Raw genomic sequence first — 115,343 nt, 5'->3', positions numbered from 1 at the left:
GCCCTTCCATAGCTACACGATGAAGCAGGCCATCGAAGAACGCTTCATTCTTGACGTGCTCAAGAACTTCACTCCAGTGGACAGCTATTACAAGCTGGTGAAGAAGACAGAGGACGACCCAGAATTCGATGCCAAGAAGGCGCAGAAGAAGCTGCGCCGGTACGTGGAGAGCCACGACCACGCGATTCGGCTCAAGGCCGAGATCATGGTTGATCACTTCCACGATCAGGTTATTGCCCCCGGCAAGATAGCAGGGCAGGCGCGGGCCATGGTCGTGTGCAGCGGGATCGAGCGTGCGATCCAGTATTTCCATGCTATCAAGGCCTATCTCGTAGAGCGCAAGAGCCCCTATCAGGCCATTGTCGCGTTCTCCGGTGAACATGAATATCAGGGCGCGAAAGTAACGGAGGCGTCGCTCAACTGTTTTCCGAGCGGCGACATTGCCGATAAAATCCAGAATGACCCCTACCGGTTTCTGGTCTGCGCCGACAAGTTTCAGACTGGTTACGACGAGCCGTTGTTGCACACGATGTATGTTGACAAGCCGCTTTCGGGCATCAAGGCAGTCCAGACGCTCTCTCGGCTTAACCGGGCACACCCACAGAAGCACGATTGTTTCGTGCTTGATTTCCAGAACAACAGCCAGGCGATTACGTTCGCCTTTCAGGACTATTACCGCACAACCCTTCTTGCTGAAGAAACGGATCCCAACAAGATCCACGATCTCAAGGCGCAACTCGACAACACGCAGGTTTATTCTCCGGATCAGATCGAGAATCTCGTTTCCCTGTTTTTAAGCGGAGCCGACCGGGACAAGCTCGACCCGATCCTTGATTCTTGCGTGGGCGTGTACGCGAACACGCTCGACGAAGACGGACAAGTGGACTTCAAGGGTAAGGCCAAGGCGTTTGTACGCACCTATGGCTTCCTGTCCTCCATCCTTCCGTACAGCAACGTCGGATGGGAAAAACTCTCGATCTTCCTGACGCTGCTGATTCCCAAGTTGCCTGCACCTCAAGAAGAGGATTTGGCGAAGGGCATTCTCGATGCCATCGACATGGACAGCTACCGTGTCGAAAAGAAAGCCAGCCTGAAAATCGCGCTTGCGGATACCGAAGCCGAGATTGAGCCGGTGCCAACGACAGGAGGCGGCCACAGACCCGAACCGGAACTCGACCGCCTTAGCAATATTTTGAAGAACTTCAATGATGCCTTCGGCACCCTATTTACCGACGCCGACCGCGTTGTGAATCGCATCCGGCAGGATATTGCCCCGAAAGTTGCAGCCGATACCGCATATCAGAACGCGAAAGCAAACACGCCGCACACCGCGCGCATGGCGCATGACCAGGCCCTAAGCAGGGTGATGCAGGCGCTCCTTAAGGAAGATGCGCAGGTCTATAAGCAGTTTGTAGAGAACGAATCTTTCAAACGCTTCGTGAGCGATATGGTTTTCAACATGACGAGCGGCGGGCCGTAAATGGTGGCTCGGCGGAGTTGGCCTAAAGCTAATCATTAGGTGCCCGGTCGTTCATACCTCAAGATCATTATTGGGCTCAAAGAACTAGACCTTAGTTGTGTGTGCGCGACCTAGTTCCAGCTTGAAGTCGAAATACAGCTTCTATGATGAGGTGTCGCCATCAATTAATAGGCGATCTAGGGAGAACTGCTTTGAGGAGAATTACTGTTATTGCGCTAGCGCTGCTGTGCTCAGCGACATTGGCTGACGGATCGGAAAAAGCTCGCCTGCTACAACTTTACTCGATATCAATATTCTCCTTGAGCGGGGCAAACTCGTCAGGGGTGAAGGGGGAGAGCAGCGCCAGTTACGCGCTGGCCGCCGTGAGCTGATTTCGGACGCGGGGGCGCGAAACGGAATGAGTGACGAGAGTGAAACGCCGTCCATATCCGATATTGTGCAGATGCGTGCATGGAAGCATGCGCTGCTTACGACATACACGCTGAGTCTTAGCTATTTTGAGTCGGAAATCCTGCGGCCTCTACTACGAGGCGGCTGCTCTGACATCTGGCTTATTGCCGATGCGGAGGGGTACCGTTCGTCGCTGCTGGAGCGGCACTCGATGCGTGTGGGTCAGGAATACCGGCTGATCCCTGTGGCCTTGCCCGACGGGGTCTTTCACGCAAAGTGTATCTACCTCGCCGGCGACGCAGGCGATTTGTTGCTCGTCGGCAGCGGCAACGTAACCTTTGGTGGTCATGGAAAGAACACGGAAGTGTTCGAGGCGTTATCCCCGAACAGGGCGGCAACGGCATTCCGAGATTTTGCTGATTTTCTTGAAGCTATAGGCTCGCGTCCCGACATCAGGCTTGCGCGCTCTGAATGGGTTGACGACTTCGCCGCCCGCGCGCGTCTGGCAGCGGATGGAGGGACAGATCAAGAAGTATTGCCGTCTTTGCGGCTTATCCATTCCCTCGATGAACCTGTGGTTGACCAGCTGCCGGGACTTCTGGCCCCGTACGAAAGCTGCGCTGATGCGATCATCATGTCGCCGTATCACGACAAGGACGCCTTCGCGTTGCAGACTCTGGGCGAACGGCTCGGCGCGTCCAGTATCAGCGTAGCGGTTACGAAGGCGGGGGTGAGCCCCTTTCCGTTTGAACTGACGGCGACATGGCCACGTCCTGTCTCGCCGGTGAAGCTTGCCCGAAGAGATAAACGTTTTGTCCATGCGAAGTGGTACGAGTTTCAGACGAGGACACACAGGCTGCTCCTGACGGGTAGCATCAATGCGACTCGCAAGGCGCTTACCACCACTGACAATGTAGAGCTCGGTGTATTGCGGCCGCTTCCTTCCGGCACCATCCCGGCCACCTGGGAAGCCGTCGAACGGCCTGCGTTCGAGCCGCAAGAGCGAATGCCTTCGGGGCTCAGATCAAATGAGATTGTTTATGCCTCCTTCGACCGTCACGAGCCCGCTGCGCTGAGTGGCCGAATCATTTCACTGCAATCCACGCAGGGAAATTGGGCTGGACGGCTGATTCAGGCCGATGGCGACGCTGTCTCGTTCGCGACGCCGATTGACGCAGACGGAAGCTTTGCCGTTCGTTCATCGACGTTCGAACCTTTCTCGGAAATGCCCGCGGTGCAGATTGTCATGACCTTCGGCGACCGGGAGGCGCGCGGGTGGGTGCACAACGAGTTGTTTCTATCGATCTCCGGCAGGCGGCGCCTGACCGCAGGATCGCTGAGCAGGTTGATGCGGCGGGAGGGGACGGACGACGACATCGAAGCTTTGCTCGATTACTTGAGCATGCAGGCGGAGCATCACCTGCGGATGTTCGACCGTCCTGTGCAGAAGAATTCTGAAGAGCGCGAGGACGACGGCGGAGTGAAGCTCGTTACTGTCGATTTGGCCGACCTCGCTCCCGGAGCGGCAGGCACCAACAGTGAAGCGCCTCGGTCCGGGACGTCATCTACTCTGGATCAGTTCGATGCGGCAATGACCCGCTTGCGACGCATGTTGCTGGGACATGGCCGAGCGAAGACTTTGGCCTCGCAGCGTTCAGGCGAGCCTGTTCTGGCCGATGATCCCCACGCCGGCAATCCGGATGTGCCTACACCTGAAGAGCAGGCGCGCAAGCTTGGCCTCGCTGACTTCGAGCGCGAGATGACGCGTCTGATCGCAGAAATGAAGGGCAGCCAGAAATTGCTCAGAGGTCTGCTCACGATGGAGCTTGAGGTGGTGATGTGGATGCGCATCCACCGCCTTAACGATTTCGATGGCGCCCACGAGTTCCTTTATTCCTGGTTCTCGAAGGCGTGCAGGCTCGCAAAACCTGAATTCGGCGAACTAAGTTCGCTGCAACAGCATATCGTGACAGCGGCTGCAATTCTATACCGGCTGGCTTCCGGATCCGACACAGCAAGCAAGGTCGCTGCCGAGCTTCATGACAACTTGGAGCTTTATTTCGGTGGGATGGTCGATCAGGATGAAGCGGTGCGTTCGCTCTTTCCTGATCCCGAGACGGGGTTTGCTGCTCTCCTGTCAGGAGCGACGGATTGGAATACGCTTGCCGACGCCTTGATGGCGATCCTGTCGCAAAGAACGAGCAGGCAACAGCTCGCGGATGCTATTTCTTTCGCCGAAAAGGGACAGCCTATACCGGCGAGTTGGCAGATATTCAGCTCCGAGCCAGGTGCGGAACTATACGAAGCGCTGTCAGAACCAGGTTGGTCAAAAAGAGTAAGAGCCGCCGGCGGTCCTGAGTGGCGATCATGCGCGTTCGACTATTTTTCTTTTTCAGTCCATGAGGCGGCTGCATTCCGGCGTCATCGCATCGGCCGCTGTATCCATTGCAAGCGATTTACGGTGAATTTACATCCATGAATGCTTCCCTTCCAAATTCAGCGTTCTTCTTGCCGCCGCCGTCATCGGAGAACAGCGGGGTGGACTTTCTCGGCTTGCGCCAAGCCAACCTCGACATGATGGCGGAACTTATTCCGGGAACGAACAACGTGACGTCCTATATTCGTCCTTTCTCGCTCCTTAGCTGGATATTCTGGAAGTTTCACGGCCTATGCGAACGCGCTGGAAAAGCGCGGCCAAACAGCGAGGAAATGCGAGAGTTCAGGGAGCGCATCGAGGTTCTTTTCACCTGGGGCGCGAGGATTGAGGACACTCCCGGTATACCGGGGAAGCAAGCGGAGCCTCCACCTGGCGGTGGTGCGGTGCCCCTCACGTTTAAGGCCTGGGGACGAGTCCAAAACAGTACCAGCCTTATCGCCGCTCTCTGGTACGGGCCCGCATCCAAAACAGCGACCGGGCTCGGTTTCCTCGAACCGTGCAATGGCGGCTTCTTCCGGGCGACCGATCGCGGCGGCCAGTTGGCCGGAGCGCTTGATGGCATTCTCCGGTCTGATACTGATCGCTATGCGCGCTTGCTTGATACGCTCACGCCGGTCCTCGCTACGGAAGACGATGCGCGCGCGCTATGGACGCTATGGGGCGTGCATTCACCTACTTTCGTGGAGCGGAAGGCATTTGGCGATGCGGTCTTCGATAGAAGCAGCGTCGGCAACTATACGACCCTTATTGGCCAACGCAGCAGTACGATCGCTTTAGCCAAGCTCCACCTGTCACAGACTGCAGGTGCAGTTCCAGCTGATGATGTCCGCCGTGGCATGTTCTTTTCGGGGCTTGCTGACGGCACCTCATACCCGCTGCCTGCGGAGCTACGACCCGCTCTGCGCAAGTGGATTGTGCTTCAGGTCCGTCAGCTGCAACGGCTGGCGCTGGAAAGCCTGCTGTCTTGGTGCGAAAAGCGCGTGATCAGCGGGATGCACGATATGGAGGCGCTTACGAAGGAAGCAGAGCTTCTTTTTCGCGCGGAAAACTTCGGACTGAAGGCGGATGATACTCTTGCCGCAATGATCGGCGGACTTGACGCGCAAATTTCATCTGTTGAGAGCTTTGTAGCTCTGGGGCGCTCCAATACACTCTTTTCCCCATTTGCTCTCATTGACAAGATTCAAGCGGCGTTCAATGCCCGCAACGAGCGGTTCGCTGCCGTAAGCCTCTATAGTCTGCTGTTGTGCGCGTCATTCGTGGGATGTTTCGCCGACAATGAGAGGGCGGCTGTCTCGTCCGGTGGCTCTTCACGCCTGTCGCTTCTTCATCTCCGCAAGCGATTATCTGCACTCGGTGATGTTCCCTTGAAACAAGCTATCCAGTTCGTTCTGGAATCAATGGTGCTCAGCCAGCATTTTGCTACGGCGGTCAATCGCTTTGACGGTGAGAACCAGAGGCTCAGACTGTCGATCGAGGAAGATGGTTTGATCTCCCTCGCGGGCAAGCCGTGGGAACCTACAGTCACGGAGGACCGCTTGCCGACTATTCTGGAGCTGGCAAGTGATTGCGGGCTGCTCAGCAAAGCCGAGAACTCATTCCATTTCTAAAAGGAAAAGCACTTCGTGCGTAATGCTCGATTGGCTATACTCTGCGAGGAATCGGGGGCCGTATTGTGAAAATAACAAATGGCGGGCGCGGGATACACACGCGTGAGATCAGGGGAATTGACCGGCTAAAGAATGATCTTCCCGGAGGCTGGTACGGATTCACGAATCTCGATCTGGTTCTCGGTGCCGGAAAAGCGCGCGAGATTGATGTCATCATCGTTGCCGAGCGGCGGATTTATCTTGTCGATATCAAAGACTGGTACGGGCAGATAACTAGCGTCGACGGGCGATGGCATCTCGACGGGGTCGAGAAGGACGCGTCCCCGGTTGCGAAAATAACGGACATTGCTCGCGGCATGGCTCCGCTTCTTAGTCAAGAGCTGAAGAAGCGCCCTGAGACGCGCAACCTGCCCTTCCCACGTATCGAAGGGCTTGTAGTTTTAACTGGAAAGGCCGACCGGTCCGGCATTGCCGAAACCGAACGTGCGAAAGTCCTCACGATCGATGAGTTTGTGAGAACCGTCAAAGATAACAAACTAGAGCGCCAGACATTCGGAAATGTCGCCGAGGAGTTTCTTAACAGGCCGCTCACTGATCCGTTTTGGAAAGAGCGCCTCAACCGCTTCTTCAACGCGGGACCGAGTTCGCCGTTCAAGCCCGGCAAACGGCGCTTCGAAAGGTTTACCGCTAACGATGTGCCGAGCTTCGCGCATCCAAAGGAAATCTATTGTGAGTACGACGCTGCAGAGGAAGGCAACAAGAACAATCTCGGTACGCTACGCCTTTGGGATTTTAGCAAGTGCGACACCAAATTTCAGAGCGAGGAAGGGCGCCTCGAAATAGCTGGCCGCGAGCAGCAGGTTGACCACTGGCTGCGGGATCGTAGCGAGGAGGCAGAGCAGAACCTTCTAACCCCGAAGATAGATGATCCCGACCGCGGCGTAAATTACTGGGAAGTTTATGACAGGCGTCGCCGGCTGCAACGGCTTGCGGTCTTTGCAGAAACAGAGGCGGGGAAGCTTCTGCCTGCAGAGCGCGTTGAACTTGCGCGCCAACTCATTGCAGCTCTTGCTGGTCTGCATCGCCACGATGCTGCACATCTCGACTTAGGAGGTCACAGCATCTGGGTTGAGTCTCCGACCACGATTAAGTTCTCACACCTCTTGGCAGCGCGCTTTCCGGAGGTGAAGTCACTCGGAAAATCGCGTTACCAGTTTCTGGCCAGTGTGGACGTACCTGACGACGTCCTCGGCGTGGATAGGGGAGTGAAGTGCCGGGACGTGTTTCTCGCAGGCGTGGCCATCCATCAGCTGTTTTTCGGCGTCATCCCAAAGGGCGATCCTCCAGAATGGGACGCAGCGATCGACGCCAACTCAGACTTTGCAGTGCTGCATCACTGGCTAGCACAGGCGCTGGAAGTCGATCCGAATAATCGGTTTCCCGATGCTGTCGTTGCTCTCAGTGCATTCAACAAGGCAACGTCATCGCGCCCCACGCACGAAGAGCTGACGACTGGCCTTGATCGCTTTCGCACAAGTGTGCGCTCACAGCGGCAACTGGTCTCCGCTTATCCAATAGCCGGGGAGCCGATGCTCGAAAGTGATCGGCTTGAGACCTGGCGCAGCGGAAACGGAGAAACCGACGCAATCGTAAAGCTCTGGAAGCAGGCCGCGTGGGGCGATTTAAAGCGCGAAGGTGCGGCAGTGCTGGCCTTCCTTGAACGCGCCGCCGACATGATGGCAGATGGGCCGGCCGGATTGCCGAAAGTCAGAGAAGTCTTTTGGCTGGGCGATGCCTTCGCGATCGTCCAGGACTGGGTGAACGGTGCGACCCTCGCGCACTTAATTGAGAATCCCCCGGAAGAGCTACGTTCGGGACTCGCGGCGCTGTCGCTGATCAAACGGCTTATCTCTACGATCGACGGAATTCATGTCGGCGGGTTCGGTCACGGCGACCTCAAGCCGGCCAATATCGTCATCAGTCCGGAAGGTGAACCGGTTCTTATCGATGCGCTCGACTTTTCGCCGCGAAGCGATGGCGAACTGATCTCTTCCGCATATGCACCGGAAAGCGGAAGCACTTTCGAGCGCGACCGCTTTGCGCTCACAAAGATAGCCGAAGAGGTGCTTGCGAACGCCAAGCTGGACGCTGCGGCCGCAGCGCAGCTTGCCAAAGTGATCTTGGAGTGCCGGGAGAAGGAGCCGCGCCTTTCGACATTGCTTCCGTTGCTCGACGAGATCGAGCGGAGCATCCAACAACTAGAAGCGCCCGCTGTGGAAGCGGCGGATGCCCTGCCAGTGCAGATCAATATTTCCATAATGGGCGCCGCGCCCGGTCCGATCGCGCCTGACGAGGGATATTTGTTCTTGCGGATTCGCCGTAACGCGGAGCGTGGCACACTTTCGCTTATGATCCGCGGAGCTGTGGAGGAGATAGACTTACGTCTTGATAACGATGGCCAAGCGCTGTTTGCGCGAAGGCGCAGCCTTGAGCAGCGTCTAATCAAGCGCTTTTCTGCTCACGAGTTCCATCGAATTGATTCGGCTCTGGCCGTAACCCGCGGCTACACCAACGATCTGTCAGAGCTTGTGCCGCTCCTAAACGATCCCGTCGTCAAGCAGCGCATTGATGATGAGATCGCCGGTGCTTCGTCTCCCGCCTCCGTCGACCCGGAAGACCCAAGAGCAGCAAAACTCTCTGAGGAAGAGGCAGAGGAAATTCTCGTCGAGGAAATTGCGGCTGCCCCACCCGCGGACTTGCCCTACATTGATGTCCAACGGCTATGGCGCACCCTCATCGATGTTGAGAACGAATTGACGATTGAAGGAGTCGCGCAGCTTGACAGTTCGTTCGATCGAGTTGTCAACCGGTACAAGGTAGCGCTTGAACTTGAAAGCGGAGTATTCGAGTTCGCCCGTAACGATACTGTGGGGGTGCAAAGGCAAGACCGAAAAGGTGGCTGGCGACGCATTGGCGAGCTGGACGTGCAGCTGTCCAAGCCAGAGCTTGCAGTCATCAATGCGACCGATCTTGGTACCCCATATCAGGGAAGGCTGGTGGACGCGGGGCAGCGGCTACGATTTGTCAGCCACTTTGAAGTGCAAAGCCTCCGCCGGCGCACCGATGCGGTGGACCGCATTCTCGCCGGGAATGGGCGTTCGCGCGGTTTGCTGTCGGTCTTCGATGCGCGATCGCAGGCGACGCCGACTCGGCTTCACCACGAGATCGACGGGCAGTCGCTGGCTCTTTACGAGTTGAATCCGGATCAGAAGCAGGCATTCGAGCGCATCATCGCGTGCAGGCCTGTCGGTCTGCTGCAAGGTCCTCCCGGCACAGGAAAGACGCGATTTATCGCTGCATTGACGCACTACGCGATTACGAAGGGGCTTGCCCGAAACGTCCTCCTCGCCAGTCAATCCCACGAGGCGGTGAACACCGCCGCGGAGGCTGTGCTTTCGCTCTTCCGGAAGACCGGCGGGCAGCCGAGTCTCCTGCGGGTTGCTGCGGATGAAGAACTTGTGTCACCTCCGCTGCGGCCATTTCACACGACCAAAGTGGAGCAGTCGCTTAAGGACAGGTTCCGGGCCTCTTTCCGCGAGCGCCTTTGGACAATCGGCGAGTCTCTTGGTCTGCCCGAGAGCGTCGTCGACGATATTGTCGCTCTTGAAGCTAATATCCGCCCGATCGCTGCGCGCATCAACGAATTGATCGAGAGCGCCGAATACGACGAACAGCGTTACAACGGGCTGATCGAGACATTGAAGCGGCATCTGGAAGAACTAGAGCTTGTTGAGCTCTTGGCGGAAGAAGAACAGGACTGGTCCGTTTTTGTCGAGCGTGCTGCCGAGAGGCTTATGTCCCGTCACTCACGGACCAACGGTACCAACGCTGGCCGGATCGACAGCCTTTACAGAGCCGCTGTCGTTGGGCGGGATTTTACGGGGAGCGTGTCCAGGATACAGCGGAGCTTTGAGAGCTTTCTTGCTGGTACCAGGCAGATCGTGGTTGGAACATGCGTCGGGCTGGGGCGCACTTCTCTAGGCTTAACCAACACCGCATTCGATCTGGTGATCGTCGATGAAGCGGCTCGCTGCACCGCGAGCGAGCTCCTAGTGCCGTTGCAGGCGGGGCGTTGGGCTGTACTTGTCGGGGATCATGCGCAGCTTGAGCCGCATCACAAGGCCGAGGTGATAAACCAAGTCGCTGAACGTACGGGAATTCCCAAGCGCGAAATACAACGGAGCGACTTCGAGCGGGTCTTCTCGACTCCATACGGCAAGCAAGCCGGTGCGCGTTTGAAGACTCAGTATCGCATGTGGCCGCCGATCGGAGCGCTCGTATCGGAAACGTTCTACCCTGACCTTGCCCTAGAACCAGGTAGAAGCAAGCCCGAAATAGAGCCATCGCTTTTGCCCGCAAGCCTCGACAAGCCTCTCATCTGGGTGGAAACAGATGCGTTGGGCGAAGCAGCGTTTGACCGGCGTGCGGAAGATGGAAGCAGCCGGATCAACAGAGTCGAAGCAGATGCAATTGTCTCACTCCTGGAGGAGTGGCATTCACACGACGCTTTCCGTGGCTGGTTGCAGACGCAGCAGAAGCATCCCGCTGGCGTGGGCGTTATCTGCATGTATGCAGCGCAACGGGATTTGATACGACGGCGGTTGCGGCAGTCGCCGCTCGCCTATCTTCTAAATCAGCATGTCAAGGTGGGGACAGTTGATAGCTATCAGGGAAAGGAAAATCCTATCATTCTGCTCTCACTGGTCCGCAACAATGAGGACGGGCCTTTGGAAAGCGGTGTCAGGCGGATCCAAGAGGGATTTCTTACAGCGCCGAATCGCATCAACGTTGCCGCAAGCCGCGCGATGGACAGATTGGTAATCGTCGGCGCGCGGAGAAGGTGGTCGAGCCGCGGTCCGCTTGGTAGGCTGGCCGCTGCGTTCGAACGTCAAGAAGCCGCCGGAACGGCTCGCTCGGTCGAAGTGCAGGCGCTACTTGAGCGCGACGCCGCTGTCCCCGAAAAGAAAGGCAGGGTCAAGTCTCTGCAGAATCGACCGGCAACAGCCGCAGGAGGGTCACATGGGCAGCGTTAGCCGTCAGCCGATTCTTCGCCTCAAAGGACAAGAACTCGTGCCGCCCGACGAAGACCGGCGCGTCGAGATCGGCGTCTACGACGTCCTGCTTCCCTGCAGGAAATATGAAGTATCGTATAAGGTCGCGGTCTTAGGCAAAGTCAGTCCAAGCCTCGAGTTTCTGCTTCGCCTCCTCAAATCCGTGCCTGGTCTTTCGGACGAGGCAACAGCGGCTTTCTTCGGCTATTCCCGTGCCGAGATTGCCTATGTGCTTAACGAGGCAATAGGTCCGGGTTTCGTTGAGCGGAAGGACGCACGCTTGTGGCTTACAACTGCTGGCGACGGACTGTTCAAAGAAGGCGAGGATGAACCCGCCATCTTTTCAGTCGAGGATCGTCGTCGAGCTGTCGGCTTTGATCTTCTTGCGATTGCGCCGCAGCAGCCAAGACCTGTCGATTCTGTCGAACAATGGCTTCCCGAGCTGCCCATCGAAGATGGCGCGGGGACTGGTAGAGTCGCGGAGAAGATTACGGAACGATTTGGCCGTTTTTTCCATGAGCTTGCCGATCGCAACGACCGTGAGCAGTTTCAGCGGCGGGACCTGTATTCGATTGATGGGGTCATTCCAAAGGAACGTTTCCAGGCTCCTGTTCGCATTCGTGCTTTCGCTCAGGCCTCAAGCCCAAGCCTTGCCGAAATCGACTTAAGCTCATGGCGTCCCGATCATGAGGTCGCGGACCGAGCGCAGATCGAGAATTCGGCTGCATTGCTGATCGAAGATCTCAAAGTCACAGGCAACCAGCTCAATGCGAATCTTGCCTACGAAGTGCTGGCCGAGCTGGCACCAGAGTTCCTGAAAGAGTTCATTACGCGCAGTGGACTCGCGGCCAACCGATACTGGAGAGAGGCCGTCGGGCGCGCTGGCGAGCCGCGAAGCGACCGAAAGACGATCCCGATTGTAGGTCCGCTGTATACCGAGGATAATGCCAAGCGCCTTCTCGGCGTGCTGGATTACGGTCTGCGCGACAAAGCCGAACTCGCCGACTTCGTTTTGTCGGTTGCTCCCCAGACTGGATTTTGGGGCGCCACGACCCAGCTGCGCGACACGCTTACATTTTTGAGGCGCAGGATCGGACTCAACCCAACTGCCGAATCTCCTGATGTGAGTACTGTCTGTCTCTTTGCCGGAAAACCTCCGCGTTACGTCGAAAGAACGTTCGACGAGATCCATTGTTCGGATGCTCCGGAGTTTCCCCCGGCGTTGGAAATGATGATCTTCCCGCGAGTCGCAGTAGCCGCGCTAGTGCATGCTCCAATCGGCGCAACATCCGGCCAGGCTGTTCCCTTGGGATGGGCAACCTTCGATGAGCAGGTGGTCGCGCGGGCGCAGACCTATGTAGCAGATCGGCTAGGGCGCTTTGTCCAGGATGATGTCCTTTACGACCGATACACGGACGCCTTGAGCGCCGGCTGATTGCCCGTGCGGCTCGTGCCACACCGGCTCTATTCAGTGGGCTAATGGCACCGTCATCGCCGTCGCCGCAGCCCAATGCGGCTTGCTGAGCTTTCATCTCTGTCGGAGAGTTGCCCTGGGTCTGTTTCGTCCTCACCAAAGGGTTAGGCTGTACTCGTGAGCGAGAGTGGTGCTCTGTGCGGTCCGTTCGATATCACCCGCCCTTCGGGAATGATCTCGCCCTAGGTCGAGGCATCAAGCCTAACGCTGGTTGGCAATTCCATTCGGTCGACTGCCAGAATGACAACGTTTTCGCGTTCAGCCGCAGGTTTTACGCTGCAGGTCACCTCTTCCAATCCGTAAGCCTCGAGCTTTCCGGCGATAGAGGCGCGGACATCGGTGTTGCCGATTGCGTGATGTTGGGCCCCGCCCCCGTACGAATACGTTTTCGTCTCCTTGAGAAAACTTGGAAAGCTTACATTGAGGTCGCGAGCTACGACCGCAAACCGTGTGAACTGACCTTCCGGAATTGCTAGTTTGACGAAATCAGAATGAAGGCGCGCATGATTTTGACCTCTGGCAGTCATGAATTTGACCTCAACGAGTATCTTGGCCTCACCTAGGGAACTGCTCGAACTCCTATTTTCAGCCACTAAATCGTAGTTGATTACTCCTGATTTTCCTTTTTGGACAAGCCTGTACAGATCTTGCTCTGCTGTTACGGCCAGGCCGTGGCCAATGAAATATTCAGCTATCGGCATGACTAACATCGACTCGCTCAGCAGCCCCTCGAAGCCGCAACGCTGCTTGTAAGCAATCCAATGGGAGATCGCATCGGCGAGCCCAGATGTCAGATCATGCGAGAGTGAGGAGGGTTGCCGCATCAGAGGCTGCTCCTAGGTTCGATTTGAGGTTGCGTCAAGCAGCGTATGCCGCCGCCGCCAGCTGCAATATGGTCGATTTCAAGCATGTGTATTTCCATGCCAGGAAAGGCGTCCTTCAAGGCCAGCCGGGCGAGTTCGTCCCTCTCTGGATCTCCAAACCGTCCGGCGAGGAGGGCTCCATTGGTAACGTAGCCGTTTAGATAACACGGGGCGAAGAATCTCCCAGAATAGCGCCAGTACCTTTGGCGCGGCGCCAGCACCAGCTTCAGGAGTGGCTCGCGCCCATCGACATCTTTGATCTGCTCAAGCATTCGGATATCTTGCTCACGATTTCGCCCATTCTTGTGCAGTGGGTGAACTGCTTCGACAAGTATCGTCCCTGAATTTGAGAATAGAACATATCCGTCAGGGTGGCCGCTTGTGATTGGCTCCTCGGGGTCGCCGTCTAACCAGATCAATTGTCGGGCACCGAGTTTAGCAAAGCCGCCCTCGATTTCCTTCATGTCTAATGTTCGATTTCTATTGCGAGTGAGCAGGCAGCTCTTGGTAGTGAGAACTGTGCCACGTCCGTCCGTAATTATTGCGCCGCCCTCGCAAACAAAGGGCGCAGTCATAACAGGGATGCGGGTGAGAGTAGATATAAATCCAACCAAACGATCTCCGGCCCGAGCTGGACGGGTTGCCGTCGAGCCCCAGCCATTGAAATTCCAGCCTATCAGCAAAGCCGCGCTTCCACGAAACGCAAAAGTAGGCATGATGTCCCGCATCCAAACGTCGCTCACGGGAGCCGGCACGATCTCGACGTTCTTACCGGCGAACTGGGCTGTCGCTTCCGAAGCCAGATCGGGTGGTGTCAACAGCATCACGGGTTCGTAGTTGGCGATCGTCAATATCACCTTGCGCAGTTCACGCTTGACAGCGTCCGAGTATGAGCCCCATTCCCGATGCACGGCCCAGGACATCCAACAGCATTGGTGCGGCTCCCATTCTGCCGGTATTCGGATGAGCTCGGTATTCATCGGTCAGGCGGCTCTGGGTTGAAGGGTTATCGGCCAAGCGGCTAGGCTCCTGGTCGGACCATCGCGGCGAGCATTGAATATGAGGGGGACATCCGTGCCGGGGGACCTATGGTCCGCGCCATCCGGCAATCGGACTGCGGAGTCCAATCTGGTGGTGCGAGCCGAAGATCAGTTATTATCATGATCTGAAGTTCTCCAGGCCAGAGCCATATCCCAGAAAGTGTTTCTGAGTGGCCTGCAAAAATCCGGCCTCGACGTCGGGCGACAGCGCGATTTGTTGGGCAAGTTCATTCAATGCTTCAGTGGAAAGGGCGGCTCGGGCTTCGAAGCAGAGATTCGGTTGATGCGACAGCGAGCTATCCGACGCAATCGCCCAGAAATCACATGCCGTTAGAGTTCGCCAGGACTCCTGCGACGTTGAGTAAGGAGCATCGTAGTACGCTGGATCGGCGTCGCTCAAATGAGCATCCGTGTAGTCGATGCCCACCACTTTGCCATAGGCTTGCTTGATGCAGGGCATGAGATCGCGCCATTGCAACCGAGTAACGCCACAAGAACTCAAATCTATGATCGCAGTGGACCCCGCTGAAAACGGCTGTCTGCTCCTGAATCGGGCGAGGGCACTGCCGAGCGCCTCGGGGACGTCTTCGAATTCCCCGACGAGTGTAGCCAAGTTCGATTCATCGTCGCCAATGCGAACGTCAAAATAGTGAGATATGGCAGATTTGATCTTATCTATTGATTGCCCCTCGGTCCGCTCAGAGGTGACCTCATCCCAGACGACGAATCTTCCAAGTACGTCGGAGAGCCGGGCGACATCGATTGATCCGCAGCGTGCCATCCACAGGTCGACGGTCCGTGCTGGCGACTTGCTTTCATTCCATGCAACCACGCACACTTCTGTAAGGCTATCATTGGAGTTGCGCGCAGACGCACAGAGATCGCTACCAATGGCGGCCGAGACTGGTGCGGCTGCGAGCTGAGCGAGGAATTGTCGTCGGCTGAATATCATCTTCATTCCGCGACAGTACGATTTGTATATTCAACGTCAAATAATTCTCAAAACTACGAGGCCGCATTCACCAGGATGGAGGAGCCACTCTGCTCCCCACAGCCATGTGCTAGGTGTCCTATATCATTACGCGGTACATACCATTTTGGACTTTGGGGCAGCGCTCCATCGACATTGAATTCGCCCATGAGCGTCTCTGCTTGACAATAGACTAGGCGGAGCACTCATAGCCAATCGACATAACGCGCCAAGAAATCCTCGATACCAAGAGCTGCGAGCATGAACACTGAATTTACTCGGAAGGAGCTGTACGATCTCGTGTGGTCTCAACCGATGAGAACCGTGGCAGCCGGCCTGGGCATATCCGACGTTGCCCTCGCAAAGCACTGCAAGAAGGCTGACATTCCCGTGCCGGAACGAGGATATTGGGCGAGGAAACAAGCTGGAAAACCGACCATACAAATTGCATTGCCGCCTCGCTTTCCCAGTGCCTCTGATCGCATTGGAGAATCAGCAGGAGGCAACGATTGGGGCCCGGATTGGGCCGTAAAATTCAAGGAGGTAGCCATTCCTCCTGTCCCCACCTTCGATGAGGACATGCGTTCCGTCGAACAGCGCGCCAGAAAGTTGGTGGGCCAGGTCCGCTGCAGGCGCGCGTTCGAGCCCGCACATCCGCTCGTGGCGAAACTTCTTGCACAAGACGAGGAGCGGCGGAAGGATTTTGCGAAATGGCGTTCCGACTACTACGCTCCAAAATACGACACCGGAATCGAGCGGAGACGTCTACTGGTCATCAACGCGCTCTTTCTGGCCGCCGCGCGTCTTGGATGCCGATCCTCAATGAGCACCTCAAAGTACGGACAAGCTGCCGCCAATGAAAGGGATATCTGTATCACGATCGGCCGATCCCATGTGCACTTTACGATCGAACCGATCAAATCCAGAAAAGAAAGCCAGAAGGAGCGTTTGCGTCTTGCTTTCGGCACGGCGCGCGATCGAGCAAACGCAAACAAATTCTGGGAAGATGGCGACGAGAACCGGCTTGAAGACCAGCTAACGGATATCTTGGTCGAAATGCTGGTCAGTGCGGAAGCCTCTTACCGCAATGGTCTCATCCGCCATAGAGAATGGGTCATTGGACGAAAAGCTGACGCCGAAGCTGAACTCAAGCGACGACAGGACGAGACCGAGCGCAAAGCACGCGAGCTTAAGGAGAGGTTGGAGAGAGAACGGATTCGACGCTTGCTGTCCCAGGCTAAGGCGCTGGACCGCGCTAACCAGATCCGGGCTTATGTGGAATCAGCCCGATTGGGGCTCGGCGAGATGACGATAACGCAGGAAGAATTCGAGAATTGGGCAAATTGGGCGCAACAGGAGGCAGATCGCATAGATCCGCTGAAGAATGGTACGATCAAGCAAGGTATTGCGGAGCATTGTGGCTAGGCTCATGTTGCGTCACGAAAGCTCTGAGGCCTCTTACTCGCTCCCTATTGTGGTCTGCTCGAGCCTGAAGGCGCCGCTCACTGGATCGGCATCAACGACGCGCATAACAAGTCGTTCCTGAGGATAACATTCGGCGATACGGCGTGTCTGACCATCCTGCTTGGGAGTGGCGACGATCACTCTGACGATGCCATTACAGTGATCGCGCGCCCATAATAGATCTTCCATGAAGTAGCGGAAGCCTGGTCCGTTTGACCAGTCGCCGCGGCTCGGCCGAGAGTAGATCATCTGTCCGGCGGTCCCAATAAACTCATCTTTCCAAAGCGTGACTACTACAACCTTGTCGTCTTCCGACCTGGCTGACCAACTCCAGTTTGCATTGCGCGGTTTCACTCCGTAGGTCTTAAACGCCTCGGTATGACTCATTTTCGGCCAATGCTCTCTCCTTTTGTTTGTTGCGCCCTAGCACCTGACAGGCGGCATCAGGCGAACGCGTAGCAAGCTGTTTTCGCCTCGCTTCTGGATGCGCTTGCCTGGCATAACTTACTTGGCGCGGGCGGTTGTCGCGAGCTCGTAGAGAATTGGCGCGGCCTCAGAGAGAGACAGTACGCGCCCCTCATTGTCTCCCTCCTTCGCAGCCGCCTTCCATAACTCCGCACTGCATGCTTCCAGTAGCTTCGCGTCCGTTTTTGTTAATCTGCAGTGAGGCCCTTTCGATCCACGGTCCGACACGAAGTAGTAGTCCGCTGCATCGTTGCCAAAATGCCCCGGCCAACCTCGGACTTTTTCGAAAGTGTGGAGGAAATTGCCCATCCTTATTCTGCCGTTGCGTATATGGCAGTCGATCAGGAAGTGATCCGGAGGAAGCTCTGGCCAGTCGATATACCAGTCGAGCTTCTCAAAAGCTTTGTCGCTAATATTGAGGAATGCCCTTATCTTTTTGGCCTGTTGCGTATCTTCTAGTGCTTGTTCGATAAAGCGCCTTTGTTCCTTTGTTCCGGAATCGCTGTACATCGCCAGCGCAATTGGTACCTGTGGGGGTACTCGACCGCGAAGCGCGACGATGAATTCAGTCAGTGAGGGAATGCCTCCATTGCTCGGCTTTCTGGCCAAGGCCGCGAGCTCTAGATCAAACGCTTCGATCTTCTTGCTTTCATGCTCGAAGAGCTTTTGGAACCAATCCGCTATCGCTTTCAGCTCGGCGGGGTCCTGCACGAGTACGCCAGCCTCCAGCAGGCCATCTGAGGAATCCTCTTCCTCCGGTAGTCCGTTCGAGGAAGCGTTGGCCGAACCAACAATCGCACCGTATTCCGTCCAAATCACTTTCGCATGGAGATTGTCTAGTTGCCGCGCCTTGGCGCCAAAAAGCTTTATAACCTCGGGGGCGGATTTGCCTCCTTTCAGGCAACAGATAACTCTCACGTCAGGTCTTTCGGGGTCGAGCTTAAGCAAGTGAAGCGCTCTCGAGCCCCAGTAAGCAATAGCCAGATCGAGTTTCCCGGCTTTTGCGCAAAGCCTCTTCATTTCATTTGTAAGTGCAAGTCCATGCAAGAACTTCATTCTCATTCCTGGTTCTTTGGAAGCCGCTCGTTTAGGTCGAAAAAGGGCGTGCCTCGCCTCTCATGCTCAGCTTATTGGGGGCTCAGTGGCGGCGTGTAGTGAGGCGGCCAAGTACAGCCAGGCCCAATCTGTGCATTTGAAAAGTCTACGTCCTCCAGTTTCGCAAAACGGAATCGCGCCGCTGTAATTTGTGCGCCTTTGAAGCTCGTGCCTAAGAGGCAAGCCTCTGAAAAGGAATTCTGACAAAAAATCTCTACCCCTCCGAATATTGTGCGATCGAAATCGGCATGCCTCAATGAGGCTTGGGAGAAGCTAGCGCCACTGAAATAGCCTCTTATCATCGAGTTATCGAAGCACGCCAAGCTAAGATCTGTTTGAATGAAAGTGGCGGAGATAGCGGGAAGATCGGAGAAATTGGACGATTCCAAGACCGGGTTTGCGGGCCGGCCCCATACTGCACTCTTGCACTCAGCTCTCCGCAATGTCGCCCCCGAAAAGATCGGTGCGATCAGATTGGAGTAAGATAGCCGCGCCCCCTGTAGAGAAGCGCAATGAAAGTTGACTTCATTGCCTTGGATGCCGGTTAGATCAGCCTCTGTGAAGTCCGCGTCGCGTAGAACGACGAGTTCGCTCCTAGTGCGGCCGAAGTCCAAACCAGACAGGTCTCGATTGCTGAATACCGCTCTGCGGCCACGCTCGTCTCCATCGAGCCAGAGAGAGTGCAGCGGTATGGCGTCTTCGAGCTCAGATTGCGTAACTCGCGGTTGGTAATGCCTCGAAACAGCGGGACTAGAAAGGGAGGCCCTAGGATTGGCTGCCGCCGCTAGCACCCCAAAAAAGGCTCTCCGAGCCAAGTTCATTCCGTCCTCCAAGTCATGCTAAAGCAATCGATCATGACGCCTTCCGTTCGCCGTCCGTCGGGCTTCCCAGCAGAGGCATATCAAGGCTAGCGATCTCGGGCATCGCCTTGCCCGCAATCGCCTGCAAGTCTCCGACCATGCCGACGGTGGACTCGATCACGGCGACGATCTGCGTCTCTCGCTTTGCCCACTGCCGGCCTATGAACTTGCGTTCCCGGTCGAGATCCTCGCGCATATCGTTGAATTTCTCGATGACAGCTTCCACCCGCTGGCGGAATTTCGTGCCAGTCAGATAATGATAAACTTGCTCCATCTTGGTCTGTTGTCCTTGCTGGACCAGGCGCGAGCTGTTGACCTCTATCAAAGTCTGACGAAGCGCGACAGCAACTGGCACCGCACAACGTGGATGGGTCACCCACACGCCGTCGACCAAGTCAAAGTGCTCGACATGCTTCGGTAGTGCGTGAGAGATGATAAGTGCAACATCTGCGCCGCAGCGGCGTTGATCGTCGCGCAGCTTTGGTAGCCAGCCATCGCTCCAAGCTTTGGTGCGCTTGGATTCCCAGAGAATTATGCCGGCAGGCTGACCGATCGAGCCATTAACCTGCTGGACGACGTCGGCGCCCAATTCACCCTTGCCGACGGGCTCGACGAGATCGGTAGGAAAACGCGCGCGAAGAAGTTCCTCAAGCTCCAGCTCGAGAACCTCGCCTTGAGATTGCTGCGACCCCTGCTCAGCCTTGCGCTTGAGCTCCTCGATCGTGCGCGCCATCGATTCAATGGTCTGGTCTTTTTCGAGTACTCGCAGGCGCGCCGCGTCGTCGGCCTCGCATTTTGCTTTGGCGCGGATTTCCGCAATAGAGGCCTCGACACGCTTTTCGATTGTCAGATCGAGCTCGCGTTTCTCTTCGTCGAGCGCGCGTTGCTTGCGTATCAGCTCGGCTTGCGCCCTTTGTGCTTCTGCGAGTTTGATATTGTTGGCTTCCAGCGACCGTCGGAGTTCCGCAGCTTCCGTCGTCTTGGTCAGCAGCTCGGCGGCGCTAACCTCGCGCGCCTTCTTCGCTTCGATAGCAGCTATCTGGCTTCGTTCGGCGGCGAGCCGCTCTGCAACCTGATCATCAATCTGCTCGCGCGCCCTGGCGAGATCTTCGCGTTCCTGACGCACGGCCTCCAACTTCTGCGAGACCTCGGCATCCTTTCTGGCGAGCTGTTCGTGAAAGCGCCGGCGCGTCTCCTCGATGAGAGGCGCGGCAAGCGATTCCGTCAGCCTGATCTCATGATTGCAGTTTGGACAACAGAGAGTGGGCTCACTCGAAGTTCCTGCCGCAGCTGCTCTAAGGTTCATATGCCCTCTCTCCTTTGCCGCTCGATGCTGCCCCGAATCTTTATCGGACCAACTTACTCGCATCTAGAATAGTGCGGCTCTAACCCGATTTCCGCATGTTGGACGAATCCAGTTGTGATATGCATGGGCTTTTCCACCGAAAGCAGCTTGAGTTGCAACGGTAGCCTGAAGCGTTCAAGTCGCTCAATGATCTCGCCACCTTCTGGAGTGACTAGACGCATTTGGCGATTGCCTCCGCGTGCGCAAACAAATTGAGGCGCAAGAGATCCTCGAGCCTCGGCCAGGAGCCTTCCAACAGCTCATGGCTGAGCACCACAATCGCAAGGCACTGCGCACGGCTGACGGCGACGTTGAATCGATTGCGATTGAAAAGGAATTCGGTTCCTCTGGGCGCGTCTTCGCCTCGCGAGGTCGACATCGAGATGATGCTAACCGCTGCTTGCTGGCCTTGAAACTTGTCGACTGTGCCAATTTTAGTGCCGGCGGGCAGGCACCGCTTGAGCAAATTGACCTGCATGTTGTAGGGCGCCACGACAAGGATGTCAGCCAGAGACAACGGAGTTATCGATGCTGGGTGCTTTTGTACTTGGTGCCTCAGCAGATCTTGGATCAGCGCTGCGATTGCGTCAGCCTCTTGAGATGACGATTGTGTGCACCCTTCGTGTTGCACGCCGAACAGCGTGATCCCGGCCGGCTGGAGCGCGCGATGCGCTCCGGGTGACAGGATGAGCTGACGAGCTTTGGTCTCAACATGCGCTGTCAAGCGACCATCGTAGATGGCGTCTGATATGAAATTGCAGAGCGTTGGATGAAGCCGCCGGCTTTCGTTCAAGAGGATGCCGCGGTCAGGCGGAACGGTCGCCTGGTCTTGCAAGAGATATTCGAGGGACGAGAGTCCGCTTTCGCCCGGGTGCACCCCTTGCACCGGCTGGGCGAGTTGCATCTGATCGCCCACCAGCACAAGGTTTCGAGCTGCTGATCCCATGGCCACGAGATTGCCGAGCGAAACTTGCCCTGCCTCATCGACTATCAAGTAGTCAAATTGCTGCCTCTGATCCTCGCGGCAGAAATGGAAGGCGGTGCCGCCAACCAGCTGGAATGCGCGACCGATGTGCTTGGAATCGAACACCGTTCGGATATTTGCGCTGTTGAAATGACTATCCGGCTCGTCCTGGCGGCCTTTCTTGGCACCTGGAAACGCCAGGCTCATCGCGACTGCCCGCTTTTCGATCTCCTCGAGCACGTTGTTGATAGCCTTGTGCGAATTCGATGCCACGCCAACGCGAAAGCCCTTGCTCAGCAGGAGCACCGCGATCTCGGCAGCGGTGTAAGTCTTCCCGGTGCCGGGCGGTCCCTGAATGAAGAGATAACTGTTGTCGAGGTCCAGAACTGCTCGCGTTGCCGCGGCACCGGCTGACTCACCGATATCCTGAAGCGGGGCGCCCGCCGCGCGCCCTTTGAGCCTTGGCGCACGCCGTTCGAGCAAATGCATGAGGCCCGAGTCGCTTTCGAGGGCGCCAATCGCAAAGCGCTCTGCGAACGCCATGACCGCTTCGGGCAGATCACGCTGATTGAGTGGCGTCGACAAAAGGCTGAAGCGCTGTGGAAAGCCTCCGGCCTTGGTGCCGCGCCGAAGAACTATCAATCCGTCTTCCGGCATCAGGTCGACGATGGTCCCGGCAGGGGCCAGGGTTGCGGCAATCTTTGGGATGCCTCCGGTACGTAGCTTCGTGTCTTGCGGCGGGAAACGAAAAGTGGTTTCAATGGATCTCTTGTCCGGCACGGGTGGAGATGACGGATCGGGTACGAGGTCGCCAAGGCTTTCCGGGTCCTCGACGAGTTCGTCCTCCGACCAAGTTTGACGTTCGAAGACGGACCACCAGCCGGGCTTTTGTGCCCGCTGGTGAAACCAGAGCAGTTCAGCCACGAGCTCCCTCAGGTCAGAATTTCCTGAGGCGCTCGCGCGCACCCGCCTCGCGAGATCCTGCTTCGCTGCTTCGCGCGCTTTCCGCGCTGCACTCTGTTCAGGTTTGTCGCCGGCTTCGTCAATGACCCGGTAATCAACGCCTGGGGGGCGCATACCTTCGAGCCAGTCGCGGAGCTGCGCGGTGGAGACGCAGTCCTCCTTGTTGTAATACGCAATCGATTCGAGAATGGCGGCTTCGCCCGTCAGGCGCCACCGTTCGTACTTTACGATGCTATCTGCTGCGGTGGTCACGTCGCCGGCGCGCTTACCGCGGTAAATCTGCTCAAGGTCTTTCAGCGAATAGCCTTCGGTTGATGCGCGGATCGCTTGACGGATCACCCGGTAGAGGTCGACGAAGCGGCGCTCGTACAGCATCCTGTCGAGCTCGGCCTCCATGGTGGCATATCGCATCGCCAGGCGCTTGAGCGCGGTCAGTTCGTAAGCGGCGTAATGATAGATGTGGGCGTCGGGATACTTGGTGAGATGCCTGACGAAGCGTCGCATGAGCGCCTCGAAAGCTGCTTTCTCTTCAGCATGGTTGTGAGCCCACGAGATATGAAATGTATCCGGCGTGCTATCGTCAAGCGGTCCGACTACACCGAAAAGATACTCGAGCCCTTCTTCATACAGCGCATCGCCTTCGAGATCGAAGAAGAGGTCACCGGCATCCGGCGGGGGCAAGAGGTAGAAACCGCGGCCTGGAACGGCCGTTAAGATCTCCAGACGCGGCTCGCCATCGTTGCGCGCTTGCAACTGAAGGGACGCCTGCGCCGCAAGCTTTGCGACTGTCTCGGCGCCCATGCCCGGCACCTTGGCGTCTGGCTGGATGGCGGCAAGGTCCGCGAGTGTCTTGATTCCAGCCTCTTCAAGCTTGACGACCTGTGCGCCGCTGACGCCCGCAACGAAGAAGGGGCTATCGGTCGTGCGCCAGTCCGCCTCGCAGTTGGGTTTGAAGTCGCATTGGGCACAGGCGGCGCATGGTATGGCACGCGTGGCGCGGGTCTCGGCGGCACAGAATGACTCGAAGCGACGCATGAGGCGCCGCAGGATATGCCGCGTTTGCGCGAGATCGAACGATGTCGGATCACCGCCGGCGACGTGGAGGGTGCCCCGGGCAACGGGCATGGCGTGGGTCGCGGCAAGAAGTTCGGCATAGATGCCAAGCTGAAGGACGTGTTCGACTTTGGCTTTGTGGGCGAGCTTGGCGTCTTCCGGCTCGTAGACAAACGCGCCGCCGGTTGCAGGCTTCCGCACCAGAAAATCTGGAAACCCGATCCAGTCGCCGTGGATCAGCGCGCCCTGATAGATGAGCGGCGCTTTAGCCGCGATGGCGGCACGCGTTGCCGCGTCGCGCTCGCTCGCCGGTGCCGACCCCGAAATATGGACGGCTTTCCCATATTGCGTTTCAAGGTGGGCGAGAACCTTGGCTTCGTGCTCGAAGCCCTTGGTGCGGATCAGGTCTATTGTTGCGTCGGGCGCCGGTGCTTTGGCGCCCACAAGCCATAGCGCCGCCTGGTGCGGGCAGCCGAGATAATCATTCAGACGCGAGGGTGACAGCGGTGTTTTCATGGAGGCGAATCAACCAGCGGCCTACGACAAAAGCGGTCGTAGCCAAGAAAATTATTCGACGGGGCCCGGGACGGTGGACGAAAGCCGCGGCGGCTCCTCGTGTCGGGAGAGGGCCACACGCAATTCCGTGGTCATGAGCTGTCGTAAGGAGACGGGGGAAATGATTTCGATCTGGTTGCCCCAACAAAAGAGATGCCAGGTGAGCTCAAGCATTCCGCTCGCTCGAAATCGCACAAGCGCGCCGCCGTCGGGAAGGAATTCGACCTTTTGGTTAGGATGAAATTGCCAATTCTTGAATTCGTCCATGCCATGGGGAAGGACGTGAAGCACCACATCTTCCTGTTCGCCTTGGAAGAAGCCGAATGACCCGGTGGCAAACTGAACGAGGTTGAAGCCGGCGGGTCGGGACGCGGTCTTCTCGAGTACCGTGATGCACTCGATCTTGTCGAGCCGCCAATGCTTGGGCTTGGTGGCGCCGAGATCGGCGGCGATCAGGTAATTGCAGCGTCCGAATAGGATACCGAACGGCACGACCTCGCGCGCGGCGCCAGGCCTTGAGCCGCCGTGATAGACAAATTGCAGGACCTTCATCTGCAAGAGGGCATCGCGAATCGCGAGAAGCACGTCGGGATCTTCAACAGCCCGAGGTCCTGCTGGCACCGCGATCATCTCGGCCCGCAGCAGTACCTCGAGATCTGGGGCCAGCTTGTTGAGTGCTGGCCGCTTTATCGCTGAGCGTATTTTCTTCTCGAGACTCTGTAGAGCGTCGGCGCTGGCGTTCGCATCGCGACGGCGCAGGCCCTCGATCGCCTTGTTCAGCTCCAGCAGCTCTTCTTTCGTGGGCGCATTGATGAAGCCATCGAGCCCGCCGGGTATCCGGAAGCGCTTCGTGGCGCCATCTTGGTGCTCTTCGAGCTGCGGAAAGATAGAGGCCAGCGCATCACGCATGCGCTCGATCGTGCGGCGGCTTTCACCGAGTTCTCGGGCCATTTCGTCCAACGTCAGCCCTTCGGCGCTGGAGGCCAGCGTCCGCGCAAGATCCAGAAGGGCTGCTGCCTTCTCGTGCCGCATGGAATCCTACGACCGTTTCTGTCGTAGGACGATAGCAAAGTTCCATCCGACGGTCACTTGACGCTGAGTCGGGTGATTTGACCTGATGGAGAAAGCTATGGAAAACCAAGACGTTAATCAGGGGGGCGCCGATGGAGATGGGGTCGATCCCGCGCGCACCTGGAAGCTCAATGTCCAAGGAGTTGTCATCGATTCGCGTTCGCCTCAGATCGTGGTGCGGGATGCGATCAAATTGGCGGGCTTCGACCCCGATGCCGACTGGATCATCGTCCTCAAGGTCGCCGGCGAGCCGCGGAAGGAGGTTGATCTCAACGCGACCATCGACCTCTCGCATCCGGGCGTCGAGAAGCTGCGACTGACCCCGCGCCAGATCAACAACGGCGAAGCCGCGGCGCCTTGCCGGCGCGATTTCGCGTTGCTGCCGCAGGACGAGGTCCACCTGGATCGCTTGGGTCTGCGCTGGGAAACCATCATCGATGGCGCGCGCCGTTGGCTGTTGCTCCGCGCGTATCCACTGCCGCCGGGCTACACCGTCGCCGTTACGGACCTGGCTATCGAGGTGCCGGTGAGCTATCCCGGCGCTCAGCTCGACATGTTCTATTGTCATCCGCACCTGGCGTTGCGCAACGGTCAGTCCATCCCACAGGTGCAATGCATCGAGTCCCTCAACGGGATTGGCTTTCAACGCTGGTCAAGGCATCGCCAGTGGGATAGCGCGCGTGACAATGTCAGCACGCACCTCGCACTCGTGGAAGAATCGCTGCGCCGGGAGGTCGAGCGGTGATCGCGCGGAAAGAAACCTTGGTGCTCCCACAGCCGATCTTCCAGAGGCTGCACCGTCACCTCTTTCCAGGAGACGGATTCGAAGCCGCAGCCCTGTTGCTTTGCACGCGCGCGACCGGACGTCGCCGCAAACTTCTGGCCTGCAACCTCATCGAAGTGCCCTACGAGGCCTGCGCGCAACGCACCGAGAACTTTTTGAGCTGGCCAGGCAGTTGTGTTGAGGTGGCTATTGAGCGTGCGGAGGCTGCGGGGTTGAGCATCATCGCGGTGCACTCGCACCCCGGCGGCCTGTTCGCCTTCTCCGATCTTGATGATGCGAGCGACAGGCTGCTGCTGCCCGCTCTCTTTCATGGAACGGACGAGGTGGCTGGCTCGGCCATCATGCTCCCGGACGGTGCGATGCTCGGCCGCCTCTACGGCGCCGATGGCGTTGCAAAAACGATCGATCTCGTCAGCGCGTTCGGCGATGACCTGCGTTTCTGGTGGCACCAGGATGCCCACCTGGGAACGTCGCCGAAGAGGCCGGTTGCCTTTACGAGCGGCATGACAGAATGGCTGGGCCGCCTCAGCGCTTGCGTGATCGGCGTCTCCGGGACCGGCTCTGTGATCGCCGAGCAGCTTGCCCGCATTGGCTTCGGCGAAATCATCCTCGTCGACTTCGACAAGATCGAGCCCCGTAACCTCAATCGTATTCTCAATGCGACAATTGATGATGCGAGAATCGGCCGGCTCAAGGTTGAGATGTTCGCGTCCGCCGTGAGGCACTACCGCGCGGGCTGCGACGTGCAATGTGTACCCAGCTCCATCGCAACTCATGATGCGGTTCTGGCGGCAAGCGAAGCCGATATTCTATTCTCGTGCGTTGACACGGCCGAAGGGCGGCACATCGCGGACCGCCTCGCTGCCTACTTCGCCATGCCGCTCTTCGATCTCGGCGTCTCGATTCCGACGCGAAGGGGGTTGGGTGACGAGCGCGAGATCGCGGAGGTGTGTGGGCGCATCGACTATGTTTTTCCGGGCGGTTCAACGTTGCTCGACCGCGGGGTCTACGATGGCGCCCTCCTGGAGGCCGAGTACCTCGCCCGCACGGCGCCGGAGGCGTTCCGGCAAAAACTCAATGATGGATACCTTCGCGGTATCGACGAACAGGCCCCCGCTGTCATTACCCTCAACATGCGCGCCGCCTCCGACGCCTTCATGGAATTCATCGCGCGGGCATTTCCGTTCCGGCACCCCCCCAACGGCAGCCGTGCACGGACACTCTTCATGTTGGCCGATGGCGATGCCGACGTATTCACGGAGTGCGATTTCGTGGCTTCCGGCCGCTATCCGATTGCCGCGGGTCCGCAAGAGCCACTCCTCGGTTTGCCGGCCCTCGGCAAGCAACGGAGGGCCGCATGAGGCCGCAGATCGTATGGTGGCGGCGGCTCCTGGACTTTGTTGGACCGCTGCGGAAGCTACGAATCGTCGAAGGCGATTCTCTTCCGGCCAAGCTCCCGTTTCGCGATCTGGTGTTGGCGCGGGACGGTCAGGAAGACTGGTCAGTCGGACTGCGTTGCCCGTGTGGATGTGGGGAGCGCCTCGAAATGATGTTGCTGCAAGGAGTAAAGCCGCGGTGGGATGTCATGCTCGACGATAAGGGCCGGGTCAGCCTATATCCATCCGTATGGTTGAGAACGGGCTGCCGTTCTCATTTTTGGATTCGCCGCGGGAAAATAGTTTGGTGCGATTAAGCGCAACGGGATGCACCGTCTAGGAGATTCATGTTTGGCCATTTTTCCGATCCACAACGACTTAGTCGATGGCCATCGCTCCCGGTCAGGACAAGTGTGAGTAATACAGGGAAAGAGATTAGGAGGCGTACAGTCCGCAGGGGACAATATCACGCCCGCGCGGGTTCGTGATCGTTCGTCCTGCGGTTAAGCCAGACCGCCTCTGGGGCCAGATTCTTCGCGTGGAGGGTTCTCGACGGTCCATTCGACAGTTCGTACAGAACCGTGCATGTCGCGACTAGGGACCCGCCGGAGGGTGCAGGCGAGGATCCAGGGCAAACGGCTCCTGCGACTTCACCTTATAGCAGCCAGCTGCATTTGACGCGATAAACATCAGATTCCAGCTCGCGGTCGACACGACACTCGGAATCAGCACGACCTTATGTCTGTTGAGAAGATCATCGCCGAATGCTTGCTGTCCGGCGCTGGGGATGCCGGGCCGAAGCCAATTCGGATTTGGAATCATTGTCGGGTCCACCACGAACACGCTTGCTGGGTCTACTGTCATGGCGGTGAGTACGTGGGGGATCGTATCAAGCGCTCTGAATCCCTTGTGGACTGCAACCTCCAGAATTGCAGCAGAGGGATCGATCGAGCAATACACGGCCCGGTGTCCTCTGCTGTTCCAGCGGCCCCCGACCAGAAAAGCTCCCTCACCGCTGTCCCATGTGGCCGCGTATGTCGCCAGGTCTAACCGCCAGGCGACAAGCTCGGCGCCACCCAGCGCCGCAGGCAATGGCGTCACGCGTAGACACCGTGCTCAAGTCGAACGAGGAAATCTTCCACCAATTCAACGCCAGCCGGCGTGGCCAACAGATCGATTGGTCTATGCTGGTTCAAGCCGATAGCCGGCCGTTCCAACCATTGCTCAGCTTCCTGCTTGGAGCCGAAAATCGAGGTCGCTTTCGCCAGGACTTCCGCAAGTTTCCATGTTCGCCCGCTTTGCTCGGGGCTGAGTGGCTTGGCTCCCGCGGAGGCGTGGCGTTGGTAGGTGCGATGGCTCATTCCAATGGCCTTGGCGAACGAGTCGTCCCAGCGAAGAGACGCCAGGTTCTCAATCAGGTGGAACAGCGCTCTGGACGGCAGCCCGTTCAGGAGCATCTGATGTGCTTCCAGTGGGCTCTCTGGTACCTTTCGAAACGTCGACGGCGCCCCAAGCAGGCTGGCGATCGCAGCCATCCGTGTCTTCTCAATCGGCTCAGGTCGGTCGGTCCCGCGGCTCGGCATGAAAGGTCTCTGCGACAGGTGTCACATCATATATGACAGTTGGCATCAAATTCAAGGCACCTCCCTCTGCCGAGATTCGGCGGAATATCCGCGCCTATGGGCCCCTGCTGGCCCTCGCCGAGCGGATCGGGTCGTGCGGAAGGTAAGAAAAATAGCTGCCAGCATACCAGTCGGTAACCGATCTCGCCTCCCGCAATCCGGCGCGCCCGACGCCCGGCGGGACGGCGTCTAATTACCTCGACTGATTCTGCTGCCTATCCTTGCATTCACCGTCCTCGCCCCGGCGCCTTTCCCTGAGGCAGGCAATGGAGCTTCTAGGCGGCTTGATTGTCCTGCGCGTCATCCTGTTTCAATGACCACCTGGCTCTATTCCGTCCATAGGCCTGGAAGGTCTCGCGATGTCGGCTGAGCAACGTGCAAAGGTAAGTCAACCCATTACCGTAGATCCGAAGCCCTTGCTGCGCGAAGAAAGCGATGAGTTCAATCGGCCGCATAGGCTCGCCTGCCCGATTCATGGCCACCTGGATCAGTTCGAGGACTTCCTCGGAAGTTCGAAAGTATCTCTCTGGCAGAGACTCCCACTCGGAACGAAGCATGAACCCCTTTGAAAAAATCTGGACGTAGGTATCGGGTTGGCTTTTGAGCTCATGGTGCACAGATCCCAACGTTCGGAAGATGCCTCGCTTTTCCAAGTCTTGAACGATTACTGCTGCCGTGACGGGCACTTGCGATCCTCGCAAACATTCGAGAATGGGCTTTGGCTTAGGTGTGACCGCCACCGTTGGGAACTGGATCTTTAGCTTCTGGGCGGCGCCTGTGTTCGTAAGGGTTTCGGACGTACGGATAGGCGATCGCCCCGCTCAGGACGCCAGTGTGGTGCTCTCGTCCGCCGAAAGCTCGGCGGCGACATGCAACATCCCGTTCGCGGTCGAGATGACCTGGTCGATCAGGACATTGGTCGTGGCTTCGAGCTCGAGCCGGGTCTCGATCCAGCGCCAGAGGCCGCGGATCTCGTCCGCCGACTTGCCGTTCGGCGCGAACTCGCTGACGGCGAGGCCGCCGGCGAGCGAGTCCTGGTGGTCGTTGCGCATCACGATCAGCGGGCGTGCCAGCACCTCGGAAAGATCGAGTGCGGCTTCCTCGGCGAGGGCGCTCGCGGCATTGTCGATGCGCTGGCCGCGGATCGGCGTCTGGTTCAGCACGAAGCCGTAGGGCCGCTTCCAGGCACGGGCGACGCTGAGGGTGGAGACGGTCGCCTCGATATCGGCCACGCTCGGGCGGGCCGGGATCAGGCACAGGTCGGAATGACGGATCGCGGCGGTGGTCGCGGCGCTGAGGCCGGCCGCGGTGTCGACGATCGCGAGCTGAAGGCCGCTGTCGGCCAGCATCTTCAGGCGAGGCTCGATATCGGCGGCGTGATAGATCGGCTCGACGACGATGTCGTCATTGTTGCGCCGGCGGTGCCAGTTGGACAGGGTGCCCTGCGGGTCGGTTTCGATCAGGCGGACGGTGAAGCCGGCCTGCCTGGCTGCGAGTGCGAGGCCGATGGCAAGCGTGCTCTTGCCGCTGCCGCCCTTTTGGGTGGCCAGTACGATCGTATGCATGGAAGATGATTTCCTTTGGAATTCCTGGGGTCTTTGAGTAACGCCACGCGAACGTGCATCGCTTCTCGATGCTGAGCTCTTCTCGCTCAGGACGTGCCCTGCCCAGTCCAAAGACCGCGGATGTCCGAATCAACGGATAAGATGATGGCAGAATCGGGAATGCCAGCTAATCCGTACCAATACTGGACCCGTCGTCGCGCGTGTGATGTGCTCGCCGCCGCGAATAAAAGGGGCATGGGGCATGGGCGGAAACTGGCGCGACCGGACGGCGACGACCTTTGAATGCCAGAAGATGCCTGCGGTCGCGAGCCGCGGCATGGTGGTCAGCAACCATCCACTGGCCTCCAGCGCCGGCGCCGAGATGCTGGCCGCGGGCGGCAACGCCATCGACGCCGCGATCGCGACCCTGTTCACGCTGACCGTGGTCGAGCCGATGATGGTCGGCATCATCGGCGGCGGCATGGCGCACATACGTCTGGCCGACGGCAGCCACCGCTTCATCGACGGCCAGAGCACCGTGCCTGCGGCGGTGCGTGACACCACCTACACGTCGAAGCCGGGCTCGGCCCATGACGTGTTCGACACCGTCGGCAACGAAAACCTCAACGGTCCGAAGGCGGTCGCTACGCCGGGCTCGCTGAAAGCCTGGTGCGAGACGCTGCAAAGGTTCGGCACCATGAGCCTCGCCGACGTCATGCAGCCCGCGATCAAGCACGCCGCGCGCGGCTATGCGGCGACGCCGTACCTGCACGAATGCATCAGCGAGAGCGCCGCCGAGATGCGCAAGGACAAGCCGATCGCGGCGATCTACCTGCCTGATGGCGAGCCGCTCAAGGTCGGCGAGCGCGTGGTGCAGGCCGAATATGCCGAGACCTTGCGGTATATCGCCGAGCACGGCGAGAAGGCGCTCTATGCGGGACCGCTTGGCGACATCCTCGTCGACTACATGGAGAAGGCCGGCGGCTTCATCCGCCGCAACGATCTCACCAGCTACAGGACCGTCGAACGACAGCCGATCCGCGCCGACTACCGCGGCTGGACCATCTTTGGCCCGCCGCCGCCCGCGGCCTCCGGCGTGCACATCGCCCAGATGCTGAACATTCTGGAGGGCTACGACATCGGCGGCCTCGGCTTCGGCACGCCAGAGACCATCCACCATCTTGCCGAAGTCCTGAAGATCGCCTTTGCCGATCGCGCGGCGGCCAGCGGCGATCCTGATTATGTCGGCGTCCCCGTGGAGCGGCTGACGTCGAAGGCCTATGCCGAGGAGCGACGTCGCGCCATCGATCCCGCGCGGGCGCGGGCCTGGGGCGTCGGCGTGTCGCAGCTCGAAGCCGCGGACACCACGCACATGACGGCCGCGGATGCGTTCGGCAACGTGGTCGCGACCACGCAGACCATCAACAATCTGTTCGGCGCGAAGATCATGATTCCGGGCCTGGGCACTATTGCGAACAACTACATGAACCTGTTCGATCCGCGTCCCGGCCACGCGCTGTCGCTGGCGCCGGGCAAGCGCGTCACGACCTCGATGTCACCGATGATGGCGCTGAGCGGCGGCAAGCTGCGCTACGCGCTCGGCCTGCCCGGGGGCAAGCGCATCTTCCCAAGCGCGATGCAGGCGCTGGTCAATCTGATCGACCACGGCATGAGCTTGCAGGAGGCGGTCGAGGCACCGCGCGTCTGGACCGAAGGCAATGCGCTCGAAGTCGAGCAGAAAGTCCCGGAGAGCGTGCGAGCAAGACTCGCGGGGTTCGGCCACAAGGTGCAGCCCGTCGCGACAGTCGCCGGCGGCATGAACGGCATCGCCTTCCACGACGACGGCACCATGACCGGCGCCGCCTGCTGGCGCGCGGACGGCACGCCGGTCGGGATATCGGGTGGCCTCGCGAAGGCCGGGATCAGGTTCAGGCTGAGTTAGCAGCAGCCAGCTCGGCCTCCATGGTTCGAGATGCCCGCTTCGCGGGCTCCTCACCATGAGGGTTAGCACCTCGCCACAACCCGAAACCTCATCCTGAGGAGGCCGCCAAAGGCGGCCGTCTCGAAGGATGGCTGCGGGCGAGCTGCCCGCTACTCCCTCACCGCATCACGAACGGATTCGCCGGCACGTCGGTCGCCGTCGAGATCCACACGCTCTTGGTTTCCTGATATTCGCGTACCGCATCGATGCCGCTCTCTCGGCCGACGCCGGAATGCTTCATGCCGCCGAACGGCATCATATAGCTGATCGCGCGATAGGTGTTCACCCAGACCGTGCCGGCGCGCAGCTGCTTCGGCACGCGAATGGCACGCGCGAGGTCGCGGGTCCAGATGCCGGCCGCAAGACCATAGATCGTGTCGTTGGCGATGCGGATGGCGTCCTCTTCATTGTCGAAGGCAATGATCGACAGCACCGGCCCGAACACCTCCTCGCGCGCGATCCGCATCGTGTTGTCGACGTCGGTGAATATGGTCGGCTCGACGAACTGGCCGCCGGTAATGCCCTCGCCGGAGGCCGGCTTGCCGCCAAGCAGGCAGCGCGCACCTTCGGCCTTGGCGATGTCGATATAGTCGAGGATCTTCTTGTATTGAGCGGGCGTCGTGACGGGACCAATGTTGGTGTCGGCCTGCATCGGATTGCCGATCTTGGCCGAGCGCGCGAGCTCGAGCAGTCGGTCCACGAACTTGTCCTTGATCGAACGCTGCACCAGCAGCCGCGATCCGGCGATGCAGGTCTGGCCCGTCGCTGCGAAGATGCCAGCGACGGCGCCGGCGGCGGCCGCGGCGAGATCGGCATCCTCGAACACGATGTTGGGTGATTTGCCGCCGAGCTCCAGCGACACGCGCTTCAGGCTGCGCGCCGCGGTCTCATAGACCCGCGCGCCTGTCGTGTCCGAGCCGGTGAAGGTGATCTTGGCGACGCCGGGATGCGAGATCAGCTCGCTGCCGATCTCGGGACCGAAGCCGGTGACGACGTTGAAGATGCCGTCGGGAATTCCGGCTTCCTTCGTCAGTGCAGCGAATTCCAGCGTGCTGGCCGAGGTGAATTCCGACGGCTTGACGACCACGGCACAGCCGGCGGCGAGTGCGGCGGCGCACTTCCAGGCGACAAACAGCAGCGGCGAATTCCAGGCGGTCAGCGCGGCGACGACGCCGACCGGCTCATGCGTCGTGTAGGCAAAGGTGTCGGCCTTGTCGATCGGGACGAGCCCACCTTCCAGCTTGTCGACGAGCCCGCCAAAATACCACCACCATTCCGGATGGTAGCGCAACTGGCCTAGCATCTCCGCCATCAGCTTGCCGTTGTCGCGCACCTCGATCTCGGCGAGGCGCTCCGCATTCGCCGCGACGAGGTCGCCGAGCTTGCGCATCACCTTGCCGCGGGCCGAGGCCGTCATCTTCGCCCACGGGCCGCGCCACATCGCTTCGTTGGCGGCCTTCACGGCCTTGTCGACATCGGCCGCCGATCCGCGCGGAATCTTCGCCCAGGGCTTGCCCTGATAGGGATCGATCGAGTCGAACCACTGGCCATTGGCGGGATCGACATACTCGCCGTTGATGTAGAGCTGATAGGTTTTCATGAAATCCTCCCGTCCGAACGCCTTATGATTGCGGCTGGAGGGGAGGCTATCACGGCCTCCATGACTTCGTTGCGGCGAAGCCACTCACAAAAGTTGCGGCTGGTCTGCGCTTGTACAGGTCTCGTGCCCCGGACGCTGCGCGGCACGAAGTGGCGCGCTGCAGAGCCGGGACCCGAGATTTACTTCCGCACGCAGATTACGCGCACGACAGCCGCTTTCGCGTCGGTCGACGTGCCGTTCGTGGTGACGGCGTTTGCCTTCAGGAAATCGCGTACCGTCTCGGCAGAGACCATCACCGCCTGCGATGCCGGCACTGATGGCCCCGCGACCATCGCCGGCTTCAACAGGGCGATGCCGGCGAACTTGCCGTCGCCGTCGATGGCCGGGCTGCCGGAGAAGCCGATCGCCGGTGGAGGCGACAGCGCGGAATCGCTCGCCGTGACCGGCGCCAGCGCGCCCTTGAGGCTCGATACGCCGGCCGCGCCGCCCTGGCTTTGGGGATCGGCGATGCCGACGACATCGACGCTCGTCTTCGCTGTGCCGCCTGTGAGGCCGAGCGGCTTCAGGCCGCGGGCGCCGTAGATGTGCAGGAGCGCGAGATCGTGCTGCTTGTCCTCGGCGAGACGGTCGGCGCTGCCATGGCCGGCGATCGTGATTGCGAGACAGCTATCGGTGACGAGGCGGTCGGTGACGATCGCGCCGTCGTCGCTGACGACGAGGCCGGTGCCGTATTCGACATTCTTGCGCGGCGGCGGCCCGGCTTGCGGTCCTGACGGGAATGCATTGAAGGCGCTCGACATTGCGATCACGACCGGCTCGACCGTGTTCTCGGTCGCCTGGTCGTAGAGGATCGTCATGGTGCGGACTTCGTCGCCTTTGAAGGTGCCTCGCACGTAGAATTTCTTCAGACCCTGCAATCCCGACAGCACGAAGAAATCGGGCTTCACCACGGTGTAGTCGACCTTGCGCCCGGACGGCTCCTTCTCCAACTCGGCGAGTTTTGCCGTGGTCGGGTTCGCCTCCTTGCGGCGGCTCAGCAGCACCTGCACCGTCCCGGTCGGCGAGGTCCATTTCGAGCCGTTGGCATCGGTCGCCTGCTGTGGCACCAATTTACCGGGGATGCCGAGCCGGGCGCCGCTGGTCGGCTCCATCACGATCTTCCAGCCGACGCTCTCCTGCTTTCGCCGCGCAGTCTCGGCGAGCGCGGCGCGTTCCTGCGGATTGAGCACGCCGGTCGGCTTGCCGCCCTTGGCCTTCTGATACTCCTTGATCGCCTCGACCATGCGCGCGCTGACGTCGCCGGTGATGGCGCCGTTATATTGGCCGACCCAGGCGAGGTCGGACTGGAGCGACAGCCGTTCCGCCTGCGCCATCGCGTCCGCCGTCGCCGACGGCGTCTGCAGTGCGGGAGGCCGGATCGGCACGGTCTGGACGACCTTCGGCTTGGCGCCGGGGACCTGTGGCGTCGTCATCTGGGCGTTCGCGCCTGCGGCAGTCGCGAACATCAGTGTTGCCGCAAGCATCGATCTCATGACAAATCCAGCCAGCCCATTGAACGTGCTGCCATTGAAGCACATCTCGTTGGTCGCGAACAATGTTGGGGTGGTTCAGGTGGCGATAGACGCCACGAACTCAGGCTCTCATCCTGAGGAGCGGCCCAAGGGCCGCGTCTCGAAGGATGGCCACAGGCGATACCGGGGCCTTCATGGTTCGCCCGGCGATGCGTAGCATCGTCCGGAGAGGCGCTGAGCGCTCCTCACCATGAGGGTTGAGAGGAACGAAGGACGACGATGCTGAGCCCGGACGAACTCGAACGTTATGCCCGCCATATCGTGCTGCGCGATGTCGGTGGTCCCGGCCAGGCCGCGCTGAAGCGGGCGTCGGTGCTGGTGATCGGCGCCGGCGGGCTCGGCGCGCCCGCCTTGATGTATCTGGCGGCCGCCGGCATCGGCACGCTCGGCGTGGTCGACGACGACGTGGTCTCGCTGTCCAACCTCCAGCGCCAGGTCATCCATACGACGCCCGATATCGGCCGGCACAAGGTCGAGAGCGCGGCCGAGCGGATCTCCGCGCTCAATCCGCATGTCCGCTTCGTCGGCCATGCCACCTGGCTCAACGCCGACAATGCGCTGGGCATGATCGGCGACTACGACCTCGTGCTCGACGGCTCCGACAATTTCTCGACGCGCTATCTGGTCTCGGATGCCTGCTTCTTCGCGAAGCGGCCGCTGATCACGGCGGCGCTCGGCACTTTCGACGGCTCGCTCACCACCATCCGCGCGCATGAGAAGAACGAGCAGGACGAATTCAACCCGACCTATCGCTGCCTGTTTCCGGAGGCGCCGCCGCCCGGCACGGTGCCGGCCTGCGCCGAGGCCGGCGTCATGGGTGCGCTCGCGGGCGTGATGGGCTCGATGATGGCGCTGGAGGCCATCCGCGAGATCGTCGGCTTCGGCGACGGCCTCGTCGGCCGTCTCCTGATGATCGATGCGCGCGCGATGCGCTTCGAGACGCTGCGCTACGCGCGCGATCCGGCCAATCCGCTCAACGGCGATGGGCCTGTGATCACCGACCTCAGCGCCCATCGTACTTGAGCGCAGCCGCTACGTCGTGGCGGGCTTTTCACTATCGAGATGCGCCATCTGCTCGGCCGCGTAACGCGTGCCGGCGGCGACATCACGCGGGAATGCCTTGGCCAGTGCCGAGAGATGAGCTTGCGTCAGCGTCACCTTGGTTGCGCCGAGTGCTTCGGTGAGACGATTGCGAGTGCGGGCGCCGACCAACGGCACGATTTCCTTGCCTTTCACCGCGACCCAGGCGATCGCGACCTGCGCCGGCGTCGCGCCGATCTCCGTGGCGATCGCGCGCAGCTGCTCCACCAGCGCGAGATTGGCGTCGAGATTGGCGCCCTGGAAGCGCGGCGTCATCAGCCGGTAATCCTTACCGGTTTTGCCGGAGTCCTTCGACCAATGGCCGCTGATCAGGCCGCGCGCCAGCACGCCGTAAGCGGTGATGCCGATGCCGAGTTCGCGGCAGGTCTTGAGGATGTCTCGTTCGATGCCGCGCTCGATCAGCGAATATTCGATCTGGAGATCGGCGATCGGATGCACGGCATGCGCGCGGCGGAGCGTGTCGGAGCCGACCTCGGACAGGCCGATATGCCTGATGTAGCCGGCCTTCACGAGATCGGCGAGGCCGCCGATCGTCTCTTCGATGGGAACGTTCGGGTCGAGACGCGCGGGGCGATAGATGTCGAGATAATCGGTACCGAGCCGCTGCAGCGAATAGGCGAGGAAGTTCTTGGTGGCGGCCGGCCTTGTGTCCATTCCGGCAAACTCGCCGGCGGGGCCGCGCAGCGCGCCGAACTTGACGCTGATCTGCACTTTCTCGCGCGGAACATCCTTGAGCGCCTCGCGCACCAGCATCTCGTTGTGACCCATGGCGTAGAAGTCGCCGGTATCCAGCAGCGTGATGCCGGCGTCGAGCGCCGCATGCACCGTGGCGATGGCCTCGCCCCGATCGGCAGGGCCGTAGACCTCCGACATCCCCATGCAGCCGAGACCAAGGGCGGAGACGGTTGGGCCGGTCGTACCGAGTTTGCGCTGTTCCATGATGGCTCTCCTCGAAAAGGCGGCTGACTGATTGCGCCGCGTGACGAGGCCAGATATGCGTCCGCTCCATTGCGCCGATAAGCTGGACAATCCAGAATGGCTTGTTCACATTAGCGAACAATGGCCGAGCCCGATCTACGCGATCTCGATGTCTTCGTGGCGGTTGCCCGAACCCGCAATTTCCGGCGTGCGGCGGTCGAAATTCGCGTGTCGGTGTCGAGCCTTAGCCAGCGGCTACGGGACCTGGAGGAACGCCTCGGCGTCCGCCTGATGAACCGCACCACCCGCAGCGTGGCGCTGACCGAGGCGGGCGAATTGCTGCTGTCGCGGCTGGCCCCGGCCCTGCGCGATGTCGGCGACGCCCTGGATCAGGTCCGCGGCCTGCGCGAGGTCGCCTCAGGCCGTCTGCGCATCAACGCGCCGCCACCGGCGGTCGACCTCGTGCTGGCGCCGATGGCCGGGCCATTCCTTCAGACGTACCCGCAGGTCGACCTCGACATCGTTTCCGAAAGCGGCTTCGTCGACATCGTCGGCGCCGGCTTCGATGCCGGCGTACGCTACGGCGAGCATCTCGCGCAGGACATGGTGGCGATCCCGCTGAGCGGCCCGCAGAGCTATGTCGTCGTCGCGTCGCCCGATTATATCGCGCGCCGCGGCAGGCCCGGGCATCCGAAGGATCTGCTCGACCATGATTGCATCCGCGCCCGCTACTCGAGCGGCGTCATGCACGATCTGGAGTTCGAGAAGGCGGGCCAGCTCGTGAAGGTCGATCCGCCCGCAAAGCTGATCTCGACCAATATGGGCCTTGCGATGCGCGCTGCGCTCGATGGCGCCGGTATCTGGGCCACGCTCGATGGCTACGTCCACGACGCCGTGAAATCAGGCGCGCTGGTCAGCCTGATGGAAGACTGGTGCGAGCCGTTTCCCGGACCGTTCCTGTACTATCCGAGCCGACGCCAGACGCCGCCCGCGCTGCGCGCCTTCATCGATTTCGTCGCGGACTGGCGCAAGCGCAACGTGGCAAGGCCTTAGACCCTCATGGTGAGGAGGCGCGAAGCGCCTCTCCGGACGATGCTACGCATCGCCGGGCGAACCATGAAGGCCCGGAACTCGCCCGTGGCCATCCTTCGAGAAGCCGCTTCGCGGCTCCTCAGGATGAGGACGCAGGGCTTGTCATGCAGTCGATTGGAAACTCAGAGCATGCTCGGCAGCACGCGATCCGGCGGCTTGTGCGCGTCGAGGAAGGTGCGGATGTTGATGATGACCTTCTCGCCCATCTCGACGCGACCCTCGATCGTGGCCGAGCCCATATGCGGGAGCAGCGTCACCTTGCCGGCCTTGGCGAGCCGCACCAGCTTCGGGTTCACCGCGGGCTCGTGCTCGTAGACGTCGAGGCCGGCGCCGCCGATCTCGCCGCCCTCGATCAGCTTGATCAGCGTGTCCTCGTCGGTCACCTCGCCGCGCGCGGTGTTGACGATGTAGGCGTCCTTGCGGATCAGCTTCAGCCGCCGCGCCGACAGCAGGTGGTAGGTCGCCGGCGTGTGCGGACAGTTCACCGAGATGATGTCCATCCGCGCCAGCATCTGGTCGAGGCTTTCCCAATAGGTCGCGCCGAGCTCTTCGGCGATCTTCGGCGCCACGGGACGGCGGTTGTGATAGTGGATCTGCAAGCCGAAGGCGCGGGCGCGGCGCGCGACCGCCTGGCCGATGCGGCCCATGCCGATGATGCCGAGACGCTTGCCGCCGATGCGGTGGCCGAGCATCCAGGTCGGCGACCAGCCCGGCCAGGGCTTTCCTTCCGTCAGGATCGAGGCGCCTTCGATCATCCGGCGCGGCACGGCCAGAATCAGCGCCATGGTCATGTCGGCGGTGTCTTCGGTGAGAACCTTCGGCGTGTTGGTGACGGTGATGCCGCGGGCATGCGCGGCCTCGACATCGATATTGTCGACGCCGTTGCCGAAATTGGCGATCAGGCGGAGCTTGCAGTCGGGCTGATTGACGATGTCGGCGGTGATGTGGTCGGTGACGGTGGGAACCAGCACGTCGGCGGTGCGCGCGGCTTCGGCGAGTTGCTCGCTCGACAGCGGCGTGTCGTCGAGATTGATCCGCGCGTCGAACAGCTCGCGCATCCGGGTCTCGATCGAGTCCGGCAACTTGCGCGTCACCACGACGAGGGGCTTTTTCTTCACCGACATGTCCTGCCCTCATGAGGCGTTGCAGGCCGCCTCTGTCGCCAAAGGCCGGCCGTTGAGGCCTCATTAACCCGGTTGTTCGACACTGCCTTTTGCCGTGTCGTCCCCGGCGCTTCCTTCAAGCTCTCCCGACATTTCCGGCCGGAAAATCGGGGCAAACTGGTTGTTCAAGTGTCCGTCCTCTCTAGCAGAAGGCCGGGCCAAGACAAGAACCACGGGTTAAGGGCTCGGGAACACCCGCGTGGGGCGGGAGAGGGGCGTGCACGGCAGGTGTGGAATTTGGGGTGAGGACCCGGCTCGGCGGGGTCCTCGACAGGAGACGGGTTGATGGCGTTGGGGCGTTTTTGTTCGGTGATGGCGCTCGTTTGCACCTGGTTGAGTGCTTCGGTCAGCCCCTCGCATTCGGCGAAGGACAGCAGCCCCCAGACCGCAAGCGGCCTCCCGGTGCCGCGCTATGTCAGCCTCAAATCGGATCATGTGAACGTCCGCGCCGGCCCGACCAAGGACAATGACGTCGCCTGGGTCTACACCCGCGCCGGCCTGCCGGTCGAAATCACCGCCGAGTTCGAGAACTGGCGCCGGGTGCGCGATTCTGAAGGCGCCGAGGGCTGGGTCTATCATTCGCTGCTGTCGGGCCGCCGCACCGCGGTCGTCACCATGAAACACAAGGACGACCTCGCGCCGATCTACGACCGCGCCGACCTCGACAGCGCGGTTGCGGCCAAGCTTCAGGCTGGCGTCGTCACGCAGGTCAAGAAGTGCACTGCAAACTGGTGCCGCGTCACCGGCAACGGCTTTGACGGCTGGATCCAGCAGGAGCGCCTCTGGGGCGTCTACTCGGACGAGCAGGTCAACTGACCCGAAGGGTCATCCCGGGGCGATGCTTTGCGACGCCTCGGAACAATCTCGCAAAACGACAATGGCCGGGACAAAGCCCGGCCATGACGCTAATTCAGCAGCTTGGATCGTCTCAGCGCTTCTTGCGCAGGCGCACGACCATGTCGATGCGTGCGATCTCGTAGCCCTCGGGTACCTCCGGCATCTTGGACAGCGCCAGATGCGGGTCCTCGATATCGACCAGCTCATGGCTGTTCTCGAGGTAATAATGGTGGTGGGTGGTGACGTTGGTATCGAAATAGGTCTTGGTGCCGTCGACGCTGACTTGGCGCAGCAGGCCGGCATCAGTCAGCTGGTTCAGCGTGTTGTAGACGGTCGCGAGCGACACCGGCACCTTGGCCAGCGTCGCCTCCTCGTAGAGCATTTCAGCCGTGAGGTGGCGAGCACCCTTGCCGAACAGGAGCCAGCCGAGCGCCATGCGCTGGCGCGTCGGACGCAGCCCCGCGGACTGGAGCATTTCGTTAACGTCGTGCCACGGGCAGCCGGTCAGCGCCGGCTGGCGGCCGGACAGGAGGGCCGCTGCATGGTCGTCGTCGTGATGGGGCGCAGTATTCTCGCTCATTTCCAGATTTCGGGCACGCGTGGACACTATCATCCTGCAATATATGGACAGATAGATGCAGATGCAAGTTTCTCGCAACTAGAGAGGTTCTAATCAGACTTGGAACCGGGCGAGGATTGCTTCATTTTACCTTCATGAGATCGCTTTGCCACCCGAAATGCCTGTGTTAGAGAGCGCGCGGTTCCGCTTAGCCGATTGTGGCGCGGCCGGGCATTGAGGCCAGGTTCGCAGGTCCATCCGGGCTCTCGGCATTCGCGCCTGCTGACGACGGCAATTGGCGTTGCTTTCCGAACAGAACGGGGCCCATTTTTGCCAGAAACGCCGCTCAATCGGGGTTAGAACAGAGGCTTCCGCATGCTGAACAGGCGCAACGGTTACGAATATGAAGATCTGCTGGCATGCGCCCGCGGAGAGATGTTCGGCCCGGGCAATGCCCAATTGCCGCTGCCGCCGATGCTCATGTTCGACCGCATCACTGAGATCAACGACAATGGCGGCGAGTACGGCAAGGGCGTGGTGCGCGCCGAGCTCGACGTGAAGCCGGACCTCTGGTTCTTCGGCTGTCACTTCAAGAACGATCCGGTGATGCCCGGCTGTCTCGGCCTCGATGCGCTGTGGCAAATGGTCGGCTTTTTTCTGGGCTGGACCGGAGGCGAAGGTCGTGGCCGCGCGCTTGGCCTGAACGAATTAAAGTTCAGCGGCCAGGTGCTGCCCGAGGCCCGCAAGGTTGTGTACAACGTCGATATCAAGCGCGTGATGCGTTCAAAGCTGGTGCTCGGCATCGCCGACGGATGGCTTTCGGTCGATGACCAGATTATTTATCGCGCGAAGGATCTGAAGGTCGGCCTGTTCAAGCAGGGCACGAGCCTGGGCTGAGCGCATCACCAAGAAAGACAACGATTAAGGCGAGGCTGTCATGAGGCGGGTTGTGGTCACCGGGATGGGCATTGTCTCGTCGATCGGAAACAACACCCAGGAAGTGCTTGCGAGCCTCCACGAGGCGAAGTCGGGCATTTCTCGGGCGGAGAAATATGCCGAACTCGGCTTCCGTTCGCAGGTGCAAGGTGCCCCGACGATCGATCCCGCGACGGTCGTTGACCGCCGTGCGATGCGCTTCCTCGGCCAGGGCGCGGGCTGGAATCACATCGCGATGGAGCAGGCGATCCAGGACTCCGGTCTGTCGCCTGAAGAAGTCTCCAACATCCGCACCGGCATCATCATGGGTTCCGGCGGCCCGTCCGCCCGCACCATCGTCGAATCCGCCGACATCACCCGTACCAAGGGACCGAAGCGCGTCGGACCGTTTGCAGTGCCGAAGGCGATGTCGTCCACGGCCTCCGCGACGCTCGCGACCTGGTTCAAGATCAAGGGCGTGAACTACTCGATCTCTTCGGCCTGCGCGACGTCGAACCATTGCGTCGGCAACGCCTATGAGACGATCCAGATCGGCAAGCAGGACGTCATCTTCGCCGGCGGCTGCGAGGAACTGGACTGGTCGCTCTCGGTGCTGTTCGACGCCATGGGCGCGATGTCGTCGAAGTACAACGACACGCCCGCCACCGCCTCGCGTCCCTATGACGTCAACCGCGACGGTTTTGTCATCGCCGGTGGCGCCGGAGTCCTCGTGCTGGAAGAGCTCGAGCATGCCAAGGCCCGCGGCGCGCGCATTTACGGCGAGATCGTCGGCTACGGTGCGACATCGGACGGCTACGACATGGTCGCGCCCTCCGGTGAGGGCGCCGAGCGCTGCATGCGCATGGCGATGTCGACGGTGAAGACCAAGGTCGACTACATCAATCCGCACGCGACCTCGACGCCGGCCGGCGATCCGCCGGAGATCGACGCGCTTCGCCGCGTGTTCGGCGCCGGCGAGAAGTGCCCGCCGATCTCGGCGACCAAGGCGCTGACCGGCCATTCGCTCGGTGCGACCGGCGTGCAGGAGGCGATCTACTCGCTGCTCATGATGAACAACGGCTTCATCTGCGAAAGTGCTCACATCCAGGAGCTCGATCCCGTGTTCGCCGACATGCCGATCGTGCGCAAGCGCATCGACAACGTCAAAATCGGCACCGTGCTGTCGAACTCCTTCGGCTTCGGCGGCACCAACGCCACGCTGGTGTTCAGCCGGCTGGATGTGTGACGTCTGACTTTGTCATGCCCCGCGAAGGCGGGGCATCCAGTACGCCGCGGCTTCTCGATTTATCACGACGGTCTCTGGAATACTGGATCGCCCGCCTTCGCGGGCGATGACGTCGAAAATGGGAGCGACGGCTGAAATGGAAGGTTTGATGAAGGGCAAGCGCGGTCTGATCATGGGCGTCGCCAATGATCATTCGATCGCCTGGGGCATGGCGAAGACGCTGCATGCCCATGGCGCCGAGCTTGCCTTCACCTTCCAGGGCGAGGCGCTGGGCAAGCGCGTCAAGCCGCTCGCTGAATCGCTCGGTGTGGAGTTGGTGCTGCCTTGCGACGTCGAGGACATCGCCAGCGTCGACGCCACCTTCGATGTGCTGCGAGAGAAATGGGGCAAGCTCGACTTCGTGATCCACGCGATCGGCTTCGCCGACAAGAACGAGCTGAAAGGCCGCTACGCCGACACCAGCCGCGAGAACTTTTCGCGCACCATGGTGATCTCCTGCTTCTCGTTCACGGAGGTCGCAAAACGCGCTGCCGAGCTGATGACGGAGGGCGGCAGCATGATCACGCTGACCTTCGGCGCCTCGGAGCGCGCGATGCCGAACTACAACGTGATGGGCGTGGCCAAGGCCGCGCTGGAAGCTTCAGTGCGCTATCTCGCCTCCGATTTCGGACCGCGCGGCATTCGCGTCAACGCAATCTCCGCAGGCCCCATCCGTACGCTCGCCGGCTCGGGCATCGGCGAGGCACGCGCGATGTTCGCATTCATGCAGAAGCATTCGCCGCTCCGCCGCGGCGTCACGCTCGATGAGCTCGGCGGCTCGGCGCTGTATCTGTTGTCGGATCTTTCCGGCGGCGTGACCGGCGAGATCCACTACGTGGATTCCGGCTACAACATCGTCCTGATGCCGCGGCCGGACGATTTGAAGGCGGAATAGACGCGGCTCCGTAGTGTGGGCAAAGGAGCGCAAGCGACGTGCCCACCATCTCTCACAATTGCGGGACGAATGGTGGGCACGCTTCGCTTGGCCCCCCTACGGGAGTCGGTTCACCCCGCCGCGATTGTCTCCGCGCGCTGGAACGCCGGCCGTGCCATGCAGCGCGCGAGATAGGCATCGAACGCGGGGCGCGACGGCACCATCTTGAACAGGCGCACCGCGAAGTTCAGGCCCGATCCGATCGTGATGTCGGCGGCGGAAAATTCCTCGCCGAGAATCCACGGCCCCTTCGCGAGCGCAGCTTCGAGCACGTCGAAGACCTGCGTCGCACTGCCCCAGGCCGCGGTCGAGGTCGGGATCTCGATCTTGGTGAAGATCTGGATGATGGCGGGCTCGATGCAGCCGGGCGAGAAGAACAGCCATTGCAGATAGCGTGCGCGGCGCGGATCGGTCACGGCTGGCGCCAGCTTCGTTTCGGGATAGCGATCGGCGATGTAGGCGCAGATCGCCGCGGCTTCGCCGAGCGCAGCATCGCCATCGGCGAGCGCCGGCACCTTGCCCATCGGATTGACCTTCAGATAGTCCGGCGCCTTCTGCGCGCCGGTCGAGATGTCGGTCAGCACCCGCTCATAGGGAAGGCCACTTTCCTCCATCAGCCAGAGCGTCGTGAACGAGCGCGAGCGGGGCGACCAATAGAGCTTGATCATGGTGCGAAACCTTCCATCGGCGAGGGTTGAGCGAGGCCGCATTCATGACGCGTTTGCGTTGAATCAACAATGCGCGATCTTGGCTTAGTCTTCCTTCAAATAACCGGGGAGGCTCCGGTCGAGCCTTTCTACGACGAGTGCGCGCGTTCTCTCGCGCAGCGCCGCGTTGGTCGAAGCTGTCTCGGGCGGATCGGGGAACAGCGAGTTGTCGAGCTTGGTGATCGGGTCTTCAAACAGACGCATATTTACGGCGAGGTTCGCGCCGATATCCGTAAGGGGGCGCTTGATCTGCTCGTAGCTGCGACCGTCAATCAGCGTGATCGCAACATTGGCGAAAAGATGCGAGTGCCGGAGGATTTTGCCGAGCCCCTGATTGTAGGTGCCGATGCCGTTCAGCGTCATGTTCGAGTTCGGCAGCTTCGTCTTGAATGTGGTTGCGACGAGATAGCGATCGCAATTCGCATTCGCGGTGAAGCTCTTCACGATCACCGGCAGACTCTCCTTGGGGTCCGGGATGAAGATCGCCTTCGCATGATAGAAGGGCTCGAAGGCACCCTTGGGATAGGCGATCCTGCGCACTGAGGAATCGTTGTTCGTCGCCGCACGTACGCGCGCGAAAACAAGATCATCGAGGCCCCAGTCGATCGGGACCTCGTTTGCCTCAGCCTCGAAGATTGTCACGCCGAATTTCTGTACGGAGTAATGCTCTCCGATCACCGAGATCACGCCAAGACGACACGGGCCGCTGTCCGCCGCGGCCGTCGGCTTCGCAGCCGGTTTGGCCTTCGGCGCCGCCTTCTTAGTCGCCGGTTTTGCCGGTGCGGTCTGAGTGGGCGATGCGTTGGTTGCGGGAGGGGATTGGGCTGCTGCCAGAACGAGAGAGGACAGCAGGACGATCACAGAAGCAGCAAATCGAATCATGGATTCCAGGGCATAGAGCAGCGGAAGAAAAGCGGATGCGCCACACTAGGGTGGGACTCGGACAACCGCAAGCTGCAGCCGGACACCGTTGTCTATCCGGCAGGTCGCTGCCGCTTCCACCGATAATACTTCATCATGAACCCGTTCGACGGTTCGATCTCTTCCTTCTCGAACACAAAACCCTCGCGTTCGTACCAGCGCCAGGCCTTTTCGTTCTCGCGCACGCAGCGCAGGAACATTTCATCCGGCATCTGCGTGCGGGTGAAGGCGAGCAATTGCCGTCCGAGCGATTGACCCTGATAGGCCGGCGCGACGAACAGCATGTCGAGATAGAGCTTTGGCAGATGCAGCGCCAGCATCGCGGCGATCGTGCCGTTGTCGTCGGCGACGAACAGGCTCCAGCCATTCTCGATCTCGCGCCGGATGCGCGCACGCAGGTTTGCCAGAAGGAAGGCGCTTGCTTCGCCGAGTCCGGTCGAGACCCAGCTCTCCATCCAGACGCGGCCGACCTCGTCGTATTCGTCCGTGCGGGCGGGGCGGATAACCGGAGGCGACATTGCGGCCTCAGGCCCGCTGGCTGCGCATGGATGGCCGCGCGCGCACCTTGCCGGCCGACAGGCACACCACTTCGGAGATCTGCAGGAGCTGGCGCGCCAGCGGGCTGGTCTTGCGCCAGACCATGCCGATGGTGCGCGAGGGTTCGGGGTCGCGGAAGCGTGACAGCGAGACCGAGGCGGATCGCGTCTCCACCGGCACCGCCATCTCCGGAATGAGCGTGACGCCGATGCCGGCGCTGACCATCTGGACCAGCGTCGACAGCGAATTCGCGTCCAGCATCTCGCGCGGCGGCGCCGACTGCATGTTGCAGAACGACAGCGCCTGATCGCGGAAGCAGTGCCCCTCTTCGAGCAGCAGCAGCCGCATCTCGCGCATCATCTCGCGTGAGGGCGCCGGCGTGCCCTCATCGGAGCCCGGCCGCACCAGCAGAAATTTCTCGTCGAACAAAGCGACCTCGGTGAGCGAGGGCTCGGATACCGGCAGCGCGACGATCGCGGTATCGAGCCGGCCTTCGACGAGCTCCTGGATCAACCGCGGCGTCATCGTCTCGCGCACGCGGATGTCGAGCTCGGGATGCATGCGCGTCAGATTCTTGGTGATCTTGGGCAGCAGATAGGGCGCGATCGTCGGGATCATCCCAATCCGCAGCCGGCCCGCAAACCGGTCCTGCGAGGCGCGCGCGAAATCGCCGAGCTCATCGACCGAGCGCAAGATGTCGCGGACGCGCTGGGAGAGCTCCTCGCCGAACCGGGTCAGCGCGACCTGCCGGGCGCTGCGCTCCAGCAGTAGGCCGCCGAGCGCCTCCTCCAGCTCCTTGATCTGCATCGACAAGGCCGGCTGAGAGATGGAACAGGCCTCCGCCGCGCGCCCGAAATGGCCGTGACGCGCCAGCGCATCGAAATATCGGAGCTGGCGCAGCGTCACGTTGATCATCAGAAAATCCTATCGCAGCGATCATTAAAGTCAACTTCCCCTGATCGAACGCGAAGCTTAGAGTGGTTCTACCTGGTCAAAAGGCGCGAGTTCGACGCCCGCCAGAGGAGGTATTCATGGACGACTCTTCAAAGTGCCCGTTTTCGGGCGGAAAACCCACGCGCGTGAATCGCGACTGGTGGCCGACCCAGCTCAGCATCGAGATGCTGCACAAGAATTCCGCCCTGTCCGACCCGATGGGCAAGGATTTCGACTACGCCAAGGAATTCAAGACGCTCGACCTCAACGCGGTCATCAAGGACCTGACGGCTCTGATGACCGACTCGCAGGAATGGTGGCCCGCCGACTTCGGTCACTATGGCGGCCTGATGATCCGCATGGCCTGGCACAGCGCGGGCACCTATCGCACCACGGACGGCCGCGGTGGCGCCGGCGCTGGCCAGCAGCGTTTCGCACCGCTCAACAGCTGGCCCGACAACGCCAATCTCGACAAGGCGCGCCGTCTGCTCTGGCCGATCAAGCAGAAATACGGCCGCAAGATTTCCTGGGCCGATCTGATGGTGCTCGCCGGCAACGTCGCGCTGGAATCGATGGGCTTCAAGACCTTCGGTTTCGCCGGTGGCCGCGCCGACGTCTGGGAGCCGGAAGAGCTTTATTGGGGTCCCGAAGGCACCTGGCTGGGCGATGAGCGCTACAGCGGTGAACGCCAGCTCGCCGAACCGCTCGGCGCGGTGCAGATGGGTCTCATCTACGTCAACCCGGAAGGGCCGAACGGCAAGCCGGATCCCGTCGCTGCGGCCAAGGACATCCGCGAGACCTTCGCCCGCATGGCGATGAACGACGAGGAAACCGTTGCGCTGATCGCCGGCGGCCACACCTTCGGCAAGACCCATGGCGCGGGCGATCCCTCGCTGGTCGGACCGGAGCCGGAAGCGGGTGCGCTGGAAGATCAGGGCCTCGGCTGGAAGAGCAAGCACGCGTCGGGTCTGGCAGGCGATTCCATCACCAGCGGCCTCGAGGTGACATGGACGACAACGCCCACGAAGTGGAGCAACAACTTCTTCGAGAACCTGTTCAAGTACGAATGGGAACTGACGAAGAGCCCGGGCGGTGCGAACCAGTGGACGGCCAAGGGTGCCGACGCGATCATTCCCGATGCCTTCGACAAGTCGAAGAAGCATCGGCCGACGATGCTGACGACCGACCTCTCGCTGCGCCTCGATCCGGCCTATGAGAAGATCTCGCGTCGTTTCCTGGAAAATCCGGCTCAGTTCGCGGACGCGTTCGCCCGCGCCTGGTTCAAGCTCACCCATCGCGACATGGGCCCGATCCAGCGCTATCTCGGCCCGCTGGTGCCGAAGGAGACGTTGATCTGGCAGGATCCGATTCCGGCCGTGAATCACGAGCTGGTCAGCGATCAGGACATCGCTGCGCTGAAGACCAAGATCCTGGCGTCGGGTCTCTCGGTCTCCGAGTTGGTCTCGACCGCCTGGGCGTCGGCCTCGACGTTCCGCGGCTCGGACAAGCGCGGCGGCGCCAACGGCGCGCGCATCCGGCTTGCCCCGCAGAAGGATTGGGAGGTGAACCAGCCGGCTCAGCTCTCCAAGGTTCTGGGCAAGCTCGAAGCGATCCAGAAGGACTTCAACGCGTCGTCAGGTGCCAAAAAGGTCTCGCTCGCCGACCTCATCGTCCTCGGCGGTTCTGCCGCGGTTGAGAAGGCCGCGAAGGATGCCGGCGTCGACGTGAAGGTTGCCTTCACGCCGGGCCGCATGGATGCGTCGCAGGAGCAGACCGACGCGGAGTCCTTCGCGCCGCTGGAGCCGCGGGCCGATGGCTTCCGCAACTATATCGGCAAGAAGCATCAGTTCCTGCAGCAGGAAGAAGCCCTCGTCGATCGTGCCCAGCTCTTGAAGCTCTCCGGTCCCGAGCTGACCGTGCTCGTCGGCGGTCTGCGTGTGCTCGGTGCCAACGCGAACGGTTCGAAGCACGGCGTCCTCACCGCGAAGGTGGGCACGCTGAGCAACGACTTCTTCGCCAACCTGCTCGACATGAGCACGCAGTGGGTGCCGGTCGCTGACGGCTCCTACGAGGCCCGCGACCGCAAGACCAATGCGGTGAAGTGGACCGGCACACGCGCCGACCTGATCTTCGGCGCGCACTCGCAGCTCCGCGCTTTCGCCGAGGTCTATGCCTCGTCGGACGCCAAGCAGCAGTTCGTGCAGGACTTTGCCAAGGCCTGGACCAAGGTGATGAACCTCGACCGGTACGACATCGCGGGCTGATCCCAAGGCCTAAGCAAGCGACAAGCAAAAAGGGCGGCCGCGAGGCCGCCCTTCGTGTTTTGGAACCGGGGCCACGCTTGCTTGCCGGCGGATCGAATGCTGACGTTGAGGGTGACTTGTAAAAATGCAATCATAGGGAGAAATTTCAGCCGATTGATTTTCAAGCCGCGTTTGCCGGGTATGCCATGTGGAAGAAGGCTTGGGCCGCCATCGCGGCCGTTTCCTGGTTTTTCGTTTGCGCGATTCGGTACCTTCTCAGGCCGTTCGTCTGGCTGTTCGTCCTCGCTCTTGCGGTGCTGGCGATTCTGATCCTGGTCCTGCCGACGACGCCCCGTGACGTCGCTTACCGAAACATAGATCCCGCTTCGGAAATCTGCGGCTTCTCTCCAGATCAGGCATGGGCCGTTCTTGCCGATCCAGCCGGAACCAATGATGCGCCGGTCGACAATGATGAGATCAAGGCGGTCGCGAAGTTTCCCTCCGGCGGATGGAAGAAGAAGTTCGCCTGCTCGCTTCAGCGGCATACGATTCCCGCGGCTGATGGCGGCGACCCACTCTTCTACAACCTGGCGTTCGTGGAGTTCAGGGAGGACGGTTCGCCTTACGAGCTGATCAAGGATTTGGACAAACCCTATTCCATCGAGGAGCTGTCGAGCCGGGTCCGCTTTGTCAGCGCCAACAAGCGCGAGCCGATCACACAATTGCGGGCGCTCACAAATCTGCTGCGGCAAACAGCCGGCCGCAACTACGTGGTGGCGTTCGTCCATGGCTGGCGACATGACGCCCGGGTCGGAGACGACAACGTCGCCGCACTGCGCAGATATGCAGCCCATGCGGCGCGCTACTTGAAGGAGCGATGCCGAGCCGGCGAACAGGAGCAATGCGGACGGGTCGTCACGGCGGTCTACATTGGATGGCGGGGGGCGAGGATCGACGAACCGCGCATTGTCGATCCGCTTGTCGCGGCCGGAGATTGGTTGGACGGTGGACCGAACAAATGCCGGGAGGACGATTCCCCCAGGCCGGCTGGCGGAGGTCGAAGCGCGAAGCGGTGCTGGCGGACGACACTGGGCGGCTTGGGCAACAATACGGCCTCGCTCATTGCGGCCCTTACGCTCTTTGACCGGAAGCCGGTCAGCGAAACGATCGCGCCGCATGTTCTGACTGCCATACGGTCAATCGAGAGCACGTTCGATATCGAGAGGAATGGACGGACGGTTCGTTATTACGAAAGGGAGCAGAATCCGAATCGTCTTCTGGTGATTGGACACAGTCTTGGCGGAAATCTGCTGGCGACGGCACTCGAACACGACGCCGTCAAGCGGGTCGAATGGCAGGCGGCGCGTAACGCGGAGCTGCGCCAGAGCAGGCTTCTTGCAGGCTCCGGGCGCTCTTCATCCCCGCCGAAGCAAGAGAACTATTTTGAGCCGCCGCTCGGAAACCTCGTTGTCCTGATCAATCCCGCGGCCGAGGCGCGGAAATGGACCTCGATCCAGCGTGCCATCTGGCAGCACATCGCGTTCAGGGAAGGCGAGGCGAAGGTCGACGAGGACTATGGCCATGAGTTCTTTCCGGACTACCAGCGTCCGGTTCTCATCGCGATTACGTCGGCATTCGCGTGGCCGCCAGGCGGCATACGCACGGAAGATTGCGCCGTCGCGTACAACTTCGACAAGGCATTCAGGGACGATCCCCCTGTGGTCGGGGGCGCCGACGTTCTGCGCCGAAAGGAGGAGCGACTACACACGGCCATTGATGATGTCGACGAGAAATCGAAGAAGGGCGGCGTGGTCTATGACACTGCGACGCACGACCTGTTTCCCTTCTTCAAGTTCGACTTCCGCCCGATGGCGGATCGGCTCGATCGATACGCACGATACCTTGCGGAAGAGAAGGTGCCGCGGCTCTCCTGCGTCAGGGAGCCGGAGGTCAAGTCGCGGTTGTCGCGGCTGTTGATCAAGATCGCAGCTCTCCTGCGCGATGCCCCCTTCCAGAACTCCGACATGGAGGAAACCAGAACCATCGGCAATCTCGACGTTCCGCGGCACGCTGCCGGGACGCTGGGTGACTATCTGATTCCATCCAAACCGTTCGGAACGACACACGAGATCCGCGGGCTCGCGAATGCCGCCAGATCGATGTCGTATTCGAGCCTCGCAACGAGCAAGCTCGTCGAGTGTCCGATCAGCCATTTCTGGCTGAGCCGGGCGCGCAGACAGCAGGCGCCTCATGGCACGAACTGGAGCAGCAGCGATCTGGCTGCGGCGGCTCCGGATGAAAATCCGCTGGCGAAGCCGTTGTCGGCGAGAATTGCCCACGGCTTCGACATGGCCGGCATCACGCCCGTGACGAGAGCGAACGATCCGTTCTGGAACATGCGGGCCTATGACGATGTCATTGCCGAGCACAGCGGTTATCGTCTTTCCTCGTTCATCTGTGCGATCAACCAGCTCGTCATGGACGAGCCGACCAAGCTTCCCGGCCCACCGGCGCCGGCGGCCGCCGCGGAGGTCCCGAAGAATCCGGCGGACAATCTCACCGTTTCGTCCCCGCCTGTGATCCTCAAGAAGAACTGACGGACGCTTTCCGCAATTGCCGCTGGCTACGCACAAACAAAAAGGGCGGCCGAAAGGCCGCCCTTCGTGTTTCTGATGTGCGGAGCGATTACTCGCCGGCGGCTTCGCGCGGGGCCTTCTCGCCCTCACCCTTGCCCTCGAGGTCTTCGCCGGTGGTCTGGTCGACCACCTTCATCGACAGCCGGGTCTTGCCGCGGTCGTCGAAGCCGAGCAGCTTGACCTTGACCTTGTCGCCTTCCTTGACGACGTCGGAGGTCTTCTGCACGCGCGCCGAAGCGAGCTGGCTGATGTGGACGAGGCCGTCCTTGGAGCCGAAGAAGTTCACGAAGGCGCCGAACTCCATCACCTTGACGACGGTGCCGTCATAGATCTGGCCGACTTCCGGATCGGAGGCGATCGACTTGATCCACTTGATCGCGGCCTTCATCGCCTCGCCGTCGCTGGAGGCGACCTTCACGGTGCCGTCGTCCTCGATGTTGACCTTGGCGCCGGTCTTCTCGACGATCTCGCGGATCACCTTGCCGCCGGTGCCGATCACTTCGCGGATCTTGTCGGTGGCGATCTTGAAGGTCTCGATGCGCGGCGCGTATTCGCCGAGCTCGGCGCGGGCGTTGGTGAGCGCCTTGGCCATCTCGCCGAGGATGTGGATACGCCCTTCCTTGGCCTGGCCGAGCGCGACCTTCATGATCTCCTCGGTGATGCCCTCGATCTTGATGTCCATCTGGAGCGAGGTGATGCCCGCTTCCGTGCCGGCCACCTTGAAGTCCATGTCGCCGAGATGGTCCTCGTCACCGAGGATGTCCGAGAGAACTGCGAAGCGCTTGTCTTCGAGGATCAGGCCCATCGCGATGCCCGCGGTCGGCCGCTTCAAGGGCACGCCGGCATCCATCAGCGCGAGCGAAGCGCCGCAGACCGAAGCCATCGAGGACGAGCCGTTGGACTCGGTGATCTCCGACACCACGCGCGTGGTGTAGGGGAATTCGTGGTGCGGCGGCAGCACCGGGTGGATCGCGCGCCAGGCGAGCTTGCCGTGGCCGATCTCGCGGCGCTTGGTGCCACCGAGGCGACCGGTCTCACCGACCGAGTAGGGAGGGAAGTTGTAGTGCAGCAGGAACGTCTCTTTGTACGTTCCCGACAGCGCGTCGATGTACTGCTCGTCCTCGCCGGTGCCGAGCGTGGTCACGACCATCGCCTGGGTCTCGCCGCGGGTGAACAGCGCCGAGCCGTGGGCGCGGGGCAGCACGCCGACTTCGGCGACGATGTTGCGGACGGTCTTGCTGTCGCGGCCGTCGATGCGCTTGCCGGTGTCGAGGATGTTCCAGCGAACGATCTTGGCCTCGAGCTCCTTGAACACGCCGGCGACGCGCAGCTTGTCGAATTTCGGCTCCTGCCCTTCGGGGAAGTAATGGGCGATCACCTTTTCCTTGACCTTGCCGACCGCGGCGTAGCGATCCTGCTTGACCGGAATGGCGTAGGCGGCGCGCAGCTCCTGCTCGACGAGCCCGAGCATTTCCTTCTCGAGCGCCGAATTGTCGATCACGGTGACTTCGCGCGGCTCCTTGGCAGCCTTCTCGGCGAGCTCGATGATGGCGTTGATCACCGGCTGGAAGTGGCGGTGACCGAACATCACGGCGCCGAGCATGATGTCCTCGTTGAGCTCCTTGGCTTCCGATTCCACCATCAGCACGGCGTCGGCGGTGCCGGCGACGACGAGGTCGAGCTGGGTGTCGACCATCTCGTCCAGCGTCGGGTTGAGGATGAACTCGTCATTGGCGAAGCCGACGCGCGCTGCGCCGATCGGGCCCTTGAAGGGCGCGCCGGACAGGGTCAGCGCAGCCGACGAGGCCACCAGCGCCACGATATCGGGATCGTTCTCCATGTCGTGCGACAGCACGGTGACGATCACCTGGGTCTCGTTGCGCCAGCCGTCGACGAACAGCGGACGGATCGGGCGGTCGATCAGGCGGGAGACCAGCGTCTCCTTCTCGGTCGGACGACCCTCGCGCTTGAAATAACCGCCGGGAATGCGGCCCGCTGCGTAGGTCTTCTCCTGGTAGTCGACGGTCAGCGGCAGGAAGTCGACGCCTTCGCGCGGCGCCTTCGCCGCGACGACGGTGGCGAGCACCACGGTCTCGCCATAGGTGGCGACGACGGCGCCGTCGGCCTGACGCGCGATCTTGCCGGTTTCGAGCTTGAGAGTGCGTCCACCCCAGTCGATCTCGACTGAATGCTTATTGAACATAGAGGTCTTCTTTCATGGGTTCTCGAAAGTCCGACGGCCCCGAAAAACAAAAACCATGCGCAAGATTGCGGGACGCTGATCGAAGCGGGCGATCAGCGTCCTGCGATCCTGCCATGGTTTTCGGATTTCGGATGGCGTCCATCCTTTCGGGTCATACGGGCGCCTTGCCCGTTGTGCCCAGCCGCCGGATTGCTGCTGGACTTTCAGTCGGCATGAATGCGAACGCCGAACCTTCGGTCTTCGCTCATCATGCCCCGGATGCGAATCATCAACGGCTCGCATCCGACGTGCACGTAGCCTCGATCAAAAACCTTTAAACAAATGCTTTCGCTCGAAGCCACGTGCGAAAGCGCGCGCCATTGGCGCGCGCAGCAACACTTAACGACGAATGTTGTGCTTCTCGAGCAGCGCCTTGTAGCGCGCCTCGTCCCTCTTCTTGAGGTAGTCGAGCAGCGAGCGGCGGGTCGAGACCAGCTTCAAGAGGCCGCGACGCGAATGATTGTCCTTCACGTGGGTCTTGAAATGGTTGGTGAGGTTGTTGATGCGTTCCGACAGGATCGCGACCTGAACCTCGGGCGAGCCGGTGTCGCCGGCTTTGGTGGCATTGGTCTTGATGACTTCCGCTTTGCGTTCTGCGGCAATCGACATCGTCAATTTCTCTCGTTGCGACCGGGGCTGGCAGTCAGGCCGGTCAGGTTGAACACACGCTTGGGGATGATTTCGCCATTGCCGACTTCAGCAAGCGCCAACAGGCGGCCTGCCACCGTGACATAGACTGTGCCGCTACAAGTGGGCGCATCCCGTCCGCGCAACAAAACGGCCTGGCCCCGATGGAGCCTTGCCGCATCAGCCCGTGTGACGGCCAGTGCCGGGATGTCGTCCAGCGCGGTCTCAACGGGCATAAGCGCGTCGGCGAGGCTGCCCTCGCCGGACGCGGCTCTATCGCATAAAGCCTCCAACTGATCCAGCGGAATCATGTCGTTCTCGTCAAATGGGCCGACCAGGGTCCGCCGCAGCGCGCAGATATGGCCGAAAGTGCCGAGAATCCGGCCCATATCGCGGGCCAGCGCGCGGACATAGGTCCCCTTGCCGCACTCCGCCTCGAACACCGCCCGGTCGCTATCCGGTTGATCTACAAGGGTTAAATGGTGAATCTCGACGGGGCGGGGGGCCAGTTCCACGACCTCGCCGTCACGCGCGAGGTCATAGGCGCGCTCGCCCTGGACCTTGATCGCCGAATAGCGCGGCGGGATCTGCTCGATCACCCCGGTGAAACGGGGCAGCAGGGCCAGGATGGCCTCGCGGGTCGGGCGCTGGTCGGAGGTCGCGGTGACCCGGCCCTCGATGTCGTCGGTGTCGCGCTCCTCGCCCCAGCACACGGTGAACTGGTAGCGCTTGCGGCCGTCCATGACGAACGGGACCGTCTTGGTGGCTTCGCCGAGCGCGATCGGCAGGCCGCCGGAGGCGAGCGGGTCGAGCGTGCCGGCGTGGCCCGCGCGCTTGGCGTTGAACAGGCGCTTGAGCACGGCGACGGCTTGCGTCGAGGTCATGCCGATCGGCTTGTCGAGCACGACCCAGCCATGGACGTCGCGGCGGTCGCGGCGCGGCTGGTTGCCCTTCTGCTGCTTGGCGCGGGGATCGTTGTTGACGCGGCGCGGCTCCTGATGCGGCTGGGAATCGCCGCCGAGATCCGCAAAATTATTTTTCTGCACGTCGCGCTGATCGGCCTCTTCGCCGCCGATCGTGCCGTGAGCCGGGTCCATCGTCATTGTTCTTCTTCCCGATCCGAATCCGGATTCTGTTCCAGATTCTTGTCCAAGTCCTTCTGCACCGCGGGTGTTCGCAAAAGCTTCTCGATCCGTTCCGCTTCGTCGAATCGTTCGTCGACGCGGAAGCGAATGTCAGGTGCAAATTTCAGGTTAACGCGCCGCGCGACTTCGCCGCGCAGGAATTTCTTGTTGCGCTCGAGCGCAGCAATGACGACCTCGGTGTCGCGGCCACCGAGCGGCATCACATAGACTGTCGCGAGCTTCAGGTCGGGCGACATCCGCACCTCTGGCACGGTGATGATGTGACCCTCGAGGTCATCATCATGCACATTGCCTTGCGCCAGAATCTCGGCCATCGCGTGGCGAACCTGCTCGCCGACACGCAACTGGCGTTGCGAACCGCCCGGCGCGGAACTTTTCTTCTGATGGTGGCGGGGCATGGTCGAAAATCACCTCGTCGTGCCCGCGTTTGGGACACGAGCATTGTCATTTGTCCTGTTGAAACGAATGCGGCGCGGATGGCCGGAAAAAATCCGGCCATCGCACTCCGCAATTTCAGCTCAAAAAGATCCGGGCGCTTCGGTAAGATTTGGACTTACAGGGAGCGCTGGATCGTCTCCACGCGATAACACTCGATGACGTCACCGGCACGCATGTCGTGATAGTTCTCGAAGGCCATGCCGCATTCCTGACCGGACTGGACTTCCTTCACTTCGTCCTTGAAGCGCTTCAGCGTCGACAGCTTGCCTTCGTGCACGACGACGTTGTCGCGGATCAGGCGCACATTGGCGCCGCGTTCCACGGTGCCGTCGGTGACGCGGCAGCCGGCGACCTTGCCGACCTTGGAGATGTTGAAGATCTCCAGGATCGCGGCGTTGCCCAGCATGGTTTCGCGCAGGGTCGGCGCGAGCAGGCCGCTCATCGCCTTCTTCACGTCGTCCACGAGGTCGTAGATGATGTTGTAGTAGCGGATCTCGATGCCGTTGCGCTTGGCGGCCGCGGCCGCCTCCTTGTTGGCACGAACCGAGAAGCCGATGATCGCGGCGTTGAAGCCTTCCGCGAGCGTCACGTCGGATTCCGAGATGCCGCCGACGCCGGCATGCAGGATGCGGGCTGCGACTTCGTCGGTGCCGAGCTTCTCCAGCGAACCGAGGATCGCTTCCAGCGAGCCCTGCACGTCGGCCTTGATGATCAGCGGGAATTCCTTGCGGCCCGCCGTCTTCAATTGCGACATCATCTGCTCGAGCGAGCCGCGCATGCCGGAGATCGAGGCTGCCGCGTTCTCGCGCTTCTGGTGCGCGCGGTAGCTGGTGACCTGGCGGGCGCGGGCTTCGTTCTCGACCACCGCGAGACGATCGCCGGCTTCCGGCGGACCGTTGAAGCCGAGCACCTCGACGGGCACCGAGGGACCTGCCTCCTGCACCGTCTCGCCCTGATCCGAGATCAGCGCGCGGACGCGGCCCATCTCGGCGCCGGCGACGATGATGTCGCCGACACGCAGCGTGCCGCGCTGGACCAGCACGGTCGCGACCGGACCACGGCCGCGATCGAGCTTGGCTTCGATCACGGTGCCCTCGGCCGGACGCTCCGAATTGGTCTTGAGGTCGAGGATGTCGGCCTGGAGCGCGATCATCTCGAGCAGCTTGTCGAGATTGGTCTTGTTCTTGGCGGACACTTCGACGTCGACGACTTCACCGCCGAACGACTCGACCTGCACCTCGTGCTGGAGCAGCTCGGTGCGCACGCGCTCGGGCTTCGCGTCGGGCTTGTCGATCTTGTTGATGGCAACGATGATCGGCACCCGCGCCGCCTTGGCGTGGTTGATGGCTTCGATCGTCTGCGGCATGACGCCGTCATCGGCCGCAACCACCAGCACGACGATGTCGGTCACCTTGGCGCCGCGGGCGCGCATCGCGGTGAACGCGGCGTGGCCGGGCGTGTCGATGAAGGTGATCTTCTTGCCGCTTTCGGGCGACAGCACCTGATAGGCGCCGATATGCTGGGTGATGCCGCCGGCTTCACCGGAGACGACGTTGGCATGACGGAGCGCATCGAGCAGCGAGGTCTTGCCGTGGTCGACGTGACCCATCACGGTCACCACCGGCGAGCGCGTCTCGGTGTCGGTGGAATCGTCGGTGGCGTCGAACAGGCCTTCTTCAACGTCGGACGCGGCAACGCGCTTGACGGTGTGACCGAGCTCTTCGGCGATCAGCTGTGCAGTGTCGGCGTCGATCACGTCGGTGATCTTGTGCATCGCGCCCTGCTTCATCAGCATGCGGATGACGTCGACCGCGCGCTCGGCCATGCGGTTGGCGAGCTCCTGGATGGTGATCGCTTCCGGAATGACCACCTCGCGGATGAGCTTTTCCTTCGGCTCGTTCGAGGCGTGGCCCTTCAGGCGCTGGGTGCGGCGGCGGAACGAGGCGATCGAGCGCTCGCGCACGTCGTCGGCATTGAATGCGGTCACGACGGTCAGGCGGCCGCGCTCCTTCTGCGGGCCGGGCTTGTGGGTGGGCTTGGGGGCTACCACGGGACGCGCAGCGCCGCCGGGACCGCGGCGGATCTGGCGCGGACCATCGTCCTCATCCGGTCCGGCTGCGACCGCGGGAGCGCGACCCGGCGGGCCGCCTGCCGGCCTCGCGGTGGTCGTTCCGGGGCGCGCCGTCGTGGTTCCCGGGCGTGCCGTGGTGGTGGTGCCGGGGCGTGCTGCGGGAGCGCCGGGACGCGGTGCGGGAGCGCTCGGGGCGGCAGCTGCGGGACGCGGAGCGGATGCCGGCGGCTGCTCGCCTTCGCCAAAACGCTTCTTGGCTTCGGTCTCGGCCTTCCGTTTGGCTTCGTCCTCGTGACGATGGCGCTCTTCCTCGGCCTTGCGGCGGGATTCGGCGGCCTCGCGCTCGACGCGTTCTGCGGCTTCGCGAACAGCGCGGCGCTGGGCCTCTTCCTCCGCCACGCGGCGCTCTTCGACTTCGCGCACCTTGGCATCGGCCAGCGCGCTGGCGCGGGCGGAACGTTCGTCCTCGGTCAGCGTGCGCAGCACCACGCCGGAGCCGGCGTTGCGCGGCGGAGCCGGGCGCGCGGGAGCGGGCGCAGGTGCGGCAGGTGCCGGCTTTGCAGCAACCGTCGGAGCCTGCGGCTCCGGGCTGCCGTCGATGCGGCGCTTGCCACGCTTCTCGACCACGACCTGCTTGCTGCGGCCATGGCTGAAGCTCTGGCGCACAGTGCCCGTTTCGACGCGCGGCTTGAGCGATAGCGTCTTGCTCGGAACGCTCAGCTTCTTGTCGTCAGGGGTCTTGGTATCAACCATTCAGCAGTCCTAATCCTGATCTTGTTAACGTTGTGCGTTGCCGCACCGTCTTATTGGGTCGTCGTTGTCTCTCAGAAATCCTGGCCGGGCTTTTCGGCAGTCTTGTCATCGTCCGCCATCCGGTATCGGACCAGCATCTGGCTACGTGACAGGAATGACTTGCTCGCCGGGCCCGCGAGCAGGGCAGCATGTATCACATTTGACCGGGTCAGTGCCAAATCCAATTCTATCGATTTCAGGGCAGTGATGACGGGAATCTGCGCCTTGGCCCCGCGATTTCCGTCATTTTGACGTGCCAGCATGTCTAATTTGCGGATTCCGTCCGCGGCCCCGTCGCTGGCGTGGATCAGGACCTCGACCGTGCCTTCCCGCAGGGCGCTCTCGACCTTGCCGAAACCGGCGACGATCTGGCCCGCCTTGGCAGCGATCCCAAGGGCTTCCGTCACGCTCCGAACCAGAAGCGCTTCGATATCGGCGGGAAGCGTCTGGGAAATGCGCAGCTCGCGCTTGAAGGCCTTGCTAAATTGGTGACGCCGCACGGCTTCCGCAACCACCTCGCGCGAGGCAGTGACCCACATGCCGCGCCCGGGCAGCTTGCGCTTGAGATCGGGAACTATGTCGCCCTGGGGCGAAATGACGAAGCGGATCAGCTCGTCGATCGGCCGGACCTCGCGACTGACCGCGCACATCCGCATGGTCGCGGACCTTTCGGTCCGCGGGCCATTGTCGAGATCGTGGTCAGTATCTGCGAGCATCCGGGTGACATTCTCCTTCGCCCTTAAGCCGGCTGATCTTCGGTCGCCTCGGCCTCTTCGGCCGGCTTGGCGAGATCGGCTTCGGTGATCCAGCCGGCCTTGACGCGGGCCTGCATGATCATGGCTTCGGCATCGTCACGGGAGATGTCGATACCGTCGAGCGCACCCGGATATTTGGTCTGCTCGCCGCCTTCCTTGCGCTCGGTCCAGCCGACCAGGTCGTCGGTGGCGCAGCCGGCGAGGTCGTCGACGGTCTTGATGTCGTTCTCGCCGAACTTCACCAGCATCTTGGAGGTGACGCCGGGCACGTCCTTGACGGCGTCCTCGACACCGAGCTCCTTGCGACGGGCCTCGATCTCGGCTTCCTGCTGCTCGAGATATTCACGGGCGCGATTCTGGAGTTCTTGCGCGGTTTCCTCGTCGAAACCCTCGATGCCGGCGAGCTCCTTGAGATCCACCATCGCGAGTTCCTCGACCGAGGTGAAGCCCTCGGACGCCAGCAACTGGCCGACCACTTCGTCGACGTTGAGCGATTCCATGAAGACGCGGGTGGAGTTCTCGAAGTCGGCCTGGCGGCGCTCCGATTCCTCCTGCTCGGTCAGGATGTCGATGTCCCAGCCGGTGAGCTGCGAGGCCAGACGCACGTTCTGGCCGCGGCGGCCGATCGCCAGCGAGAGCTGGTTGTTGGTGTCGGGCACCACGACCTCGATGCGCTCGCGGTCTTCGTCGATGACGACCTTGGAGACTTCGGCCGGCGCCAGCGCGTTGACCACGAAGGTCGCGATGTCGGGCGACCACGGGATGATGTCGATCTTCTCGCCCTGCAGTTCGTTCACCACGGCCTGCACGCGCGAGCCGCGCATACCGACGCAGGCGCCGACCGGATCGACCGAGGAATCGCGGGAAATCACGCCGATTTTCGCGCGCGAACCCGGATCGCGGGCCACCGCCTTGATCTCGACGATGCCGTCATAGATCTCCGGCACTTCCTGCGCGAACAGCTTTGCCATGAACTGCGGATGGGTGCGGGAGAGGAAGATCTGCGGGCCGCGGGTCTCGCGGCGGACGTCGAAGATATAGGCGCGGACGCGGTCGCCGTTGCGGAACACTTCGCGCGGCAGCATCTCGTCGCGGCGGATGATGGCCTCACCGCGGCCGAGGTCGACGATCACGCTGCCATATTCGACGCGCTTGACGACGCCGTTGACGATGTCGCCGATGCGGTCCTTGAATTCCTGATATTGCCGGTCGCGCTCGGCCTCGCGCACCTTCTGCACGATCACCTGCTTGGCCGACTGCGCGGCGATGCGGCCGTATTCCAGCGGCGGCAGCGTGTCGGCGATGGTGTCGCCGACCTGGGCGCCGGGATTGGCGCGCTGGGCGTCCACCAGCGAGATCTGGTTGGAATGGTTTTCGACCTTCTCGACCACCAGCATGTGGCGCGACAGCCGCAGCTCGCCCTTCTTCGGGTCGATCTCGGCATGAACGTCAGTCTCGCTGCCGTAACGTGCCCGTGCGGCCTTGGCGATGGCGTCCTCCATCGCCGCGATGACGATACCGCGGTCGATCGATTTCTCGCGTGCAACGGCGTCCGCAATCTGGAGCAACTCAAGTCGATTGGCGCTGACTGCCATGGCTAATCTCCTTCGTCAGGCTCGATCTCGCCCCGTCGCGCGCGTTCGGCGGCCAGGCGATGCTTCTTCGTATTGGTCGGGGCCGGCTTCTTTTTCGGCTTGGTGTTCTTGGTGGTCTTTTCGCTGATCTTGGCGTGCGGCGCCTGCGGCGGCTCCAGGCCGAGATCGCGGCGCATCTGGCGCTCCTCGGCCTTGCCGCGGCGCATGGATTCCGCGATCAGCTCGTCGGTCAGCACCAGCCGCGCTTCGCCGATATCCTCCATCGTCAGGAGAACGTCGGCATCGGCGCCCGCCTTGACGTCGTCGCGATGCAGATGCACGCGGTCGCCTTCGACGGCACCGAGCGTGCCGCGGAACCGCTTCCGCCCGTCATGGGCGACTGCCATCTCGACCTTCACCAGATGCCCGGAATAGCGCTCGAAATCGGAGCGGCGCACCAGCGGACGGTCGATTCCCGGCGAGGAGATTTCCAGCCGATAGGCGCGATCGATGGGATCGGCGACGTCGAGCACGGGCGACAGTGCCCGCGAGATTGCCTCGCAATCCTCGAGCTGCATCGATCCGTCCGGCCGCTCGGCCATGATCTGCACGGTGCAGCCGGCCTCGCCCGAGATGCGGATCCGCACCAGACGATAGCCCATGCCCTCGAGCACCGGACCTGCGACCGCGGACACACGCGCCGCCACGCCCGGCTCGACCACGAGCCTCGGCTCGGCCAGCAACTCGGCATCCGTGGAACCAGTGTTCGGTTCGATCATATCAGGGGTCAAGGCGCTCGTTGGTTTAGGCTTAGGTTTAGACTTGGGTTAAGGCTTGGTTAAGACTTCAAAGCCCGCTTCGGAGCTTTCCCGGCAGCGCGCCGGGCCGCATCTTCCGCCAAGCCGCGCTCAGGTAATAAAAAAGAGCGGGTCCTTTCGGGCCCACTCTCACTACGCGGATCGTATGAGAAGATGAATTGGCGCTGATATAGCCCTTTCCGCCCGCCCGGACAAGGCCCATCGCTGGCCAGACGAGGCTTTTTGCGCCCGGCCTGTGGGCCCCCCGCGCAACGCTTCCTTCATCTCCGAGGCCTAAATTCCCTGATTGTGGGGCGGCTTGGACCAAGGGCGCACCCGCGGCGTGCCCTGTACGAGTTGCGTTTTCATGACCGTTGCCACGTCGCTCATTCCCGGACTGGACGATATCGTCAAACGCGGCGACCCGCGGCGTCGCGGCGAGATCGCGCGCGCCATCGCCCAACTGTTCTTCCAGGACGCCGAGAAACTCCGTCCCGAGCTCATCGATCTCTTCGACAATCTTCTGATCGATCTGGTCCCGCATGCCGAGCTCACCTCGCGCGTCGATCTCGCCGAACGCTTCTCGCGCCTGAACAACGCGCCGCCGCACCTGGTGAACCAGCTCGCGCGCGAAAACGAGATCATGGTGGCGGGCCCCGTGCTGCGCCGTTCGCCCGTGCTCGACGACGCTGCTCTCGTCGAGATCGCGCGGCTGAAGGGCCAGGGCCATCTGCTGGCGATGACGGAGCGCCCCGCACTGTCGGCTGCCATCACGGACGTGCTGGTCGAGCGCGGCGATCGCGACGTGGTGCGCCGCGCCGCGGGCAATGTCGGCGCGGTGTTCTCGCCTGGCAGCTATTCCGAGCTGATCAAGCGTGCGTCGCAGGACGGTGTGCTCACGCTGAAGATCGGTCAGCGCAAGGATCTTTCGGGCGAGCACCTCAAACAGCTTCTCGACGGCACGCTCGACGTCATCCGCCGCCGTCTCTCCAGCGTGGTCAATCCTGCGCGCCAGGTCGAGATCAAGCGTGCCATGGCGGCGATCGAGGAGGCGGCGCTGCCGCCGGGCCCGCGTCGCGATTTCTCGGGGGCGCAGCGCACGGTCCTCGCCCTGCATCGCGAGGGTCATCTCGGCGAGAGCGCGCTGCTCGGCTTCGCCAAGGCGCACAAATACGAGGAATCGATCGCCTCGCTCTCGGCGATGTCCGGCGTCCGCCTCTCGATCCTCGATCGCCTGATCGCGGGCGACCGCTACGATCCAATTCTGGTGCTGGGGCGCGTGCTGAATCTCGGCTGGCCGACGGTGCGCGCGCTCATCCTGCTCTGGTACGGACCGCACCGCACGCCGGCCGATGCCGACATCGAGGCTGCGCGCACGAATTTCACGCGCCTGATGCCGACGACCGCCGAGCGCGTCGTGAATTTCTGGCGCAACCGGCAGACGATTTGAAAACATCCCTGTCGTCATTCCGGAGCGCGCGAAGCGCGAATCCGGAATGACGAGGTTCCGGGTTCGCGCTTCGCGCGCCCCGGAACGACGATCATTTGCGTCTGAACCGCAGATACGCGGTCTTGCGCCCTTCGCGCGTGGCCTTCCTGCCGTATCGCGTCATGGTGTAACCGACCCATGGCTGCCGGAAATCGTCGGCGCGCTCCGCAAGCCAGACGAAATCAGACGAGCGCGCAAGATGCGACAGCGTCCAGGCGCAGTAATCGTCGATGTCGCAGACGAAGCGGAATTCGCCGCCCGCTTTCAGCACGCGCGCCATCGCGGCAATGGTCCGGTCCTGGACGAAGCGCCGCTTCCAGTGTCGCCGCTTCGGCCAGGGATCGGGATGGATCAGGTCGATTCGCGACAGCGAAGCCTGCGGCAGCCAAGCCAGGAGCTCGGCGGCATCGCCTGCGAACAGACGGATGTTGTCGATGTTGGTGGCCTCGATCTGCGCGAGGATCTTCGCCATGCCGTTGACATAGGGCTCGCAGCCGATGAAGCCGGTCGTGGAGAAGGTCTGCGCCTCGGCCGCAAGATGCTCGCCGCCGCCAAAACCGATCTCGAGCCGCACATCGTCGGCCGCGGGGTCGAAGATCTCGCGGGCGTCCGCCGGTGCTTCACCGTCGATGTCGAGGGCAAGATGCGGCAGCAGATGATCGACCAGCTCGGCCTGGTGCTGCCTGAGCTTGTGGCCCTTGCGTCGCCCGAAGAAGGCGCGTTCGCTGTCGTCGCGATCGGGATCTGATTTGCGTTCGCTCATCGCAGCGTCTGATACAGGCGATGGAGCAGCCGCGCGCGCGGTTCGAGCGACGAAACGTAGAGCTGCTCATAATGGGTGTGCGCGCCCTTGCCGTCGACGCCGAGCCCGTCGAGCGTTGCGGTGTGCGCCGCGGTGAAATTGCCGTCCGAGCCGCCGCCGGTGTGGGTGTCGACCAGCTCGAAGCCGATCTCCGTGGCGAGCGTCTTCGCATGCTCGTACAGCGAGGCGCCTGCATTGCTCTTCTCGTAGGGCGGACGATTGAGCTCGCCCGTGACCTTCACGGTGACGCCTTCGGTCTTCGATGTCAGTCCGAGGATCCTGTCGACGAATTCTTCTGCATCAGCAAAGCTCGGCACGCGCAGATCGACTTCGGCGTATGCCTCCTCCGGCGTAACGTTGGGACGCGTGCCGCCGCGCGCCACGCCGACATTCACGGTCACGCCACGCTGCAGGTCGTTCATGCCTTCCAGTGCCAAGATGACGTTGGCGAGCTCGCGGACGGCGCTGCGGCCGTCCTGGGGTCGCGTGCCGGCATGTGCAGGCACGCCCTTGATGAACACACGAAATCGTCCGACGCCCTTGCGCCCCGTGACGATCTTGCCGCCGTCGCGCGCGGGCTCCGTCACCAGCACGTATCTGGCCTTGCGCCCTTCCGTCTCGATCAGTGCGCGCGAGGTCGGGCTGCCGATCTCCTCGTCGGAGGTGAACAAATGCGTGATGCCGAGCGGCGAATGATCGCCGGCGGCGCAGAGCGCGCGAAAGGCGTGATGGGCAATGTAGGCGCCGCCCTTCATGTCGTAGATGCCGGGACCGAACGCGCTGTCGCCTTCGACCTTGAACGGCAGACGCTCGATGAAGCCCATGGGATGAACGGTATCGAGGTGGCTCAGCACCAGGATGCCCGGCTTGTCCTGGCCCCAGGTCGAGCGTGCGATCAGATGATCGCCGCAGCCATCGACGCCGGCGACGCGCTCGAGCGTCACTGGCAGATCGCGATATTGCTCCGCGACCACAGAGATCAGTTTGTTGACCTGTTCGGGCGCGTCCGTCGGCGTCTCGATCTCGACCCAGCGGCGGATGCCATCGAGAATAGTTCTGGAATCGAACCAATTGGATTTGGTCATGAACGCATCTGTGCCTTTGAACCGCATCATCGAAGAGGGCGCGCACCAAGACGCGGCCGCAAATCACGACATAGGCCAGATTTGACGCAGTCTCAAATCGGATTGAGCCGTCGCGTCACCGTTTGTCGGGACCTTCGCGGGCGGCGATCTGCTCGACGAGGTCGACGATCGAGCGGCGCATCTTCGAATCAGTGATTCGGGTGAACGCCTTGGTCAGAGCGAGACCTTCTGAGGTCGCGAGGAAGTCCGAGACATAGGAAGGCGAGGCGCCTTCGGCGAAGCCGTCCGGACCAGCCACGCCGCTCGGCCCGCCCTCGAACAGGAACGACACCGGCACCTGGAGAATCTCGGCGATCTGCTGAATGCGGCTCGCACCTACGCGATTCGTCCCCTTCTCGTACTTCTGGATCTGCTGGAAAGTCAGGCCCAAAGCTTCACCCAGCTTCTCCTGACTCATGCCCAACATGATGCGGCGCATACGCACGCGGCTGCCGACATATTTGTCAACAGGGTTGGGCGCTTTCGACATTTCCTCAGCCTCCAAACATCACCTTCGGCGCAATCACAAGAATTGCCTCCGGTGTCAGCATCGTCAAAATCAAACCCTGTTATTGGGAAACATTGCGGAGAAATTTAGCAACGCCCACTGTCTTTCGCAGCCGGTGCAGAATGAGGAGGGCGCGTGCAGTCTGTCAACCGTGGGACTACGGTTGTCAAAGGATTCCGGTCACTGCGGCGGCAAGGGCGTGATCAGGGTGCCCGTTTGGCAACGCGTCGGCGGACCGCCAAGATTACAGCCAGCGCGACAAGCATGGCTGCGGGCACGTCGCCCACCCGCGCATAGACGGTCGGCGGGAGTGCCGCGGGCAGGCTTGCATCCAATATGCCTTCCACGCCGAGGCCGAGGCTGGCAACGGTTCGTCCCACCGGATCGATCACCGCCGATACGCCGGTATTGGCGGACCGGACCAGCGGCAGTCCGAGCTCGATCGCGCGCATCCGGGCCTGCTCGAGATGCTGATAGGGACCGGTCGAGATGCCGAACCATCCGTCATTGGTGAGGTTCACGATCCAGCCCGGACGCTCATTGCGGCCGGCGACCTCGCCTGGAAAAATTGCTTCGTAGCAGATCAGCGGCAGCGCAGGCGGTGCGCCGGGCACCGGCAGCGCATGCCGCACGGTGCCGGGAATAAAGCCGCCGCGCACGCGCGTCAGTTGCTCGAAGCCGAGCTTCTCCATCAGGTCCTGGTAGGGCAGGAATTCGCCGAACGGCACGAGGTGCAGCTTGTCGTAGACCGAGAGCACGCTGCCGTCGTGATCGATCACGTAGATCGAATTATAGGCGCGCGTGATCGGCGTGCCCCGCGGCAGATCGGGGGCGCGGACCGAGCCCGTGATCAGCACCGTGCCCTTCGGCAGAAGCTCGGCGATTTGCGCCATCGCGTCGGCTTCGCGGGTCAGGAAGAACGGAAACGCGGATTCCGGCCAGATCAGGATGGTGGCATCGCGCACGCCGGTCGATTGCGGCCCGGAGGCGCGGTCCGACAGCGCCAGATATTTCTTCATCACCTCCGCCTTGGCGGCGTAGTTGAATTTCGCGTCCTGCTGGAGGTCCGGCTGCATCAGGCGCAGCTTGGTGCCCGCGACCATCGTGGTCGGATGCAGCGACAGGCGGATCGCGCCGAAGATGCCCATGACGATCAGAAGCGCTATCGCAGCAGCCGGCGCGCGCCACGCCGGGCGGCGATCAGGCGTGCGGTCGATCAGTGCCGCGGGGCTCGCGAAGATCGCGACGCTGAGGAACGTCATGCCCCACAGGCCGATCAACGACGCCGTCTGCGCCAGCGGCAACGGCTCGGACAGGGCATAGCCGAACGCGTTCCAGGGAAAGCCGGTCAATGCGTGACCGCGCAGCCATTCGGCGACGGTGAGGCTCGCGGCGAGCGCGAGGATGCGCGTGGCATCCTTGGTCCAGAGCAGGCGGGCCAGCGCAAAGCCGATTGCGGTGAAGATGGAGAGATAGGCCGGCAAGCCAAGCACGGCGAACGGCGTCAGCCACGCGAACACGTCGGCTTCGACGAAGAAGGCCTTGCCGATCCAGTAAAGTCCCGGGACGAAATAGCCGAGCCCGAACCAATAGCCGGTCAGCGCTGCGGCGGGGACGCCGCGATATCGTCCGGCGCCCGCGCCGTCGATCAGCCAGACCAGCACCGGGAAGGTAATGAACAGCACCGGAAAGACGTTGAACGGCGCCAGCGCCAGCACCGACAGCGCGCCGCACCCCATCGCGACGAGCGCGCGCTTCCATCCCCAGGTGAGGATGATGGCAAGCGCGATCTGTCGAAATCGCTGGAAGGGCGTCACTGCGGACCGGTCCCGTCGCCTGGCGGCGGGGTGGGCGTGTCGCCGGACGGCGGCTGACCGCTCTCCGGCGTAGCCTCGCGGCGACGGCTCTCGCGCTGGGTGCGTGGCGCGGGGCGTTCTTTCCGCGTCGAGATGCGCAGCCGCTTGACGCGGCGCGGATCGGCATCGAGCACCTCGACCTCGTAATTGCCGGGGCCCGAGATCACCTCGCCGCGCACCGGCAGGCGGCCGACGTGGCTGACGAGATAGCCGCCGAGCGTCTCGACTTCCTCGCCGGCCTCGCCGGTGACGAAATCCTCGCCGATCACCGTGCGGACGTCGTCGAGGCTGGCGCGGGCATCGGCGATGAAGGCGTTGTCGGGCAGGCGCACGATCGAGGGCGGCTCGTCGCTGTCGTGCTCGTCGTCGATCTCGCCGACGATCTGCTCGACGATGTCCTCCAGCGAAACCAGCCCGTCGCTGCCGCCATATTCGTCGACCACCAGCGCCAGATGGATGCGCGTGGCCTGCATCTGCGCCAGCAGGTCGATCGCCCGCATCGACGGCGGTACGTAGAGCAGCTTGCGGATGATGCGCGCATCCTGCAGCGGCAGCGCCAGATCGACGGTACGCAGATCGAGGCCGGCCGGCAGCGGCTTCTTGCGCTTGGTCTTGGTGGCCTCCGACACGCGTGCGCGCGCGGTCATGAAAGCGAGCAGGTCGCGGATGTGAACGATGCCGACGGGATCGTCCAGCGTCTCGTTGTACACGACAAGGCGCGAATGGCCGGCACTTTCGAAGCGGTCCATCAATTCGCCGAGCGGGATGTCGCGCTTCACCGCGATGATGTCAGCGCGATGCACCATGACGTCGGCGATGCGGCGCTCGTGCAGGCCGAGGATGTTGCGCAACATGGTGCGCTCGACGGTCGAGAAGCCAGTGTCGTCGGGTGTCGTGGCATCGAGCACGACCTGGAGGTCGTCGCGCACCGATCCCGCCTTCCAGCCGAACAGGGTACGAATGGCGCGCAGCAGCCAGCCTTCCGCGGTCGGGCGCATCACCTCGCCAGGCGTCACCACGGCCGGCAGATTGGGCGTGTTGCGCGGATTGTCGTGGGTTGGCTCGGAATCCGGCATCTCAGTGCGTCCCTGCGCGGTCAGCATAGGGGTCGGGGATGCCGAGATGAGCCAGGATCTCGGTTTCCAGCGCTTCCATCTCCTCGGCGTCGTCGTCGTTCTCGTGGTCATAGCCGACCAGATGCAGGAAGCCGTGCACCGCGAGATGACTCAAATGGTGATCGAACGGCTTGTGTTCCTCGTCCGCCTCGCGCCGCATGGTCTCGTAGGCGATCGCGATGTCGCCGAGCATGCGCGGTGCATCGCCGGGTTTCCATTCGCCCTCCGGCTGGAGCGCCGGAAACGACAGCACATTGGTCGGCTTGTCGATGCCGCGCCAGTTGCTGTTCAGCGTGCGGATGCCGGCATCGTCGGTCAGCATCACAGCCACTTCGGCGTCAGCGACGTCCTCATCGACACTCTCGGCGGCGGCCGCTACCGCGCGCTGGATCACCGCTTCGGAATCGGGCTCGCGCTGCCAGCAATCGGCGACGACGAGGACCTCGGTCATGGGAAGGTTCGGATGTGACATCTTGTTTGTTCGGAACGAAAGGACGCCATGTCCGCGTCCATATGGTCCGGCTGTTGTCTCGTCAGGATTTACCGGCGGCCGGCCGCTGCGGCTGCCCTTCATAGGCAGAGACGATTCTTGCCACGAGTTCGTGGCGGATCACGTCCTCGGCCTTGAAATGAACTTGTGCAATGCCCTCGACGCCGCTCAGCAGACGCGTCGCCTCCGCCAGACCCGAGGTCTGGCCGTTCGGCAGGTCGATCTGGGAGGGATCGCCCGTCACGATCATGCGGCTGTTTTCGCCGAGACGGGTCAAAAACATCTTCATCTGCATCGACGTGGTGTTCTGCGCCTCGTCCAGGATGATGGCGGCGTTGGTCAGCGTGCGGCCGCGCATGAAGGCGAGCGGCGCGATCTCGATCTCGCCGGTCTGGAGCGCGCGCTCGACGATGCGCGCGTCCATCAGGTCGTAGAGCGCGTCGTAGATCGGGCGCAGATAGGGATCGACCTTCTCGCGGAGGTCGCCGGGCAAAAAGCCGAGCCGCTCGCCGGCCTCGACCGCCGGACGCGACAGGATGATCTTGTCGACTTCCTTGCGCTCGAACAGCTGCGCGGCGTGCGCGACCGCGAGCCAGGTCTTGCCGGTGCCGGCGGGGCCGATGCCGAACACCAGCTCGTGGCGCTTCAGCGCGCGGATGTAGGAATCCTGCGCGGCGGTGCGGGCGCGCACCGGGCGCTTGCGCAAATTGATGCTGTCGAAGGTGGATTTGGCCGACTTGGCGTCGAATTCGAACAGCGAGCCCTGCGCGATCACGGCGCGGATCGCGCCTTCGACTTCGCCCTGGTCGAGATCCTGCCCCTTCACGGCCTGCGCGTAGAGCGTCTCCAGCACGCGGCGCGCGGCGTCGCAGCCGTCGCGTGTGCCGCCGATGGTGATGTGGTTGCCCTTGGAGTCGACCACGACGCCGAGCCGCCGCTCGATCTGCGCGAGATGCTGGCCGTAGGGGCCGACCAGCGCGGAAGCGGCGCGGTTGTCGTCGAAGTCGATGACGACCTGGGTCTCGGGCGGAACTTGCATGTCGCGGTCAAATTTGCGGCTGGGAGCGAACGAAGACGAATCCGATGCGCTTTTTGGCAAGGGTTCAGGCTCCAATGGCGATTTGAGATAAAGCGGGCCCGCGCGGCGTCACGAGCTCACCGAGAAAGCTGTAGCGCTCGAGACTGTCGATGCGCACCGGCAGGATTTGTCCGATGATGTCGGGCGAGGCCATCACATGCGCGGGCTGGAGGAAGGCAGTGCGGCCGACGATCTGGCCCTCCTTGCGGGCCGGACGCTCGAACAGCACATCGACCGTTGAGCCAATCGCAGCCTTGTTGAAGGCCGATTGCTGGCTGTCGATCAGTTCCTGGAGCCGCTCCAATCGCTGGTCCATCTCGGCGGGGGACACCGTCTCCTGCATATCCGCGGCCGGCGTTCCCGGCCGGGCGGAGTATTTGAACGAATATGCTGCAGCGTAGCCGATTTGCGTGACAAGCGCGAGGGTCGCGAGAAAATCTTGCTCACTCTCGCCGGGGAAGCCGACGATAAAATCTGATGAAAAAGCAATGTCTTGGCGCGCGGACCGGAAACGGTCGATGACAGCGAGATAATCATCGGCGGTATGTTTCCGGTTCATGGCGGCGAGAATCCGGTCCGAACCCGACTGCACCGGCAGGTGCACGAACGGCATCAGCTCGCCGAGGTCGCGATGCGCTGCAATCAAACTGTCATCGACGTCGCGGGGGTGGCTGGTCGAATAGCGCAGCCGCGCGATGCCGGGAATTTTTGCCAGATGCTCGAGCAGCCTGCCGAGCGGCCAGGCTTTTCCGTCAGGTCCTTCGCCATGATAGGCGTTGACGTTCTGCCCGATCAGCGTGAGCTCGCGCACGCCGTTGTCGGCGAGCCGCTTCACATCGTCGACGATCTTGGCGACCGGCCGCGACACCTCCGAACCACGTGTGTAAGGCACGACGCAGAAGGTGCAGAACTTGTCGCAGCCTTCCTGCACCGTGACGAAAGCAGAAATTCCGCGCGCGCGGATGGCGTCGGGCTTGGGCTGGGCCAGGAAGCCGAACTTGTCCGCCGCGGGAAACTCGGTCTCGATCGCGCGGCCTTCATTGCCGGCGCGCTTCAGCAGCTCGGGCAGATGATGATAGCTCTGCGGGCCGACCACGACGTCCACGACAGGCGCGCGGCGCACGATCTCCTCGCCTTCGGCCTGCGCCACGCAGCCCGCGACCGCGATCTGCATCGCCCGGCCGCCGCGCGCGGCCTCGTCCTTGGCGACGCGCAAGCGCCCGAGTTCGGAATAGACCTTCTCGGAGGCTTTTTCCCGGATATGGCAGGTGTTGAGGATGACGAGGTCGGCGTCCTCTGCGCTGGCCGTCTCCACGAATCCTTCCGGGGCCAGCGTGTCCACCATGCGCTGGGCATCGTAGACGTTCATCTGGCAGCCATATGATTTGATGTGCAGCTTGCGCGGCGGTGTCATGGAACCCGGAATTGAGGTGGAGGACGGCCCTCAAATATAGGCTGGAGGGTCGAAAATCCAGCGATCGGAGCCGTTTGGGCCCATTCCAGGGCCGGTGCCTGCGCAAAGCGCGGAATCCAGGGATTTTGGCACCAGATTCCGGGTTCACGCGCGCTGCGCGTGACCCGGAATGACAAAAAGGGCGTGGAATCAGCCCGCCAGGGCGTCCGCCTCGACGCGCCGGAGCAGCTCCGGCAGCTGCCGCATATCGTCGAACGTCAATCCGGCACCGGCGGCCCGCAGTCTCTCGGCGTGACCTGGTGGGCAGTGGCTGCCGCCATGAAAGCCCAGTACGGCCATCCCGGCGGCATGCGCGCCTGTTACCCCGGGGACGCTGTCCTCGATCACCAGGCACCGTTCCGGCGCGGCCTTCATCTGATCGGCGGCAAACAGAAACAGATCAGGCGCGGGCTTGCCGCGTGCGACCTGGCTTGCGGAAAAGATGTTGGGAGCGAGCAGGTCGTAGAGCCCGGCACACGTCAGGCCGTGAAGGATCTTCTCCGGTGTGCCGCTCGATGCAACGCATTTGGGCAAATCGATTGCGCCAATCGCCGCGGCGACATGGGTGATCGGCTGCAGGTCGCTGGCGTAGAATTGCAGCGTAGCCGCATTGACCTGCTGCTCCAGATCGTCGGGAAGATTGCGGCCGATCTCCTGTTCGACCATCCGCCGCGCGTCTTTCTCGGAGACGCCGAGGAAGCGCACCAGCACCTGCTCCGACGTGATCGGATAGCCGTGTCGCGTCAGCACATCCGCATGCGCGCGACAGGAGATCACCTCGCTGTCCACGAGCACGCCGTCGCAATCGAAGATGATGAGGTCGATGGGCACTTAGTTTGTGGGCTTGTCGTCGTCGAGCGGAACGCAATAGAGCTCGAGCCGATGGTCGACCAGCTTGTAGCCGAGCTTGCGCGCGATCTCCGCCTGGAGCTTCTCGATCTCCTCGGAGGTGAACTCGATCACCTTGCCGTCGCGCAGGTTGATGAGGTGGTCGTGATGGCTGTCGCGCATCGTCTCATAGCGCGCGCGGCCCTCGCGGAAATCATGGCGCTCGATGATGCCCGCATCCTCGAACAGCTTGACGGTGCGATACACGGTCGAGATCGAGATCTTGTCGTCGACGGCGACACAGCGCCGGTACAGTTCCTCGACATCGGGATGATCGACCGATTCCGCCAGCACGCGAGCGATGACGCGGCGCTGCTCGGTCATGCGCATGCCGGTCGCGGCGCAGCGCGCCTCGATACCGGTCGCCTTGGATGCGGAAGAAGCTTTAAGTCCAGTCATAGGGTGTCCGCCTGAGGGGGCGCTTTCTGCCATCAATGTTACGACAAGTCACGTCGCATCAGAAGTGCGTTCAATTGTTCCCCGTTGGGCTGCTTATAGTAGCGTTCGCGGCGCCCGACCACCATGAATCCGGTCCGGTCGTAGAGCCGCCGCGCCGGCTGGTTATTTTCCTCGACTTCGAGAAATATTGTGCGCACGCCGCGCCCTGCGAGGTGGCCGAGATGCGTCATCAGCAGCGTGCGGGAAAGGCCGCGGCCGCGGTACGCCCGGTCGACCGCGATGGAGAGGATTTCCGCTTCGTCGGCGCCGATCCGGGAGACCGCGAAGCCGATTGTCTTGCGGCCGAGCCGCAATCGATGCACGAGCGTGTTGCGCTCGCCGATCATGCCCTCGAACTCGCCTTCGCCCCAGCCCCGGGCGAAGGATTGGCCGTGCAGCTGCGCCAGCCGCGCCGCGTCGCGCGTGGATGCTGGCTCTACGGCGGCCGTGCCGCCGCGCCACCATTCCGAAAACCATCCCATCATGAGCTTGCAGCTTGCGCTGCGAGCGGCGGCAGAGCGGCCGGCTTGGCGTCGGGCGCCTTCAGATAGAACGGCCGCGCCGGATTTGTCTCGGGATCGGCCGCAGCTCCAAGCCACGCGACCCAGCCGATGTCCGGCGCGGGCTGCGCGTCGACCGCCACGGGTTGTGGACCATCCTTCGGCCAGCGATCGGCGAGGATCTTCGCGGCGTTGCCGACCAGATGCGGTGCGCCGAAGCGCGAGGCCGCGATCGCCTCGTCGATTGGAACGACGCTCGGCCGCACCAGCTGGCTGCCGTCGCCGGCCACGATCTGGAAGTAGACGTGATCGTGCCGCGCGTCGATCGCCGAGATCACCGGCGCCGTTCCGCTCTGACCGACGACGGTGGCGGCATAGGCCGATAACGTCGTCAGCCCGGCGGCGGGTCGTTTTGCCGCAAGCGCAAGGCCGCGCGCCGCCGAAATGCCGACCCTCAGGCCCGTGAAGCTGCCGGGACCGACGGTGACGGCGATGCGGTCGAGCGAGGTGAAGGCCAGATCGGCCGATTGCATCACGCGCGCAATCATCGGCATCAGCGCTTCGGCGTGGCCGCGTTTCATCAGAAGCGATTCTTGCGCAAGCAGCTGGCCGGCGTCGGTGTCGAGAACGGCGGCCGCGCACGCCTCCAGCGCGGTATCGATGGCGAGGATCAGCATCGAATCAGCTTAGTCGGTTCCGCCGCGATCGAACCAGTCCAAGTTTGATTTCTCGACAGGCGCACCATTGGCCCCGTAATTCTACGTGAACGGGAACTGGCAAAAGCCTTCGCGCCCTCTTTTTGAAACAAATGCATCAATTTGCAACCTGTGAGCTAGCTAAGTATTTGAAGTATTTCCATTTTAAGGAAAGGTTAGCAATCATCGGACACCTTTCGGGCGCGGAAGGCGCATTAGCGACGACCGGAACGAAGCATTCGAGCGGTCAAACCGCGCATCTTCCGGTCCTTTGGAAAGGTTTCTTTTATGTCTTTTTGGCGAAGCGGTTCTTCGGCCCGCGAAGCTATGGCCCAGGTCAGCGCACTTTCGAAGTCGCAGGCCGTGATCGAATTCAATCTCGACGGCACCATTCTCACCGCCAACCAGAACTTTCTGGCCGCGATGGGCTACCGGCTCGACGAGATCCAGGGCAAGCACCACAGCATGTTCGTGACGCCGGACGAGCGGGGCAGCGCGGCCTATCGCGAGTTCTGGGCGCGCCTTGGCTGCGGCGAATATCAGTCCGCCGAGTACAAGCGGCTCGGCAAGGGCGGCCGCGAGATCTGGATCCAGGCGTCCTACAATCCGATCATCGACGAGGCCGGCAAGCCGGTGAAGGTCGTCAAGTTCGCCACCGACATCACCGCGCGCAAGATCCGCAGCCTCGAGGATGCCGGCAAGATCTCCGCGATCGGCCGCGCCCAGGCCGTGATCGAGTTCAATCTCGACGGCACCATCATCACCGCCAACGAGAATTTCCTGGCGACTGTCGGTTACCGGCTCGACGAGATCCAGGGTCAGCATCACCGAATGTTCGTTACGCCTGGTGAGCGCGACAGCGCGGCCTATCGCGAGTTCTGGGCAAAGCTGGCCCGCGGCGAATTCCAGTCGGCCGAGTACAAGCGCATCGGCAAGGGCGGCAAGGAAGTCTGGATCCTTGCGTCCTACAATCCGATCCTCGACGAGACCGGCAAGCCGTTCAAGGTGGTGAAGTTTGCCACCGACATCAGCGCGCAAAAGCTGTCGAACGCGAACTTTGCCGGGCAGATCGAGGCCATCGGCAAGTCGCAGGCCGTGATCGAGTTCGACATGGACGGAAAGGTGCTGACGGCCAACGAGAACTTCCTCGGCGCGCTCGGCTACACGCTGTCCGAGATCGTCGGCAAGCATCACAGCATGTTCGTGGGCGCTGACGAGCGCGACGGCGAAGCCTATCGCGCCTTCTGGGCGAGGCTGAATGCCGGCGAATTCCAGTCCGGCGAATATCAGCGCGTCGGCAAGGGCAGCCGGCAAGTCTTTATCCAGGCCTCCTACAATCCGATCCGCGATCTCAACGGCAAGCCGTTCAAGGTCGTGAAATACGCCTCCGACACCACGGCGCAGGTGATCGCGCGCAAGCGCAGCGAGAAGGTGCGCAGCATGATGGAGTCGGTCGCCGCCGGCGCCGAGGAGCTCAACGCTTCGGTGCGCGAGATCGCCGAAGCCATGACGCGCTCGCGCGAGACCGCCGCGACCGCCGTCGATCGTGTCGAGGTGGCGGACCAGCAGGCGCACCGGCTGACCCAGGCGGCGGAGTCGATGAGCATGATCGTGCAGCTCATCGGCAACATCACCGGCCAGATCAATCTGCTGGCGCTGAACGCCACCATTGAATCCGCGCGCGCCGGCGAAGCCGGTCGCGGTTTTGCGGTGGTCGCATCGGAGGTGAAGAATCTGGCCAATCAGGCCAAGCAGGCCGCCGACCGGATCGAGCAGGAGATCAGCAATCTCAACGGCATCTCGGTCGATGTCGTCGCCGCGCTGGAGCAGATCAAGGGCGCGATCCAGGGTGTCAGCGAGTACGTCTCGTCAACGGCCGCTGCGGTCGAGGAGCAGAGCACGGTGACGAACGAGATGTCGGCGAGCATGCGCAAGGCGGCGGAAGAGGCGGCCAGCATCGGTCAGGCTGCGTAGATCTCGTAGGGTGGATTAGCCCCGGGCTGCGCGAAGCGCAGTCCCTTGGCGTAATCCACCTCTTTAATGTCCACGCGGATAGAGCAGTGGTGGGTTACGTCAAGCAGACGCGCTTCGCGCATCTGCTCGTCTAACCCACCCTACTGTACCTCTTACATCGGCCGGACTTCGACCACGTCAGGCACGAAATGCTTGAGCAAATTCTGGATGCCGTGCTGGAGCGTCGCGGTCGACGACGGGCAGCCGGAGCAGGCGCCCTTCATGTTGAGATAGACGACGCCGTCCTTGAAGCCGCGGAAGGTGATGTCGCCGCCGTCATTGGCGACCGCCGGCCGCACGCGGGTCTCGATCAGATCCTTGATCATGTCGACGGTCTCGGCATCCGACTCGTCGAAGAACTCGTCCTCGTCGTCGAGATCGACTTCGCTGGTGGCTACACCGTCGGCGAGCAGCGGCGCGCCGGACATGTAGTGCTCCATGATGGCGCCGAGGATCGCGGGCTTGAGCTGCTGCCATTCACCGTTCGCCTTGGTCACGGTGATGAAATCCGATCCATAGAACACGCCGGTGACGCCGGGCACGTCGAACAGTTTTTCGGCCAGCGGCGAGCGCGTGGCCGATTCACGGCTCGAAAATTCCATCGGGCTGCCGTCGACCACGACGCGGCCGGGAATGAACTTCAGCGTGGCGGGATTGGGGGTGGCTTCGGTTTGAATGAACATGGTTTTCTCCAGACGTCGCCGGTTCAAGGCCGGCGCGTGCCCTATCCACTAGCAGATGGCGACGGCGAACGCACGATCAAGGGGCGGGGTGGCTGTTTCGTTGTTATATCAGCGGGTTAGGGCGCCGCTTACCCTCCCCTGGAGGGGGAGGGTCGATCGCGCGCAGCGCGAGCGGGGTGGGGTGATCTCTCAACACGGGCAGTGTTCTATGAGGAGAGACCGTCACCCCACCCCGTCTCTCATCTTCGCTGCGCTCAGATGTGAGCCGACCCTCCCCCTCCAGGGGAGGGTAAAAAGGAGTCACGACAGCGAATCCACGCTTCCGTCGCTCAGCGCGCCGGAGATGATCGTCACCGGCACCGGGAACGTGCCCAGCGCCTGCGCGAGCAGCGAGACCAGCGGCCCCGGACCCTCCGCGCCGGGATTGGCGGCGAGCACCAGCATGGCGATGTCGGGGTCCTCGTCGATCACGGCGAGCAGCTGTTCCATCGCGTCACCTTCACGGATCACCCGTTCCGGCGTGATCGCGGCGATGCCGTTGGCGCGGCCGGCGGCGCGGTCGAGCGCGGCCTCCGCTGCCTCATGCGCTTCGGCGCGCATGATGTCGGCGACACCAAGCCATTCCTGGCTCTGTGCCTCGCTCTCGATGATGCGCAGCATGACCACGCCGCCGCCCGCGCGGATCGCCCAGCGGCTGGCGTAATAGACCGCGCGATCCCATTCGGCGGTGTCATCGACGATGACGAGGCATTTGGGCTTGTGCCCCGGCTCGAAGCAAAGTCGCTTGCTGGTCATGCATGTCCCGACGTGTGCACGGTCGGCATGCTGCCACACTCCCCGATCGTTTGGGAGAGGGGCCCCGGCCGACGCTGCGGCGTCGGCCGGGCTTCGCAACCGCAGTAATCAGCGCCGGCGGATGAAGCCGACGATGTCCTTCGAGAGGTTCATGGTCTCTTCGGCGATGGCGCGGGCCCGGTCGGCGCCGTCGTTCAGGACGGCGTCGATATGGCCGGGGTCGGCGACGAGGCGCTTCATCTCGCCCGCGATCGGCGCGAGTTTCGTCACGCACAGCTCGACCAGCGAATTCTTGAAGCTGGAGAACTGGCCGCCGCCGAATTCGCGTAGCACGTCGGCCTTGGTGCGGCCGGAGAGCGCGGCGAAGATGCCGACGAGATTGTCGGCCTCGGGACGCGCCTCCAGGCCCTTCTCCTCGCCCGGCAACGGCTCCGGATCGGTCTTCGCCTTGCGGACCTTCTGCGCGATGGTGTCGGCGTCGTCGGTCAGGTTGATGCGCGAATTGTCGGAGGCATCCGACTTCGACATCTTCTTGGTGCCGTCGCGCAGGCTCATCACGCGCGTCGCCGGTCCCGTGATCAGTGGTTCCGGCAGCGGGAAGAACAGGCCGTCATTGGCGCCCTGGGCACGAATGGAGTCGCCGAAATCATTGTTGAACTTCTGCGCGATGTCGCGCGAGAGCTCGAGATGCTGCTTCTGGTCCTCGCCGACCGGAACGTGGGTGGCGCGGTAGAGCAGGATGTCGGCGGCCATCAGCACGGGATAGTCGAACAGCCCGACCGACGCGTTCTCGCGGTCCTTGCCGGCCTTCTCCTTGAACTGGGTCATGCGGCCGAGCCAGCCCATGCGTGCGACGCAGTTGAAGATCCAGGCGAGCTCGGCATGGCCCGAAACCTGGCTCTGGTTGAACACGATGTGCTTCTTCGGATCGATGCCGCTCGCGATGAACGCCGCGGTCACCTCGCGGGTGTTGCGCGCCAGCTCGACCGGTCCGCCCCAGACGTCCACGCCTTGCGTGATCGCATGCATGTCGACGACGCAATAGATGCAGTTGTGGGTTTCCTGCATCTTCACGAAGTTGACGATCGCGCCGAGGTAATTGCCGAGGTGCAGATTGCCCGTCGGCTGGACGCCCGAAAAAACCCGTTCAACGAATGGCATGGCAGCTTTCCTGCAAGATACGGGGCGTCGTTTCCAACAGCGGCGCTGCCCCGTCAAGGGTAATTCGATAGGCTTGGCGGCCGAGGGCGGTCTAGGCCGGCCGTCTCAAGGCGTTAACCGCCTCACGCCAGGAGGCGGCGCCAAGAATTTGCAGGAGCAGGCCATAGACGGCGATTCCGGCCGCGATCTGCACGCCCAGCACGATGAAGCGGATCAGGCCATGTGCCTCGGCAGCCACGAGACCCCTCGTCAGCCAGAGCAGGGCGCCCATGGCGCTTGCGGCGAGCACGATCCGCGGCAGCCGGCTGCGGGCGGCCGCGTCGACCGAGAAGCCGAATTCGCTGGTGCCTCTTCGGAGCAGCGAGAGTGCACTGCTCCAGGCGCCGGCCGCGATGCTGGCGGCGATCCCGCTTGCGCCGAAGACGTGTCCGAGCACGACGGCGAGCGCGACCGCGACCACGAATCCCTTGGCGGTGGCCAGCAGCGGCGTCATCGTGTCGCTGCGGGCAAAGTAGGCCGGCGACAAGGCCTTGATCAGCACGTGGGCCGGCAGGCCCAGCGCCAGCCACATCAGCGCGTGGGCGGTCGCCGCACTGTCATCCGCACCGAAGGCGCCATGCTCGAACAACAGCCGCACGATCGGCTCGGCCAGCACGATCAGGCCGAGCGTCGCCGGCAGCGCCAGCCCGGTCGCGAGTTCCAGCGCACGCGACTCCGCATGCGCCACGGCGTCGCGGTCGCCGCTACCCACCGCGCGCGTCAGCTCCGGCACCAGCACCGTGCCCATGGCGACGCCGACGATGCCGAGCGGCAATTCGATCAGGCGGTTGGCGAAATAGAGCCAGGACACGGCGGAGGGCGTGGCGGAGGCGATGATCGCGCCGGCCACCATCAGCCATTGCGGGCCCGAGCTTGCGATCATGCCGGGAATGGCCTTGGCGAAGAAGCCGCGCATCTCCGGGTCGAAGCCGACGCGTAGCGGCCTCGCAAGCCGCGCGCTTCGCTGCGACAGCAGCATCAGCAATTGCAGCAGACCGGCGACACCGACGGTGGCGGCCAGCATCCACGCGTCGAAGCTGGCATCGGCATGCCAGACAAGGAGCACAGCGATTGCGGCGATCAGGGCGATATTGAACAGCAGCGGCGAGAACGCGGTGAGCGCAAAGCGCCCTTGCGCGTTCAGCAGCCCCATCAGCACGGTGACGGGGCCGGCAAAGGCGAGATAAGGCAGCATCAGCCGCGCGTTCTGGACGGCGAGGTCGAGCGTGCCGCTGCCGAGAAACCCGGGCGCGATCACCGTGATGATCAGCGGCATCATCAGCGCAATGACGATCGAGATGACAATCAGGGCCGCGCTGACCGTGCCGAGCACGCGCCCGGCGAACGCTGATGCGGCCGCCTCGCCGTCGCGTTCTCGAACGCGCAGCCAGGCCGGGATCAGCGCGGCATTCAGGGCCCCCTCGCTGAGCAGCCGGCGTACCACGTTGACCAGCTGAAAGGCTGCCAGGAACGCATCCGCCACGGCGCCGGTGCCGAGCAGCGCCGCGATCAGGGAATCGCGGGCAAAGCCCAGCAGCCGCGAGGCCAGTGTTCCCGTCGAGACAGTCAGGAAGGAGCGGATCATTGCCTGTAATAATACCGTTGCTTGCCCGCGAAGGGCCGGTCGTGATAGGCCGCGAGCCAGATTTCAGGCCGACAGGAAGCGGATTCTTGCGGCAATCGCAATCCGCCAAACAGGATCAAGGTGAATGGCTGACGTGAAATATGACGTTCTCGGGATCGGTAACGCGCTGTTCGACGTGCTGGTCAGGACCGATGAAGCCTTTTTGGGCAAGCACGGCATGACCAAGGGCAGCATGTCCCTGATCGACGAGGCGCGGGCCGCCGCCATCTACAAGGACATGGGCCCGGCGACGGAAGTCTCGGGCGGCTCGGCTGCCAACACCATCGTCGGCATCGGCAGCCTCGGCGCACGCGCGGCCTATGTCGGCAAGGTCAAGGACGACCAGATCGGCAAGCTCTATGTCCACGACATCCGCGCCGCCGGCGTCGCCTTCAACACGCCCGCCGCAAAGGACGGCCCCGCGACCGGTTGTTCCTACATTCTGGTCACGGGCGACGGCGAGCGCACCATGAACACCTATCTCGGCGCGGCGCAGGATCTGTCGCCGGCCGACATCGACCCGGCCGAGATCGCTGCTGCCGGCATCGTCTATCTCGAGGGCTATCTCTGGGACCCCAAGAACGCCAAGGATGCCTTCGTCAAGGCGGCCGAGATCGCCCATGGCGCGAAGCGCAAGGTGGCGCTGACGCTGTCGGATTCGTTCTGCGTCGACCGCTATCGCGACGAGTTTTTGGGGCTGATGCGCAACGGCACCGTCGACATCGTCTTCGCCAACGAATCCGAGCTGCATTCGCTCTACATGACCTCGGATTTCGACACCGCGCTGAAGCAGCTGCGCAACGACGTCAAGCTCGGCGTCGTCACCCGCAGCGAGAAGGGTTGCGTGGTGGTGACGCCGACCGACGCCGTCGCCGCGCCGGCCTCGCCGATCACGAAGCTGGTGGACACCACCGGCGCCGGCGATCTCTTCGCCGCCGGCTTCCTGTATGGCCTCGCGCGTAATCTCGCCCACAAGCAGTGCGGCGAGCTCGGCGCGCTCGCGGCCGCCGAGGTGATCCAGCACATCGGCGCACGTCCGCAAGTGTCGCTGAAGGAGCTGGCCCAGCAGCGCGGGCTGACGGTTTAAGGAAGTCGCTCTCTCTCGGCCGTCATTGCGAGCCTCATTCTCCGCTGTCGTCGCCCGGCCAGTGCGCAATTGCGCACTAGGACCGGGCGACCCAGTATTCCAGAGGCAGCTGTGGAATACGGAGGAGCCGCGGCGTACTGGATTCCCCGCCTTCGCGGGGAATGACGGTGTTGGTGTAGCGAGATCACTCAGCCCCTCACGCCGTCTTCGCAGCCTTCAACCCCAGACGTTGCTCCACCGCATCCCGCATCACGAATTTCTGGATCTTGCCGGTCACGGTCATCGGAAATTCGTCGACGAATTCGACATAGCGCGGGATCTTGTTGTGGGCGATCTGGCCCTGGCAGAAGGTGCGGACCTCCTCGGCCGTCAGTGTCTCGCCCGGCCTGACGCGGATCCAGGCGCAGAGCTCTTCACCGTAGCGCGTATCGGCCACACCAAAAATCTGCACGTCCTGAATTTTGGGGTGACGGTACAAGAACTCCTCGATCTCGCGCGGATAGAGGTTCTCGCCACCGCGGATCACCAGATCCTTGATGCGGCCGACGATGTTGCAATAGCCCTCGTCGTCGATGGTCGCGAGATCGCCGGTGTGCATCCAGCCGTTGGCATCCAGCACGTCCGACGTCTTCTCCTTCTCGTCCCAATAGCCCAGCATGACGCTGTAGCCGCGCGTGCAGAGCTCGCCGCGTTCCCCACGCTTGACGATCCTGCCTTCGAGATCGACGACCTTGACCTCGACATGCGGATGAATCCGTCCCACCGTGGAGACGCGTCGTTCGAGCGGATCATCTGTCGCGCTCTGGAAGCTGACCGGGCTGGTTTCGGTCATGCCGTAGGCGATGGTGACCTCGCGCATGTTCATTTCGGTGTTGACGCGCTTCATCACCTCTATCGGGCAGGGCGCGCCCGCCATGATGCCGGTGCGCAGTGATTTCAGGTCGAACGTCTTGAATTCGGGATGATCGAGTTCCGCGATGAACATCGTCGGCACGCCGTACAGCGCAGTGCACTTCTCCTGTTCGATCGCCCGTAGCGTCGCGAGCGGATCAAAACCCTCGCCGGGATAGACCATCGTCGTGCCAAGCGTGACGGAGGCGAGGTTGCCCATCACCATGCCGAAGCAGTGATAGAGCGGCACCGGAATGCAGATGCGATCCTGATCGGTCAGGCGCATCGCGCGGCCGGTGAAATAGCCGTTGTTGAGGATGTTGTGATGCGTCAGCGTCACGCCCTTCGGCGATCCCGTGGTGCCGCTGGTGAACTGGATGTTGACGGGATCGTCGAACTGCAGGGCGGCGCCGAGCGCTGCAAGCTGCTCCCGATGCTCGGCACCGCCCATGCGTGCGACTTCCTCGAAAGCGACAGTGCCTGATGCTGCCGGGCCGCCGATTTGAATCACCATCCGCAGGTCCGGCAATCGCGTCGCCTGCAACTGTCCGGGCTTTGCGCTTGCCAGCTCCGGCAGCAGCGTGTTGAGCATCTCCATGTAGTTGCTGGTCTTGAACGCGGTCGCGGTGACGATCGCCGCGCAGCCGACTTTCTTCAGCGCGAATTCCAGCTCGCTGAGCCGGTAGGCGGGATTGATCGTCACCAGGATCAGGCCCGCCTTGGCGGCGGCAAACTGGGTCAGTGTCCATTCCGGCCGGTTCAGCGACCAGATGCCGATCCGCTCCCCGCGTTCGAGTCCCAGCGCGAGAAAGCCCGCGGCGAGCGCATCGACGCGCGCGGCGAATTCGGTCCAGGTCCATCTGACGCCGTGGCTGGGCGAGACCAGCGCCTCGCGGTTACCCCAGCGCCGCACGGCGTGGTCGAGGCTGCGACCGATGGTGTCGCCGAGCAGCGGCGTGTCCGAGATGCCGCAAACGTAGCTGTCGGCCTTGCCTGCCAGATCGTCCGCCAAGTTCGTCTCCTCAAAGCTGATGCCTCGTGCCTGAAGCCGATGGCTTTGGGCACGAGGTTATCGATTGTGGCGCAGGCGCGCGACGCCGCGCGCCTCATACTTAAGTGGCTAAGCCGCCTTCTTCCCGCTCCCTGCATCGAGCCCGGCATACACACCGCGCTCGAAGCCGGCGAACGTCTCCAGGCATTTCGCGTCGGCGAACGGCAGCAGCTGCATCAGGATCACGCCGGTGACGTCGCGCGCAGGGTCGATCCAGTAATAGGTGTTGGCGAGACCGGCCCAGGCGAGGCTGTTCGGGCTGCGCCCTTCAGCGGTCTTGGCGGTGTTGATCATGAAGCTGAGGCCCCACTTCTTGACCTGCTCCGGATAGAGATCGACGTCGTTGGTGTACATCGGCGCGGCCGTGGTCAGCTTGCCCATGGTGAGGTCGCCCATCTGGTTTTGCCCCATCATGGCGATCGTTTCGGCCTTCAGCACCTGATTGCCGTTGCCGCGGCCCTTGTTCAGAATCATCTGGGTGAACCTGATGTAGTCGGCCGCGGTCGAATAGAGGCCGCCGCCACCCATGTGGAATTCCGGCTCCTGCTCGAGCTCGAACGGGATCGCGGCAAGCTGGCCGTCCTCGCCGCGCGCGTGCATGCCGACCAGGCGCTTGCGCATGTTGTCGGTGATCTTGAAAGCGGTGTCGCTCATGCCGAGCGGGGTGAACAGGTTATCGCGCAAATAAGCATCGAGCCGCTTGCCGCTGACGGCTTCCACCGCCTTGCCGACGAAATCGATATTGGTGCCGTATTCCCAGCGCGTGCCGGGATCAGTCATGACAGGCGTCTTCAGCGCCGCATTCTGGCAGGTGGTGATGGCGGGGATGCCGGTCTTCTCCAGGTAGATCCCGAGATCGCCGTTCCACATGTTGTAGGCAAAGCCCGCGGTGTGGGTCAGGAGCTGGCGCAGCGTGATCGGCCCCTTCGCCGGCCGCAGCTTCGCCTCGCCCTTGGCATCGAAGCCTTCGAGCACCTGCGGCTTGGCGAGATCGGGCAGCACCGAACCGATCGGCGCATCCAGCGACAGCTTGCCCTGCTCGACCAATTGCATCGCGCCCGCTGATGTCACAGCTTTCGTCATCGAGGCGATCCAGAACACGCTGTCGGCCGTCATCGGGTCTGGCTTCGACAGGTCGCGCTGGCCGAACGCGCCTTGGTAGATCACGTCGTTACCGCTGGCGGCGATCGCGACGACGCCGGGAATCTCTTTGGCGTCGCTCTTCTGGCGCAGAATCTCGTCGATCTGGGCTTTGCGTTGCATACGCGTTTCCTCCGGTTTGATTATTGTTGGAAGCGATTGATTGTCCTCCCGCACGCTCCGCGCGGCAAGCGCGTCCAGATGCCCGCACCGGTCGCGATGTCGTGACTTGACGGTCCGCGCCCCGCGAAGGACGAGAGGCGGCTGAACTGCAACACTCCGTCACAATCTGCGGTGGATGGCCGCAACTCGCCGTGACCGTGGATGGGCTCTGGCGATATGTTTCGCGTGTTTGAAAGCACTTGAAACATTTTGTGCGTTGCGGCGTTTCAGCACGCGGCCCGATGGCCGACGTTAAGACTTGATGCAAATTTTGGCGGACGACGATCCGCCGCGAGGGGGCCTCAGATGATTTCGACCTGGAGTGAATGGAAGCGCTATCCCCGTCCCGGACGGGGCGACAATCTCGAGGCGCCGATTTCGCCCGGTATCTACGAGGTCCGCATCGCCGGCACCGGCGCGCTCTATTCGTTCGGCGCGGTCGACAATCTGGCGCAGGCGCTGGCGCTGCTGCCGGTCGGCTCGAAGAACTGGTTCGGCCGCCGCAACCCGTCCGACGTTCCCGATCTCGAATACCGGACCTGCGCGACGTCCTCGAAGGCCGACGCCAAGGCGGCCGCAGAACGGATGATCGGCCGGCGCGAGACCTACATGAGCGGCGCGGCGTAACCACGCCGTTCCCTGTTTAGCTGCCAGCAGATGTGCGTTGCGGGGCGGTGCATTGCGCCGTGTCTGCCCCTATATTCCGGGCCGATCCGATCGCGCCCTGAGGAGTGACGCCATGACCCCGACTGCCGCCGCACGCGCCCCGCAAGCCACGTCCAATCTGCGCGACCGGCTGAAGGACCCCTCGCTGCTCAGAGAGGCCTGCTACATCGACGGCGCCTGGGTCGGCTCGCCGGTCTTCGCCGTGAACAATCCCGCGACCGGCGTCGAGCTTGCGAAGGTTCCGCAGCTTGGTGCCGACGATACGACCAGGGCGGTCGAAGCTGCCGAGCGCGCCTTTCCGGCCTGGGCCAAGCACACCGCCAAGCAGCGCTCCAACATCCTGCGCAAATGGTTCGAGCTGATCATCGCCAACCGCGAGGACCTCGCGCTGATCCTCACCTCCGAGCAGGGCAAGCCGCTGTCCGAGGCGCTCGGCGAGGTCGACATCGGCGCCGCCTATATCGAGTTCTTTGCCGAAGAAGCCCGCCGCGTCTATGGCGAGACCATCCCGACGCAGCGGCCCGATGCGCGCCTGCTCGCGATCAAGCAGCCGATCGGCGTCTGCGGCGCCATCACGCCGTGGAATTTCCCGAACTCGATGATCACGCGCAAGGTCTCACCGGCACTTGCCGCCGGCTGCACCGTGGTGCTCAAGCCCGCGAACGAAACGCCGCTGTCGGCGCTGGCGCTGGCCGTGCTCGCCGAGAAGGCGGGTATCCCCAAGGGCGTGCTCAACATCATCACCGGTGACGCGCCGCCGATCGGCAAGGTGCTGTGCGAGCATCCGGCGGTCCGCTTCGTCGGCTTCACCGGCTCGACTGCGGTCGGCAAGATCCTCTACCAGCAGGCCTCCGTCGGCGTGAAGCGGCTGGGCCTCGAGCTCGGCGGCAATGCGCCGTTCGTGGTGTTCGACGATGCCGACATCGATGCCGCGGTCGAAGGCGCGATCGTCTCGAAATACCGCAACATGGGCCAGACCTGCGTCTGCGCCAACCGCCTCTACGCCCAGGACAAGATCTACGACGAGTTCGTGCAGAAGTTGTCGAAGAAGGTCGCGGCGATGAAGATCGGCGACGGCACCGAGAGCGGCGTCACGCAGGGCCCGCTGATCAACCTGAAGGCGGTCGACAAGGTCGAGCGGCACATCGCCGATGCCGTCAAGCGCGGCGCCAAGATCGTCACCGGCGGCAAGCGCAGCGAGCTCGGCCGCTCCTTCTTCGAACCGACCGTGCTTGCCGACGTCAAGCCGGATTCGCTGGTGTCGCAGGAGGAAACCTTCGGCCCGCTCGCCCCGGTGATCCGCTTCAAGGATGAGGCCGACGTGGTCGCGATGTGCAACGCTTCGCCGTTCGGTCTTGCCTCCTACTTCTACTCCCGCGATCTCGGCCGCGTCTGGCGCGTCGCCGAGGCGCTGGAATCCGGCATGGTCGGCGTCAACACCGGCCTGATCACCACGGAAGTCGCACCCTTCGGCGGCGTCAAGGAAAGCGGCCTTGGCCGTGAAGGCTCCCGTCACGGCATGGAAGAATATGTCGAGATCAAATACGTGATGATGGCGGGGGTCTGACCGGCGATCGACGTTGCGCGCCGGCGATTTGAATTCGCCGGCGCGAATGGCATCAGCGGCACACGTAGGCGCCGTTCACATAAACGCGGACGCATGCTGCGCCGGCCGCTGCCGCACCTACGGCCGCTCCCCCTACGACCGCGCGTCGCGTGGTTCGACGTGCGACGCCGGCGACGCTCACGGGGGTTGCCGGCCGGCCGACCCTGGCTTCAGCGCTTGGAACGCCGAACGCGATGCCGGCGTCGTTTGACCAGTTGGTCGAGCCGAAAATTCCACAGCCCAGAGCGGCTGCAACAAGTAGCATTCGCTTGGTGCCGACCAGCCTCATGGTGATCTCCCTCGTTGTTGTGTCAAAGCCGAGGTGATCAGCTTTCTTTTGTCGCTTGCTCCCGGTTTGATCTGGATCAATGGAGTCGAGATCGCAGCCCGGATGCAGCCAAGGGGGCGGTCACCGCCTCAACACCGCAATCGTCCTGTTTGCAAAGGTCAGCCGTTCGGCCATGACCGACACGAAATAGGTCAGCAGCTTGTGGCTGAGGGCGGGGTCCTCGTTCCTGATGGCGTCGAACTGGTGCGTGTTGAGCACGTAGAGCACGCTGTCGACCTCGGCCTGGATGGTGGCGCTGCGCGGGGTGTTCGATACCAGGCCCATCTCGCCGATCGTGGTGTAGCGGCCGAGGCTGCGTACGCGCGTGGTGCGGTCGTCGTCGGCGGGGACCATGATACCGACACGGCCGTCGAGGATGAAATGCATGGAATCGGCGGGGGCACCGGCGTGGACGATGATTTCGCCGGCCTCGACCTCGAGGCGCTGGCAGCGGTAAATCAGCGCGTCGGCGTCGGCCTCGCTCTCGAGTATCCCTGTGAACCAGTCGCGCAGGCTGGCTTCTTCCTGCACCCGCCCCTGATGCTGCGAGATGATCTCGTTCTCGCACCATTCGAGCGCATGATCGAGCTCGGGGATGATGGTGACGCCCTCGCCGACGAAGTCGCTGGAGCGCAGCACCTTCTCGGCCGCCGCCGACAGGTGCACCAGGATCAGCTCGACGCCGAGGTCATGCGCGCTGCGCTTGATCTGGGCGAAGCTGTAGGCGGCCGAGGAGTCGACGCCGGTCACGAGCTTGAAGTCGAACAGCAGGTAACGGCACTCCGGGCGCTCCTGGAGCAGCTGCTTGACGTGCTGGTAGAGCCGGTTGGCGGAGCCGAAGAACAGGTAGCTCTGGAGGTTGAGGCCCTGGATATTGCCGCCATGCGCGAGCAGCACGTCCTGGTCGTCGCGCGAGCGGTCGAGCGAGGAGCGATATTCCGAGCCGTCGAAACTGTACTTGATCGCCTCCACCCGCGCGGCGCTGAACGCAAACGTCGCGCAGCCGATGATCACGCCGATCAGGATACCCGGCACGAAGCCCCAGGTCACGATGATGACGATGATCGCGATCAGGGAAAGATATTCGAGCTTCGAAAGCCGCTTGCGCGACTCGATGATCCATTTGTGGAGCTGGTCGGCGCCGAGATAGAGCAGAAGGCCGCCGATGACGAATTTCGGGATGAAGCCGAGCAGCTCGGGCGCGACCGCAAGCATCAGCAGCGACAGTGCCGCGACCGTAAGGCCGGACAGGCGCCCGCGGCCGCCGCTGGAGAAATTGAGGATCGAGCGGCTGATCGAGCTGCAGCCGGCATAGCCGCCCAGCATCCCGGTCAGGATATTGGCGACGCCGGTGACGTTCAGCTCGCGCTCCAGATTGGCCTCGCGATGCACGGCGACCTCGATGCCGGTGGTGTTGAACAGCGTGCAGGAGGCCGTGACGAAAATGACGGCAACCACGTTGCCGAGCAGGTCCGGCACGGCAAACCAGGGATAGGCGGTGAGATCATCGGTGTGCCAGGGCAGCATGAAGACCGCCTGCGGCGGCGGCTGAAACGTCCAGCCCAGGGCGCGTGCATGATCGAATGAAACGCCGGTGATCCAGAATGCCAGATGCGCCGTGAGCACGCCGCCGACCAGGATGATCGGCAGTCCGAACGGGCTGCGTGAGCGATGCCAGGTCAGGTAGAGCACCAGCGCCATCGCGCAGGCGGCGCCCAGCTCCAGCAAAATGGTGCCGTCAGTGAAGTGCGGCAGCGTCGTGAACTGCAGCGGGTAGTTGGTGATCACCCGGACCGCGCCCAGGGCGATGAGGAGTCCGGTGGCGCCGAGGAAGCCGCCGACGACGGGATAAGGCACGTAGCGGATGGCGCGGCCCAGCCGCGTCAGGCCCAATCCGCACAGCACCAATCCCGTCAGCACTGTCGACAGGCCGAGCGTGATGAGGACCGGCGAAAGCAGCGGCGCCGACAGGTTCGCGGTCTCGATGCGCTCGACCACCGAGGCCGCCAGGATTCCCGTCACCGCCGCGGTCGAGCTGTCGGGGGCACCAACCGCGAAGGGCAGGGAGCTGCCGAGCCCGATGACGACCGCAAGCACGGCGGAGCTGACGAAGGTCGCCGTGATGCCGTAGGACAGGTAGGGCGACAGCGGACCCGCGAAAATCAGCAGCGAATAGGACAGTCCGAATGTGACGGTCAGGACGCTGGCGGCGCTTCCGCCCAGTATATCATTCAGCGCACGCTTGAGGGCCGGATTGAATCGAGGAGCCGGGCTGAAAGTAATTGCGGGATCGGTCACGCTGTTGCGCTCGCTCCTGAAAAAATGTCGTCCGAGACGTAGACGAGTACGGGCTTAGCGCAACAGGATTCTTGTAACTATGAGATATCCGACAGTTTCGCGATGAAGACCGCCGTTCACGACGTGTGAATGCTCAACCATATGGTGGAGGGAAAACCCGAAGTCTTGGCCACATGCTCCGCTGTCGTCCCTGCGAACGCAGGGACCCATAACCCCAGGAGTGGTTTGGCGAAGACTGGCCGTTCGGTACCTCTGCCATCCGCAATTGATAGAGTCCGCGGTATGGGTCCCTGCGTTCGCAGGGACGACGGGGAGCACCGGTCTCTCCCCGTCATTGCGAGCGCAGCGAAGCAATCCAGAAATGTACCCGAGGAGACAGTCTGGATTGCTTCGTCGCAAGAGCTCCTCGCAATGACGGAGCGGGACGAACGAGCGGAGGCTTAAATCTTCAGCTCTTTCCCCGTCACCCGCCGATATGCTTCCAGATACCGCTTGCTGGTCGCATCAACGACGCTGGCGGGCAGCGGTGGCGGCGGGGCGTCGCCGTTCCAGCGGCCGGCGCGGCGCTCGACGTCGAGATAGTCGCGCAAGGGCTGCTTGTCGAAGCTCGCCTGCGGCTGGCCGGGCTTGTAGGCATCGACGGCCCAGAAGCGCGAGCTATCCGGCGTCATGACTTCGTCGATCAGGATGATGCGGCCGTCCTTGTCGCGGCCGAATTCGAACTTGGTGTCGGCGATGATGATGCCCTGCTCGCGGGCGAGCTCCTCGCCGAGCGTGTAGACCGCGCGCGTCATGCTCTCGAGCGTGTAGGCGACCTCGTCGCCGACGACCTCGCGCATCTTCGCGATGGTGATGTTCTCGTCATGGCCGGTCTCGGCCTTGGTCGCCGGGCTGAAGATCGAGGGCTCCAGCTTCTCGCTCTCGACGAGGCCGGCCTTCAGCTTCTCGCCGGCGAGCGTGCCGCTGGCGGCATATTCCTTCCAGGCCGATCCCGAGAGATAACCCCGGATCACGCACTCGATCGGGAATACGGTGGTACGGCGCGACAGCATGGCGCGGCCGAGGATCTCGGCGCGGTGCGGCTTCAGGGCCGGCACGGCGGCAATGATCTCGTCGGTGTCGGCGCTGATCATGTGATGCGGCACCACGCCCTCGAGCTTGTTGAACCAGAACGCGCTGATTTGCGTCAGCACTGCGCCCTTCATCGGGATGGTCTCGCCCATCACGACGTCGAAGGCGCTGATGCGGTCGGTGGTGACGAGCAGCAGGCGATCGTCGTCGACGGCGTAGATATCGCGCACCTTGCCGCGGCCGATCTTGGGCAGGGGCAGGTCGCTGGAGAGCATGGTGGTCATGGGGCAGGGCCTTCGGGAAGACAATCCGGCCGCACTGGATAGCGCGGCCGGACACCGGATTAGCCTATTCCGGCAGCGGAATGAACTCATGTTCCTGCGGAACCGCGGCGAAGCGGCCGGTTTTCCAGTCCTGCTTGGCCTGCTCGATCCGCTCCTTGCTGGAGGAGACGAAATTCCACCAGATGTGGCGCGGGCCCTCCAGCGCATCGCCGCCGAGAAACATCATCCGCGTGGGCTTCACGGCCTTCACGGTGATGCGGTCGCCGGGACGGAAGATCAGCAGCCGCGGCCCCTCATAGCGCTCGTTCGCGATCTCGACCTCGCCGTCGACGACATAGATCGCGCGCTCCTCATGATCGGGGTCGAGCGGTATGCTCGCGCCCGCGATCGCCGTGACCTCGGTGTAGAACCAGGGCGACACCATCGAAACAGGCGAGCTGATACCGAAGGCGGAGCCCGCGATCACCCGCGCGGTGAAATCGCGCTCGGAGATCATCGGCAAATCGCCGGCGCCGTAGTGCTGGAACGACGGCGCGATCTCTTCGGATCCGGCCGGCAGCGCGATCCAGCTTTGCAGGCCGAGCATCTGCTGGCCCGAGGCGCGCTGCGCGTCCGGCGTGCGTTCGGAATGCGCGATGCCGCGCCCGGCCGTCATCAAATTCATCGCGCCGGGCGCGATCTCCTGGACATTGCCCTCGCTGTCGCGATGCATGATGGCGCCGTCGAACAGATAGGTGACGGTGGCAAGCCCGATATGCGGATGCGGCCGCACGTCCATGCCCTTGCCGGAAACGAACTGCACCGGGCCGAAATGATCGAAGAAGATGAAGGGCCCGACCATCTGCCGCTTGCCATGCGGCAGCGCGCGCCGCACCGCAAATCCGTCGCCGAGGTCGCGCGTGCGCGGCACGATGACGAGATCGAGCGCATCGCAGGACATGGGATCGCCGAGCACGGGATCGTTCGAGGGTTGCCAGCTCATGGTGGGTTCCTTCTGTATTTTAGCGAGTCCGATCGTAGCAGGATTTGGCGCCGTCGTCGCGACAAAGCCCGGCCACATACTCCGCTGTCATTCCCCGCGAAAGCGGGGAATCCAGTACGCCGCGGCGCCTCGGTTCAATCACTTCCGTCTCGGAGTACTGGATCGCACGGTCCTGGTGCGCAATTGCGCACCGGCCGGGCGATGACAGAGTATATGTGGCACGCGGATGGTCCTTGAAAAAATGAGCGCAACAAACGATGTTCGGCTGATTTCAACCGTGCCCGACCGCATCGCCCGATGACACTTGCCGCAACCGAGCTCGCCTTTCGCGCCGCCAGCGTCGCGCTGCTGCTGGTGCTGGCGGCGTCGCTGTTACATGATTTTCGCAGCGTGCTGGCTGCCCGCCTCGGTGCCGCCTTCGTGCTGGGCTCGGTCGCGCACGCTGTGAGCTATTCGCTGGATGTCACGTCGCGGATCCCGCTCTGGCATGCGCCTCTGGTCGCGTTGTCGACCGGCACCATCGTGGTGTTCTGGCTGTTCACACGCGCCCTGTTCGACGACGAGTTTCGCCTCCGCTGGTGGCACGGTCTGATCTGGGCGCTGGTGGTGGCCTTCAGCTTCGCAGGCTGCGTCTGGATTGCCCCCAGCGGCCATGTGCGGTTCTCGGTGACGGTGGTCAATCTGATCGTGCTGGGTTTCATCGCGCTTGCGGTCGGACAGATGATCGCTTCCTGGCCGGCCGACCTGGTCGAGCGCCGCCGCCGCGTTCGTGTCTTCATCGTCTGCGCAATCGCGCTTTATGGCGGGCTGAATGCGGTGCTCCAGATCGCCGTCGTCGGCCACCACGTCGGCGCTGTCGCCGAAACCCTCAATGCCGGCGTGCTCGCCTGTACCGTCGCGGCGATCGTCTATGCCATGATGCGCGTTGATGGCGCAGATCTGTTTCCGGCCGCGGCGGAGCCCGCACCGCCTACCATTTTCAGTCAGCCTGCGGCCGATGATTCCGCCGATCAAAAGCTCGTCGACGCCCTAATGCGGTTGATGGCGGACGAGCGAATCTATCGCCAGGAGAGCATCACCATCGGCGTATTGGCCACCCGGCTGAAAATTCCGGAATACCGGCTGCGCCGGCTGATCAACCAGCGGCTCGGTTACCGCAACTTCAATGTGTTCCTGAACAACCACCGGATCGAGGAAGCCAAGGCCGCGCTCGCCGACCCCGCCCAGGCCGAAGTTCCCGTCATCACCATCGCGATGGACGCGGGCTTCCAGTCGCTGGGGCCGTTCAACCGCGCCTTCAAGGCGGTGACGGGCGTAACGCCGACGGAATATCGGCGGCTGAAGGCAGTGAGTCTTTAAGCCTTTGGAATATCGATCTGATTTCAGAATCGGCTAGAGCGCTTTAGTTTCAGCCAAGCCCTTTTCCAAATCCGGCGAGCGCGGCCTTGCGCGCTCCGGCCTCATCCCCGGCATACGCCCCAGCCGGAGAAAGCCCGTGACCCGCCGCCGCAAGATCATCCTCCTGACCACCGCCATCGCCTGTATCGGCCTCGCGCTCGGCGCGGCCCGCGCCCGCAATGCGCCGCAGGTTGCCACCGGCTTCCTCGCCGACATCCTCTGCGCCGAGACGTTCGTCTCCGGCCTCGATCCGCAGCGCACGTTTACCGAGACCACTGACGCAATGCCCGGGACCGGCCTGATCACCTGGGCGATGGACTACCGGATCGACCGCGTTCGCAAGGACGTCACGGTGACGCTGTTCGGCCTCGGACGCAGCCATGCCGTCTATCGCGAGGGGCTCGGCTGCACGCTCGATCACGGCGCCGATATCGCCGACGTCGCACTGCCGCCCGATGACAAGCAGCCCGCATTGCTGCCGGAGATCGCTGGCTCCGCAATTGTGCCGCCGCAAAGCGGGGCGCTCGCCGCCGCGCTCGACCGTGCCTTCACCGAGCCCGCGCAGCCGCCCTACCGCCGCACCCGTGCCATCGTCGTCCTGAAGTCGGGCCGCATCGTCGCCGAGCGCTATGCGGACGGCATCGGCCCGGAGACGCCGCTGCTCGGCTTCTCCATGACGAAATCGGTGATGTCGGCGCTGACAGGCGTGCTCGTGCGCCAGGGTCAGCTCACGCTCGACGGGCCCGCGCCGGTCGCCGCGTGGACACAGCCGGATGATCCGCGCCGCGCCATCACCGTCGACCAGCTCTTGCGGCACACCGCGGGCCTCGCGCTCGGCAGCTCGTTGGAAGCTTCGCTCGGCTCCGCCTTCGAACCCGTCAATCGCATGAAATTTATCGAGACCGACATGGCCGCCTATGCCGCGGGCATGCCGCTTGCCACCGCGCCGGGCACGGTGTGGAACTACCACGACGGCAACACCATCATGCTCGCGCATCTGATCCGTAACGCCGCCGGCGGCAAACCCGCGGACGCACTGCGCTTCGCGCGCCGTGAATTGTTCGCGCCGCTCGGCATGCGTCACGTCACGCTCCAGCTCGACGGCGCCGGCACGATCGAAGGTTCGAGCGAGATGATGGCCCCCGCGCGCGACTGGGCGCGTTTCGGGCAGCTCTATCTCAATGACGACGTCGCCGGCGGCAAGCGTATCCTTCCCGAAGGCTGGGTGAACTACTCGGCGTCAGCCACGCCGAATGCCTGGGTCGGCATCGGCGCCGGCTTCTGGACCAACCAGGGCGACAGTTTTGGCGCGAAGTTCCGCATCGCGCACGGCTGGCCGCGCGATGCCTTCTTCGCCAAGGGCACGATCGGGCAATACACCATCGTGATCCCGTCGGAGCGTCTGGTGATCGTGCGCTTGGGACGCTCGCTGAACGCACCGCCAGAGGCGGACGGCGTGTTCGATCTCGTGCGGGACGTGGTGGCCGCCACGCGCGAGAAGGGGAAGCTGGCGGGGGTGGATTGAGACAAGCAGAGCGAAGTGCCGCTCCTTCTTCCTTCTCCTCTTGTGGGAGAAGGTGGCATAAGCGGCCTTCGGCCGCCGTTCTTTAGAACGCCGAAGCGAAGCTTCGGCTATGGCGCCGGATGAGGGGTCTCTGTCCGTGCATTCAAATGTGAGTTGGACTCGCGGAGAGAGACCCCTCACCCGGCTTCGCTGTCGCGAAGCCACCCTCTCCCACAAGCGGAGAGGGTGCAGCGCTCGTGTGGCGCGAACCTTCTACCTTCCCAGCTCCGTCGCCTTCGCCACGCGATCGAACCGCTCCAGCGTCATGATCGCGTCGGCAAACTTCTCCGCGCGCGCATTCAGCACCGGGCGGGCCAGCGTCAAAAATTTCTGCTGCATCGCCTGCGCATCCGGGAACGAGGTCGGCTCTCCGGACGGATCGGCATAGAGCCGCTCGTGCACGCCGTCATCCGTGGTGATGCTGACGCGCGCGCCGAATGGATGGGTGCGGCCGACCTCGAGGCGGTCGTCCTGCACCACGTCGAACTTGTCGGCCAGCGCGTCGATCGCGGCATCGCCGAGACGGTTGTAATCGTCCCAGCCGAACGAGCCCTGGTCCAGCGCGAGCGCGCCGGTGAAGAACATCGAGAACTGGCCGCCGACGATCGAGGTCGGATGGCGCTTGGTCGCGGCATCGCCGGTCAAGGTGATGCCGTTCCGATGCAAGCCGATCTCGACGCGCTTGACCTGGTCCGGCGTCAGATTGTGCTCGCGCCGCATCGCGATCAGCGCGTCGATCGCCGCATGAGTGTAGCGGCAGCTCGGATACGGTTTTACGCCGATCTTCATGGTCTCGTAGGTCTTGCCGAGCTCTGCGACCGCCTTGTCGGGATGCGCATCGTCGGTGTAGCCGGCGAGCAGGCCGTGCTTGCCCTCGACCGATTCCGTCGCGCCGACGAAATCGTTGCGCGCCAGCGTCGCGGCGATCACGCCATTCATCGCGGCGGCGCCGACCTGGTAGCGCTTGTTCCAGGCGCCGTTGACCAGGAATTGCAGCGAGCCCGCGGCCTGGCTGCCGGAGACGCCGAAAGCGGCGATGATCTGCGGCTCGGACAGGCCGAACAGCTTGCCGGCGGCGGCCGCCGCGCCATAGGTGCCGGCGGTCGCGGTCGGGTGGAAGCCGCGCGCATAATGCGAGGTCGGGTCGAGGGCGTTGCCGAGCCGGCAGCAGACCTCGTAGCCCGCGACGATCGCGGTCAGCACGTCGCGCCCGGAGGCGCCGACCATCTCGCCGACGGCGAAGGCGGCCGGAACCACCGGCGCGCTCGGATGCAGCGAGGAATCCGCGTGGGTGTCGTCGAAGTCGAGGGAATGGCCGAGCGCGCCGTTGAGGAGTGCGGCGACCGCCGGCGTCCAGGTCTTGCTGTCGCCGAACACGGTGGACTCGCCCTTGGTGTCGAGCGCGAGCGCTTCCAGCATCTTCAGGATCGAGGGGGTGGATTCCGCTTCGCTGCGAGCCCGGATGGCGCTGCCGAGGAAGTCCAGCGTCAGCACCTTGGCGCGATCCAGAACCTCCGCCGGAATATCCTGGTATGTCAGATTGACGACGTAGGCGGCGAGCGTTGCGGTTTCGTGGGCCATCGTGTTTCCTCGTTTTGGCGCGCAAGTTAGGCGGGCTGATGTGGCCTTTCAAGCGGGCTTGGGGCCGCGGGCATCAGCCATGCTTTTGGCGATTTTGGATCGGACCGGGACATTCGACGATGGCATTCGCAAAACAGCTGTTCGACGGGGTCAGGTCGCGGCGGACGCAATTGGGACTGGCGATCCGGGTCACGGTGGCTGCCACCGCGGCCTATGCGATCGCCACCGCGCTGCATCTTTTGCTGCCGCTCTGGGCTGTGTTGACCTCGCTGATCGTGACCCAGATGAGCGTCGGCCGTTCGCTGAAAGCGACGCGCGACTATATGCTCGGCACCATCGGCGGCGCGATCTATGGCGGTGCCATCGCGATCCTGATTCCGTATTCGAGCGAGGCGGGGCTCTTGGGCCTGCTGGTGCTGTCGGTCGCCCCGCTCGCCTTCATCGCGGCGATCAATCCGAGCCTCAGTGCGGCCACCGTCACCGCCGTGATCGTGCTGCTGGTGCCGACCATGCATCACTCCGATCCCATGACGTCGGCGATCGACCGCGTCAGCGAGGTTGCGGTCGGGGGCATCACGGGACTGGTGGTCTCCTTCGTGGTGCTGCCTTCGCGCGCGGTGCGGCAGATCCGCGCCAGCGCGGCGCTCCTGCTCGAGCTGATCGCGGACGCTTTCACCGAGCTGCTCGCGGGCCTCACGCGCGGCCGCGACAACGACGCGCTGCACCGGATCCAGGACGGCATCGGCACCGCCATGGTGGGCATGAACGCCATCGGAGCCGAAGCCGAGCGTGAGCGCTCCGCGCGGCTGTCGAGCGGGCCCGATACCGGCCCCTTGCTGCGAACCGTCTTGCGGCTGCGCCATGACGTCGTGATGATCGGCCGTGCCACGGTGGTGCCGCTGCCGGTCGAGGTGCAGATGCGGCTTGCGGCTCCCCTGACGGAAGTCTCGACCGTGATCACACGCTTTCTTCGCTCCGCCGCCGCGGCCCTGCGCGAGGGCGCGGGAGCGCCGGCGATCCATCCCGTCCACGTCGCGCTCCAGCACTATGCCGAGGCGGTCGCAGCCGTCCGCCAGGACGGCCTGCTCCGCGGCCATCCCGGCGACACTGCCGAGCGCTTCTTCGCCATCGGCTTCTCGCTGGAGCAGATGCACCAGAATCTCTGCGATCTCGATCGCGTCGTCGGCGAATGGTCGGAAGCCTCGTCCAACAAGTCCGCGCGCGTGGCGGAATGAGCTAGCGCCTCTTCAGTCCCTTGCTCCGCATGCGCCAGACCAGCAGATCGATGCGGTCCTGGCCGAAGAACGGCTCGTTCTCGAACACGAAGGTCGGCACGCCCCAATGACCGGAGGCGGCGTGGTCCTTCTCATTCCCGGCGATCACCTGCTCGTAGCCGTCGGGATCGGCGCTGATCGCGGCATCCATCGTGGCGAGATCGAAGCCGGCCTTTTCGGCGGCCCGCGCGAGGTGATCGCCTTCGTTCCACCCCGCGACCGAGCCGTCCCAGAGCGTGCATGCGATTGCGTTGGCGAACGCAAGCGAGCGGCCTTCGAGCTGAGCCATGACACCCAACCGGGTCAGGCGGTGGATGTAGGGCTGCTCGGCTGCGACCTCGAACGTCGTCTTGTCCTGCACGATCGGATCGGGCCGGGGAAAACGAAAGGGAATACCCTCGTGCTGTGCCACGCGCGTACTGTCGAGCACGACATAGCGGATGAACTGCGGATTGGTCTTCTTGAAGAAGCCGGGCACGCGGACCGCGAGCGGATAGACCGGTCGCAGGTTCACCGCGAGGTCGTAGTCCGCGACGAGATTCAGCGTCTTCGGCAGCGCCAGATAGCTGAACGGGCTGCGGAAGGAGAAGAAGAGATCGACCGACAGCGTCATCGGGCCGCCTCCACGATGCGCCCCATCATGCCGCGGACCACCAGCTTGTGGAAGGGCATGATCAGGGTGAGATAGGTGCGGCCAAGCAGGTTATTGGTCCGCACCAGCGTGGTCGAGGTCACCCGGCGGCTCGCATCGTCGCCCGCCACATCGACCACGAGACGGAAGTCGAGGTGAGAATCGTCGAAGCCCGCGACCAGCCGCTCCGGCGTTTCGCTCAGCACCGGAAACAGGCCGATCAGGCCGCCGGGCGCGGGTGCGCCTTCGCCCGATGTCTTCAGGCCGAACGGCGTCACCAGAATGTTGCGCAGGCGCAGCAGCGCATCGATCCAGCGCGGCCCGTGCAGCACCATCCGGATGCAGGCCTCGCGGGCGTTCACTGTCGTCGCGCCGACCTCCACGCGAAACGCGTCGATGAACTGCGCGCCCGCCAGCACGGCATCGGCGTCGACCTCAGGCGTGACTTCGCGAACGGTCCCGATCATCCCGCCAGTCTGCGCGTCAGCATCCGGAAGCGCAAGATCAGCAGCCCGGCATAGACGAACGTCCCGACCGAGAACCCGATCCAGACACCGATCGCGCCAAGCCCGGCGTTGAAAGCCAGCAGCCAGGCGACGGGAAATGCGACGCCCCAATAGCCGATCGCCGCGAACACCAGCGTCATCCTGGTGTCGTTGATGCCGCGCAGCGCGCCGCCGACGATGGTCTGGAGGCCGTCGGCGATGAAGAAGGTCGCGCCGACCACCAGCAGTGTCGCCGTCAGCTCGACGGTTGCTGCGCTGGCCTCGCTGGAGCCGAAGAACAGCCGTCCCAGCTGGTAGCGGCCGAGGATGATGGCGACCGTCAGGGCGGAGACCAGCACGACCCCGAGCACAGCCGCGACGAGCCCTGCGCGCTTGACCGCGAGCGGCTCGTTGCGGCCGAAGGCATGGCCGACCCGGACCGTGGCCGCCATGCCGATGCCGAGCGGCACCATGAACAGCACGGCCGTGATCTGAAGCGCGATCTGATGCGCGGCGATCGCGGCGGTCGAGATCAGCCCCATCAGCAGTGCTGCCGACGAGAACAGGCCGTATTCCATCAGCAGCGAAAACGAGATCGGAGCGCCGATCGCGATGAGCTGGCGCATCAGCGGCCAGTCGATCCGCCAGAGATGGGCGAGCGGCTGATAGTCCGCAAACGGCTTTCGCCACGCGGCGATGGCGAGCGCGGCGACGAAGGTGCCGAGATTGACCAGCGTGGTCGCAAGCCCCGCGCCGAACAGGCCAAGCTCCGGCAGGCCGAACAGGCCATGGATCAGGCAATAGACCAGCGCGGCATTGACCGGGATCGCCGCGAGCGTGATCCACAGCGGCGCCTGCGGCCGGTTCACCGCGCTCATCATGCTGCGCAATGCGATGAAGCCGAGCGCCGGCGCGATGCCCCAGGCCAGCCCGTACAGATAGCGCTGGGCGAGCGCGGCCGATTGCGGCGCCTGCCCGAGCGCGATCAGGATGTGCTCGCCATAGAGCGGCGAGGCCATCATCGGCAGCGAGATCAGCAGGGCGACCCACAATCCGACGCGCAGGGAGCGGCGGATGCGCCTGGCATCGCCGGCGCCAAAGGCCTGTGCGGCGAGCGGCGACACCGCGGACATCAATCCGAGCCCGAAGGTGAAGCTGACGAAATAGACCGTATGCGCCAGCGCCGCCGCTGCGACCGCATCCTCGCCCAGCCTGCCGATCAGCGCGAGATCGGTCGTGATCATCGCGATCTGCCCGAGCTGCGTCAGCATCATGGGCACGGCCAGCCGCAGCGTCTCGACGAACTCCTCGGCGAAATGGTTCTGCGGCACGCCGGCTTGCGGCTGCGATTGATATTGCACGGTGTCGAGCATGGGCGGCTGATTAGCACAACCGGGCGACGAAAACATGGCTCGTGCTTCTTCACCCTCTCGTCAGGGGGTCTACCGCGCGCTCGGAATCGTAGGGTGGGCAAAGGCGCACACTGCTACAGAAGCGGTGGGCACGCTTCGCTTTGCCCACCCTACGATACTGGTTTGAGACGTTAGATTTCGCCTTCTTCCCCTCTCCCCTTGTGGGAGAGGGTGGATCGCCGCGGTAGCGGCGAGACGGGTGAGGGGTCTCTATCCTCACAAGCAATCTTGCAAGCGGAGAGAACCCCTCATCCGGCGCTTCGCGCCACCTTCTCCCACAGGGGGAGAAGGAAGAAGGTCTTCTCAGCCCTTCCTCTCCGGCACGCGCTTGATCTTCGCACCGAGCGCGTTCAGCCGTTCGTCGATGCGCTCGTAGCCGCGCTCGATCTGATCGGCGTTGTTGATGGTCGAGGTGCCCTCGGCGCAGACCGCGGCGAGCAGCATGGCCATGCCGGCGCGGATGTCGGGCGAGATCATCGATGCCCCGCGCAGCCGGCTGGGCCCTGCGATGATGGCGCGATGAGGATCACAGAGAACGATCCGCGCGCCCATGGCGATCAGCTTGTCGACGAAGAACATCCGCGATTCAAACATCTTCTCGAACATCAGGATCACGCCCTCGCATTGCGTGGCGGTGACGATCGCGATCGACATCAGATCGGCCGGGAAGGCCGGCCAGGGCTGGTCTTCCAGCTTCGGCACGTGGCCGCCGAAATCGTCCTGGATCTTCAGCGTCTGGTTCGAGGGCACGATGAGATCGTCGCCCTCGATGCGGCAGACGATGCCGAGCCGTTCGAACCCCATGCGGATCGAACGCAGATGCTCGACCCCGGCGCGCACGATGCGAAGCGGGGAGCGCGTCACGGCCGCAAGCCCGATCAGCGAGCCGACCTCGATATGGTCGGGCTGGATCCGGTAGGTCGCGCCGCCGAGCGTCGCTGGCCCGTGCACGGTCATGGTGTTGGTGCCGATGCCTTCGATCTTCGCACCGAGCGCGACCAGGAAATTGGCGAGGTCCTGCACATGCGGCTCGGAGGCCGCATTGCGCAGATATGTGACGCCGTCGGCGGCGACCGCCGCGACCAGCGCGTTCTCGGTCGCGGTGACGCTCGGCTCGTCCAGGAACACGTCCGCGCCGGCCAGCCGTGCCGCGCGGAATTCAAGCCGGTCGGTCGCGGTGACCTTGGCGCCGAGTTGCTCGAGCGCGAGCACATGGGTGTCGAGGCGCCGGCGGCCGATGACGTCGCCGCCGGGCGGCGGCAGCATCACTTCGCCGCAGCGGGCGAGCAGGGGCCCCGCGAGCAGGATCGAGGCGCGGATGCGGACGCAGAGCTCGGGGTCGAGATCGGCGGCGCGGATGCTCTTGGCGTGGATGTGAAGCGTGTTGCGGGCGGTCCACTCGGCCGAGGCGCCGACCGAGCGGACCAGCTCGACCAGGGTCTCGGTGTCGCGGATCCGCGGCACGTTCTCCAGCGTCACCGGGTGCTCGGTGAGCAGGGCGGCCGCGATGATCGGCAGCGCCGAATTCTTGTTGCCGGACGGCTCGATCGAACCCGAGAGCCGGTGACCGCCCTCAACGATGTACTGGATGGGCGCCAAGTGGATACTCGCTGTGCTGTTGGGTGGGGCGGGCTGTTTCGGGCGGAAACTACAGAGATTTGAGCGCGGTAGCAATTGCGGCGGCCGTGGTTCAGGGCCGTTCGCAGGCCAGGAAGTGACCGTAAGTCCCTCATGGTGGGGAGCGCGGAACGCGCGTCTCGAACCATGAAGGGCCCGGCGCTCGCCGTGGCCATCCTTCGAGACGCCCGCTGTCGCGGGCTCCTCAGGATGAGGGTGGTGCGTGTGGCGAGCAGCCGTCAGAGCAGGCCGATGATATTCCCCACCACATAGAGGAGCGCGATCAGGATCAGCGCGCCGATCATGACGAAGGAGATCTCAATCGCGATGGCGCCGGTGCCGAGCGTGGCGGCGACAGCAGCGAGGAGCCGTTCCTCCCGGAAGATCAGCGAGAGGACCGAGAGCAGGATGGCGAGCAGGCCGAGCGAAATCGCGGTGACGGAGGCCGTTTCGCTCCAGCTTCGTCCGGCCGATTTCTCGACCTTCGGCGCCTGATATTCCACGCCCTTCACCCGCGCGATGACGCGGTCCTTGATGCGATGTCCGGTGTCGACGATGACCTGGTCCGCCGGCGGCGGCGGAAACACCATCGGCACAACCCAGTGCGGCAACACCGCCGCCATCAGCGCCAGCACACCGACAATGCTGCCGATGATGCCGAGCCGGCGGGACGGCACGGCGGAACTGGTGGTTGCAGAGGCGGTCATGGCGCGACGCTTCCCGGCCGGAATTGGCCCAACGGGTTCATGCCACTTCGTCGCGAGCGCGGGTGGTGAGGTTCAGGGACGCCGCAAGCGACGCTCCTCACCATGAGAGTTTAGGACCTTCCCCGCGAAGCCAGACCGCATCCTGAGGAGCCCGCAAAGCGGGCGTCTCGAAGGATGGCCGCAGCGGGATCGCCCGCCAATCTCCGCTTACGCGACCACCTCAGATATCGATCGTCGCGCTGAGCGAGTTTTCCTGGATGAAGTCGCGGCGCGGCTCGACCACGTCGCCCATCAGCTTGGTGAAGATGTCGTCGGCCTCGTCGACCTCCTTGACCTTCACCTGGAGCAGCGAGCGCACGTCGGTGTCGAGCGTCGTCTCCCAGAGCTGCTCGGGGTTCATCTCGCCGAGACCTTTGTAGCGCTGCAGCGAGATGCCCTTGCGGCCGGACTCGGTGACGGCCTCGAACAGGTCGACCGGTCCGTGGACCATGTGCTCGCTGTCCTTCCGCCGCAGCTTGCCGGAGCGGGCATAGACGTCCTGAAGCTTCGTCGTGTACTCGTCGAGCTTGCGCGCCTCGGCGGACCCCAGGAACGCATCGTCGATGACGGCAGCTTCCTTGACGCCGCGCACGGTGCGCTCGAACTGGAAACCCTGGCCTTCCACGTATTGCCCGATCCAGCCGCGCTCGACCTCCTCGGCCTGGTTGTCCAGCCGGGTTGCGATGTACTGCGCCGCGGCCGTGGCGTTCTCGGGATTGCCGTAGACCGACTTGTTCAGCACGCCGGTGATGGCGGCCTGCTCGACGACCTTGCGGTTATAGCGGCTGTGCAGGTTGCGCAGGATGCTGCGGACCACGCGGGCGTCGTCGACCAGCGCACGCAGATCGCGGCCGGTGCGGTCGCCGCCGGTGCCGGGAATGAAGACGCAATCGTCGAGGCCGGCGTCGATCAGATAGTCTTCCAGCGCCCGCTCGTCCTTTAGATATTGCTCGGACTTGCCGCGCGAAACCTTATAGAGCGGCGGCTGGGCGATATAGAGATAGCCGCCGTCGATGATGTCGCGCATCTGCCGGTAGAAGAAGGTGAGCAGCAGCGTGCGGATGTGAGCGCCGTCGACGTCGGCGTCCGTCATCACGATGATCTTGTGATAGCGCAGCTTCTCGACCGAGAACTCGTCGCTGATGCCGGTGCCGAGCGCGGTGATCAGCGTGCCGATCTGCTCGCTCGACAGCATCTTGTCGGGGCGGACGCGTTCGACGTTTAAGATCTTGCCGCGGAGCGGCAAGACGGCCTGGAATTCGCGGTTACGGCCCTGCTTGGCGCTGCCGCCTGCCGAGTCACCCTCGACGATGAAGAGTTCGGACTTGGCCGGGTCCTTTTCCTGGCAGTCGGCGAGCTTGCCGGGCAGCGAGGAGACCGAGAGCGGGCTCTTGCGCGTCAGCTCGCGCGCCTTTCGCGCGGCTTCGCGCGCGGCGGCGGCCTGGATCACCTTGCCGACGATCATCTTGGCTTCGCTCGGGTGCTCCTCAAACCAGGCCTGGAGCGCCTCGTTGAGGACGTTCTCGACCACGGGGCGCACCTCCGAGGACACCAGCTTGTCCTTGGTCTGCGACGAAAACTTGGGATCAGGCACCTTCACCGACAGCACGGCCGTCAAGCCTTCGCGGCAGTCGTCGCCCGTCAGTGCGATCTTTTCCTTCTTCGCATTGGCCTCGGCATAGCCGTTGACCTGGCGCGTCAGCGCGCCGCGGAAACCGGCCAGATGGGTGCCGCCGTCGCGCTGCGGGATGTTGTTGGTGAAGCACAGCACGTTCTCGTGGTAGCTGTCGTTCCACCACAGCGCGGCCTCGACGCCGATGCCGTTGGCTTCCGCGCGCACCATGATCGGCGCCGGCACGATCGCCTTCTTGTTGCGGTCGAGATATTTGACGAATTCCTCGACGCCGCCGGAATAGTGCATTTCCTCGCGCTTCTCGACCGCGTGACGCATGTCGGAGAGGGCGATGTTGACGCCGGAATTGAGGAAGGCGAGCTCGCGCAGCCGGTGCTCCAGCGTCGCGAAATCATATTCGATGTTCTTGAAGGTTTCGGTCGAGGCGAGGAACGTCACCTCGGTGCCGCGCTTGCCCGGCGCGTCGCCGACCACCACCAGCGGTGCGACGGCATCGCCATGGGCGAACTCGATGTAATGTTCCTTGTTGTCGCGCCAGATGCGCAAGCCGAGCTTGCTCGACAGCGCGTTGACGACGGAGACGCCGACGCCGTGCAGACCGCCCGAGACCTTGTAGGAGTTCTGGTCGAACTTACCGCCGGCATGGAGCTGGGTCATGATGACCTCGGCCGCCGAGATGCCTTCGCCCTTGTGGATGTCGACCGGAATGCCGCGGCCGTCGTCGCGCACGGTGACCGAATTGTCGGCATTGAGCACGACGTCGACGCGCGAGGCGTGACCCGCCAAGGCCTCGTCGATCGCGTTGTCGACGACTTCGTAGACCATGTGGTGCAGGCCCGACCCGTCGTCGGTGTCGCCGATATACATGCCCGGACGCTTGCGGACGGCATCGAGACCCTTGAGCACGCGGATCGATTCCGCCCCGTAATCGCTCGGATTTGAGGGCTCGTTTTCGGCAGGTGTCTGCCGAGCAGGTTCTGTCATGAGAGGCCTTCGAGATGTCGCCCGAATCAGCGGCGCAAAAGGCGCTGATTTGAAAGCTATTTGTGCCACGAAAGAGGGCTTGCGCATAGCGCAAAGTATCTTCCGGCAACCCTTTGATCAGATAGGGATTTTTAACAGGTTTTCAAGGCGTTTGAAGGCCGATTCCGGGCGTTGAAAAAAGCCCGATTCGAGGCCCTGTTTTTGGTCCTCAAAGGCGTGGATTTTGCGGGGTGGAGAAGCGCGCTCCGAGGCGCCGCGGCGCCCCGGAACCGGCCACCGGGTTCAGTAGATCTGGTCCGACTTCTTATCGTCGTTATCCAACCTGAGGGACCAGGTCTCGCCTGCGGCCACGGTAATGGTGTCAGAGCGCACCCGATGGCCCGACAGCAGCAGCCCGTACGAATATGTACCGGGCGGCAGATCCAGCATTTGTGGGTGATTGACGCCACCCGCGATCTTGATGGTTTGGTCGTTGATCACGAGCGAGGCGACGTCCGGCGCAAGAAAGCCGAAGATCAGCCGCGCCTGTCCGGGCTTCGGCAGGACATCGGCCTTGGCCGCGGCGTCCGTATTCCGCTGCACAAGGTTGATGGTGGTCTCGTCCTTCGCGCGGCCAAGCTTCAGGGTGGCCGGCCCCTTCGGGGAGGCGAAAGCGAGCTGAGCGTGCTCGGCGTCCACCACCGCGCCTTCAGGCATTTCCTGCCAGCCGCGCTTTCCGAGCTCCACGCGGTAGAAGGCGAGCACGTCGCTGAGGTCCGCCCGCACGGTGGCTTTGAGCTCGAGTCGGAGTGGGGCTTCGATGCCGTTCACGGACTTGCTGGTGAAGCTTCCTGTGTGGCCGGATCGCTTCGGCACGGGCATGTCGGCGTGGGGATCTGCTGCGGTCAGCGGCTCCTGCGAGCAGCTCGCAAGAAGAGTGAGGCCGCACACCAACAGCCGCCATCGTGCCGGGACTTTCGTCCCGCGCCTTACCGTCGTCATGCCCACTCTCCGGGGATGTTGCGCGCCTTGATTGTCGCGCGATGCAGCGGCTGCGACACTGTCGCCGCCTCCAGAGGACTAGTCGCCCCGTGAACCTGATGGGTTCGACCTGGCCGTTACAGGCCCAGGCGGGATCAATACATTTGCAGCGGCAGCACCTCGCCGGTCGGACCCACTAGCAGGCCCCAGGCATCGCCGGCGGCAACGGTGAGGGTGTCGGTGCGGGCGGGCTGGCCGGGCATGCGCAGCGCGTATTGGTACTTGCCGGGCGGCAGGTCGAGCATCGGCCCTTTCGGCGATTGCGGGCCGCCGGCGCCGGCGGCGATCTTGACGGTCTGATGGTTGATCGTCAGCGACGCTTCCTTGGGCCCGATATTGCCGAGCATGACCCTCGCTTGTCCGGCTTTCGGTATGATGTCGGCTTTTGCCGCTGCTTGTGGATTCCGCTGCACCAGGCTGACCGTGGTCTCGTCCCTGGCACGGCCGAGCTTCAGCACGGCCGGTCCCTCCGGCGAGGTGAACGCCAGCTCCGCCCGCTCGGCGGTGACGGTCGCGCCGTCAGCCTTTTCCTGCCAGCCGCGCTTGGTCAGCTCGGCGCGATAGAAGGCGAGCACGTCGGAGAGCTCGGCGGGGATGCTGGCTTCGAGCTCCTTGCGGAACGACTGGTCGCTGCCGGGGAATTTCGTCGAGCTGATGCCGCTCGAGCTGCGCTGCGTCGGCACGGGCAGGGCGGAGTCGGGATCGGGCTTGAGCGGCTCGGTCGATTTCGCCTGCACCGGCTTGGATTCTGTCGCCTTGGCTTCTGTCGGCCTGGCTTCTGCCGATTTCGTCTCGGCCGGCTTTGCCGCGGCCACGATCAGGCCGGTGCCGTTGGCGCTGACATTCACCTTCGGACCCATCTGCATCACGGTCATCGAGATCGACTTACCGGCCTTGGAGAACGCCATCACCGCCATGTTGGGTTGGTTGATGACGGAAGGCTGTTCCTTCCAGCCAAGATTCTTCAGCGATGCGCGATAGAAGGTGCCGAGCGCCTTCACGCTCGAGGTCGAGGAAAATTCGAGCCGGCCGTCGCTGCCTTCGAACTTCACGCCCTCGGCGGTTTCGGGCAGCGGCACCGGCGTCTTGCTGTCGGCGAGCGCATTGAGCGGCGCGTCGGACAGCGCGGCCGCCTGCACCTTGCGTCGCGCTTCGTCGGCGGCGATGAGTTGCTTGGCCGCGCCTAATGCATCGCCGAGGAACTTCTCATCGGCTTCCTTTTTCGCCCTGGCGCGGGCGGCAAGCGCGGACTCCTTCACCTGCACGTTCAGGCTGATCATGGTGAAATCATATTTGCGGCCGAGCCGCAGCACGCCGGTTTCCTCGGCCGTGGACACCTTGATCGCCACCTCATCGCCGGGTGCGAGCGGCGCGCTGCCGTCCTCCTGCCAGCCGCGCGCGGCGAGCTCGCGATGATAGAAGGCCAGCACCGCCGGCAGCTCGGCCATCGCGGCGGCCGACATCTCGCGCTTGTTGGAGTCAGCACTGCCGAGGCCCCTCGCCGTCTTGGTCGGATTCGGCCGCGGCAGGCCGGCGAGATCGCTGTCGGCCTTGAGATCGCCGGGCAGGGCGAAGGGCGCGACGCGGATGTCGACATTGGTGCGGCCGTCGTCGCGGCGCGTCAGCGTCAGCATGATCGGCTTCTGCCGGTAGAAGCCGGTCGCCTCGTTGTCCGGATGGGCGTAGAACGCGCGAAAACCATTGGGAACGGTCTCGTCCAGGCTGGTCGTCCAGCGCGCGGCGGTTTCCGGCGTGAGCTTCTGCCAGCCGATCGCAGCCATCTCGCGGCCAAAGAAATCCGACGTCGCCTCAAGCGCGCTGGGCGCAATGCAGCCGAGATAGGGCCTCGTGCCATCGAACATGATGTCGCTCGCGCCGTCAGGGAACGGCACGTTCGAATAGATCCGGTCGCTCGAATAATGCACCATGGACTGGTCGGGACGGCCGAGACCCTGTGTGAGATAGACCGAAAGGCCCTGTCGTCCCTTCTTGAAGTTCAGCGTGGTGTTCTTTTCCTCCAGCGGCCGCAGATAGGGCACCCAGCCGTCGGCGCTGAGGAGCTTCTTCACGGCCGGCGCCGTCACGGCCTCCGGCGTCGGCATGCGATATTCGAGGCGCCAGGATTCGGGGCGCGAGCTGTCTTCCACCGCGCCCTCCAGCTTCGGCAGCGCGTGGACGTCGACGCCGCCGCCGTCAGCGGCCGCCGCGATCGAGCAGCTCGCGATCAGGACGAGGCCACATGCAAGCAGCCGCCAGCGGGCCGGGACTTGCGTCCCGCGCGGGATCATCGACATCGTCAAAACTCCTGGATTTCGCGCTCCGTCGGGGGTCGCGCGCATTTGCAGGCTGCGACACCGTCGGCGCGGCCTCAAACCAGAAGTCGCGGCAGGAACCTGCGAGGTTCAATACAGCTGGAGCGGCGACCAGGCCTCGCCGTCGCGCCCGACCGTGAGCTCCCAGGAATCGCCGGCGGCTACGGTAAGGCTGTTGGTGTAGGCCGGACGACCCGGCACGCTCAGCTCGTAGGGATATTTGCCGGGCGGCAGATCCAGCGCCACCGCGTGGGCGCCGCCCGGGCGCCTGATGATCCGCTCGGAGATCGTGAGCACAGCTTCCTTCTCGCCGATATTGCTGAACACCATTTTCGCCTGCCCCGGTTCGGGCATGACATTGGCTTTGGTCGCCGTATCCGAGTTCTTCTGCACGAGATTGACCACGGTGCTGCTGTCCTTGCGGCCGAGCTCCAGCACCGCCGGCCCGAGCGGGGAGGCGAAGGTGAGCTGCGCGTGATCGGCGGTGATCAGCACGCCATCCGGCTCTTCCTGCCAGCCGAGCTTTCCAAGCTCGGTGCGGTAGAAGGCGAGCACGTCGCCGAGCCTGGCGGGCACGGTGGCCTCTAACCTAGTGCGGAGCGGGGCTTCGATGCCGCTCACGACAGTGGTGTGAATTCCTCGGTAGCTGTAACGGGTCGGCGCGGGCAGCTTGGTGTCGGGATCCGGCGTGAGCGCGCCGGAGAACAGCGGCGACAGATGCGGCACCCAGGCGCTCGCGCTCGCCGCGAGCATGCAGCTTGCGAGCAGGAAGAGGCCGCACGCAAACGCCAGCCATCGTGCCGGGACTCGCGCCCCGGTCCTTACCGTCCGCATCTCGCTTCTCCAGGGATATCGCGCGTCATCCGTTGCGCGATGGCACGGGCTGCGACACGCATCGCCGCGCCCTCAAAAAGCTAGTCGCGAAGGGAAACCGTCGGGTTCAACCGCGAGGTCTAGCGACGGGCGGAGACTCGTCCGCTCTCGACGTCAAAGACTTCGCCGCCTGCGCCAATCTCGGCGAAGGCGGCCGGGTCTGCGCCGGTCAGCCACACCTGCGCGCCGAGCTTGCGCAGCTCGTCGAACAGCGCCGCGCGGCGGTTCGGATCGAGATGCGCGACGACCTCGTCGAGCAGCAGCAGCGGCACGATGCCGGTCATCTCGGCCACCAGCGTCGCATGTGCCAGCACGAGCCCGATCAGCAGCGCCTTCTGCTCGCCGGTCGAGGCATCGCGCGCCGGCATGCTCTTCGGTGCATAGATCACCTGGAGATCGGTGAGATGCGGACCGTCGGTGGTACGGCCGGCGATGGCGTCGCGCGGGCGGTTATCGCGCAGGATCTGGCGATAACGGTCCTCGACCGACGTCGCGGTTTCGGTCAGCAGCGCATTCTCCATCCAGCCGTCGAGCGCGATTTGCGCCGACGGAAACGCGGAAGCCTGCGCGCGCGCGTTCAGCATGCCGGTGAGGCGCGCCGCGGTCTGGCCGCGCGTCGCCGCGACCGCGACAGCAAGCTCGGCGGTCTCGCGCTCGATCGCGTCACACCAATGGTCGTCGTAATTGCGCGTCTCGAGCAGGCGGTTGCGCGAGCGCAGTGAACGTTCGAGCGCGTTGATGCGGCTGGAATGCTCGTTGTCGATCGCGAGCACCAGGCGGTCGAAGAAGCGCCGCCGTTCGGAGCCGGCGCCCATGAACAGCCCGTCCATCGCCGGCGTCAACCACACCATGCGGATGTGGTCGCCGAAGCTGGTCGCCGAATTGACCGGCTCGCGGTCGATGCGGCAGCGCCGGCTGACCGTACTGTCGGGGCGCGGCGCGTCGATGCCGGTGCCGAGCGTCGCAAGCCCCAGCGCGCCCTCGACCTGCGCAGAGACCGCCCAGGAGCCGTCGCCCTGGTTGTCCGCGACGTCTTCCAGCGTCGCGCGCCGCAAGCCGCGTCCCGGTGACAGGAACGAGATCGCCTCGATGCAATTGGTCTTGCCCGCCCCGTTCGGCCCGACCAGCGCCACCATGTCAGCCGCCGTCTCGAGCCCCGCCGCCCGGTAATTGCGAAAATGCGTCAGCGTCAGGCGATGAATGCGGGAGGGGGTCATCAGTTGTTCGTTATGGACGCGGTTCTTTCCCTCCCCCCTTGTGGGGGAGGGTGGCGCCTCACGCAGTGAGGCGACGGGTGAGGGGTATGTTACCGCCCGGCAAGCTTTGCAAGGATGTCCTCCAAAACAGCCGCGGATTGTTGCAACACGTCGTTATTCCAGTAGCGCGCGACAGAGAAACCTTCTGCGGAAAGTGCGGCTTCGCGAGCGGCGTCACGTTGGGATTCAGCATGCTGGCTTCCGTCGATCTCGATCACGAGACGCGCGTCGAAGCAGACGAAGTCGAGAATGTAGCTCTTAAATGGGACTTGCCGACGAAACTTGTAGGTGGAGAGCCGACGGTCCCTGAGCAGACGCCACATCGCTGCCTCCGCGTCCGTCGGTTCGTGCCGCATGTTCTTCGCAAACTGGCGGAGATGTTTGGGGACCGACCGATGGGACGGTTCCTGCGGCACTAACCCCTCACCCGACTGAATGCGTATCTTCCTGCGGAGCAGCCCTTTCCCACAGGGGGAGAGGGCGCAGCAATGCGCATCGCGCTTGGTTCTAAAGGCAGAGTGCGCCGGTGAGGGAGCACCTCCCTCACACCCGCATCGGCATCAGCACATACAGCGCGCTCTTGTCGTCGCGGTCCTGGACCAGGGTCGGCGAGCCGGGGTCGGCGAGCTTGAGCGTGGCGACGTCGCCTTCGATCTGGGCGGCGATGTCGAGCAAATAGCGCGAGTTGAAGCCGATATCGAGGGCGTCGGAGGCGTATTCGACCTCGAGCTCTTCGGTCGCGCTGCCGGAATCCGGGTTGGTGACCGACAGCACCAGCTTGCCCGGCGACAGCGACAGCTTCACCGCGCGTCCGCGTTCGCTGGAGATGGTGGAGACGCGGTCGACTGCGTTCTCGAAATCCTTCTTGTCGACGACCAGTTCCTTGTCGTTGCCCTGCGGGATCACGCGGCCATAGTCGGGGAAGGTGCCGTCGATCAGTTTCGAGGTCAGCACCACATTGCCGATGGTGAAGCGGATCTTGGCCTGCGACAGCTCGATCGTCATCTCGGCTTCGGTGTCCTCGATCAGGCGCTGCACTTCGCCGACTGTCTTGCGCGGCACGATGACGCCGGGCATGCCGTCGGCGCCCTTGGGCTGCACCAGGTCGAGCTGGGCGAGGCGGTGGCCGTCGGTGGCGACGCCGCGCAGGGTCGCGGCTTTCGCGGTGCCGGCGGCGTGCAGATAGATGCCGTTGAGGTAGTAGCGCGTCTCTTCGGTCGAGATCGCGAACTGGGTGCGGTCGATCAGCCGCTTGACGTCCTTGGCGGCAAGCGAGAACGAATGCGACATGTCGCCGGCGGCCAGATCCGGGAAATCGTTCTCCGGCAGGGTCTGCAGCGTGAAGCGCGAACGGCCGGCGCGGATCGCCAGCACGGCGCGGTCGCCGTCGGCCTCCAGCACGATCTGCGAACCATCCGGCAGCTTGCGCACGATGTCGTAGAACATGTGGGCCGGCACGGTGGTGGAGCCGGCGGTTGCGGTTTCCGCCGCAAGCGTCTCCGTCACCTCGAGGTCGAGGTCGGTTGCCTTCAGCGACAATTTGGCATTCTCGGCGCGGACCAGCACGTTGCCGAGGATCGGAATCGTGTTGCGGCGCTCGACCACGCGATGGACATGACCCAGTGACTTCAGGAGTTGCGCGCGTTCGACCGTAACCTTCATTGCACTACTCGCCCGATCCCCAAGGAACACAAATTTGGAAAAGCCGGGCGGCGGGACGCGCGCCACGGCACCGAAGACCCGGACGGCCGGATCATCCAGCCGATATGACCAAAGCCGTCAGGGTCGCGCAAGGTGGCGCGGAAAGCCATCCGTTTCAAGGGATTCGGGGCGGTTCCCCAAGATTTACAGCCCAAAACGAAGACCGCCGCCCTGGCATGGCCGGGGCGGCGGGAGAGTGGCAGGAGCCTCAGGCGTTTATTCCTGAAGCTGGCGCTTCAGCGACTCGACCTCCTCGGACAGCGCGGTGTCCTTGTTGACCAGTGCCTCGATCTTGCGCACGGCGTGCAGCACCGTGGTGTGGTCGCGTCCGCCGAAGCGGCGGCCGATTTCCGGCAGCGAGCGCAGGGTCAGCGTCTTGGCCAGATACATCGCCACCTGGCGCGGCCGGACCACGTTGGCGGTGCGGCGCGAGGACAGGAGGTCGGAACGGCTGACATTATACTGCCGCGCCACCACGCGCTGGATGTCCTCGATCTTGATCCGCTTCGGCTCCGAGGGGCGGATCAGATCGCGCACCTCGTGCTCGGCCATCTCCAGCGTCACCGGCCGGTTGTTGAGTTTCGAGTGCGCCAGCAGACGATTGATCGCGCCTTCGAGATCGCGGCCGTTATGGGTGATGGCGCGGGCCAGATAGGTCAACACCTCCTCCGGCACCTCGAACGTCGCATGATGGGTGCGGGCCGCCGCGACGCGCGACTTCAGGATGCCGTGCCGCAGATCTTCGCCGAGCGAGCCCATCTCGACCACGAGGCCGCCGGCGAGGCGCGAACGCACGCGATCGTCGAGGCTTTCGAGATCCGACGGCGGACGGTCGGCCGCGATCACGACCTGGCGGCCGGCATCGATCAGCGCGTTCAGCGTGTGGCAGAACTCGGCCTGGGTCGACTTGCCCTGGAGGAATTGGAGATCGTCGATCACCAGCACGTCGATGCCGCGCAGCGCTTCCTTGAAGGCCAGCGCCGTCTGCGTCTTCAGCGCGGCGACGAAGCCGTACATGAATTTTTCAGCCGTGAGGTACAGCACCTTGCGCTCGTTGCCGGAATTGCCGGCCCAGGTCACGGCCTGGAGCAGATGCGTCTTGCCGAGGCCGACGCCCGCATGGATGTAGAGCGGGTTGAACATGACGGGGTCGCCGCGGCGCCCTTCGGCGACCTGACGTGCCGCCGCATGCGCCAGCGTGTTGGAGCGGCCGACCACGAAGCTTGCAAAGGTCAGGCGCGGATCGAGCGGCGAGCCGCCGAGCGCGTCGTGATTTGCGGAGACCGGCGCGGTCGCCGTCGAGCGCAGCTCCGGAGCAGGCGCGCGGCGCGTTTCGACCGGCGCAGGCGCTTCCTTCTGCTGCACGACCGGGCGCACTGCGGAGCGAACGGTGAGATCGATGCGATGCACTTCCGGCATCTCGGCCTGCCAGCACGACAGCACGCGCTCGGCATAATGCGCCTGGATCCAGCTCTTCAGGAAGCGGGTCGGCACCGAGAGGCGCACGCTCTCCTCCTGCACGCCTTCCAGATCCATGCGGGCAAACCAGCTCGTGTAGACGTCCTCGCCAACGCTCGTGCGCAGCCGACCCTTCACGCGAGACCAGCGATCTTGTTCCGATGTGTTCAT

Annotated in this window: 91 protein-coding genes (1 of these 91 running past the window's edge); 26 read left to right on the top strand and 65 right to left on the bottom strand. The window is 63.1% G+C overall.

Annotated features, from left to right (window positions below; translation table 11 throughout):
- The 5 genes from NLM25_RS00450 to NLM25_RS00430 form a co-directional block, all read left to right on the top strand.
- Positions 1–1,480, top strand: partial view of a type I restriction endonuclease subunit R gene (locus NLM25_RS00450; protein WP_254135644.1) — the final stretch only. The gene continues 1,538 nt to the left of window position 1, outside the view; only the last 1,480 of its 3,018 coding nucleotides appear in the window; its start codon lies off the left edge, out of view; the stop codon is at positions 1,478–1,480.
- A gap of 397 nt (positions 1,481–1,877) precedes the next feature.
- Positions 1,878–4,349 carry a hypothetical protein gene (locus NLM25_RS00445; RefSeq protein ID WP_254135643.1) on the top strand — a complete coding sequence of 824 codons (2,472 nt, stop codon included), beginning with the start codon at positions 1,878–1,880 and terminating at the stop codon, positions 4,347–4,349.
- 59 nt (positions 4,350–4,408) lie between these two features.
- A complete protein-coding gene (locus NLM25_RS00440) occupies positions 4,409–5,917 on the top strand; it encodes a hypothetical protein (RefSeq protein WP_254135642.1) in 1,509 nt (502 codons plus the stop codon).
- Between the two features lie 65 nt (positions 5,918–5,982).
- The gene (locus NLM25_RS00435) at positions 5,983–11,010 is read left to right on the top strand and encodes an AAA domain-containing protein (protein WP_254135641.1); all 5,028 of its coding nucleotides are present in this window, start codon (positions 5,983–5,985) and stop codon (positions 11,008–11,010) included.
- Positions 10,997–12,463 (top strand): hypothetical protein, encoded by a 1,467-nt coding sequence (locus tag NLM25_RS00430; protein ID WP_254135640.1) that lies wholly within the window; start codon positions 10,997–10,999, stop codon positions 12,461–12,463. Before NLM25_RS00435 ends, NLM25_RS00430 begins: the two co-directional genes overlap by 14 nt.
- Before the next feature lie 221 nt (positions 12,464–12,684).
- On the opposite strand, the gene NLM25_RS00425 is transcribed toward NLM25_RS00430, so the two are convergent.
- The 3 genes from NLM25_RS00425 to NLM25_RS00415 all read right to left on the bottom strand — a co-directional run bounded on the left by NLM25_RS00425 (position 12,685) and on the right by NLM25_RS00415 (position 15,357).
- The gene (locus NLM25_RS00425; RefSeq protein ID WP_254135639.1) at positions 12,685–13,326 is read right to left on the bottom strand and encodes a hypothetical protein; all 642 of its coding nucleotides are present in this window, start codon (positions 13,324–13,326) and stop codon (positions 12,685–12,687) included.
- On the bottom strand, positions 13,326–14,345 hold the full coding sequence (locus tag NLM25_RS00420; protein WP_256570644.1) for an agmatine/peptidylarginine deiminase: 1,020 nt from the start codon (positions 14,343–14,345) through the stop codon (positions 13,326–13,328). Before NLM25_RS00420 ends, NLM25_RS00425 begins: the two co-directional genes overlap by 1 nt.
- A gap of 178 nt (positions 14,346–14,523) precedes the next feature.
- Positions 14,524–15,357, bottom strand: a complete 834-nt coding sequence (locus NLM25_RS00415) for a twin-arginine translocation signal domain-containing protein (RefSeq protein ID WP_254135638.1) — start codon at positions 15,355–15,357, stop codon at positions 14,524–14,526.
- Between the two features lie 279 nt (positions 15,358–15,636).
- Between NLM25_RS00415 and NLM25_RS00410 the strand changes: the two genes are divergently transcribed.
- Positions 15,637–16,800 (top strand): hypothetical protein, encoded by a 1,164-nt coding sequence (locus NLM25_RS00410; protein WP_254135637.1) that lies wholly within the window; start codon positions 15,637–15,639, stop codon positions 16,798–16,800.
- A gap of 33 nt (positions 16,801–16,833) precedes the next feature.
- Here the strand turns inward: NLM25_RS00410 and NLM25_RS00405 are convergent, their stop codons facing one another.
- The 6 genes from NLM25_RS00405 to NLM25_RS00385 form a co-directional block, all read right to left on the bottom strand.
- Positions 16,834–17,226 carry a hypothetical protein gene (locus tag NLM25_RS00405; RefSeq protein WP_254135636.1) on the bottom strand — a complete coding sequence of 131 codons (393 nt, stop codon included), beginning with the start codon at positions 17,224–17,226 and terminating at the stop codon, positions 16,834–16,836.
- A 117-nt stretch (positions 17,227–17,343) separates the two neighbouring features.
- Complete coding sequence (locus NLM25_RS00400) at positions 17,344–18,360, bottom strand: phospholipase D family protein (RefSeq protein WP_254135635.1); 1,017 nt, start codon at positions 18,358–18,360, stop codon at positions 17,344–17,346.
- A 71-nt stretch (positions 18,361–18,431) separates the two neighbouring features.
- Positions 18,432–19,220, bottom strand: a complete 789-nt coding sequence (locus NLM25_RS44220; protein WP_375167803.1) for a pentapeptide repeat-containing protein — start codon at positions 19,218–19,220, stop codon at positions 18,432–18,434.
- Positions 19,221–19,251: 31 nt separating this feature from the next.
- Complete coding sequence (locus tag NLM25_RS00395) at positions 19,252–20,565, bottom strand: DUF2130 domain-containing protein (protein ID WP_254135634.1); 1,314 nt, start codon at positions 20,563–20,565, stop codon at positions 19,252–19,254.
- 211 nt (positions 20,566–20,776) lie between these two features.
- Positions 20,777–24,100: a TM0106 family RecB-like putative nuclease gene (locus NLM25_RS00390; protein WP_254135633.1), complete on the bottom strand. Its 3,324-nt coding sequence runs from the start codon at positions 24,098–24,100 to the stop codon at positions 20,777–20,779.
- Between the two features lie 51 nt (positions 24,101–24,151).
- The gene (locus NLM25_RS00385) at positions 24,152–25,171 is read right to left on the bottom strand and encodes a YafY family protein (protein WP_254135632.1); all 1,020 of its coding nucleotides are present in this window, start codon (positions 25,169–25,171) and stop codon (positions 24,152–24,154) included.
- Between the two features lie 97 nt (positions 25,172–25,268).
- Here NLM25_RS00385 and NLM25_RS00380 point away from each other — a divergent pair, with 97 nt between their 5' ends.
- The 3 genes from NLM25_RS00380 to NLM25_RS00370 are packed head-to-tail and all read left to right on the top strand — an operon-like array spanning position 25,269 to position 27,687.
- Positions 25,269–25,955 (top strand): E2/UBC family protein, encoded by a 687-nt coding sequence (locus tag NLM25_RS00380; protein WP_254135631.1) that lies wholly within the window; start codon positions 25,269–25,271, stop codon positions 25,953–25,955.
- Positions 25,952–27,355 (top strand): ThiF family adenylyltransferase, encoded by a 1,404-nt coding sequence (locus NLM25_RS00375; RefSeq protein ID WP_254135630.1) that lies wholly within the window; start codon positions 25,952–25,954, stop codon positions 27,353–27,355. Before NLM25_RS00380 ends, NLM25_RS00375 begins: the two co-directional genes overlap by 4 nt.
- A complete protein-coding gene (locus tag NLM25_RS00370) occupies positions 27,352–27,687 on the top strand; it encodes a DUF6527 family protein (protein WP_254135629.1) in 336 nt (111 codons plus the stop codon). Before NLM25_RS00375 ends, NLM25_RS00370 begins: the two co-directional genes overlap by 4 nt.
- A gap of 277 nt (positions 27,688–27,964) precedes the next feature.
- Here the strand turns inward: NLM25_RS00370 and NLM25_RS00365 are convergent, their stop codons facing one another.
- The 3 genes from NLM25_RS00365 to NLM25_RS00355 form a co-directional block, all read right to left on the bottom strand.
- Entirely contained in the window at positions 27,965–28,471 is a 507-nt protein-coding gene (locus NLM25_RS00365; protein ID WP_254135628.1) for an RES family NAD+ phosphorylase, read from the bottom strand.
- Positions 28,468–28,905 carry an antitoxin Xre/MbcA/ParS toxin-binding domain-containing protein gene (locus NLM25_RS00360; protein WP_254135627.1) on the bottom strand — a complete coding sequence of 146 codons (438 nt, stop codon included), beginning with the start codon at positions 28,903–28,905 and terminating at the stop codon, positions 28,468–28,470. Before NLM25_RS00360 ends, NLM25_RS00365 begins: the two co-directional genes overlap by 4 nt.
- Before the next feature lie 908 nt (positions 28,906–29,813).
- Entirely contained in the window at positions 29,814–30,557 is a 744-nt protein-coding gene (locus NLM25_RS00355) for a ParA family protein (RefSeq protein WP_254135626.1), read from the bottom strand.
- A 241-nt stretch (positions 30,558–30,798) separates the two neighbouring features.
- Here NLM25_RS00355 and ggt point away from each other — a divergent pair, with 241 nt between their 5' ends.
- Entirely contained in the window at positions 30,799–32,478 is a 1,680-nt protein-coding gene (ggt, locus tag NLM25_RS00350) for a gamma-glutamyltransferase (protein ID WP_254135625.1), read from the top strand.
- Positions 32,479–32,635: 157 nt separating this feature from the next.
- On the opposite strand, the gene NLM25_RS00345 is transcribed toward ggt, so the two are convergent.
- Positions 32,636–34,117 carry an aldehyde dehydrogenase gene (locus NLM25_RS00345; protein WP_254135624.1) on the bottom strand — a complete coding sequence of 494 codons (1,482 nt, stop codon included), beginning with the start codon at positions 34,115–34,117 and terminating at the stop codon, positions 32,636–32,638.
- A gap of 179 nt (positions 34,118–34,296) precedes the next feature.
- Positions 34,297–35,649: a serine protease gene (locus NLM25_RS00340; protein ID WP_254135623.1), complete on the bottom strand. Its 1,353-nt coding sequence runs from the start codon at positions 35,647–35,649 to the stop codon at positions 34,297–34,299.
- 258 nt (positions 35,650–35,907) lie between these two features.
- Between NLM25_RS00340 and NLM25_RS00335 the strand changes: the two genes are divergently transcribed.
- On the top strand, positions 35,908–36,711 hold the full coding sequence (locus NLM25_RS00335) for a molybdopterin-synthase adenylyltransferase MoeB (protein ID WP_254114678.1): 804 nt from the start codon (positions 35,908–35,910) through the stop codon (positions 36,709–36,711).
- A gap of 9 nt (positions 36,712–36,720) precedes the next feature.
- Here the strand turns inward: NLM25_RS00335 and NLM25_RS00330 are convergent, their stop codons facing one another.
- Positions 36,721–37,728 (bottom strand): aldo/keto reductase, encoded by a 1,008-nt coding sequence (locus NLM25_RS00330; RefSeq protein WP_254135622.1) that lies wholly within the window; start codon positions 37,726–37,728, stop codon positions 36,721–36,723.
- Between the two features lie 120 nt (positions 37,729–37,848).
- On the opposite strand from NLM25_RS00330, the gene NLM25_RS00325 reads away from it, so the two are divergent.
- Entirely contained in the window at positions 37,849–38,760 is a 912-nt protein-coding gene (locus NLM25_RS00325; RefSeq protein ID WP_254135621.1) for a LysR family transcriptional regulator, read from the top strand.
- 161 nt (positions 38,761–38,921) lie between these two features.
- Here NLM25_RS00325 and NLM25_RS00320 read toward each other — a convergent pair whose 3' ends face one another.
- Positions 38,922–39,923 carry a D-glycerate dehydrogenase gene (locus NLM25_RS00320; protein WP_254114675.1) on the bottom strand — a complete coding sequence of 334 codons (1,002 nt, stop codon included), beginning with the start codon at positions 39,921–39,923 and terminating at the stop codon, positions 38,922–38,924.
- A 324-nt stretch (positions 39,924–40,247) separates the two neighbouring features.
- Between NLM25_RS00320 and NLM25_RS00315 the strand changes: the two genes are divergently transcribed.
- Positions 40,248–40,778 (top strand): SH3 domain-containing protein, encoded by a 531-nt coding sequence (locus NLM25_RS00315; protein ID WP_254114674.1) that lies wholly within the window; start codon positions 40,248–40,250, stop codon positions 40,776–40,778.
- Positions 40,779–40,890: 112 nt separating this feature from the next.
- Here NLM25_RS00315 and irrA read toward each other — a convergent pair whose 3' ends face one another.
- A complete protein-coding gene (irrA, locus tag NLM25_RS00310; RefSeq protein ID WP_254114673.1) occupies positions 40,891–41,379 on the bottom strand; it encodes an iron response transcriptional regulator IrrA in 489 nt (162 codons plus the stop codon).
- Positions 41,380–41,733: 354 nt separating this feature from the next.
- Here irrA and fabA point away from each other — a divergent pair, with 354 nt between their 5' ends.
- From fabA to fabI, 3 genes are all read left to right on the top strand, one after another.
- Positions 41,734–42,255: a 3-hydroxyacyl-[acyl-carrier-protein] dehydratase FabA gene (gene fabA, locus NLM25_RS00305; RefSeq protein WP_254114672.1), complete on the top strand. Its 522-nt coding sequence runs from the start codon at positions 41,734–41,736 to the stop codon at positions 42,253–42,255.
- Positions 42,256–42,295: 40 nt separating this feature from the next.
- Positions 42,296–43,519: a beta-ketoacyl-ACP synthase I gene (gene fabB, locus NLM25_RS00300; protein ID WP_254114671.1), complete on the top strand. Its 1,224-nt coding sequence runs from the start codon at positions 42,296–42,298 to the stop codon at positions 43,517–43,519.
- Positions 43,520–43,655: 136 nt separating this feature from the next.
- Positions 43,656–44,453 carry an enoyl-ACP reductase FabI gene (gene fabI, locus NLM25_RS00295; RefSeq protein ID WP_254135620.1) on the top strand — a complete coding sequence of 266 codons (798 nt, stop codon included), beginning with the start codon at positions 43,656–43,658 and terminating at the stop codon, positions 44,451–44,453.
- A gap of 110 nt (positions 44,454–44,563) precedes the next feature.
- Here the strand turns inward: fabI and NLM25_RS00290 are convergent, their stop codons facing one another.
- The 4 genes from NLM25_RS00290 to NLM25_RS00275 form a co-directional block, all read right to left on the bottom strand.
- Entirely contained in the window at positions 44,564–45,160 is a 597-nt protein-coding gene (locus tag NLM25_RS00290) for a glutathione S-transferase family protein (RefSeq protein WP_254135619.1), read from the bottom strand.
- Between the two features lie 84 nt (positions 45,161–45,244).
- Positions 45,245–46,060, bottom strand: a complete 816-nt coding sequence (locus NLM25_RS00285) for a hypothetical protein (RefSeq protein ID WP_254135618.1) — start codon at positions 46,058–46,060, stop codon at positions 45,245–45,247.
- Positions 46,061–46,173: 113 nt separating this feature from the next.
- Positions 46,174–46,638: a GNAT family N-acetyltransferase gene (locus NLM25_RS00280; protein WP_254114667.1), complete on the bottom strand. Its 465-nt coding sequence runs from the start codon at positions 46,636–46,638 to the stop codon at positions 46,174–46,176.
- 7 nt (positions 46,639–46,645) lie between these two features.
- Positions 46,646–47,572 (bottom strand): hydrogen peroxide-inducible genes activator, encoded by a 927-nt coding sequence (locus tag NLM25_RS00275; protein WP_254135617.1) that lies wholly within the window; start codon positions 47,570–47,572, stop codon positions 46,646–46,648.
- A gap of 116 nt (positions 47,573–47,688) precedes the next feature.
- On the opposite strand from NLM25_RS00275, the gene katG reads away from it, so the two are divergent.
- Complete coding sequence (katG, locus tag NLM25_RS00270) at positions 47,689–49,854, top strand: catalase/peroxidase HPI (RefSeq protein ID WP_254135616.1); 2,166 nt, start codon at positions 47,689–47,691, stop codon at positions 49,852–49,854.
- 185 nt (positions 49,855–50,039) lie between these two features.
- Entirely contained in the window at positions 50,040–52,430 is a 2,391-nt protein-coding gene (locus NLM25_RS00265) for a hypothetical protein (protein WP_254135615.1), read from the top strand.
- An 88-nt stretch (positions 52,431–52,518) separates the two neighbouring features.
- Here NLM25_RS00265 and pnp read toward each other — a convergent pair whose 3' ends face one another.
- The 8 genes from pnp to rimP form a co-directional block, all read right to left on the bottom strand.
- Positions 52,519–54,672 (bottom strand): polyribonucleotide nucleotidyltransferase, encoded by a 2,154-nt coding sequence (gene pnp / locus NLM25_RS00260; RefSeq protein WP_254114663.1) that lies wholly within the window; start codon positions 54,670–54,672, stop codon positions 52,519–52,521.
- Between the two features lie 378 nt (positions 54,673–55,050).
- Positions 55,051–55,320, bottom strand: a complete 270-nt coding sequence (gene rpsO / locus NLM25_RS00255; protein ID WP_018644188.1) for a 30S ribosomal protein S15 — start codon at positions 55,318–55,320, stop codon at positions 55,051–55,053.
- A 2-nt stretch (positions 55,321–55,322) separates the two neighbouring features.
- Complete coding sequence (gene truB, locus NLM25_RS00250) at positions 55,323–56,441, bottom strand: tRNA pseudouridine(55) synthase TruB (RefSeq protein WP_254135614.1); 1,119 nt, start codon at positions 56,439–56,441, stop codon at positions 55,323–55,325.
- Positions 56,438–56,881 carry a 30S ribosome-binding factor RbfA gene (gene rbfA / locus NLM25_RS00245; RefSeq protein ID WP_254135613.1) on the bottom strand — a complete coding sequence of 148 codons (444 nt, stop codon included), beginning with the start codon at positions 56,879–56,881 and terminating at the stop codon, positions 56,438–56,440. Before rbfA ends, truB begins: the two co-directional genes overlap by 4 nt.
- A 155-nt stretch (positions 56,882–57,036) precedes the next feature.
- The gene (gene infB / locus NLM25_RS00240) at positions 57,037–59,745 is read right to left on the bottom strand and encodes a translation initiation factor IF-2 (protein WP_254114660.1); all 2,709 of its coding nucleotides are present in this window, start codon (positions 59,743–59,745) and stop codon (positions 57,037–57,039) included.
- A gap of 71 nt (positions 59,746–59,816) precedes the next feature.
- On the bottom strand, positions 59,817–60,500 hold the full coding sequence (locus tag NLM25_RS00235; RefSeq protein ID WP_254114659.1) for an RNA-binding protein: 684 nt from the start codon (positions 60,498–60,500) through the stop codon (positions 59,817–59,819).
- 23 nt (positions 60,501–60,523) lie between these two features.
- Positions 60,524–62,134 carry a transcription termination factor NusA gene (gene nusA / locus NLM25_RS00230; RefSeq protein ID WP_212485061.1) on the bottom strand — a complete coding sequence of 537 codons (1,611 nt, stop codon included), beginning with the start codon at positions 62,132–62,134 and terminating at the stop codon, positions 60,524–60,526.
- 2 nt (positions 62,135–62,136) lie between these two features.
- Positions 62,137–62,892, bottom strand: a complete 756-nt coding sequence (gene rimP, locus NLM25_RS00225; RefSeq protein ID WP_254135612.1) for a ribosome maturation factor RimP — start codon at positions 62,890–62,892, stop codon at positions 62,137–62,139.
- A gap of 385 nt (positions 62,893–63,277) precedes the next feature.
- Here rimP and NLM25_RS00220 point away from each other — a divergent pair, with 385 nt between their 5' ends.
- The gene (locus NLM25_RS00220) at positions 63,278–64,360 is read left to right on the top strand and encodes a DUF2336 domain-containing protein (protein WP_254114657.1); all 1,083 of its coding nucleotides are present in this window, start codon (positions 63,278–63,280) and stop codon (positions 64,358–64,360) included.
- A 91-nt stretch (positions 64,361–64,451) separates the two neighbouring features.
- Here the strand turns inward: NLM25_RS00220 and trmB are convergent, their stop codons facing one another.
- From trmB to tsaB, 12 genes are all read right to left on the bottom strand, one after another.
- Entirely contained in the window at positions 64,452–65,162 is a 711-nt protein-coding gene (gene trmB, locus NLM25_RS00215; RefSeq protein ID WP_254135611.1) for a tRNA (guanosine(46)-N7)-methyltransferase TrmB, read from the bottom strand.
- Complete coding sequence (locus NLM25_RS00210) at positions 65,159–66,316, bottom strand: M20 family metallopeptidase (protein ID WP_254135610.1); 1,158 nt, start codon at positions 66,314–66,316, stop codon at positions 65,159–65,161. The genes trmB and NLM25_RS00210 overlap by 4 nt, the downstream gene beginning before the upstream one ends.
- An 85-nt stretch (positions 66,317–66,401) precedes the next feature.
- Positions 66,402–66,815 (bottom strand): helix-turn-helix domain-containing protein, encoded by a 414-nt coding sequence (locus NLM25_RS00205; RefSeq protein WP_008131807.1) that lies wholly within the window; start codon positions 66,813–66,815, stop codon positions 66,402–66,404.
- 221 nt (positions 66,816–67,036) lie between these two features.
- Positions 67,037–68,650: an apolipoprotein N-acyltransferase gene (gene lnt / locus NLM25_RS00200; protein ID WP_254135609.1), complete on the bottom strand. Its 1,614-nt coding sequence runs from the start codon at positions 68,648–68,650 to the stop codon at positions 67,037–67,039.
- Positions 68,647–69,765, bottom strand: coding sequence for a hemolysin family protein (locus NLM25_RS00195; RefSeq protein ID WP_254135608.1), 1,119 nt, complete (start codon positions 69,763–69,765; stop codon positions 68,647–68,649). Before NLM25_RS00195 ends, lnt begins: the two co-directional genes overlap by 4 nt.
- A gap of 1 nt (position 69,766) precedes the next feature.
- Positions 69,767–70,255, bottom strand: coding sequence for an rRNA maturation RNase YbeY (gene ybeY / locus NLM25_RS00190; RefSeq protein ID WP_254114652.1), 489 nt, complete (start codon positions 70,253–70,255; stop codon positions 69,767–69,769).
- An 82-nt stretch (positions 70,256–70,337) separates the two neighbouring features.
- Positions 70,338–71,333, bottom strand: a complete 996-nt coding sequence (locus NLM25_RS00185) for a PhoH family protein (protein WP_254114651.1) — start codon at positions 71,331–71,333, stop codon at positions 70,338–70,340.
- A gap of 64 nt (positions 71,334–71,397) precedes the next feature.
- Positions 71,398–72,786, bottom strand: coding sequence for a tRNA (N6-isopentenyl adenosine(37)-C2)-methylthiotransferase MiaB (gene miaB, locus NLM25_RS00180; RefSeq protein ID WP_254135607.1), 1,389 nt, complete (start codon positions 72,784–72,786; stop codon positions 71,398–71,400).
- A gap of 189 nt (positions 72,787–72,975) precedes the next feature.
- Positions 72,976–73,656: an HAD family hydrolase gene (locus tag NLM25_RS00175; protein ID WP_254114649.1), complete on the bottom strand. Its 681-nt coding sequence runs from the start codon at positions 73,654–73,656 to the stop codon at positions 72,976–72,978.
- Positions 73,657–74,112 (bottom strand): Fur family transcriptional regulator, encoded by a 456-nt coding sequence (locus NLM25_RS00170; RefSeq protein ID WP_254114648.1) that lies wholly within the window; start codon positions 74,110–74,112, stop codon positions 73,657–73,659.
- A gap of 38 nt (positions 74,113–74,150) precedes the next feature.
- Positions 74,151–74,636 (bottom strand): ribosomal protein S18-alanine N-acetyltransferase, encoded by a 486-nt coding sequence (gene rimI / locus NLM25_RS00165; RefSeq protein WP_254135606.1) that lies wholly within the window; start codon positions 74,634–74,636, stop codon positions 74,151–74,153.
- Positions 74,633–75,328: a tRNA (adenosine(37)-N6)-threonylcarbamoyltransferase complex dimerization subunit type 1 TsaB gene (gene tsaB / locus NLM25_RS00160; protein WP_254135605.1), complete on the bottom strand. Its 696-nt coding sequence runs from the start codon at positions 75,326–75,328 to the stop codon at positions 74,633–74,635. The genes rimI and tsaB overlap by 4 nt, the downstream gene beginning before the upstream one ends.
- Positions 75,329–75,673: 345 nt before the next feature.
- On the opposite strand from tsaB, the gene NLM25_RS00155 reads away from it, so the two are divergent.
- A complete protein-coding gene (locus NLM25_RS00155; RefSeq protein WP_254135604.1) occupies positions 75,674–77,320 on the top strand; it encodes a PAS domain-containing methyl-accepting chemotaxis protein in 1,647 nt (548 codons plus the stop codon).
- 152 nt (positions 77,321–77,472) lie between these two features.
- Here the strand turns inward: NLM25_RS00155 and NLM25_RS00150 are convergent, their stop codons facing one another.
- From NLM25_RS00150 to murJ, 4 genes are all read right to left on the bottom strand, one after another.
- Positions 77,473–78,042: a NifU family protein gene (locus NLM25_RS00150; protein ID WP_254135603.1), complete on the bottom strand. Its 570-nt coding sequence runs from the start codon at positions 78,040–78,042 to the stop codon at positions 77,473–77,475.
- A 300-nt stretch (positions 78,043–78,342) separates the two neighbouring features.
- The gene (locus NLM25_RS00145) at positions 78,343–78,837 is read right to left on the bottom strand and encodes a universal stress protein (RefSeq protein ID WP_254135602.1); all 495 of its coding nucleotides are present in this window, start codon (positions 78,835–78,837) and stop codon (positions 78,343–78,345) included.
- 108 nt (positions 78,838–78,945) lie between these two features.
- On the bottom strand, positions 78,946–79,998 hold the full coding sequence (trpS, locus tag NLM25_RS00140) for a tryptophan--tRNA ligase (protein ID WP_254135601.1): 1,053 nt from the start codon (positions 79,996–79,998) through the stop codon (positions 78,946–78,948).
- A 91-nt stretch (positions 79,999–80,089) separates the two neighbouring features.
- Positions 80,090–81,622: a murein biosynthesis integral membrane protein MurJ gene (gene murJ / locus NLM25_RS00135; RefSeq protein ID WP_254135600.1), complete on the bottom strand. Its 1,533-nt coding sequence runs from the start codon at positions 81,620–81,622 to the stop codon at positions 80,090–80,092.
- Positions 81,623–81,746: 124 nt separating this feature from the next.
- Here murJ and NLM25_RS00130 point away from each other — a divergent pair, with 124 nt between their 5' ends.
- Positions 81,747–82,748, top strand: coding sequence for an adenosine kinase (locus tag NLM25_RS00130; RefSeq protein WP_254135599.1), 1,002 nt, complete (start codon positions 81,747–81,749; stop codon positions 82,746–82,748).
- Between the two features lie 196 nt (positions 82,749–82,944).
- Here the strand turns inward: NLM25_RS00130 and NLM25_RS00125 are convergent, their stop codons facing one another.
- Both NLM25_RS00125 and NLM25_RS00120 read right to left on the bottom strand, forming a co-directional pair.
- A complete protein-coding gene (locus tag NLM25_RS00125) occupies positions 82,945–84,639 on the bottom strand; it encodes an AMP-binding protein (RefSeq protein WP_254141085.1) in 1,695 nt (564 codons plus the stop codon).
- A gap of 120 nt (positions 84,640–84,759) precedes the next feature.
- Positions 84,760–85,953 carry a serine hydrolase gene (locus NLM25_RS00120; protein WP_254135598.1) on the bottom strand — a complete coding sequence of 398 codons (1,194 nt, stop codon included), beginning with the start codon at positions 85,951–85,953 and terminating at the stop codon, positions 84,760–84,762.
- 345 nt (positions 85,954–86,298) lie between these two features.
- Here NLM25_RS00120 and NLM25_RS00115 point away from each other — a divergent pair, with 345 nt between their 5' ends.
- Positions 86,299–86,619, top strand: a complete 321-nt coding sequence (locus tag NLM25_RS00115) for a hypothetical protein (protein WP_254114638.1) — start codon at positions 86,299–86,301, stop codon at positions 86,617–86,619.
- 112 nt (positions 86,620–86,731) lie between these two features.
- Positions 86,732–88,225, top strand: a complete 1,494-nt coding sequence (locus tag NLM25_RS00110) for an NAD-dependent succinate-semialdehyde dehydrogenase (protein ID WP_254135597.1) — start codon at positions 86,732–86,734, stop codon at positions 88,223–88,225.
- Between the two features lie 52 nt (positions 88,226–88,277).
- Here NLM25_RS00110 and NLM25_RS00105 read toward each other — a convergent pair whose 3' ends face one another.
- From NLM25_RS00105 to NLM25_RS00090, 4 genes are all read right to left on the bottom strand, one after another.
- Entirely contained in the window at positions 88,278–88,553 is a 276-nt protein-coding gene (locus NLM25_RS00105; protein ID WP_254114636.1) for a hypothetical protein, read from the bottom strand.
- Between the two features lie 120 nt (positions 88,554–88,673).
- Positions 88,674–90,890, bottom strand: coding sequence for a SulP family inorganic anion transporter (locus NLM25_RS00100; protein WP_254135596.1), 2,217 nt, complete (start codon positions 90,888–90,890; stop codon positions 88,674–88,676).
- Positions 90,891–91,330: 440 nt separating this feature from the next.
- A complete protein-coding gene (locus NLM25_RS00095; RefSeq protein ID WP_254135595.1) occupies positions 91,331–92,245 on the bottom strand; it encodes a phosphoribosylaminoimidazolesuccinocarboxamide synthase in 915 nt (304 codons plus the stop codon).
- Between the two features lie 64 nt (positions 92,246–92,309).
- Positions 92,310–93,227 carry a pirin family protein gene (locus NLM25_RS00090; protein ID WP_254135594.1) on the bottom strand — a complete coding sequence of 306 codons (918 nt, stop codon included), beginning with the start codon at positions 93,225–93,227 and terminating at the stop codon, positions 92,310–92,312.
- A gap of 297 nt (positions 93,228–93,524) precedes the next feature.
- On the opposite strand from NLM25_RS00090, the gene NLM25_RS00085 reads away from it, so the two are divergent.
- Positions 93,525–94,586 (top strand): helix-turn-helix domain-containing protein, encoded by a 1,062-nt coding sequence (locus NLM25_RS00085; protein WP_254135593.1) that lies wholly within the window; start codon positions 93,525–93,527, stop codon positions 94,584–94,586.
- A gap of 136 nt (positions 94,587–94,722) precedes the next feature.
- On the top strand, positions 94,723–96,150 hold the full coding sequence (locus NLM25_RS00080; protein ID WP_254135592.1) for a serine hydrolase: 1,428 nt from the start codon (positions 94,723–94,725) through the stop codon (positions 96,148–96,150).
- Positions 96,151–96,402: 252 nt separating this feature from the next.
- On the opposite strand, the gene NLM25_RS00075 is transcribed toward NLM25_RS00080, so the two are convergent.
- A complete protein-coding gene (locus NLM25_RS00075) occupies positions 96,403–97,770 on the bottom strand; it encodes an MmgE/PrpD family protein (protein ID WP_254114630.1) in 1,368 nt (455 codons plus the stop codon).
- Positions 97,771–97,889: 119 nt separating this feature from the next.
- On the opposite strand from NLM25_RS00075, the gene NLM25_RS00070 reads away from it, so the two are divergent.
- Positions 97,890–99,005 carry an aromatic acid exporter family protein gene (locus NLM25_RS00070; protein WP_254135591.1) on the top strand — a complete coding sequence of 372 codons (1,116 nt, stop codon included), beginning with the start codon at positions 97,890–97,892 and terminating at the stop codon, positions 99,003–99,005.
- 1 nt (position 99,006) lies between these two features.
- Here the strand turns inward: NLM25_RS00070 and NLM25_RS00065 are convergent, their stop codons facing one another.
- The 13 genes from NLM25_RS00065 to dnaA all read right to left on the bottom strand — a co-directional run.
- Positions 99,007–99,657, bottom strand: coding sequence for a 2-hydroxychromene-2-carboxylate isomerase (locus tag NLM25_RS00065; protein ID WP_254135590.1), 651 nt, complete (start codon positions 99,655–99,657; stop codon positions 99,007–99,009).
- Positions 99,654–100,142 (bottom strand): DUF2867 domain-containing protein, encoded by a 489-nt coding sequence (locus NLM25_RS00060; RefSeq protein ID WP_254135589.1) that lies wholly within the window; start codon positions 100,140–100,142, stop codon positions 99,654–99,656. Before NLM25_RS00060 ends, NLM25_RS00065 begins: the two co-directional genes overlap by 4 nt.
- Positions 100,139–101,533, bottom strand: coding sequence for an MATE family efflux transporter (locus tag NLM25_RS00055; RefSeq protein WP_254135588.1), 1,395 nt, complete (start codon positions 101,531–101,533; stop codon positions 100,139–100,141). Before NLM25_RS00055 ends, NLM25_RS00060 begins: the two co-directional genes overlap by 4 nt.
- 342 nt (positions 101,534–101,875) lie before the next feature.
- Positions 101,876–103,171: a UDP-N-acetylglucosamine 1-carboxyvinyltransferase gene (gene murA, locus NLM25_RS00050; RefSeq protein ID WP_254114625.1), complete on the bottom strand. Its 1,296-nt coding sequence runs from the start codon at positions 103,169–103,171 to the stop codon at positions 101,876–101,878.
- A gap of 257 nt (positions 103,172–103,428) precedes the next feature.
- Positions 103,429–103,896 carry a hypothetical protein gene (locus NLM25_RS00045; RefSeq protein WP_254135587.1) on the bottom strand — a complete coding sequence of 156 codons (468 nt, stop codon included), beginning with the start codon at positions 103,894–103,896 and terminating at the stop codon, positions 103,429–103,431.
- Positions 103,897–104,116: 220 nt separating this feature from the next.
- Complete coding sequence (gyrB, locus tag NLM25_RS00040; RefSeq protein WP_254135586.1) at positions 104,117–106,552, bottom strand: DNA topoisomerase (ATP-hydrolyzing) subunit B; 2,436 nt, start codon at positions 106,550–106,552, stop codon at positions 104,117–104,119.
- 282 nt (positions 106,553–106,834) lie between these two features.
- Positions 106,835–107,533: a hypothetical protein gene (locus NLM25_RS00035; protein WP_254135585.1), complete on the bottom strand. Its 699-nt coding sequence runs from the start codon at positions 107,531–107,533 to the stop codon at positions 106,835–106,837.
- Between the two features lie 134 nt (positions 107,534–107,667).
- Complete coding sequence (locus NLM25_RS00030) at positions 107,668–109,866, bottom strand: hypothetical protein (RefSeq protein WP_254135584.1); 2,199 nt, start codon at positions 109,864–109,866, stop codon at positions 107,668–107,670.
- Between the two features lie 108 nt (positions 109,867–109,974).
- The gene (locus NLM25_RS00025; RefSeq protein ID WP_254135583.1) at positions 109,975–110,718 is read right to left on the bottom strand and encodes a hypothetical protein; all 744 of its coding nucleotides are present in this window, start codon (positions 110,716–110,718) and stop codon (positions 109,975–109,977) included.
- 119 nt (positions 110,719–110,837) lie between these two features.
- Entirely contained in the window at positions 110,838–111,974 is a 1,137-nt protein-coding gene (gene recF / locus NLM25_RS00020; protein WP_254135582.1) for a DNA replication/repair protein RecF, read from the bottom strand.
- An 89-nt stretch (positions 111,975–112,063) separates the two neighbouring features.
- Complete coding sequence (locus NLM25_RS00015; protein ID WP_254135581.1) at positions 112,064–112,429, bottom strand: endonuclease domain-containing protein; 366 nt, start codon at positions 112,427–112,429, stop codon at positions 112,064–112,066.
- 127 nt (positions 112,430–112,556) lie between these two features.
- On the bottom strand, positions 112,557–113,675 hold the full coding sequence (dnaN, locus tag NLM25_RS00010; RefSeq protein ID WP_254135580.1) for a DNA polymerase III subunit beta: 1,119 nt from the start codon (positions 113,673–113,675) through the stop codon (positions 112,557–112,559).
- 255 nt (positions 113,676–113,930) lie between these two features.
- On the bottom strand, positions 113,931–115,343 hold a 1,413-nt coding region (gene dnaA, locus NLM25_RS00005), incomplete at its 5' end, for a chromosomal replication initiator protein DnaA (protein WP_254114617.1).

The sequence above is a fragment of the Bradyrhizobium sp. CCGB01 genome (assembly GCF_024199795.1).
Classification (GTDB): domain Bacteria; phylum Pseudomonadota; class Alphaproteobacteria; order Rhizobiales; family Xanthobacteraceae; genus Bradyrhizobium.
The sequence above is the reverse complement of the archived record's forward strand: the minus strand, read 5'-3'. Positions and strand labels throughout refer to the sequence as shown.

Bases quoted from the DNA above. Each gene is read 5' to 3' on its own strand.
- recF (WP_254135582.1), bottom strand. From the start codon at position 111,974: ATGACCCCCTCCCGCATTCATCGCCTGACGCTGACGCATTTTCGCAAT.
- NLM25_RS00095 (WP_254135595.1), bottom strand. From the start codon at position 92,245: ATGACCACCATGCTCTCCAGCGACCTGCCCCTGCCCAAGATCGGCCGC.
- NLM25_RS00210 (WP_254135610.1), bottom strand. From the start codon at position 66,316: ATGATGCGGTTCAAAGGCACAGATGCGTTCATGACCAAATCCAATTGG.
- NLM25_RS00075 (WP_254114630.1), bottom strand. From the start codon at position 97,770: ATGGCCCACGAAACCGCAACGCTCGCCGCCTACGTCGTCAATCTGACA.
- rimI (WP_254135606.1), bottom strand. From the start codon at position 74,636: ATGATGGGATGGTTTTCGGAATGGTGGCGCGGCGGCACGGCCGCCGTA.
- NLM25_RS00360 (WP_254135627.1), bottom strand. From the start codon at position 28,905: ATGGCTGCGATCGCCAGCCTGCTTGGGGCGCCGTCGACGTTTCGAAAG.
- NLM25_RS00145 (WP_254135602.1), bottom strand. From the start codon at position 78,837: ATGACCAGCAAGCGACTTTGCTTCGAGCCGGGGCACAAGCCCAAATGC.
- NLM25_RS00370 (WP_254135629.1), top strand. From the start codon at position 27,352: ATGAGGCCGCAGATCGTATGGTGGCGGCGGCTCCTGGACTTTGTTGGA.
- NLM25_RS00340 (WP_254135623.1), bottom strand. From the start codon at position 35,649: ATGAGATCGATGCTTGCGGCAACACTGATGTTCGCGACTGCCGCAGGC.
- NLM25_RS00155 (WP_254135604.1), top strand. From the start codon at position 75,674: ATGGCCCAGGTCAGCGCACTTTCGAAGTCGCAGGCCGTGATCGAATTC.
- tsaB (WP_254135605.1), bottom strand. From the start codon at position 75,328: ATGCTGATCCTCGCCATCGATACCGCGCTGGAGGCGTGCGCGGCCGCC.
- NLM25_RS00400 (WP_254135635.1), bottom strand. From the start codon at position 18,360: ATGAAGTTCTTGCATGGACTTGCACTTACAAATGAAATGAAGAGGCTT.
- NLM25_RS00060 (WP_254135589.1), bottom strand. From the start codon at position 100,142: ATGATCGGGACCGTTCGCGAAGTCACGCCTGAGGTCGACGCCGATGCC.
- NLM25_RS00235 (WP_254114659.1), bottom strand. From the start codon at position 60,500: ATGCTCGCAGATACTGACCACGATCTCGACAATGGCCCGCGGACCGAA.
- rpsO (WP_018644188.1), bottom strand. From the start codon at position 55,320: ATGTCGATTGCCGCAGAACGCAAAGCGGAAGTCATCAAGACCAATGCC.
- NLM25_RS00090 (WP_254135594.1), bottom strand. From the start codon at position 93,227: ATGAGCTGGCAACCCTCGAACGATCCCGTGCTCGGCGATCCCATGTCC.
- NLM25_RS44220 (WP_375167803.1), bottom strand. From the start codon at position 19,220: ATGAACTTGGCTCGGAGAGCCTTTTTTGGGGTGCTAGCGGCGGCAGCC.
- NLM25_RS00385 (WP_254135632.1), bottom strand. From the start codon at position 25,171: ATGCGGCACGAGAAGGCAGCAGCCCTTCTGGATCTTGCGCGGACGCTG.
- NLM25_RS00070 (WP_254135591.1), top strand. From the start codon at position 97,890: ATGGCATTCGCAAAACAGCTGTTCGACGGGGTCAGGTCGCGGCGGACG.
- NLM25_RS00025 (WP_254135583.1), bottom strand. From the start codon at position 110,718: ATGCGGACGGTAAGGACCGGGGCGCGAGTCCCGGCACGATGGCTGGCG.
- NLM25_RS00335 (WP_254114678.1), top strand. From the start codon at position 35,908: ATGCTGAGCCCGGACGAACTCGAACGTTATGCCCGCCATATCGTGCTG.
- NLM25_RS00085 (WP_254135593.1), top strand. From the start codon at position 93,525: ATGACACTTGCCGCAACCGAGCTCGCCTTTCGCGCCGCCAGCGTCGCG.
- nusA (WP_212485061.1), bottom strand. From the start codon at position 62,134: ATGGCAGTCAGCGCCAATCGACTTGAGTTGCTCCAGATTGCGGACGCC.
- pnp (WP_254114663.1), bottom strand. From the start codon at position 54,672: ATGTTCAATAAGCATTCAGTCGAGATCGACTGGGGTGGACGCACTCTC.
- NLM25_RS00170 (WP_254114648.1), bottom strand. From the start codon at position 74,112: ATGACTGGACTTAAAGCTTCTTCCGCATCCAAGGCGACCGGTATCGAG.
- NLM25_RS00105 (WP_254114636.1), bottom strand. From the start codon at position 88,553: ATGAGGCTGGTCGGCACCAAGCGAATGCTACTTGTTGCAGCCGCTCTG.
- infB (WP_254114660.1), bottom strand. From the start codon at position 59,745: ATGGTTGATACCAAGACCCCTGACGACAAGAAGCTGAGCGTTCCGAGC.
- fabB (WP_254114671.1), top strand. From the start codon at position 42,296: ATGAGGCGGGTTGTGGTCACCGGGATGGGCATTGTCTCGTCGATCGGA.
- NLM25_RS00045 (WP_254135587.1), bottom strand. From the start codon at position 103,896: ATGACCGCCTCTGCAACCACCAGTTCCGCCGTGCCGTCCCGCCGGCTC.
- NLM25_RS00405 (WP_254135636.1), bottom strand. From the start codon at position 17,226: ATGAGTCATACCGAGGCGTTTAAGACCTACGGAGTGAAACCGCGCAAT.
- NLM25_RS00110 (WP_254135597.1), top strand. From the start codon at position 86,732: ATGACCCCGACTGCCGCCGCACGCGCCCCGCAAGCCACGTCCAATCTG.
- NLM25_RS00380 (WP_254135631.1), top strand. From the start codon at position 25,269: ATGGAAAACCAAGACGTTAATCAGGGGGGCGCCGATGGAGATGGGGTC.
- ybeY (WP_254114652.1), bottom strand. From the start codon at position 70,255: ATGACCGAGGTCCTCGTCGTCGCCGATTGCTGGCAGCGCGAGCCCGAT.
- NLM25_RS00265 (WP_254135615.1), top strand. From the start codon at position 50,040: ATGTGGAAGAAGGCTTGGGCCGCCATCGCGGCCGTTTCCTGGTTTTTC.
- gyrB (WP_254135586.1), bottom strand. From the start codon at position 106,552: ATGACAGAACCTGCTCGGCAGACACCTGCCGAAAACGAGCCCTCAAAT.
- NLM25_RS00065 (WP_254135590.1), bottom strand. From the start codon at position 99,657: ATGACGCTGTCGGTCGATCTCTTCTTCTCCTTCCGCAGCCCGTTCAGC.
- NLM25_RS00320 (WP_254114675.1), bottom strand. From the start codon at position 39,923: ATGTCGGTGAAGAAAAAGCCCCTCGTCGTGGTGACGCGCAAGTTGCCG.
- NLM25_RS00315 (WP_254114674.1), top strand. From the start codon at position 40,248: ATGGCGTTGGGGCGTTTTTGTTCGGTGATGGCGCTCGTTTGCACCTGG.
- NLM25_RS00130 (WP_254135599.1), top strand. From the start codon at position 81,747: ATGGCTGACGTGAAATATGACGTTCTCGGGATCGGTAACGCGCTGTTC.
- NLM25_RS00120 (WP_254135598.1), bottom strand. From the start codon at position 85,953: ATGCAACGCAAAGCCCAGATCGACGAGATTCTGCGCCAGAAGAGCGAC.
- NLM25_RS00150 (WP_254135603.1), bottom strand. From the start codon at position 78,042: ATGTTCATTCAAACCGAAGCCACCCCCAATCCCGCCACGCTGAAGTTC.
- NLM25_RS00035 (WP_254135585.1), bottom strand. From the start codon at position 107,533: ATGACGACGGTAAGGCGCGGGACGAAAGTCCCGGCACGATGGCGGCTG.
- katG (WP_254135616.1), top strand. From the start codon at position 47,689: ATGGACGACTCTTCAAAGTGCCCGTTTTCGGGCGGAAAACCCACGCGC.
- dnaN (WP_254135580.1), bottom strand. From the start codon at position 113,675: ATGAAGGTTACGGTCGAACGCGCGCAACTCCTGAAGTCACTGGGTCAT.
- NLM25_RS00420 (WP_256570644.1), bottom strand. From the start codon at position 14,345: ATGAATACCGAGCTCATCCGAATACCGGCAGAATGGGAGCCGCACCAA.
- NLM25_RS00330 (WP_254135622.1), bottom strand. From the start codon at position 37,728: ATGGAACAGCGCAAACTCGGTACGACCGGCCCAACCGTCTCCGCCCTT.
- NLM25_RS00325 (WP_254135621.1), top strand. From the start codon at position 37,849: ATGGCCGAGCCCGATCTACGCGATCTCGATGTCTTCGTGGCGGTTGCC.
- NLM25_RS00205 (WP_008131807.1), bottom strand. From the start codon at position 66,815: ATGTCGAAAGCGCCCAACCCTGTTGACAAATATGTCGGCAGCCGCGTG.
- NLM25_RS00030 (WP_254135584.1), bottom strand. From the start codon at position 109,866: ATGTCGATGATCCCGCGCGGGACGCAAGTCCCGGCCCGCTGGCGGCTG.
- NLM25_RS00185 (WP_254114651.1), bottom strand. From the start codon at position 71,333: ATGCAAGTTCCGCCCGAGACCCAGGTCGTCATCGACTTCGACGACAAC.
- NLM25_RS00055 (WP_254135588.1), bottom strand. From the start codon at position 101,533: ATGCTCGACACCGTGCAATATCAATCGCAGCCGCAAGCCGGCGTGCCG.
- ggt (WP_254135625.1), top strand. From the start codon at position 30,799: ATGGGCGGAAACTGGCGCGACCGGACGGCGACGACCTTTGAATGCCAG.
- NLM25_RS00290 (WP_254135619.1), bottom strand. From the start codon at position 45,160: ATGATCAAGCTCTATTGGTCGCCCCGCTCGCGCTCGTTCACGACGCTC.
- NLM25_RS00415 (WP_254135638.1), bottom strand. From the start codon at position 15,357: ATGATATTCAGCCGACGACAATTCCTCGCTCAGCTCGCAGCCGCACCA.
- rbfA (WP_254135613.1), bottom strand. From the start codon at position 56,881: ATGCCCCGCCACCATCAGAAGAAAAGTTCCGCGCCGGGCGGTTCGCAA.
- NLM25_RS00280 (WP_254114667.1), bottom strand. From the start codon at position 46,638: ATGTCGCCTCCGGTTATCCGCCCCGCCCGCACGGACGAATACGACGAG.
- NLM25_RS00395 (WP_254135634.1), bottom strand. From the start codon at position 20,565: ATGAACCTTAGAGCAGCTGCGGCAGGAACTTCGAGTGAGCCCACTCTC.
- fabI (WP_254135620.1), top strand. From the start codon at position 43,656: ATGGAAGGTTTGATGAAGGGCAAGCGCGGTCTGATCATGGGCGTCGCC.
- NLM25_RS00115 (WP_254114638.1), top strand. From the start codon at position 86,299: ATGATTTCGACCTGGAGTGAATGGAAGCGCTATCCCCGTCCCGGACGG.
- NLM25_RS00275 (WP_254135617.1), bottom strand. From the start codon at position 47,572: ATGATCAACGTGACGCTGCGCCAGCTCCGATATTTCGATGCGCTGGCG.
- NLM25_RS00445 (WP_254135643.1), top strand. From the start codon at position 1,878: ATGAGTGACGAGAGTGAAACGCCGTCCATATCCGATATTGTGCAGATG.
- trpS (WP_254135601.1), bottom strand. From the start codon at position 79,998: ATGCCATTCGTTGAACGGGTTTTTTCGGGCGTCCAGCCGACGGGCAAT.
- NLM25_RS00195 (WP_254135608.1), bottom strand. From the start codon at position 69,765: ATGCCGGATTCCGAGCCAACCCACGACAATCCGCGCAACACGCCCAAT.
- NLM25_RS00220 (WP_254114657.1), top strand. From the start codon at position 63,278: ATGACCGTTGCCACGTCGCTCATTCCCGGACTGGACGATATCGTCAAA.
- fabA (WP_254114672.1), top strand. From the start codon at position 41,734: ATGCTGAACAGGCGCAACGGTTACGAATATGAAGATCTGCTGGCATGC.
- miaB (WP_254135607.1), bottom strand. From the start codon at position 72,786: ATGACACCGCCGCGCAAGCTGCACATCAAATCATATGGCTGCCAGATG.
- trmB (WP_254135611.1), bottom strand. From the start codon at position 65,162: ATGAGCGAACGCAAATCAGATCCCGATCGCGACGACAGCGAACGCGCC.
- rimP (WP_254135612.1), bottom strand. From the start codon at position 62,892: ATGATCGAACCGAACACTGGTTCCACGGATGCCGAGTTGCTGGCCGAG.
- NLM25_RS00390 (WP_254135633.1), bottom strand. From the start codon at position 24,100: ATGAAAACACCGCTGTCACCCTCGCGTCTGAATGATTATCTCGGCTGC.
- NLM25_RS00355 (WP_254135626.1), bottom strand. From the start codon at position 30,557: ATGCATACGATCGTACTGGCCACCCAAAAGGGCGGCAGCGGCAAGAGC.
- truB (WP_254135614.1), bottom strand. From the start codon at position 56,441: ATGACGATGGACCCGGCTCACGGCACGATCGGCGGCGAAGAGGCCGAT.
- NLM25_RS00430 (WP_254135640.1), top strand. From the start codon at position 10,997: ATGGGCAGCGTTAGCCGTCAGCCGATTCTTCGCCTCAAAGGACAAGAA.
- NLM25_RS00410 (WP_254135637.1), top strand. From the start codon at position 15,637: ATGAACACTGAATTTACTCGGAAGGAGCTGTACGATCTCGTGTGGTCT.
- murJ (WP_254135600.1), bottom strand. From the start codon at position 81,622: ATGATCCGCTCCTTCCTGACTGTCTCGACGGGAACACTGGCCTCGCGG.
- irrA (WP_254114673.1), bottom strand. From the start codon at position 41,379: ATGAGCGAGAATACTGCGCCCCATCACGACGACGACCATGCAGCGGCC.
- NLM25_RS00425 (WP_254135639.1), bottom strand. From the start codon at position 13,326: ATGCGGCAACCCTCCTCACTCTCGCATGATCTGACATCTGGGCTCGCC.
- NLM25_RS00345 (WP_254135624.1), bottom strand. From the start codon at position 34,117: ATGAAAACCTATCAGCTCTACATCAACGGCGAGTATGTCGATCCCGCC.